General features: G+C 45.4%; 102 protein-coding genes and 1 tRNA gene (2 of these 103 cut by a window edge). 32 read left to right on the top strand and 71 right to left on the bottom strand.

Translation table 11 applies throughout. The features are described 5' to 3' along the window. The 6 genes from A3773_RS03360 to A3773_RS03335 form a co-directional block, all read right to left on the bottom strand. Window positions 1-2,208, bottom strand: the 5' portion of a protein-coding gene (locus A3773_RS03360; protein ID WP_067983088.1) for a putative bifunctional diguanylate cyclase/phosphodiesterase. 54 nt of this gene lie to the left of the window's left edge; only the first 2,208 of its 2,262 coding nucleotides appear in the window; it begins with the start codon at window positions 2,206-2,208; the stop codon falls past the left edge of the window. Window positions 2,209-2,211: 3 nt separating this feature from the next. Beyond that, window positions 2,212-3,264, bottom strand: a complete 1,053-nt coding sequence (dctP, locus tag A3773_RS03355) for a TRAP transporter substrate-binding protein DctP (RefSeq protein WP_067983085.1) — start codon at window positions 3,262-3,264, stop codon at window positions 2,212-2,214. A 305-nt stretch (window positions 3,265-3,569) separates the two neighbouring features. Further along, window positions 3,570-3,646: transfer RNA gene (locus A3773_RS03350), tRNA-Met, on the bottom strand. A gap of 75 nt (window positions 3,647-3,721) precedes the next feature. Beyond that, window positions 3,722-4,108 (bottom strand): PilZ domain-containing protein, encoded by a 387-nt coding sequence (locus A3773_RS03345; RefSeq protein ID WP_067983083.1) that lies wholly within the window; start codon window positions 4,106-4,108, stop codon window positions 3,722-3,724. After that, on the bottom strand, window positions 4,105-4,890 hold the full coding sequence (locus A3773_RS03340) for an OmpA/MotB family protein (protein WP_067983080.1): 786 nt from the start codon (window positions 4,888-4,890) through the stop codon (window positions 4,105-4,107). The genes A3773_RS03345 and A3773_RS03340 overlap by 4 nt, the downstream gene beginning before the upstream one ends. 14 nt (window positions 4,891-4,904) lie before the next feature. Next, window positions 4,905-5,672: a motility protein A gene (locus A3773_RS03335; protein WP_067983079.1), complete on the bottom strand. Its 768-nt coding sequence runs from the start codon at window positions 5,670-5,672 to the stop codon at window positions 4,905-4,907. 106 nt (window positions 5,673-5,778) lie between these two features. On the opposite strand from A3773_RS03335, the gene A3773_RS03330 reads away from it, so the two are divergent. Next, window positions 5,779-6,651, top strand: a complete 873-nt coding sequence (locus A3773_RS03330) for a DUF72 domain-containing protein (protein WP_067983077.1) — start codon at window positions 5,779-5,781, stop codon at window positions 6,649-6,651. Window positions 6,652-6,661: 10 nt separating this feature from the next. On the opposite strand, the gene A3773_RS03325 is transcribed toward A3773_RS03330, so the two are convergent. Together A3773_RS03325 and A3773_RS03320 are read right to left on the bottom strand one after the other, a co-directional pair. After that, window positions 6,662-7,267 carry a DUF924 family protein gene (locus A3773_RS03325; RefSeq protein WP_067983075.1) on the bottom strand — a complete coding sequence of 202 codons (606 nt, stop codon included), beginning with the start codon at window positions 7,265-7,267 and terminating at the stop codon, window positions 6,662-6,664. Window positions 7,268-7,386: 119 nt separating this feature from the next. Beyond that, window positions 7,387-8,133, bottom strand: a complete 747-nt coding sequence (locus A3773_RS03320) for an EAL domain-containing protein (protein ID WP_156473427.1) — start codon at window positions 8,131-8,133, stop codon at window positions 7,387-7,389. 225 nt (window positions 8,134-8,358) lie between these two features. Between A3773_RS03320 and A3773_RS03315 the strand changes: the two genes are divergently transcribed. From A3773_RS03315 to A3773_RS03305, 3 genes are read left to right on the top strand one after another with little or no spacing between them, the layout of a single operon-like run. Continuing rightward, window positions 8,359-9,174, top strand: coding sequence for a hypothetical protein (locus tag A3773_RS03315; protein ID WP_067983073.1), 816 nt, complete (start codon window positions 8,359-8,361; stop codon window positions 9,172-9,174). A gap of 9 nt (window positions 9,175-9,183) precedes the next feature. Further along, a complete protein-coding gene (locus A3773_RS03310; protein ID WP_067983072.1) occupies window positions 9,184-9,801 on the top strand; it encodes a glutathione S-transferase family protein in 618 nt (205 codons plus the stop codon). After that, window positions 9,798-10,574 (top strand): glycerophosphoryl diester phosphodiesterase, encoded by a 777-nt coding sequence (locus tag A3773_RS03305; protein WP_067983071.1) that lies wholly within the window; start codon window positions 9,798-9,800, stop codon window positions 10,572-10,574. Before A3773_RS03310 ends, A3773_RS03305 begins: the two co-directional genes overlap by 4 nt. Here A3773_RS03305 and A3773_RS03300 read toward each other — a convergent pair. From A3773_RS03300 to A3773_RS03290, 3 genes are read right to left on the bottom strand one after another with little or no spacing between them, the layout of a single operon-like run. After that, window positions 10,516-11,391, bottom strand: a complete 876-nt coding sequence (locus A3773_RS03300; RefSeq protein ID WP_067983069.1) for a pirin family protein — start codon at window positions 11,389-11,391, stop codon at window positions 10,516-10,518. The two genes, A3773_RS03305 and A3773_RS03300, sit on opposite strands and share 59 nt — an antisense overlap. Then, window positions 11,388-12,362, bottom strand: a complete 975-nt coding sequence (locus A3773_RS03295; protein ID WP_067983066.1) for a glutathione S-transferase family protein — start codon at window positions 12,360-12,362, stop codon at window positions 11,388-11,390. Before A3773_RS03295 ends, A3773_RS03300 begins: the two co-directional genes overlap by 4 nt. 27 nt (window positions 12,363-12,389) lie before the next feature. Further along, entirely contained in the window at window positions 12,390-12,986 is a 597-nt protein-coding gene (locus A3773_RS03290) for an FMN-dependent NADH-azoreductase (RefSeq protein WP_067983063.1), read from the bottom strand. A gap of 164 nt (window positions 12,987-13,150) precedes the next feature. Here A3773_RS03290 and A3773_RS03285 point away from each other — a divergent pair, with 164 nt between their 5' ends. After that, on the top strand, window positions 13,151-14,038 hold the full coding sequence (locus A3773_RS03285; RefSeq protein ID WP_067983061.1) for a LysR family transcriptional regulator: 888 nt from the start codon (window positions 13,151-13,153) through the stop codon (window positions 14,036-14,038). Between the two features lie 117 nt (window positions 14,039-14,155). Here the strand turns inward: A3773_RS03285 and A3773_RS03280 are convergent, their stop codons facing one another. The 6 genes from A3773_RS03280 to A3773_RS03255 form a co-directional block, all read right to left on the bottom strand. Then, window positions 14,156-17,269, bottom strand: coding sequence for an efflux RND transporter permease subunit (locus A3773_RS03280; protein ID WP_067983059.1), 3,114 nt, complete (start codon window positions 17,267-17,269; stop codon window positions 14,156-14,158). Further along, window positions 17,266-18,753 carry an efflux RND transporter periplasmic adaptor subunit gene (locus A3773_RS03275; protein WP_067983057.1) on the bottom strand — a complete coding sequence of 496 codons (1,488 nt, stop codon included), beginning with the start codon at window positions 18,751-18,753 and terminating at the stop codon, window positions 17,266-17,268. The genes A3773_RS03280 and A3773_RS03275 overlap by 4 nt, the downstream gene beginning before the upstream one ends. Next, entirely contained in the window at window positions 18,753-20,060 is a 1,308-nt protein-coding gene (locus A3773_RS03270; RefSeq protein ID WP_067983056.1) for a TolC family protein, read from the bottom strand. Before A3773_RS03270 ends, A3773_RS03275 begins: the two co-directional genes overlap by 1 nt. 70 nt (window positions 20,061-20,130) lie before the next feature. Continuing rightward, a complete protein-coding gene (locus A3773_RS03265; protein ID WP_067983055.1) occupies window positions 20,131-20,571 on the bottom strand; it encodes a hypothetical protein in 441 nt (146 codons plus the stop codon). Between the two features lie 82 nt (window positions 20,572-20,653). Continuing rightward, on the bottom strand, window positions 20,654-23,092 hold the full coding sequence (locus tag A3773_RS03260; protein WP_067983054.1) for a putative bifunctional diguanylate cyclase/phosphodiesterase: 2,439 nt from the start codon (window positions 23,090-23,092) through the stop codon (window positions 20,654-20,656). 220 nt (window positions 23,093-23,312) lie between these two features. Further along, window positions 23,313-24,146, bottom strand: coding sequence for a helix-turn-helix domain-containing protein (locus A3773_RS03255; protein WP_067983053.1), 834 nt, complete (start codon window positions 24,144-24,146; stop codon window positions 23,313-23,315). 278 nt (window positions 24,147-24,424) lie between these two features. Here A3773_RS03255 and A3773_RS03250 point away from each other — a divergent pair, with 278 nt between their 5' ends. The 3 genes from A3773_RS03250 to A3773_RS03240 all read left to right on the top strand — a co-directional run bounded on the left by A3773_RS03250 (window position 24,425) and on the right by A3773_RS03240 (window position 29,634). Continuing rightward, window positions 24,425-26,074, top strand: a complete 1,650-nt coding sequence (locus A3773_RS03250) for a FecR domain-containing protein (protein WP_067983052.1) — start codon at window positions 24,425-24,427, stop codon at window positions 26,072-26,074. A gap of 14 nt (window positions 26,075-26,088) precedes the next feature. After that, window positions 26,089-28,536, top strand: coding sequence for an EAL domain-containing protein (locus tag A3773_RS03245; protein ID WP_067983049.1), 2,448 nt, complete (start codon window positions 26,089-26,091; stop codon window positions 28,534-28,536). An 84-nt stretch (window positions 28,537-28,620) separates the two neighbouring features. Continuing rightward, complete coding sequence (locus A3773_RS03240; RefSeq protein WP_067983046.1) at window positions 28,621-29,634, top strand: type I asparaginase; 1,014 nt, start codon at window positions 28,621-28,623, stop codon at window positions 29,632-29,634. Window positions 29,635-29,639: 5 nt separating this feature from the next. Here A3773_RS03240 and A3773_RS03235 read toward each other — a convergent pair whose 3' ends face one another. Next, the gene (locus A3773_RS03235) at window positions 29,640-30,044 is read right to left on the bottom strand and encodes a phnA protein (protein ID WP_067983044.1); all 405 of its coding nucleotides are present in this window, start codon (window positions 30,042-30,044) and stop codon (window positions 29,640-29,642) included. A 487-nt stretch (window positions 30,045-30,531) separates the two neighbouring features. Here A3773_RS03235 and purT point away from each other — a divergent pair, with 487 nt between their 5' ends. Both purT and A3773_RS03225 read left to right on the top strand, forming a co-directional pair. Beyond that, window positions 30,532-31,713 carry a formate-dependent phosphoribosylglycinamide formyltransferase gene (gene purT / locus A3773_RS03230; RefSeq protein ID WP_067983042.1) on the top strand — a complete coding sequence of 394 codons (1,182 nt, stop codon included), beginning with the start codon at window positions 30,532-30,534 and terminating at the stop codon, window positions 31,711-31,713. 119 nt (window positions 31,714-31,832) lie between these two features. Continuing rightward, window positions 31,833-32,033, top strand: a complete 201-nt coding sequence (locus tag A3773_RS03225) for a transcriptional regulator (RefSeq protein WP_067983041.1) — start codon at window positions 31,833-31,835, stop codon at window positions 32,031-32,033. Here A3773_RS03225 and A3773_RS03220 read toward each other — a convergent pair. The 6 genes from A3773_RS03220 to A3773_RS03195 all read right to left on the bottom strand — a co-directional run bounded on the left by A3773_RS03220 (window position 32,030) and on the right by A3773_RS03195 (window position 37,833). Beyond that, entirely contained in the window at window positions 32,030-32,968 is a 939-nt protein-coding gene (locus A3773_RS03220) for a nucleoside recognition domain-containing protein (protein WP_067983040.1), read from the bottom strand. The genes A3773_RS03225 and A3773_RS03220 overlap by 4 nt on opposite strands. A 102-nt stretch (window positions 32,969-33,070) precedes the next feature. After that, window positions 33,071-33,607, bottom strand: a complete 537-nt coding sequence (locus A3773_RS03215) for a DUF3299 domain-containing protein (protein ID WP_067983039.1) — start codon at window positions 33,605-33,607, stop codon at window positions 33,071-33,073. A gap of 13 nt (window positions 33,608-33,620) precedes the next feature. Next, window positions 33,621-34,880 (bottom strand): ABC transporter permease, encoded by a 1,260-nt coding sequence (locus tag A3773_RS03210; RefSeq protein ID WP_067983038.1) that lies wholly within the window; start codon window positions 34,878-34,880, stop codon window positions 33,621-33,623. Then, the gene (locus A3773_RS03205; protein WP_067983037.1) at window positions 34,877-35,581 is read right to left on the bottom strand and encodes an ABC transporter ATP-binding protein; all 705 of its coding nucleotides are present in this window, start codon (window positions 35,579-35,581) and stop codon (window positions 34,877-34,879) included. Before A3773_RS03205 ends, A3773_RS03210 begins: the two co-directional genes overlap by 4 nt. Window positions 35,582-35,607: 26 nt before the next feature. Next, window positions 35,608-36,240 carry a ZrgA family zinc uptake protein gene (locus A3773_RS03200; protein ID WP_197462717.1) on the bottom strand — a complete coding sequence of 211 codons (633 nt, stop codon included), beginning with the start codon at window positions 36,238-36,240 and terminating at the stop codon, window positions 35,608-35,610. A 156-nt stretch (window positions 36,241-36,396) separates the two neighbouring features. After that, window positions 36,397-37,833, bottom strand: a complete 1,437-nt coding sequence (locus tag A3773_RS03195; protein WP_067983033.1) for an aminotransferase-like domain-containing protein — start codon at window positions 37,831-37,833, stop codon at window positions 36,397-36,399. A 110-nt stretch (window positions 37,834-37,943) separates the two neighbouring features. Here A3773_RS03195 and ccoG point away from each other — a divergent pair, with 110 nt between their 5' ends. Next, window positions 37,944-39,344 carry a cytochrome c oxidase accessory protein CcoG gene (gene ccoG / locus A3773_RS03190; RefSeq protein WP_067983031.1) on the top strand — a complete coding sequence of 467 codons (1,401 nt, stop codon included), beginning with the start codon at window positions 37,944-37,946 and terminating at the stop codon, window positions 39,342-39,344. 63 nt (window positions 39,345-39,407) lie between these two features. On the opposite strand, the gene A3773_RS03185 is transcribed toward ccoG, so the two are convergent. From A3773_RS03185 to cysD, 12 genes are all read right to left on the bottom strand, one after another. Continuing rightward, window positions 39,408-39,665, bottom strand: a complete 258-nt coding sequence (locus A3773_RS03185; RefSeq protein ID WP_067983030.1) for a GIY-YIG nuclease family protein — start codon at window positions 39,663-39,665, stop codon at window positions 39,408-39,410. Window positions 39,666-40,165: 500 nt separating this feature from the next. Continuing rightward, the gene (gene nth / locus A3773_RS03180; RefSeq protein ID WP_067983027.1) at window positions 40,166-40,801 is read right to left on the bottom strand and encodes an endonuclease III; all 636 of its coding nucleotides are present in this window, start codon (window positions 40,799-40,801) and stop codon (window positions 40,166-40,168) included. A 24-nt stretch (window positions 40,802-40,825) separates the two neighbouring features. Beyond that, window positions 40,826-41,788, bottom strand: coding sequence for a sensor domain-containing diguanylate cyclase (locus tag A3773_RS03175; RefSeq protein WP_067983025.1), 963 nt, complete (start codon window positions 41,786-41,788; stop codon window positions 40,826-40,828). After that, window positions 41,785-42,765, bottom strand: a complete 981-nt coding sequence (locus A3773_RS03170) for a response regulator (protein ID WP_067983023.1) — start codon at window positions 42,763-42,765, stop codon at window positions 41,785-41,787. Before A3773_RS03170 ends, A3773_RS03175 begins: the two co-directional genes overlap by 4 nt. A gap of 108 nt (window positions 42,766-42,873) precedes the next feature. After that, window positions 42,874-43,569 (bottom strand): electron transport complex subunit E, encoded by a 696-nt coding sequence (locus tag A3773_RS03165; RefSeq protein ID WP_067983021.1) that lies wholly within the window; start codon window positions 43,567-43,569, stop codon window positions 42,874-42,876. Next, window positions 43,569-44,216: an electron transport complex subunit RsxG gene (gene rsxG, locus A3773_RS03160; RefSeq protein ID WP_067983019.1), complete on the bottom strand. Its 648-nt coding sequence runs from the start codon at window positions 44,214-44,216 to the stop codon at window positions 43,569-43,571. The genes A3773_RS03165 and rsxG overlap by 1 nt, the downstream gene beginning before the upstream one ends. Then, on the bottom strand, window positions 44,216-45,277 hold the full coding sequence (gene rsxD, locus A3773_RS03155) for an electron transport complex subunit RsxD (protein ID WP_067983017.1): 1,062 nt from the start codon (window positions 45,275-45,277) through the stop codon (window positions 44,216-44,218). Before rsxD ends, rsxG begins: the two co-directional genes overlap by 1 nt. A 14-nt stretch (window positions 45,278-45,291) precedes the next feature. Beyond that, window positions 45,292-48,234: an electron transport complex subunit RsxC gene (gene rsxC / locus A3773_RS03150; protein WP_067983016.1), complete on the bottom strand. Its 2,943-nt coding sequence runs from the start codon at window positions 48,232-48,234 to the stop codon at window positions 45,292-45,294. Next, a complete protein-coding gene (rsxB, locus tag A3773_RS03145) occupies window positions 48,231-48,830 on the bottom strand; it encodes an electron transport complex subunit RsxB (RefSeq protein ID WP_067983014.1) in 600 nt (199 codons plus the stop codon). The genes rsxC and rsxB overlap by 4 nt, the downstream gene beginning before the upstream one ends. A gap of 10 nt (window positions 48,831-48,840) precedes the next feature. Further along, a complete protein-coding gene (gene rsxA, locus A3773_RS03140) occupies window positions 48,841-49,422 on the bottom strand; it encodes an electron transport complex subunit RsxA (RefSeq protein ID WP_067983012.1) in 582 nt (193 codons plus the stop codon). Between the two features lie 180 nt (window positions 49,423-49,602). Beyond that, a complete protein-coding gene (gene cysN / locus A3773_RS03135) occupies window positions 49,603-51,300 on the bottom strand; it encodes a sulfate adenylyltransferase subunit CysN (RefSeq protein ID WP_067983010.1) in 1,698 nt (565 codons plus the stop codon). Between the two features lie 132 nt (window positions 51,301-51,432). Next, on the bottom strand, window positions 51,433-52,350 hold the full coding sequence (gene cysD, locus A3773_RS03130; RefSeq protein ID WP_067983007.1) for a sulfate adenylyltransferase subunit CysD: 918 nt from the start codon (window positions 52,348-52,350) through the stop codon (window positions 51,433-51,435). Window positions 52,351-52,646: 296 nt separating this feature from the next. Between cysD and A3773_RS03125 the strand changes: the two genes are divergently transcribed. The 5 genes from A3773_RS03125 (at window position 52,647) to cysG (ending at window position 58,121) form a co-directional block, all read left to right on the top strand. Next, window positions 52,647-53,432 carry a sulfite exporter TauE/SafE family protein gene (locus A3773_RS03125; RefSeq protein ID WP_067983005.1) on the top strand — a complete coding sequence of 262 codons (786 nt, stop codon included), beginning with the start codon at window positions 52,647-52,649 and terminating at the stop codon, window positions 53,430-53,432. Between the two features lie 61 nt (window positions 53,433-53,493). Further along, on the top strand, window positions 53,494-55,152 hold the full coding sequence (locus A3773_RS03120; protein WP_067983003.1) for a nitrite/sulfite reductase: 1,659 nt from the start codon (window positions 53,494-53,496) through the stop codon (window positions 55,150-55,152). Beyond that, complete coding sequence (locus tag A3773_RS03115; RefSeq protein ID WP_067983001.1) at window positions 55,136-55,624, top strand: DUF934 domain-containing protein; 489 nt, start codon at window positions 55,136-55,138, stop codon at window positions 55,622-55,624. The genes A3773_RS03120 and A3773_RS03115 overlap by 17 nt, the downstream gene beginning before the upstream one ends. 38 nt (window positions 55,625-55,662) lie before the next feature. Continuing rightward, window positions 55,663-56,385, top strand: coding sequence for a phosphoadenylyl-sulfate reductase (locus A3773_RS03110; RefSeq protein ID WP_067982998.1), 723 nt, complete (start codon window positions 55,663-55,665; stop codon window positions 56,383-56,385). Between the two features lie 311 nt (window positions 56,386-56,696). After that, window positions 56,697-58,121 carry a siroheme synthase CysG gene (gene cysG, locus A3773_RS03105; RefSeq protein ID WP_067982997.1) on the top strand — a complete coding sequence of 475 codons (1,425 nt, stop codon included), beginning with the start codon at window positions 56,697-56,699 and terminating at the stop codon, window positions 58,119-58,121. Between the two features lie 61 nt (window positions 58,122-58,182). Here the strand turns inward: cysG and A3773_RS03100 are convergent, their stop codons facing one another. The 7 genes from A3773_RS03100 to nrdA all read right to left on the bottom strand — a co-directional run bounded on the left by A3773_RS03100 (window position 58,183) and on the right by nrdA (window position 67,276). After that, a complete protein-coding gene (locus A3773_RS03100; RefSeq protein ID WP_067982996.1) occupies window positions 58,183-58,362 on the bottom strand; it encodes a PCP reductase family protein in 180 nt (59 codons plus the stop codon). Between the two features lie 297 nt (window positions 58,363-58,659). Next, window positions 58,660-59,952 carry a DEAD/DEAH box helicase gene (locus tag A3773_RS03095; RefSeq protein ID WP_067982994.1) on the bottom strand — a complete coding sequence of 431 codons (1,293 nt, stop codon included), beginning with the start codon at window positions 59,950-59,952 and terminating at the stop codon, window positions 58,660-58,662. A 215-nt stretch (window positions 59,953-60,167) separates the two neighbouring features. After that, a complete protein-coding gene (locus A3773_RS03090; RefSeq protein ID WP_067982992.1) occupies window positions 60,168-61,133 on the bottom strand; it encodes an alpha/beta hydrolase in 966 nt (321 codons plus the stop codon). 239 nt (window positions 61,134-61,372) lie between these two features. Then, window positions 61,373-62,470, bottom strand: a complete 1,098-nt coding sequence (locus A3773_RS03085) for a hypothetical protein (protein ID WP_231902132.1) — start codon at window positions 62,468-62,470, stop codon at window positions 61,373-61,375. A 1,045-nt stretch (window positions 62,471-63,515) separates the two neighbouring features. Then, the gene (yfaE, locus tag A3773_RS03080; RefSeq protein ID WP_067982988.1) at window positions 63,516-63,782 is read right to left on the bottom strand and encodes a class I ribonucleotide reductase maintenance protein YfaE; all 267 of its coding nucleotides are present in this window, start codon (window positions 63,780-63,782) and stop codon (window positions 63,516-63,518) included. 10 nt (window positions 63,783-63,792) lie between these two features. Continuing rightward, on the bottom strand, window positions 63,793-64,923 hold the full coding sequence (nrdB, locus tag A3773_RS03075; protein WP_067982986.1) for a class Ia ribonucleoside-diphosphate reductase subunit beta: 1,131 nt from the start codon (window positions 64,921-64,923) through the stop codon (window positions 63,793-63,795). An 88-nt stretch (window positions 64,924-65,011) separates the two neighbouring features. Continuing rightward, on the bottom strand, window positions 65,012-67,276 hold the full coding sequence (gene nrdA, locus A3773_RS03070; protein WP_067982984.1) for a class 1a ribonucleoside-diphosphate reductase subunit alpha: 2,265 nt from the start codon (window positions 67,274-67,276) through the stop codon (window positions 65,012-65,014). Between the two features lie 590 nt (window positions 67,277-67,866). Here nrdA and A3773_RS03065 point away from each other — a divergent pair. After that, window positions 67,867-68,076 carry a DUF2788 domain-containing protein gene (locus A3773_RS03065; protein ID WP_067982982.1) on the top strand — a complete coding sequence of 70 codons (210 nt, stop codon included), beginning with the start codon at window positions 67,867-67,869 and terminating at the stop codon, window positions 68,074-68,076. Between the two features lie 46 nt (window positions 68,077-68,122). Here A3773_RS03065 and A3773_RS03060 read toward each other — a convergent pair whose 3' ends face one another. Then, entirely contained in the window at window positions 68,123-68,635 is a 513-nt protein-coding gene (locus tag A3773_RS03060) for a HugZ family pyridoxamine 5'-phosphate oxidase (protein ID WP_067982980.1), read from the bottom strand. A gap of 230 nt (window positions 68,636-68,865) precedes the next feature. On the opposite strand from A3773_RS03060, the gene A3773_RS03055 reads away from it, so the two are divergent. From A3773_RS03055 to A3773_RS03035, 5 genes are all read left to right on the top strand, one after another. Continuing rightward, window positions 68,866-69,291, top strand: a complete 426-nt coding sequence (locus tag A3773_RS03055) for a PilZ domain-containing protein (RefSeq protein WP_067982978.1) — start codon at window positions 68,866-68,868, stop codon at window positions 69,289-69,291. Window positions 69,292-69,367: 76 nt separating this feature from the next. Beyond that, on the top strand, window positions 69,368-70,216 hold the full coding sequence (gene kdsA, locus A3773_RS03050; protein ID WP_067982976.1) for a 3-deoxy-8-phosphooctulonate synthase: 849 nt from the start codon (window positions 69,368-69,370) through the stop codon (window positions 70,214-70,216). 201 nt (window positions 70,217-70,417) lie between these two features. Further along, the gene (locus A3773_RS03045) at window positions 70,418-72,442 is read left to right on the top strand and encodes an SUMF1/EgtB/PvdO family nonheme iron enzyme (protein ID WP_067982975.1); all 2,025 of its coding nucleotides are present in this window, start codon (window positions 70,418-70,420) and stop codon (window positions 72,440-72,442) included. Between the two features lie 91 nt (window positions 72,443-72,533). Continuing rightward, window positions 72,534-73,946 (top strand): DUF4139 domain-containing protein, encoded by a 1,413-nt coding sequence (locus tag A3773_RS03040; RefSeq protein WP_067982973.1) that lies wholly within the window; start codon window positions 72,534-72,536, stop codon window positions 73,944-73,946. A gap of 3 nt (window positions 73,947-73,949) precedes the next feature. Continuing rightward, window positions 73,950-74,537 (top strand): tRNA-uridine aminocarboxypropyltransferase, encoded by a 588-nt coding sequence (locus A3773_RS03035; protein WP_075109471.1) that lies wholly within the window; start codon window positions 73,950-73,952, stop codon window positions 74,535-74,537. Between the two features lie 16 nt (window positions 74,538-74,553). Here A3773_RS03035 and A3773_RS03030 read toward each other — a convergent pair whose 3' ends face one another. After that, window positions 74,554-75,024, bottom strand: coding sequence for a tetratricopeptide repeat protein (locus A3773_RS03030; RefSeq protein ID WP_067982969.1), 471 nt, complete (start codon window positions 75,022-75,024; stop codon window positions 74,554-74,556). Window positions 75,025-75,230: 206 nt separating this feature from the next. On the opposite strand from A3773_RS03030, the gene cysK reads away from it, so the two are divergent. After that, entirely contained in the window at window positions 75,231-76,199 is a 969-nt protein-coding gene (cysK, locus tag A3773_RS03025; protein ID WP_067982967.1) for a cysteine synthase A, read from the top strand. A gap of 106 nt (window positions 76,200-76,305) precedes the next feature. On the opposite strand, the gene A3773_RS03020 is transcribed toward cysK, so the two are convergent. Together A3773_RS03020 and A3773_RS03015 are read right to left on the bottom strand one after the other, a co-directional pair. Beyond that, window positions 76,306-76,503 carry a hypothetical protein gene (locus A3773_RS03020; protein ID WP_067982966.1) on the bottom strand — a complete coding sequence of 66 codons (198 nt, stop codon included), beginning with the start codon at window positions 76,501-76,503 and terminating at the stop codon, window positions 76,306-76,308. Between the two features lie 133 nt (window positions 76,504-76,636). Then, window positions 76,637-77,563 carry a Dyp-type peroxidase gene (locus A3773_RS03015; RefSeq protein ID WP_067982963.1) on the bottom strand — a complete coding sequence of 309 codons (927 nt, stop codon included), beginning with the start codon at window positions 77,561-77,563 and terminating at the stop codon, window positions 76,637-76,639. Between the two features lie 198 nt (window positions 77,564-77,761). Between A3773_RS03015 and A3773_RS03010 the strand changes: the two genes are divergently transcribed. Together A3773_RS03010 and A3773_RS03005 are read left to right on the top strand one after the other, a co-directional pair. Continuing rightward, complete coding sequence (locus A3773_RS03010) at window positions 77,762-78,616, top strand: DUF547 domain-containing protein (RefSeq protein ID WP_067982962.1); 855 nt, start codon at window positions 77,762-77,764, stop codon at window positions 78,614-78,616. A 248-nt stretch (window positions 78,617-78,864) separates the two neighbouring features. After that, a complete protein-coding gene (locus tag A3773_RS03005) occupies window positions 78,865-80,790 on the top strand; it encodes a putative bifunctional diguanylate cyclase/phosphodiesterase (protein WP_067982960.1) in 1,926 nt (641 codons plus the stop codon). A 26-nt stretch (window positions 80,791-80,816) separates the two neighbouring features. On the opposite strand, the gene A3773_RS03000 is transcribed toward A3773_RS03005, so the two are convergent. From A3773_RS03000 to A3773_RS02950, 11 genes are all read right to left on the bottom strand, one after another. Beyond that, complete coding sequence (locus tag A3773_RS03000) at window positions 80,817-81,272, bottom strand: DUF1294 domain-containing protein (protein ID WP_067982958.1); 456 nt, start codon at window positions 81,270-81,272, stop codon at window positions 80,817-80,819. Between the two features lie 160 nt (window positions 81,273-81,432). Then, complete coding sequence (locus tag A3773_RS02995; protein WP_067982955.1) at window positions 81,433-82,050, bottom strand: MarC family protein; 618 nt, start codon at window positions 82,048-82,050, stop codon at window positions 81,433-81,435. Between the two features lie 229 nt (window positions 82,051-82,279). Continuing rightward, a complete protein-coding gene (gene lepB / locus A3773_RS02990; protein ID WP_156473426.1) occupies window positions 82,280-82,981 on the bottom strand; it encodes a signal peptidase I in 702 nt (233 codons plus the stop codon). A 501-nt stretch (window positions 82,982-83,482) separates the two neighbouring features. Continuing rightward, the gene (locus A3773_RS02985) at window positions 83,483-84,499 is read right to left on the bottom strand and encodes an extracellular solute-binding protein (RefSeq protein WP_067982951.1); all 1,017 of its coding nucleotides are present in this window, start codon (window positions 84,497-84,499) and stop codon (window positions 83,483-83,485) included. Between the two features lie 29 nt (window positions 84,500-84,528). After that, window positions 84,529-85,215, bottom strand: a complete 687-nt coding sequence (locus A3773_RS02980) for a Fe2+-dependent dioxygenase (RefSeq protein WP_067982949.1) — start codon at window positions 85,213-85,215, stop codon at window positions 84,529-84,531. Beyond that, window positions 85,209-86,321, bottom strand: coding sequence for an alpha-hydroxy acid oxidase (locus A3773_RS02975; RefSeq protein WP_231902131.1), 1,113 nt, complete (start codon window positions 86,319-86,321; stop codon window positions 85,209-85,211). The genes A3773_RS02980 and A3773_RS02975 overlap by 7 nt, the downstream gene beginning before the upstream one ends. A 111-nt stretch (window positions 86,322-86,432) precedes the next feature. Beyond that, on the bottom strand, window positions 86,433-88,775 hold the full coding sequence (locus A3773_RS02970; RefSeq protein ID WP_067982945.1) for a TonB-dependent receptor: 2,343 nt from the start codon (window positions 88,773-88,775) through the stop codon (window positions 86,433-86,435). 9 nt (window positions 88,776-88,784) lie between these two features. Next, window positions 88,785-89,654 carry an energy transducer TonB gene (locus A3773_RS02965; RefSeq protein WP_067982943.1) on the bottom strand — a complete coding sequence of 290 codons (870 nt, stop codon included), beginning with the start codon at window positions 89,652-89,654 and terminating at the stop codon, window positions 88,785-88,787. Continuing rightward, window positions 89,651-90,061 (bottom strand): ExbD/TolR family protein, encoded by a 411-nt coding sequence (locus tag A3773_RS02960; RefSeq protein ID WP_067982941.1) that lies wholly within the window; start codon window positions 90,059-90,061, stop codon window positions 89,651-89,653. Before A3773_RS02960 ends, A3773_RS02965 begins: the two co-directional genes overlap by 4 nt. Next, window positions 90,058-90,453, bottom strand: coding sequence for an ExbD/TolR family protein (locus A3773_RS02955; protein ID WP_197462716.1), 396 nt, complete (start codon window positions 90,451-90,453; stop codon window positions 90,058-90,060). The genes A3773_RS02960 and A3773_RS02955 overlap by 4 nt, the downstream gene beginning before the upstream one ends. After that, window positions 90,443-91,408 (bottom strand): MotA/TolQ/ExbB proton channel family protein, encoded by a 966-nt coding sequence (locus A3773_RS02950; RefSeq protein ID WP_082800531.1) that lies wholly within the window; start codon window positions 91,406-91,408, stop codon window positions 90,443-90,445. Before A3773_RS02950 ends, A3773_RS02955 begins: the two co-directional genes overlap by 11 nt. A gap of 127 nt (window positions 91,409-91,535) precedes the next feature. On the opposite strand from A3773_RS02950, the gene A3773_RS02945 reads away from it, so the two are divergent. Further along, entirely contained in the window at window positions 91,536-92,453 is a 918-nt protein-coding gene (locus A3773_RS02945) for a LysR family transcriptional regulator (protein WP_067982937.1), read from the top strand. Between the two features lie 10 nt (window positions 92,454-92,463). Here A3773_RS02945 and A3773_RS02940 read toward each other — a convergent pair whose 3' ends face one another. Further along, window positions 92,464-93,300 carry a sulfurtransferase gene (locus A3773_RS02940; protein WP_067982935.1) on the bottom strand — a complete coding sequence of 279 codons (837 nt, stop codon included), beginning with the start codon at window positions 93,298-93,300 and terminating at the stop codon, window positions 92,464-92,466. Between the two features lie 27 nt (window positions 93,301-93,327). Next, window positions 93,328-94,605 carry a tryptophan--tRNA ligase gene (locus A3773_RS02935; protein WP_067982933.1) on the bottom strand — a complete coding sequence of 426 codons (1,278 nt, stop codon included), beginning with the start codon at window positions 94,603-94,605 and terminating at the stop codon, window positions 93,328-93,330. A gap of 213 nt (window positions 94,606-94,818) precedes the next feature. Between A3773_RS02935 and A3773_RS02930 the strand changes: the two genes are divergently transcribed. The 3 genes from A3773_RS02930 (at window position 94,819) to yaaA (ending at window position 96,345) form a co-directional block, all read left to right on the top strand. Next, window positions 94,819-95,121, top strand: coding sequence for a hypothetical protein (locus tag A3773_RS02930; RefSeq protein ID WP_067982931.1), 303 nt, complete (start codon window positions 94,819-94,821; stop codon window positions 95,119-95,121). 104 nt (window positions 95,122-95,225) lie between these two features. After that, window positions 95,226-95,456, top strand: a complete 231-nt coding sequence (locus A3773_RS02925) for a DUF2789 family protein (RefSeq protein WP_067982929.1) — start codon at window positions 95,226-95,228, stop codon at window positions 95,454-95,456. A gap of 112 nt (window positions 95,457-95,568) precedes the next feature. Then, complete coding sequence (gene yaaA / locus A3773_RS02920) at window positions 95,569-96,345, top strand: peroxide stress protein YaaA (RefSeq protein ID WP_067982927.1); 777 nt, start codon at window positions 95,569-95,571, stop codon at window positions 96,343-96,345. Between the two features lie 67 nt (window positions 96,346-96,412). Here yaaA and A3773_RS02915 read toward each other — a convergent pair whose 3' ends face one another. Genes A3773_RS02915 through A3773_RS02900 form a run of 4 tightly spaced genes read right to left on the bottom strand, consistent with a single transcriptional unit; the run spans window position 96,413 to window position 100,339 of the window. After that, the gene (locus A3773_RS02915) at window positions 96,413-97,300 is read right to left on the bottom strand and encodes a Tim44 domain-containing protein (RefSeq protein ID WP_067982925.1); all 888 of its coding nucleotides are present in this window, start codon (window positions 97,298-97,300) and stop codon (window positions 96,413-96,415) included. Between the two features lie 8 nt (window positions 97,301-97,308). Further along, window positions 97,309-98,205 (bottom strand): DMT family transporter, encoded by an 897-nt coding sequence (locus A3773_RS02910; protein ID WP_067982922.1) that lies wholly within the window; start codon window positions 98,203-98,205, stop codon window positions 97,309-97,311. 18 nt (window positions 98,206-98,223) lie between these two features. Then, window positions 98,224-99,918 carry a potassium channel family protein gene (locus A3773_RS02905; RefSeq protein ID WP_067982921.1) on the bottom strand — a complete coding sequence of 565 codons (1,695 nt, stop codon included), beginning with the start codon at window positions 99,916-99,918 and terminating at the stop codon, window positions 98,224-98,226. A 37-nt stretch (window positions 99,919-99,955) separates the two neighbouring features. Continuing rightward, on the bottom strand, window positions 99,956-100,339 hold the full coding sequence (locus A3773_RS02900; RefSeq protein WP_067982919.1) for a DUF6394 family protein: 384 nt from the start codon (window positions 100,337-100,339) through the stop codon (window positions 99,956-99,958). A gap of 192 nt (window positions 100,340-100,531) precedes the next feature. On the opposite strand from A3773_RS02900, the gene A3773_RS02895 reads away from it, so the two are divergent. Beyond that, window positions 100,532-103,381 carry an insulinase family protein gene (locus A3773_RS02895; RefSeq protein ID WP_067982917.1) on the top strand — a complete coding sequence of 950 codons (2,850 nt, stop codon included), beginning with the start codon at window positions 100,532-100,534 and terminating at the stop codon, window positions 103,379-103,381. A gap of 43 nt (window positions 103,382-103,424) precedes the next feature. Here the strand turns inward: A3773_RS02895 and A3773_RS02890 are convergent, their stop codons facing one another. Then, entirely contained in the window at window positions 103,425-103,913 is a 489-nt protein-coding gene (locus A3773_RS02890) for a hypothetical protein (protein ID WP_067982915.1), read from the bottom strand. After that, on the bottom strand, window positions 103,900-105,366 hold the full coding sequence (gene sbcB / locus A3773_RS02885; RefSeq protein WP_067982913.1) for an exodeoxyribonuclease I: 1,467 nt from the start codon (window positions 105,364-105,366) through the stop codon (window positions 103,900-103,902). Before sbcB ends, A3773_RS02890 begins: the two co-directional genes overlap by 14 nt. Before the next feature lie 126 nt (window positions 105,367-105,492). Here sbcB and A3773_RS02880 point away from each other — a divergent pair, with 126 nt between their 5' ends. After that, window positions 105,493-105,918 carry a YchJ family protein gene (locus A3773_RS02880; protein WP_067982911.1) on the top strand — a complete coding sequence of 142 codons (426 nt, stop codon included), beginning with the start codon at window positions 105,493-105,495 and terminating at the stop codon, window positions 105,916-105,918. Between the two features lie 362 nt (window positions 105,919-106,280). Next, window positions 106,281-109,130 carry a DUF349 domain-containing protein gene (locus A3773_RS02875; RefSeq protein ID WP_067982906.1) on the top strand — a complete coding sequence of 950 codons (2,850 nt, stop codon included), beginning with the start codon at window positions 106,281-106,283 and terminating at the stop codon, window positions 109,128-109,130. Between the two features lie 84 nt (window positions 109,131-109,214). Here A3773_RS02875 and phbB read toward each other — a convergent pair whose 3' ends face one another. From phbB to A3773_RS02850, 5 genes are all read right to left on the bottom strand, one after another. Continuing rightward, complete coding sequence (phbB, locus tag A3773_RS02870) at window positions 109,215-109,964, bottom strand: acetoacetyl-CoA reductase (protein WP_067982903.1); 750 nt, start codon at window positions 109,962-109,964, stop codon at window positions 109,215-109,217. A gap of 212 nt (window positions 109,965-110,176) precedes the next feature. Continuing rightward, on the bottom strand, window positions 110,177-111,511 hold the full coding sequence (locus tag A3773_RS02865; RefSeq protein ID WP_067982900.1) for an MATE family efflux transporter: 1,335 nt from the start codon (window positions 111,509-111,511) through the stop codon (window positions 110,177-110,179). A gap of 122 nt (window positions 111,512-111,633) precedes the next feature. Continuing rightward, complete coding sequence (locus A3773_RS02860; protein ID WP_067983540.1) at window positions 111,634-112,752, bottom strand: ABC transporter ATP-binding protein; 1,119 nt, start codon at window positions 112,750-112,752, stop codon at window positions 111,634-111,636. A 5-nt stretch (window positions 112,753-112,757) separates the two neighbouring features. Continuing rightward, window positions 112,758-114,413, bottom strand: a complete 1,656-nt coding sequence (locus tag A3773_RS02855) for an ABC transporter permease (RefSeq protein WP_067982898.1) — start codon at window positions 114,411-114,413, stop codon at window positions 112,758-112,760. 101 nt (window positions 114,414-114,514) lie between these two features. Next, window positions 114,515-115,343, bottom strand: partial view of a Fe(3+) ABC transporter substrate-binding protein gene (locus A3773_RS02850; protein WP_067983538.1) — the 3' portion only. The gene runs 176 nt beyond the window's last position; only the last 829 of its 1,005 coding nucleotides appear in the window; its start codon lies off the right edge, out of view; its stop codon occupies window positions 114,515-114,517.

The following is a 115,343-nucleotide window of genomic DNA, read 5'->3' as shown; positions in this document are numbered from 1 at the left end:
TCTAGAAAAGTAATACCCTTGTCCAAGTTGACACTGGTGCGCCAATAACAAGTTAAGATGTGTCTCATCTTCGACACCTTCAGCAACAACATCAATCGCTAAATCCCGTGCTAACGCGATAATCGATGCAAGAATTTTGTTACTAACATTTCCCTCTTTTGCGCTTGCGATAAAGGAGCGATCAATTTTTAAGATATCGACAGGCAATAAGCGTAGGTAGCTTAATGAGGAGTAGCCCGTACCAAAGTCATCTAAGGACAGCATCACATCCAGTTTTTTTAATTCATACAAGATTTTAACGGCGGTCTCTGTGTCCGTGATAACCGCCGTTTCGGTTATCTCTATTTCTAATTGCGCCGGATTAATGCCCGAAGACACTAAGTTACTTTTTAGATGAGGTAAAAAGCTATCATCATATAACTGAATAGCCGATACGTTGATAGACAGTGATAAGTCTTTAAACTCAGTATCTTGCCAATCCTTTAGTTGCTGGATTGCGGTTTCAATAACCCACTGACCTATAGGAATGATTTGCTTCGTATCTTCAGCAACAGGAATAAAGTTGTCCGGCGCAACAAGCGTGCCATCCGCTTTTATCCAACGAATTAGGGCTTCTGCCGCGCAAATTTTGTTCGCTAACAGGTCCACTTTAGGTTGAAAATATAATCTAAATTCACCGTGCTTAATTGCCAAATCAAGATGATTTTTTAATTCAAAATAGTGCTCTACTTTCTCATTCAACTCATTAGAGAAAAAGGATATTTGATTTTTGCCTAAATCTTTAGCGTTATACATCGCTATGTCGGCATTTTTAATCAGCTCTTGCTCATCCTCGGCATCATCAGGGTAATTCGCAATCCCTATACTGGCCCCCACTTTAAATTCAGTGCTATTAATAACAATCGGCTCATTAAGCGCGTCTATCAGCCCTTTCGCGATGAATGCAGATTCTTCTGAATCAGTAACGCCATTCACAATCACCGTAAATTCATCACCACCGATTCTCGCTAAAAAATCAGCTCTGCGTAATCTAAGCCGGAACCGTTTAGCGGCCTCAATCAGTACGTCATCCCCCGCGGCATGACCTAACGCATCATTAATATGCTTAAAGTTATCAAGGTCAATAAAGATCAAAGACAGTTTACGTCCCTGCCGTTGTGCCAAATTCAGGTTTAACGCTAACTCCTCTTCAAAATATTGCCGATTGGGCTGGCCTGTTAGCACATCATGGAATGCGAGCTTTTGTAGTTTTGCTTCTGCATTTTTACGTTCTGAAATATCCTGAAACACAAACACTAACTCGGATGCACCGTCAGGATTTTCTAAACTCTGCGCGTCCTCTTCAACCACGCTGACAGTTAACCACACAGGAACGACGCACGAGTCATAGGAACAAAAACTCGCCTCTCCCTGCCAAGCTTCATGTGCGCCCTCTGCGAAAACAGGGGCAAATGTATTAAACGCCTCGGGGAAAAAAGCCTGAATATTTTTCCCAACCACATCTACAGCGCCGGGCTTGAGCATATTCAAAAAGGCGTTATTAAATTCGTAGATATCGCCTTTATGATCGGTATAGACAATCGCCTCAGTCATGCTAGCAAATGTTTTATGGGCCAACTCTAGTTTACGCATCGGTTTTAAAAGCGAACGTTTAATCATATAAAAAAGAACAAACACAAAGAAAATAGATACAATGCCGATCTGAATTAATTCAACGATCAGTGTGTCTTTTTGATGTTGTTTAAACGCCGTTGTATCAATAAAAAGCTCAACTTTTCCTAAGGTCATCGTGTCAAAACTAATGGGAAATGTGCGGCGAAAATCCGCATACTCAATCAATTTTTTCCGTTGCTTCACATCATATGAAAAAACCTGCCCTTGTCTATCTTTCCACTTTCCCATATAGATATGACCAAACTGACCATATACAACAACACCCACCACATACTCCCCTAACAACTCAGAGTCGAGTACACCTGAGGCGAACTCTTGAGAAAAAGAGCGCTCCACCGATTTGCTATAAATTGACCATATGGAAGGCTTTACTGCGGAGGTTATTCTATTTGAAGTTTGAAACACTAACGAATCAAGATTGGCTTCAAATGCCTTTTCTGACAGATAGAAGCGGACTGCCCCAAAAACAGACATGATAATGACAGTACTTAATACTAGCGCCGTGATTAAACGGTAATTAAAAATAGTCAACATTCGCTATTCATATGGCCCAAAATATTGATAGTAATAATCAAACTCCTGCTTAAATTTTTGCTTACTTTCAATTAAACGACGAGAGAAATCATCTTTTTGTTTATATTGCATTGTTAACGCCGTTGCCGCTACACGCCAACGTTCAATATCACTAGGGCTCCATTTTTGCAGCGTCATACCATGATCCTCTAAGATCGTTAATGCTGCAATATCATTCACCTTAGCTTTCAACGTTGTTGTTAAGGCATACGATTTTATCGCCGACTCTAAAATCGTCTGCAAATCTTTAGGCAACTCATCATAGGCTTCTTTATTAATCAAAAAATCGGCTAAAACGGAAGGCTGCCAGATAGCGGGGACAATGCCGTAAGCGCTAATCTCCATCAAACCTAAATCAATAATACCGGTCGATGTTGTCCACTCTACCGCATCAATGTGACCCGATTCTAATGACGGTTTAATCTCTTCAGGTACGAGTGGAATAGCCATACTTTGCGATGCCTTTACTAAAACCTCACTTGGCAAGCCGGGGCCTATACGTACCTTTTTTCCCTTAAGATCGTCCAAACCCGTTATGGGCTCATTAGAGACCAAACCAAACTCCATACCGGCCCACCACGCAGGACGCCATAAAACACCTTGGGGAATAGAAAGTTCATTGGCCAGCTCGATCCCCCCTTTCTCATAAAAGAACATCATTGATGCATCAATGTTCATAAAATCAAACGGCCCCGAATTCATAACAGCCCATGCTGGGTGCTGTGCCGACCACCAGTTTGGCCAGCCATTCCCCATTTGAATTCGATTTTCACTTACCGCTGTATAAATATCCGAACCGTGGGCCAACTCACCTGCGGGATGAGGCGTTATAATGAGCCGACCTGCGCTCATCGCTTCAATACTTTTTACAAAGTTTTGTATTTCAAGATAACTCGTTGTTGTGGCAACCGCTTGTGACTGTATATCCCAACGATAAACCTCCGGCTCACTCTGTTCCGTACATCCAGAGATAAAAAGAAGAAAAACAAACGTAAAAACAACACGACCAGAGTTCATTTAAAATTCACTTTGTAGGTAAAAAAATCCATTTACTGATAAACATCAAAAGGATAATTCCAGTATATGGTTGATATAAGTATAGATAAAGAAATGAATAACAAGAGTAATTGCATTGAACGACGGGAAATAGCGCCTAAATGGAAGCGCTGAACTAGCGGGGGCTGGATTTGAACCAACGACCTTCGCCCGGGGTTACAAGAGCTGAGTCCGACGAGCTACCACTCAACCCTAGCCTTTCATTCAACAACGCCCAGACGCAAAAAAGCCGACCTAGCATTCACTAAATCGGCTTTCTCTGTATTTGGTAGCGGGGGCTGGATTTGAACCAACGACCTTCGGGTTATGAGCCCGACGAGCTACCAAGCTGCTCCACCCCGCATCAATGTGGTGCGAATACTACAGACCAATTTCAAAAAATTCAAGCTTTATTTAATACTTTCAAACAATTAGCCTGTTATTCCTCATCCGGCCTTAGTTCGTTCTCTTCTGCTGCCTGCCGTATACGTGCTTTTTGGATCTTTATAATTAACTCAGATAAAACTAAACAGGCTTTGTCTGACAGCCCAACAAACTCAGCACCACAACGTCCCGACCCACAGAAAGAGACGTTCAAGTCAGGCTTAAGGCGGTAGTTTTTCCCTAACGTAAATGAAATAACCACGTTTTCAATGCGCCCAGATAGGGTCTTATCCGTTACAAAGGCCACTCCCGTTTCCGAAATATCCAGTAACCCAACCGGTTCATTATCGATTGTCATTGTTACCCCATCATCCACCGGTGCTCTGTAGGTCTGTCGCCTATTATCATCATCTGACAAGTCTAGTACTACAGGGATCTTCATTGCTCAGACCTCCTCTCCAAAACAAATTCTAAACGCCTATTTTTTGCTCTGTTCTCAACACTATCGTTAGCAGCCAGGGGCCTTGAGTCACCATATCCGGTCGCGGATACACGCTCAACCTCCAAGCCTCCTCGTACTAAGTAGCGCAGCACATTAGTCGCCCTAATGGCTGACAGGTCCCAATTTGAAGGAAATCTTGCCGTTTCTATCGGCACATCATCGGTATGGCCCTGAATTCTTAACTTCATATCGGGGTTTTTCTTTAATGTTAATACCACCGAGTCGAGTACTGACATCATTTCAGGTTTAAAGTCAGCCGAGCCCGATGGGAACAACAGGTCACCACTTACTTTAATGGTCAATTTGCCATCTTTAGGGGAACCAATTTCAACCGCTTGATTTAAAATCTCAAGTTTTAGCTGCTCTGATATCTCATCGTTTAAGCTCTGCAAAGCCGTATTTAAATTCTCAGCTTCATTTTCCATTGGCTTATCGGCATCGTCATCCGATAGGTCAGTCGCAGGCAGGATCTCCTCAATCTCTTCAGGAACCTCAGGTTTAACCGGTGCCTCATGGGGGAACTCGATCAAACTGTTCGCACCTGATCCCCCCTGGAAGGCATCGTTTAACGAACGCGTCGCTAATTCAAACCGTTCAACTTCGACACTGGACAGAGAAAACAGCAGAACAAAGAACACCAACAGCAATGTCATTAAATCGGCAAAGGTATAAAGCCAGTCCGCGGATTCATTCTCTTCGATAAGGGTTGTTTTAGACGTCATAACGCATTACTCCCCTATTTTTGTCCAGCCTTAATTTTTTTCCGCTTTGCCGCGGGAATGTATGACGATAATTGCTCATACACATGCATATAGTGATCATTGGTTAAAATACTGATGCAACCCTCCCGAATAATCTCAAGGTTCGTCACTTCCGATAATGTCCTTGATTTCAACTTACCGGCAATAGGCAAAAACACCATGGTAGCTAATAACGACCCATAAAAGGTGGTTAGCAGGGCAACGGCCATAGCTGGCCCAATCGCTTCAGGGTTATCCAGTTCACTCAGCATCTGAATCAACCCAATTAACGTACCCAGCATGCCAAAAGCGGGGGCATATGCCGCCATTTTTCTGAATACATCTTGCGTTGCATAATGCCTCGCCACCAGCGAATCAATCTCATTTTGCAGCGTGTTCCTAATAACCTGCTCAGATGCGGCCTCCGCCAGCAACATACAAGCGCGCTTTAATACGGGGGATGAACTTTCAACATCACCCACCTTTAACAAACCGTGGCGATGGCTAATACGGCTAATTTCTAGCATCGTATCAATCATCTCTTGCTGATTTGTTTTATCCTGAGTAAACACGATAAACGCGCCTTTAAAGGCATTGAGTACATCTTTAAATTGCACGGTGAGTAGCGTAGCCGCTATCGTTCCGCCTGCGACAATCATCATTCCCGGAATATTGACGAATACATCAGAACTTCCCCCCATGATGATGGCAGAAATAATTAAAACTAAACCGGAAATAATTCCAACGAGTGAGGCGAAATCCATTTAATATCTCTCTAAAATCCACTTAAAAATTAACTATATCGGTATGTTAGCATGTTAAAGTACCGTGATTATAAATCCACTTTATTAACGTCATCAGTACAACATTGTGCCCCATCAACCTATTAAACAAACCTGTTATATCGGCCTCACCCAGTGGCAGCATGCGGCGTGGCAAGCGAGTATTCTTCAGCGCCCCTCAAGTGAGCATATTTTAAAAGCTTATTCCCGCCACTTTAGTAGCGTAGAAGGCAACAGTACCTTTTATGGTCTACCCAATGAAGCAACAGTAGAGACCTGGGTAAACGAAGCGGATCCCGCCTTTCGCTTCTGCTTTAAGTTTCCTCAGCAGATCACCCATAAAAACCATCTTAAATCATCAGACGAAGACACTGCGGCCTTCTTAAAGCGACTTGAGCCACTGCACGCACAACTGGGCCTGCTATGCATACAGCTGCCTTCAACCTTTGATGACAATAACCTACACGCCTTATCGGATTACTTGCAGAATCTACCTAACGCGTTTAACTACGGGGTAGAGGTACGAAACCCCTGCTTCTTTAGTAAAGGCGCAGCTGAAACAGCGTTGAATCAACTGCTCGTCGCCCATAACGTCAGCCGCATCAGCTTCGATACCCGCGCACTCTTTAACGATCCTTCTGATGATCCTATAAGCAGCAAAGCCAAAGCGCATAAACCCCAGCTCCCAGTACACGCAATCGCGACATCAACCTACCCAATGGTGCGTTTCATTACGCCCTTAAACTGGACGCTCGGAACTGATTATTTAACGCCATGGATCAACAAAGCGATTCAGTGGATGGATGAGGGGCGTTCGCCTTTTTTCTTTTTCCACACCCCTGATAATGCAGACGCCCCTGAGCTTGCCGCATATTTTGTTCAGCAAATCGAACAGAAACGCCCAGAAAGTTGCCTGTTCACGCCGTGGCCAACCGTAAAGAAACAGAGCACGCTATTCTGATACGCCAGCGCTACTGTCCCCAACGGCTTTTAGTTTGCAATAGAAAAGCTAATTCCTCAGGTGTTGAGCTACGACCTAAGACTTCATTACGGTGGGGGAAGCGGCCAAAGCGACTAATTTGATCATAGTGCTGATAGGCAAAATCTAACCAGTTTTCCACCTGAATCTTATTAACACCAGACACTTCAAAAAGCATCTGCTCAAAGCAATCGAGGCAGAGTTGCTGAATATCTAATTGCTCCGCATGCTCAAGCGGCATATAGAAAAAAACACGTTCAACAATATCTAACGCCTGATCATGGCCCATATTACGACCGTCCATACACAAGGCTAAGGCTTTTTCATCCCCTGAAAAAGCATCTTCAGATCCTCTGAATATCGTTCGCGTAAACTGATCAAGTAAAATAATTAACGCTAAGCGCCCACGTGGCGAAACGGCCCACTCATCAAGTTCACCCCTTAATGCTTGGTGGACCTGATGACCAAACAACTCGCTAATTAGACGATCATTCTCCGCGTCACCCGACCACCATAACTTACTGCGATCACTGACCGGAAAACCATTGTCAATTGCGCCAAACCAAAACCTTAATATATCCTCAATTTCTTCAATCATTACACATCAACACATGAGATTATTAGCTATAAAGATAGTGTAACTTAAACAAATTGCGTACTAACTTGATCAGCCGTGTGCGTACACTTTATGTCATCGTGCTGGAGTTTGTGCCCGACTTAGTTGCCACAATACTCCTGTATAAATAACTCTTTGTAAAAAAATCCTTGAACATAATCAACCCCAATTTTAACCGCATAAGCTAAGTCTTCAGCCGATTCGACCCCTTCGAGTATGGTTTGCTTACCACTCAGCTGAGCATAGCCAATTAAGCTTTTAAAGAGCTGTTTCATACTTTTACTTTGGCAACTATCACCACTGATCCAATGACGATCAAATTTAATAAAATCCACATTACTTAGAATAGTTAATGACACCATAGTGCCCGGCGCTCCCACATCATCCAACGCAATCGCCACACCCTTCTGGTGCATTAACTCGGCAACTTCGTTACTAATATGAGCATCATTCAGGTCTGTATTTTCTATCAACTCAACGACTAAATTATCATTCTCCGTTAACATTTTAGCCATCACATTCGTGCTTTCAGCCGGCCCAAATACAGCAAAAGCATGGGGGTCAATATTGAGAAACAGCGTACTCCCCTTTGGACGAAACCTGATTTGTAATCGTTTTAACTGCAATTCCACTTGCGCAAGCATAAGCGGGCTATCATGTAATGACTGAAAAACACTGAGCGGGGTAATAAGCTCCCCTCGATGATTAAAAAACCGCGCTAACGCTTCATAACCAATCACTGCACCATTGCTGGTATCAATAATCGGTTGATACTCAACACCAAAACGCTGCCTATCGACTAATTCAAGCAACGCTAACCTATCCATAACCGGACTATATGAACTCAAAAGATACAACCTCAAAAAAACAGAAATGATAATGATTATCAATTCTATTAAATAAATAGTATTTTGAGTAGTATAAAAATGAATAAACCGTTAAATCGCTTACAAAATATTGCCGCACGGAAACGGGCTATATCCTATCCCTTATTAGGTTAGCTATTTTATTATTGCCCACATAGGGCTACATTATGTGGCATTGTCTTACTAAATTTGACAGAGGAAGATAGAATGCAACGCCTTTTTTTGATCATTATCATTGCTGCAATACTCGCGGCGGCTTATCTATTCCTAGACAAAAAAGAGTCTCTCTCGACCTCAGCCATACCCGCCCCCACTCAGGAACCCTCTAGCCCAAATGCTAAAAAACATATTGACGCATTAACTCAAGGGGCGAATGACCCGATAGAGATAGGAAAGGCGGATAACTTTGTCACGTCAGATCAACTACTTAAGTTACCTAAAAAAAGCACTGAGACCGCCTCAGCCATTACAGAGGAAGCCCTTGCTGCAAACCCAGAAACAAGCGATGACGAGGGAGCAGCAACCTTTGCGGTATCAAGCCATATCAACATCATTAAAACAGACACCGCCACAACCGCCTCAGGCAGCGACAATGCCAATCCGCTTACCTCACTCAGTCTAGAGAACCAAATCAAGCTACAAGAGCTTCTCGACAACCCCGACCAAGCCGCCAGTAACATCTATTTTATTCACGCTGTAAATGAAAACGATGACGAAGGCCTGTGGGGGATTATTCAGCACGGTCTCATGAGTACATTTACCAAAGGGCTTGTATTACCTGGACTTGATAAAACCGTTACCGTCGACATCCCAAAAGATGCCGATGAGAAGTTAGACAATAAGCGTAGTTCTTTTTTAGGCCAAATCCTTAAGAATAAGGTGGATAGAACCTATATTTACAATTACGAGAAAGGAATCTTAGGCGATAACCCTAACCTCATCACACCAGGGCAACAACTGATTATTGTTACGTTCACTGAAGAAGAATTGATCACTATCTATAACCATTTCACATCGCTTTAAGGAGTTTGAATGATCGATCTGTATACATGGGGAACCCCTAATGGCCGAAAAATTTCGATTATGCTTGAGGCATTACGATTGCCTTATAGTGTTCACCCAATCAATATTCTTGAAAATGATCAATTCCAACCCGCTTTTTTAAAAATAAGCCCCAACAATAAGATTCCAGCAATTGTGGACCCCGAAGGCCCCAATGGAGAAACCGTCGAACTCTTTGAAAGCGGCGCAATTCTTATCTACTTAGCGGAAAAAAGTGGTGAGTTTATCCCAACCGATCCCATCACTCGCCTAGAGTGCCTTCAATGGCTCATGTGGCAGATGAGTGGCTTTGGTGCTTTCCTAGGGCAAGCCCATCATTTTAATCAGTTCGCTAAAGAGGATGTACCTTACGCAAAACAGCGCTTTAACCAAGAGGCTCAACGACTGTGGCAGGTATTAAATACTCAACTCAAAAATAAAGCGTTTGTGGTCGGCGATGAGCTATCCATTGCTGATTTCGCGATCTACCCTTGGGCGATGCGCTATGCATGGCAGAAGGTTGACCCCGAGCAGTTCCCCCACGTTAAAGCATGGATGGATCGCATGGGCAATATCGAGTTTGTGCAACGGGGTATGCAGGTACCATGATCGCCAGTCGCATCATTGGCCACCGTGGGGCGGCTGCCCTCGCACCAGAAAATACGCTAGCGGGTATTCGTAAGGCCGCAGCCTGTGATGCGACATGGATAGAACTGGATGTCTCCCTGTTGGGGGATGGCACCCCTGTACTCTCCCACGACCATGAGTTTGATCGCTGCACCAATTACACGGGGGCATTATCCCAATTTACCCTAAACGACCTATTCCAAATAGATGCCGGTAGTTGGTTTAATAACGAAGAGCACCCTGAGCAACTTCCCCTTCTTTCCGATGCTCTCTTACTCTGCCAAGCATTAAACCTAGGCTTAAACTTGGAGCTAAAACCCCGCGCTGGCGAATCAGAACTAACCGCCCGCACGGTGTTTCAAGCCATATCCGTCTATTGGCGCGATCCCCAGCAGTTAATAATCAGCAGTTTCGATCATGATGCACTGAGTACTTACCGCACCTTAGATCCCCAGGCTCAAATAGGCCTACTGTACGATTACCTTCCTGAGTTATGGCATCTACAGGCTGCCACGCTACAAGCCTGTAGCATCCATTGCGATTGCAATACATTAACCAGCTCAGATATTAACGACATCAAAGCCGCCAACTATGACCTCTACTGCTACACCTGCAATGATCCCCAGCAGGCTGAACGTCTCTATGCATTAGGTGTCGATGGCATATTTACCGATAACCCGCTCTTGATGGGATCGCCTAGTCAACCAAACGACCCTCACGATAATCCACAACCGCCTGCTCAACCTCTTTCATAGTATTCATGACAAACGGGCCATACTGTGCAACAGGCTCACCTATGGGCTTACCCGCCAGTAACAGTAACCGCGCAATAGACTTATCAACATCACTCTCAGGTGCAGTAATAGATACCGCTGATCCGGTCGATAGCCGGTTCGCAGCATTAATTAACAAGGGCTGCCCTTCCACTGACGCTTTACCTTCAAACAGATAAATAAACGCATTATGTTCAGTCGGTATGGGCAGTTCCACGGTTATGCCCGGCGGCAATTGCAGATCCACATATAAGGGGCGAGTCCCCTCTACGCAAACGGGCCCTTGATAGCTATTATCACCCAAGGTCAGACTACCCGCGATTAACTTAAGTACAGCACCGCCCATTAGCTCAATTTGAGGCACCGCTTCAGGTTCAATATTTTGGTAGGCAGCGGGTTTCATTTTGTCCTTTGCCGGTAAGTTGACCCACAACTGAAAACCTCGCATTAGCCCCTCGATTGCAACGGGCCTTTCTTCATGAATAACCCCTTTCCCGGCCGTCATCCACTGTACACCGCCCGAACGTAGCTCACCCTCATTACCTAAATGGTCTCGATGAATCATCTGTCCATTCAGCATATAAGTAACGGTCTCAAACCCTCGATGGGGATGGGGAGGAAACCCCGCCATATAATCATCAGGGTTATCGGTCGAAAACGCATCCAGCATTAAAAACGGATCTAAACGGGCCGACGGGTTACGTCCGATACTGCGTTTTAACAGAACCCCCGCCCCATCTTGGCTATCAACCGCAGGGATGACTCGATTAATTTCGCGCTTACTATCACGACTGATCATAACGACGCCCTCCCATGGGGTAAATTAAGATCGAACACGGGCCCTATAGGTATAATACCAGCAGGGTTAATGGTTTTATGGCTGCAATAGTAGTGATGGCGAATATGTGCCATATCCACCGTCTCAGCAATACCGTCTATCTGATAAATATCCCGCAAGTAACCCGACAGTGCAGGATAATCAGAGATGCGTTTCAGGTCACACTTGAAGTGCGTGACATAAACGGGATCAAAACGTACGAGGGTTGTGAATAAACGTATATCCGCTTCAGTCAGTTGATCGCCCACTAAATATCGCTGGCGACTCAAACGGCTCTCTAACTGATCTAGCCCATTAAATAACACCGTCACTGCACGGTTATACGCGGCTTGCGACGTGGCAAACCCTGCACGATAAACCCCGTTATTAATCGCCTCATAAACAAACGCATTCACGCTATCAATCGATGCTTGCAGTGCCTCCGGATAGTAATTTCCCGGAGTAGCACCTAAATGATCAAAGGCCGTGTTAAATATGCGAATAATCTCTGACGATTCATTATTAACAATAACCCCCTCTTTTTTGTCCCATAAAACAGGCACCGTCACCCTGCCGCTATAATGTGGATCGGTATGGGTATACAGCTGATAAAGGTAATCATACCCAAACTGACTATCACCCTGACTTTTCGGGAACCCTTGAGCAAACGTCCAGCCATGCTCCTGCATAAATGGGTCGACAACATCGACACTAATGAGGTGCTGGAGTCCTTTCAATTGACGCATTATCAATGTGCGGTGTGCCCAAGGACAGGCCAGGGAAACATACAGGTGATAACGGTCTGGCTCAGCGTCAAAGACCCGGCCCTCTACATTATATTGGGTCGTTGAGATCACCTGCCTAAATTGAGAGGCCGAGCGAACAAACTCCCCCTTATTACCTTCTGTGTCATACCATTGATCATGCCACTTCCCATCAATTAACAACCCCATAAAACCACCCCACCTATAACTGTATACTTAGTTAAGCGCGGCGACCTGCTGTTCCGCCTGAGCTAAAGATCCCACCGCAACCGCTCCCATATTCAGCCCTTCAGCAAAGATCACCTGCACGCTGGTTAGCCCAATAAAGCCCAAAAACTGCTTCACAAAAGGTATCTGAAAATCTATTCCACTCTCGTTGTAAAGACCGCCGCGTGTTGCAAACAGATAAACCGGTTTATCTTCAATCAAACCAACAGAGCCCTGATCGGTATACTTAAACGTGACCCCTGCACGCGCTAACAGGTCAAAATAAGCTTTCAGTTGGGTAGGGATCGAAAAGTTATACATAGGCACCCCGATGATGATCTTATCGGCGGCCTTAATTTCACGGATAAATTGATCTGAGCGATCAACTAAAGCTTGCTGCGCTTCAGAACGCTCAGCTTCAGGCGTCATCAATGCGCCAACAACAAAGCTATCTAAATGGGGTAGCTCTTCAGCAATAAGATCCCTAACCAGCACTCGCCCCTTAGGGTTAGCCTGCTTCCAATGCTCAATAAACGTAGCGGCAAGCTGACTTGATTTACCCTCGTCACCAAAAATACTGGATTTAATATGAAGTAATGTCGCCATGATCTGTTCCTTTTAATAATCGCGCCAAATGCGTCGGTTAAGTTGATAACTCCATTTTTATATTTATTTAACTGATAATAAATAGCTAAAATTAGCGCCATATGATCTAATTTTTAGATATATTATATTCCATACAAATAATTCAATGAGCGAAAGGAGCAACGATGCCTGCCGTTACCTTAGATCAGTGGCAAACCCTGATCGCCGTTGTCGATAAAGGCGGTTATGCTGCGGCCGCAGAGGTGCTGAATAAAAGCCAATCGACCGTCAGTTATGCCATACAAAAGCTAGAAAGCAGTTTAAATATCAGAGCCTTCTCAATAGACGGTCGAAGAGCAATCCTTACACCCGCAGGTAAAACCTTATATCAACGGGCCAAGGTTTTACTGGAAGAGGCAAATCAGTTGGAAACTCAAGCCCAGCAATTCTCAGAAGGTTGGGAGCCTGAGCTGCGTATCGCCATGGATACCTTATTTCCAGAATGGGTTATGTTGGATGTGATTGACCAATTTATACAAGCCCACCCACTCACTCGTATCGAATTAATGGAAACGGTTTTGAGTGGAACGGATGAAGCGCTTTTAAAAAAAGAAGCCGATATCGTCATCGGTGGTCGCATTCCACCAGGCTTCCTTGGCGACCCGATTTTACTCGTCAATTTTTGTGCCGTAGCTAGCCCTAACCATCCACTCCATCAACTCAACAGACCTTTAAACTATCAAGACCTCCGTTTACATAGACAACTGGTGGTAAAAGATTCTGGCAGTCGGGATTTAGATGCTGGCTGGCTCGGCGCACAACACCGCTTAACCTTAGGCCACTTACGCATATCAATCGACGCGGCCTGCAAAGGGTTAGGTTATGCTTGGTTTCCAACACTTAAAATACAACACGAGCTAGATCAGGGGCAGCTGAAGCCGTTAAATTTAGACGTGGGAGGTAAAAGAGATGTGCAACTGAATTTAATCTATTCTGCTGGCGACTATGCGGGGCCTGCCGCCAAATTATTCGGTAGCCTACTTACCACACATACAGCCAACATAGCCACCTAGAGGCGCTAAATCGTTGCCACGGGCTCTCGTATCCATCCCTTCACAAGGTAACCTCTAAATAAACAGTAGCGGTCTTCACATCCAGTGAATAACCGCTACCCCATGCTAGCGCTTAATTTACAGCTTATGTTGCCGCTTACGCCATAGATAATAGACAGCCGGTAATAACACTAAGGTAAGTATGACTGCGCTGACCATTCCCCCAATCATAGGGGCTGCAATGCGTTGCATAATTTCGGAACCCGCACCTTCGCCATACATAATAGGTAATAGACCGGCAACCACCGCCGCCACGGTCATCATTACTGGGCGAACACGCATTCCCGCCCCATTAACAATAGCCGTACGTAACGCACCTAAGGTTAAGTCCCCCCGCGCCTGTTTAAGCGTTCCCTCATAGGCTTGGTTTAGATAAACCAACATAATCACACCAATCTCAACCGAAACGCCCGCCAGTGCGATAAAGCCTACGCCAACAGCAACAGAGAAGTTAAATTCATTCAGGTATAACATCCAAATACCGCCAATCAAGGCCAAAGGCAGCGTCCCCATAATAATGGCAACCTCAGCGACTCGACGGAAACTAAGGTAGAGAAGTAGCACAATAATCGCCAAGGTAAGCGGCACTACATAACTTAAACGTTCTTTCGCACGAATTAAATATTCATACTGACCAGACCAATGAATCGCGTAACCTGGCGGTAAGTTAACCTTATCAGCAACCACCTTTTGCGCATCGCTGACATAACTCCCTAAATCTCGCCCTTCTATGTCCACATAGGTCCAGCCATTAGGACGCGCGTTCTCACTCTTAATACCTGGAGGGCCATCCTCAATAAAGATATGAGCCACATCCGCTAAGGCGATACGCGCACCTTTGTCTGTGATTAATGGCAGTAATTTTAATGATTCAATGGAGTTGCGATAATCCTGCGAATAACGCACATTAATTGGGTAGCGTTCAAGCCCCTCAACGGTTTGCCCAACGTTCCGTCCCCCAACGGCACTCATTACAACGGCTTGTACATCCGCAATATTAAGTCCATAACGGGCCGCTTTCTCACGCTGGATATCCACTTTGATATAACGTCCACCCGCAACGCGTTCAGAGTACACCGATGTGGTCCCCTCAACATCGGCAAGCACCCGCTCTAACTGCACACCAATCCCTTGAATAACCTTAAGATCAGGTCCTGATACTTTAAGCCCTACGGGGGTTTTAATACCCGTTGCCAACATATCAATGCGGGTTTTAATCGGCATGACCCAAGCATTAGTTAAACCCGGTAATTTAACTAATGCATCCAACTCTTTAGTCAGTTTTTGCAGTGTCATCCCCTGTCGCCACTGAGCGCGTGGTTTCAGCGTAATAAAGGTTTCGATCATCGTTAAGGGCGCGGGATCCGTGGCTGTTTCAGCCCGCCCAACTTTACCAAAGACCCGTTCAACCTCTGGCACCGTCGCAATAAGTTTATCGGTCTGCTGAAGCAACTCCCGTGCTTTCCCTATCGAGATACCTGGATAGGTTGTCGGCATATACATCAAATCACCTTCATCTAAAGGTGGAATAAATTCACTGCCAATTTTGTCGAGCGGCCAGAACCCCACAACCATCACCAACCCAGCAGAAAGCACAGTAACTTTAGGCCACGTCAGCACTGTACGGATCACAGGCAGGTAGGTCGCCAGTAGCAGACGATTAATGGGGTTCTTATGCTCAGGTAAAACCTTGCCCCGTATGCAGTACCCCATGAGCACTGGAATTAATGTCACCGCTAGGCCTGCAGCCGCCGCCATTGCGTAGGTTTTTGTATACGCCAAAGGCGAAAACATACGCCCCTCTTGCGCCTCTAAGGTAAAAACGGGTAAGAAGCTCATCGTGATAATCAGGAGGCTAAAAAAGAGCGCTGGCCCGACCTCAGTAGAGGCTTCACCAATCACTCGCCAACGATTCTCATCCGTCAACGGTGTCCGTTCAATATGCTTATGCACGTTCTCGATCATCACAATGGCCCCATCAACCATTGCGCCTATCGCGATAGCTATCCCGCCCAATGACATAATGTTGGCGTTGATACCTTGATAAAACATCACGATAAAGGCCACTAAAATACCGATCGGTAAGCTAATAATCACAACCAGTGAGGAGCGAAAATGGAAAAGAAACAGCGCGCATACCACAATAACAACGATGAACTCTTCTATTAACTTCTCAAACAAATTGTCAACTGCACGCTCAATTAAGCCGGAACGGTCATAGACCGTCACAACCTCAACCCCTTCTGGGAGACTGCGTTTAAGGACCTCTAGTTTCGCTTTAACCCCCGCAATTGTGGCTTGTGCATTTTCACCAAAACGCATAACCACAACAGCACCGACGGTTTCCCCCTCACCATTTAACTCTGCTACACCACGGCGCATCTGAGGGCCGATCTCCACATCGGCGACATCATTTAGCAGTATAGGAGTGCCCTGAAGCGTTGCCCCCAAAGGTATGGTTTTAATCGCCTCAATTCCATCAAGGTAACCACTTGCGCGCACCATATATTCTGCTTCAGCCATCTCAATAACGGATGCACCGCTCTCCTGATTAGCCCGCTGAATCGCACGACTAATATGGGAAAGCGGAATATTAAACGCACGTAGTTTATTAGGGTCGACCTTCACCTGATATTGCTTAACCATTCCGCCAATTGGCGCAACCTCTGACACGCCTGGGACGGTTTGTAGCTCATACTTTAAGAACCAATCCTGCAAACTTCGTAGCTGGGCTAAATCATGCTGCCCCGTGCGATCAACCAATGCATAAAGATAAACCCACCCAACGCCCGTTGCATCCGGTCCAAGTTGAGGCTTAGCACGCTCCGGCAGTGTCGGCGCCACTTGACTCAAATACTCTAAAACGCGGCTTCGTGCCCAGTAAAGGTCGGTATCTTCATCAAAAATCACATAAACATAAGAATCACCAAAAAATGAAAAACCCCTCACCGTTTTAGCCCCGGGCACGGATAACATGGCCGTTGTCAGCGGATAGGTCACTTGATCTTCCACCACTTGTGGTGCTTGACCGGGATAATTAGTTTTAATAATAACCTGTACATCAGACAGGTCCGGAATCGCATCAATGGGGGTATTTTTAACCGCAAAAGCCCCCCAACCTATAACAACTAAGGTCGCTAACAAGACAAAAAGTCGGTTCTGAATAGACCAATAGATCAGGGCCTTAATCATAAGCCACCTCCCACACTACTGCGGGGGGCTTTAGGGCGCGGTAAAATAAAATCAACTATCTGCAACTCCGCCATACGCCCCCCATTCAGCTGCACCTGAAGCAGATCCCCTGCGGCTAAACGGCTAATATCCAGCCCATCCATAACGGGGACCTCCATGGTCATGGCCGGTTGCGTCCATTCGCGTATCGCCTGATGTGCAAGCGTCGCCATACGCGTCTGTTGATCGATATGTTTAATCTCAGCCATCACCCATACATCGTCAACCTGTCCCATTGAAGAGGGCGTCATGCGTAGAAAATCAGAACTAAGACTCGACTCTGAATCCAAAAGGAACTGCGCAGATGTTACAACCCGATCTTCAGGGTACAGGCCCGCTAAAATCGCAATGCGATCAGAGAAACGCCCACCAGTTGTCACCGCTACGGCCTTATAGCGTCCCTCACCTAACGCAACGACAACGCGCTCCTGTTCACCCGTCACGATGACCGACGCCGCTGGAACACTCAATAAAGGGGCCGTAGGACGGGACAAAATCGTAACACTCGCAAACATATCGGGTTTTAACAGCAATTCAGGGTTATCAAATCGTAAGCGCACTTGAAGCGTACGCGTTTTGTTATCAAGCACTGGATAGATATAATCCACCCTGCCGGTCCATGTTTTGCCCGGCAGGTAATCCAGTTTCATTTCAACGGAATCACCTTCATCGAGCTGATGGGCTTGCCTTTCAAACACCTCGGCAATCACCCACACTTGGTCCAACGGCCCGATGCTCATCAACTTCATGCCCGGTTTGACAAACATACCTTTACGTAGATTAAGCTCACCCACATAACCCGATTGGTCGGCATATACAGGCACCTGTTCACGTACCTTCTTTGAGGTTTTCAGCTGGTCAATAAAGCGCTGCGCCACACCCAGTGCTTTTAATTTTTGCTCACTGGCGGCGACTAAAAAGCGATTATTACGTTTACTGGCAGCCACAAACTCCTCTTGGGCATTGACCAGTTCTGGTGAATAGATCGCGTAGAGTAAAGATCCCTTCTCTACATATTCACCCGGTGCATTAACCGCAACAGATTTAATCCAACCCGATATACGTGGGTGCAGATCGATAACTTGATCTTGATTAAATGCCACATAACCCACCGTGTGAATCTGCGCCTGCAAAGGGCTAAACAAGACTGCTTCCGTTTTAACCCCTAAGTTATTCACCACTTCTGAGCGGATAGTAACTGTACCTGGCGCATCATCTCCCCCAAGGTCATCCGCATAAACAGGGACTAACGCCATCCCCATAGGGGATAACCCAGGTTTGTCTCGTTGATAGTTAGCATCCATAGGGGCAACCCAATAGAGCGGCTTCTCTTCAGCACTGCTCTCCGACATAGCCTCGGGCGCAAGCGGCAGTGTACCTGCGATAAAAAAACCGGCGGCCAAGCCAATCAATAAAGTGAATGGGACTAGAATAGACGTCTTCATTATTTCAACTCCAATGGACGGGATGACTGACGTTGTAATTCAGGATCAATACCTGCCAATAGATAATTCAGGCGTAACAAGGTCGCCGCCCGCTCATGGGTTAATGCTATTTTTTGCAGCTTAATTTCCAACTCACTCAAGGCCGCTGCCGAAACATCATTAAAACGCGCCGTTGAGGCCCCATAAGCTTGTAGGGCCGCACTGCGCTTCTCTTTTAGTTGACGTAATAACCCACGGTCATAGATCGATAAGCGCTGCTCTAAACCCGCTAAATTTGCCAACTCAAAACCAAATGTCGTCTTGATTTGACGCGCTTTTAGAAAACGTTGCTCTTTTACCGCTTCACGCTGACCTATGGCCGCATTTCTCGTCGCGTCTTGTCTTTTTTCCGGAAAGATAGGCAGATCAAACGTCAGCGCCATACTAAAGAAATCAGCCCGATCCATACCGTTGGGCATATCATCGCGATACCCATAACCCGCATCCACTTTAAAGCTTGGTTTATAAGCTTCGTCCGCCAGATCTACCGCTTTCTGCTGTATCTCTACCCGTTGTTCAAATTGCTGCAATAAAGGATGCTTCAATAACACCTTATCAACCTGAACCTCATTTTTTAGCTGCTGCGGGGTCAACAAGATTGGTATCTCCGGTAGTTCAGTCGGTAACGCATCAAGCTCATCCGGCACCGTTAACCATTCCAATAATTGATGGCGGGTTTGATTTTTCAGCTGCTCCAATTTGGCAAGGCGGTCGTGGAGCTGCGTCATTTTCAATACAGCATCCAACAATTCATACCGTTGTAGGTTTCCACTTCGATAATGCGCTTGGCTGATTGCCACCAGCTCTTGGAACAAAGACTGGTTAGCCTTGAGTAGCTGAGTCTGTGCTTGATGTTGATGCAATAGCACCCATAATTGCCCCACCTTCTGTTTGATCAATGCTCGGCGCTCATGCCGTTCCAGTGGTTTTTGATCCGCCATTAAACTCAACTGTCGCTGCTTAATCTCTAAACTATCGCCACGGGAAAACTGCTGAGATATACCCAATTGCAACTGGGTCATATTCTCTTGATTAAAATCAAAACTATCCGTGGGTAGGTTAGCTAAAGCGACACGTACTTTAGGATCAGGTAGTTGGCCACTCGCAATGGCATCTGAGCGAATTGCATGCTCTTGATAACGGTTGCTATCGATCCAACGATCGTGACTGATAGCGTTTGATATCGCCTCATCAAGGCTTAAACTAGCATAGGCCGGCGTAATTAAGGTGGCACATAACACCACGATAAATATAGGAAGAATAGGCATAAATCTGTCTCAATAAAAATGAAAACAACACCCTCAACGGGGCGTATGAATGATCAAAATGAGACGGGATTTAATTTAGAAAAACAGCCTTTTGGAGATGGAGCCGAGGAAAACCACATTGGTAAAACTGCTGCAAAGCAAAAGCAAACCTAAAGGATGCACCCTGTCGCAAGCCGGACATGAGGGTAAATAGCAGTGAGACAAACGCAATGGCGTACAGAAAGAAAAAACTCGATAAGGGCTGTGCATCCGTAGCGGGATCCGCAACAGGATTAACACTCCAGTCACAACCCACCTCTCCGTTAGCACAGTGTTCACTGACAATGTCAGCGTTAAGTGTATGCTGGCTATGGTCCATACCTTGGGCCATAACATGAGAGCCTGAGGCATCGGATAGGGTTGAACCCAATAAATTAGTACAAACACCTACTGAACAATAGACGATAAAAAACAGCAGACTCAAGGCTGCTATTGTACGGCTACGTTTTGTTAGGTTATTTGAATAATTCATTACATACCACGTTTACAGGTAAGCTAACTCTAACTGAGTTTTACTACCTAATCTATAGATTCCAGAGCGCAGACAAAGTTCCCTATAATCCCTTAGACAGATAATCGCCCTGTAACTGCTTAGGTTCTTGCGGGCGTTCAATATAAAAACCTTGGAACATATGACACCCAATTTCATGGGCAATAGCCAGCTGTTCTTTTGTTTCGACCCCTTCTGCAATCACTTTTAAATCATAGGCCTGAGCGATAGAGGCAACCGCCTCCACAATCGAGCGACTGTTATTTTTCGCACCCAGTTCCTGTATAAACGAGCGATCGATCTTAACGATATTGATAGGTAAGTCTTTCAAGTACCCAAGGGAGGAATAACCCGTACCAAAATCATCCAACGCGATAATCACACCTAATTCACGAATACTCTGTAAGCGAGACTTAGCAAACTCAATATTCTCGACCGCAACAGTTTCGGTAATTTCTAAACAGATATCGGTGAGCTCCGCCCCCCCATCAAGAATCGCTTGTTGCAGTGTATGGATCATATCCGCTTGATAAAACTGTAGTGGGCTTATATTAATCGATAAATACCAACCGTCCTGCCAAAAACCTGCCGTTTTCCACTCAGCAATTTGATGACTGCACTTAGCTAACAACCAGTTACTGACCGGCACAATCATCCCACTCACTTCTAGGCTAGGGATAAACTCGACAGGCAGCAACAAGCCTTTCTCCGGATGTTGCCAACGAATCAGCGCCTCAAAACCAACCACAGCCCCCGTAACGTTAACCAACGGTTGGTAGTGAATACGGAACTCCTCTTGCGCCAACGCACGGTGAAGTTCATTTTCCATGTTTTGCTGTTTTTCAACCGCCATAGACATAGAGCGATGATAAAACGCATATCCATTGCGGCCATTTTCTTTCGCATGATACATAGCGGTATCAGCAAAACGCATCAAGTCATCAATGCTCTGTCCAACAATGGGGAATATCACGACCCCGATACTGGCACCAATTCTTAATTGATGCTGTTTGATCTCAATAGGCTGCGACAAGGTTTCCAACAACTTATCGCAAATCAACTCCACATCGCGCTTGACGCGCTCTTCACTGTTATAAAAAAAGTCGAGCAAAACCACAAACTCATCACCCCCCAAACGCGCAACCGTATCGTTAGAGCGCACTTGACTGATTAAGATTTTCGCCACTTTTTTAAGGAGCAGGTCACCAACACCATGCCCGAGTGAATCATTGATCGTTTTAAAGTGATCCAAGTCTATAAACAAAAGCGCGTTATACGCACTCTTGCGCTTACAACTTAGAAGGGATTGAGATAATCGATCATTAAGTAATGTCCGATTAGGTAAGCCGGTAAGGCTATCGTGGTTAGCAATATGGCTTATATGATCTTGGGCAATTTTTTGCTGTGTAATATCGGTCGCAACAACCAATGTTGCCGGTTCAGAAAAGTATTCAAAGGGCGCGGCTTGAATGGAAAAGTATAACTGCTCCCCGTCCGGACGTGACCATAGCAACTCATTCACATCCAGAGGCTCAGCGCTGCGCTCCACACTATGGCGAATAAGGTCTAACTGCTCAACTTCATCGCTATGGCGATGGAACATAGAGACACTACTGCCCACAATCGATGGAATCGTTACATCATAAAATTCTGCAACCTGATGGTTACAAAAAAGAATATGCCCTTTTTGATTAAGGGCCACAATCAGCTGGGGCACCTGGTTAATCAATTGATTTAATAACTGCTCACTTTGCGTCATCGCGAGGTGGTGTTGCTTATTCTCGCTCAACAGTTTTTGCACCGTCAGAATAAAGTCATTCCCGACTTTACTCAGCTGACCCAGCTCAGTGTCTTGATGCTGTTCAGGGACATGAAGGTATTTGCCTTCACTCTTCTCCAAATTGAGTTCAGCAAACTGCTTCGCCAGCAACGCAAGGGGTTTAGTGACAACGGTATAAAAGAGGAAAACTAAACATATCGCTAAAAGAACATTACGCACCACGCCAGAAATAAAAATAGTTAACGCGCGATCAAAAAAGGGCTGCAACGCATGATCTTGGTCAACCACGACTAACAACCGTCCGGGGCCTATTTTTGCAAATTCGGGTGCTTGTAAGTCTAACGTGTACTCTTTGTGTTTAACCGCTATCGCTTCTGTGAGCCACTTTGTTTTAGAGGCGACAACCGCGGCTTCCTGTTCCGCAAGAACGCCGCCTAACTCATCTTTAATTTGAACTTTGTGGATAAAGGGGTACTGCATCAGCCCATAAACCACCTCTTGGGCCAACGCTTGGTCTAAGGTATGGACCGCACGTGTAGCTGGCGGTTTACTCGCATCGAGAATATCCACAATGGTTTGATCAAGGTGGCTACCCTGTTCTTGGTAGTCTTCAAAGACTTGAATCGAGCTTAAAATAAAGCCGATAGCAAAAGCGAGCAACACTGTGTATTGCGCGAGCTTTATTGCTAACTTATTTTTTACATGTGGGCTGTTATGAATCAAAGAGATTACGCATCCTTCTTACTGTTAAATGGATCTATATCAGTCAAGCCCCGTTAGTGCTCAATAAGCCCCCATACGCGTTCAATACTAAATAAACCGTACACGCCTAAAAGTCGACCTAGGTTTCCCCTCTACTTACATATCATATCAGCCTAGCTGGTCGTAGACGTTTTGCCTTACATTGATCAATTAATATACGTTTATATTACAACGAGATCGATTAAGTTTCGATATTGTATTTCAGCAACATTCTCGGTAGCGTTTCATCAAGATTCAATACATCCTCGTCATTTAATTCGATTAAATTCACCCCCATGCTGATAAACTTTTCTTTCTTTTTCATTTTGGCTGATACCGTACCTTGGCTATTTTCCTTACCCCAATATTCAATATATAGCTGATGCTGAGGCAGATAGAAGTCAGCGGTTAATTTCTCGTCACAAGGTAAAGGTCGACCATAGGCATGTAAAAGCCCTGATAAGTAGAGCCAATTATCGATGTGGCGTTCCGCTTCACAACACACCTGGTGCCCATCACAACACAAAAAACGGGCCACATCATCGCCCCCTTTTTCTAAACCGACCACCCTATCGATTAACACTGCATTATCTACCAGCCCATCTGGCCACATAACATAGGGAACACCCGTTGCCGAGTTTTCCCGTTGCGAACCACCAACCGCTTCACCTAACGCGGTTAACAACCATCCTTTACGGCCAGGCGTCATCCAACCTATTTCTTGTAAAATCAATTCAGCACGACGACGGGATAACGAAAACGCTTTACCTATATCCGCTGATGAAAGAAGGTGAGCATCGGCGCTCACTAAAGCGTTGTGCCTAACCGTATCGCTAGGCCAAATAATGTAACGCCCAAATTTATGACTTTCACGATAGCGTCCCCCTTCAAACTCACCTTTAGGTGTTAAGACCCAACTATCCTTGTCACGTTTAATCCAGCTAAGGGATTCAAGTTCCGCAAACATCTGCTTCGTGCTTTTTGCCAATGCTTTTGCAAGGGCGGATGTTGAAAGTGGCGTAGATTTATCAGACATTTAACGCAATTCCTAACGGGTTATACTCCCCAGAATAATAAAACTTTATGTAGAGTAAAAGTGATTAATCACGCCACCCAGTAAAGAATTTCTATTCACAACAGACACATTTCCCCCAATACACCTTAATGAATACTTAACACACTAAAGCATCTATCCTCGAAAGCTGATATAACAGAGAAAAGACAGAGGAAATACCCTATTTCTTGCCTTGTAGACGGCAGTGGCGAAATTCCTCAACTAAGATTAATAGTGGACGTAATCTCAGAGGACATCACATGGATGCAAAAACGGTCAGTTTTTATAAAAAAATCACATTTTTATGTTTGTTCACTTTACTAGGGCACGTGCCATCTGCTGTCGCGCAAGAATGGATTTATAGTGTCGTTAAAGGGGACACCTTATCTGAGTTCAGTGAAAAACACCTCTATAAAACGTCGTATTGGAAACAGCTGCAAAAAATCAACAATATTGCAGACCCAAAGCGTATTCCCGAAAATACAAAACTACGCATTCCTATCCAATGGATCAAATCCCAACCAGCGTCTGCTGAAGTGATCAACGTTGAAGGGGATGTCATCGCACATGCAAAAGACAGCCAATCCCCACAAAAAGTCAGCACCGGCCAACAGCTTAACTTAGGGGACCACTTAGAAACCTATTCACAAAGCAGTGTTCTTATTCGCTTTGCCGATGGGAGTGAGATTTTGGTCTTACAAAACTCAAAAATTGATTTCAACCACATGACACAATATGGCGAGACAGGCATGGTTGATTCAAGGATTCGTTTGCTATCAGGTGATATCGAAAGCCACGCAAAAACCCAAAAAGGCAACGCTGCACGTTTTGAAATTCACACCCCTGCCGCTATATCAGCGGTCCGTGGAACGCACTTCCGTACCTCCTACACCGCACAAGACACCCAAGCCCATGTTGAAGTATTAGAGGGAGGGGTGGCCGTAAAAGGTGCTAAAACGACCCGTTTAGTCCGAGCAGGCTACGGTACTCAAGTTGTTAAAAATAAAGCGCCACTGACGCCTAAAAAACTCTTACCCGCGCCGGAGCTTTTAGCCTACCCGACGCCCATCGAAACCATTGGTTCACAAATTCGTTGGAAAAACACAGCAGGTGCCACCAGCTACCGTTTCATGATTGCAGGGTCGAGTGCGTTTAGTACGGTTTTATGGGATAGCGATAGCGCCAGAAACGCAATCAGCCTGCCGGATTTACCTGATGATACCTACTCGATACAACTCCGTGCCGTTGATAAATATGGTATTGAAGGCTTAGTTCGCGAACAAACGATTACACTTAACGCCCATCCTCAACCCCCTTTCCCCGTCGCCCCTAACAATGATGCGACGATCCGTGGTGATGCCCCTGTACTTGAGTGGACCCAATCAAACGAAGCGGTAAGCTACCGATTGCAGGTAGCGTCCGATACCCAATTTACCAACATAGTGGTTGACCGCTCCGCCTTATCAAACCACCGCTATACGGCCACAGAGCTCACCCCAACCCATACCTATTACTGGCGGGTTGCAAGTATCTCAAATAGCGGAGAGCAGGGGCCTTTCGGTACGTCACGCAACGTAAACGTAAAGCCCGTTCCTGCAACCCCCGTCACGTCACTCGAACAGAATGAGCGTGAAATAAAATTATCATGGGCGGTAGGTCTACCCGATGAGTCCTACCAGATACAGATCGCCAGCGACTCCGCCTTTACATCGATTATTACCGATACAACGGCGACTGAACCCGAGATCACCCTTGAACGCCCCGAGGGCTATAGATATGTACGTGTCCGCTCATTAGCTGAAGATGGCTTTGCCGGTGCATGGGGAGCGACTCAAGAGTTAACGCCACCCCCTAATGAGAATTGGCCTTATATATTCGGTACTTTTGTAGCCACTATATTATTGTTGTGAAGTAAGCTCCTGTTATGAATCAACGCCGTATCCAGCAATTTATTCTTATAGGCTTTGCCCTGTTATTGCTGGTGCTCGGCTTTAACAGTGCGATCCTTAAACGGATTGACCTGATCATTTATGACACAACCCTAAGCGTTTCCACTCACCCCGCTCCAGACGAGATCGTCATCATTGCGATTGATGAAAAAAGCATCGATCAATTAGGGCGCTGGCCTTGGTCTCGGCGCCTTCACGCACAACTACTCGACAAGCTCACCGCAGCGCAAACGAAAGCGGTGGGATTTGACATTTTATTCTCCGAACCAGAAACCCTTGAATCCGATACCTTGCTCGCTCAAGCGATCGCTAACCATGGGAAGGTTTTCCTTGCGGTCGCACCGGAAAAATCAACCAACACAGAGATTATCGAACTGCTCCCCACACCACTCATCGCAGAATATAGCGCGGGGTTTGCCCATGTAGATACTGAGCTAGATATAGATGGTATCTGTCGTCGTATCTACCTTTACGCCGGACTCGGTGATGCCCACTGGCCCGCACTCGGGCTTGCCCTTAAGCAAGGGAGCGAAGAGACAACCTCAACCTTCGCGCCACCATTCCATAGTGAGGGCGAGACAGGCTGGGTACGCGATACTCAATTATTAATTCCATTTTATGGTCCTCCAGGCCATTTTACCCATTATTCATACGTTGATGTATTGAACGGCAACGTGGGTGCAAAGCAATTAAAGGACAAAATAATATTAATCGGCGCAACGGCAACAGGCATGGGCGATGCGGTCAGTACCCCCGTATCTGGGCACCACCAGCGAATGCCTGGGGTTGAGCTCAATGCAAACATTGCTGCCGCCCTACTGGAAACAGGTTTTGTAAGTGAAGCGCACCCTTGGCAGCAACACCTACTGACCTTGCTTTTAACCTTATTACTACTGCCGATCAGCCATTTCCTGCCCAAACGCTGCTTCCCGCTGAGCTTACCCATAATGTTAGCCAGCGCGTTACTCTTATCATTTATCCTCTTTCGTGAAGCAATGCTCTGGTTCCCCCCTAGCAACGCCATGTTTGCACTCGTACTCCTATTCTCGCTGATTAGCTGGCGCCGCTATTTTGATACCCAACGCACCTTAATCCAGCTCAATAAGGATGCGTATCAACAGCTCAACTTTGATCCGATCACCCACCTACCAAACAAAACCTTATTTAAAGATCAATTAGAGGCCGCCCTCGCTGAAACCCCCGATACATATAATGTGTCGTTATTGATTATCCAGTTAGGGGGGATCAAAGAAGTTAACAACCGGTTGGGGCTTAACGCAGGCGATGAAATACTTGCCATGGCCGCCCAGCAGATACAGCGAGCGGTAGAGCACGCCTTTATCGTAGCTCGCCTTAGCGGAATAGAGTTTGCTGTGATTATGTCCCAACAGCCCTCTCCAGAAGAAACCGCCCGTATCGGCCGCCGTTTAATTCACTTATTACAGCTACCTTGTGAACTCAAAGGGGATCAATTTTTCTTTAAGCCCTCTATCGGGGTGAGCACATATCCACAGGATGGCGACAATGCGGATATGTTAATAAGCAATGCCTACGCCGCGATGCATAAAGCAAAATCTAACAATAAGCGTGGGCTGTATTACTATTCGTTACACTTGAAACAGGAGATATTTGACGAGTCCTCCCTCACCCGTGACCTTCACCTCGCCCTTAATCAAAACCAGCTGGAAGTCTATTACCAGCCCCAAGTGCTCAGTGGTACAGGGGAGATCGTCGGCTTAGAAGCCTTACTTCGCTGGAAACACCCTGAAAGAGGCTTTATCTCTCCCGCCACGTTTATACCTATTGCAGAAAAAACCGGTTTGATTCTGTCTATCGGGGACTGGGTTCTAGAAACCGCTTGCCGCCAAATCGGCGAGTGGAATAAAGACCGTCAAAACAAGATACGTATAGCCGTCAATATCTCGGCTATTCAATTTTATGATAATTTTATCGTCGAACGTATCAAGCAGGTGTTGGCTGGAACCGCACTACCGGCTGAACTATTGGAGCTAGAGCTCACCGAATCCGCACTGATGGATGATTTTGATACCACGGTCCAAACATTACATGAACTCAAAGGCATTGGTATTAATATCGCGGTCGATGACTTTGGTACCGGGTACTCATCCCTTAGCTACCTGAAACAATTTCCGTTAGACCGAATAAAGATCGATCAGAGCTTTGTCCGAGACCTTGACCAAAGTATGGAAAGCGCTGAAATAACGCAAGCGATTATAACCATGGCCCACAGCCTTAATCTTCAAGTTATCGCCGAAGGCGTAGAAACCCAGCATCAACGGGCGTTTCTTATTATGCAAAACTGCGAAGAGCTACAAGGCTTTTACTTCAGCAAGCCGCTTCCGCAGGATCAGGCCGCTCAGCTGCTCCAGCATAATTTAAAATCGCACCCTCAGGTCACGTAGAAACCAATCAGTAAAAGCAATTAACAACTTCCCTTCTATCAGGGTTCCACGTATATATAATCCCAATCAACACGGGAGCGTCATATGAATACCAAAATTCTGATTATATACACCGGTGGCACCATCGGTATGGAAGCATCAGACAAGGGCTATGTGCCTATATCCGGATTTGAATCGCTCATCCGAGATCGCCTCGCACATTCTCATCATGCGCTACTACCCGATTTCGATATGCTAGAGCTCTCACCTTTAATTGATAGTGCTAACCTAACCCCCAGCCATTGGCACGACATGGCTGATATTGTTATTAAGCACTATGACGATTATGACGGCTTTATCATTCTCCATGGTACAGACACTATGGCCTACAGCGCCTCCATGTTGTCGTTCATTCTGCAGGGGCTAACAAAGCCTGTCATTTTCACAGGCTCCCAAATTCCGTTATCCCAGTTACGCAACGACGCCTTAGATAACCTAATTACCACCATGCTGCTAGCAACCGATAGCGCCATCAATGAGGTCTGTCTTTACTTTAGTGGACGGTTATTAAGAGGTAATCGAGCCAGCAAGGTAAAAGCAACGGGCTTAGATGCGTTTAATAGCCCTAACTTTCCTTGGCTTGGGCAGGTGGGCCTTAATATTGAGCTTCACTCCAACCTATTTTTACCCCAAAAAGCGCAACAGTTTGTAAACCCAAGTTTTAAGAAAAACGCTGTCGCTATACTGCCTATATACCCAGGCATGAATGGCAAACATGCAGAGCTACTCAGTTCAGACCCTGACTGTAAAGCCATTATCCTACGCAGTTACGGCGTGGGGAATTTGCCTGACCAAAACACCGCACTGATAGAGGCAATTGCAGCGGCGGCGCAGCAAGGCATCGTTTTTGTTAACAGTAGTCAGTGTTTGCAGGCGGAAGTATTGCAGGGGCAATATGCGTGTAGCTCAGTCTTAAATGACATTGGCGTTATACCCGGTGCAGAGATGACAGTAGAGGCGGTTTTCTGCAAACTGCATTTTCTAGTGGCCACCGTCTCCAGTACAACAGCCATACGAGATGCGTTTCCACACCCCTTAGCGGGCGAGATCAACGACTAAGCACGCTACGGCAGTGTTATCTGTGCCTGCCAACGCAGCTCGTCATCGGTTAAATAAACCTGCTCGAAAAGCGCAAGCGCCCAAGGCTCCTCCTCGGCCACTTGCTGCAACATCGCAATGGCTAACATTTTCACCACGGGGACATCACTCCAGATGGCGTGGTTTAAACAACGCCAATGGTTGTTATCCCGCCGTTTGGGTCGCTCGATCTGATCTAAGCACAGATCACACAACATCAAGCAATCATTAAGGTCCGGCAATTTAGGCGCTGGGGGAACCTCATAGATATGCAGCGCCACTCGGTGGGCATCACATAATTCACAATGGGCACCACTACGCCGTACCAGATCCTTGCCAAAAATTGATAATCCTGAGGTCCGTTCCTGATGATGCGCATGACTCCTAGACATAACGCCTTCCTCCCATATCTATCATAGGAATAGCACATTCTCACGGGGATAAAAGGAATATCAGCTAATTAAGACTAATAGATAAAAACAGCCTAGCCAGAATTAACAAGGGGGCGACACCGTGAACGGTGCGCCCCCTCCTGCCGGATGGATACTCCGACTAATCGGCCTTTTTCAGGCAAAAAGTAAACAATGTGACGAGGAACATCGATGAAGTCGATATGCGCTGACAGTGCTATCTGCAACGGTGCTTATCACCTTCTTAATTGATTATTCACTGTGCAAATATCGGCCTTCACAATACAGCTCAGCCTTTGCTATTCAGACACAATCCTAACAAAACAACAAAGGCCCATGTTCCCATCGGCTGCCTCACTGTAAAGAGAAGCAACCTAGATAATTATAGCTGACAGTTTCCATTCTGCTGGTGATTGTCACAATTTGCACCGTATAATACTTGAAATTTTTTCACGCTGAGGATTAGATAATGCTACAGATAGGGACACCTCTTTCACCATCAGCAACGCGAGTATTAATGTGTGGTGGCGGAGAGCTTGGTAAAGAAGTCGTCATTGAGCTACAGCGTTTAGGTGCAGAGGTCATTGTTGTCGATCGCTATGAAAATGCACCGGGTATGCACGTTGCCCATAGAAGCCATGTCATCTCAATGCTCGATGGTGATGCCCTACGTAAGGTTATCGAATTAGAAAAACCACATCTGATTGTGCCTGAAATAGAAGCCATTGCCACTGACACGCTGGTTGAGCTTGAGAAGGAAGGCTTTAATGTTATTCCTACCGCACGCGCAACTCAATTAACCATGAACCGCGAAGGCATTCGCCGCTTAGCCGCTGAAGAACTCAATATCCCAACATCTAATTACCGTTTCGCTACCACCCATGATGAATATATCGCAGCAGTTGACGCAATCGGCCTGCCCTGTGTTGTGAAACCCGTTATGAGCTCTTCCGGTAAAGGGCAAAGCACACTTAAATCAGCGGAACAGGTTGAAAGTGCTTGGCATTATGCTCAAGAAGGTGGACGCGCGGGGAAAGGCAAAGTCATTGTAGAAGGCTTTGTCGACTTTGATTATGAGATCACATTACTTACCGTTCGTCACGATAGTAATACCAGCTTCTGCGAGCCGATTGGTCACGTACAAGTCAATGGTGATTACAGACAATCATGGCAGCCTCAGGCCATGAGCCCTATCGCACTAGAAAAGTCTCGTGATATTGCCAGTAAGGTAACAGCGGCATTAGGCGGACATGGGATCTTTGGTGTAGAGCTGTTCATTAAAGGTGATGATGTTTACTTTAGTGAAGTTTCACCTCGCCCCCATGATACAGGCATGGTTACGATGATCTCCCAAGATCTTTCTGAGTTCGCTCTACATGCCCGTGCTATTTTGGGTCTCCCTATTCCCAATATCCATTTTCATGGCCCTTCCGCCTCCAGCGTTATTCTTGTTGAAGGGGAATCAAGTCAAGCGCGCTTTGGAAATTTGCAGCAGGTGCTTGCAGAACCTAATACTCAGCTCAGACTCTTCGGTAAGCCTGAAGTGGTTGGCCAGCGTCGCATGGGCGTTGTATTGGCTCGGGATGAAACAGTACAAGCCGCTAAAGAGAAAGCCATTCGTGGCTCGACATCGGTTAACGTAGCCCTATAGCTTTGCCAAACAGCGCACGGATTAAAATAAATGCCGTGCGTTGTTGCTCGCTAGGGAACCTTTAGGCCATATGAGTTACTAAGAGTAACCGCATAAACATTTTAAACCGGAGTGACCCAATGGCTGAACCTAAATGCCCTGAATGTTCAATCTCAGGTGTTGAGCATATTATTTCAAAAGACAGTGAAGAGAGAGGCCGTGATAAGCATCCGTGGTTTCAAGTGGCCTATTGTGATGGCTGCGGACACATTTACGGCGTATTTGCTAAGCATACAATTACGGCCAGCACAAAAGGCCCACAGCTAGTGCTGAATCGTTAAAAGATTAGCAGATGTAGCACGCCCCTTAAGGTCATACCAAACAAGCCACCATAGACCGCATAGCGAATCACTTGGCTGATGCGCTTACCTGCCGCCGCAAAAATGGCGATACCCGCTACATCCAATGGGTTAGTGGCAAACCCTGCCATACGATTCAGTTCATTCACGCTGATCAGCCCATCATTCATCAGGTCGATCGTAATCCCCATAAAGGCGGTTCCGCCGGCAATAAACTTAGTCACTATAGGTAAAACAGTCGCTTCGGGTAAGCCGATCACCGCCAACATAGGTGCAAGTAGTGAACTTAACAGGCTAATTACGCCTGTCGCTTCAAACACGTTCACTAAGAATATAGCTAAAATCAGCATAGGTAACATACTGAAAACGATCTTCATCCCCTCTTGACCACCATCCCCCAAGATCTGAATAACAGTTTTCTTCTCTTCCTCAGGCGCAGTCGACTTTACAATCGTTTCATCGGTATCCGGATCCGTTAAATTACGCGTCAGTACATAATAGGTAAATGCAGCGGCCGCTAAGCCACCAATCACCGATGTAATCAAAATAACGCCAATATTAAGCCCAACAGCACTGAGCGGGAACGTTGCATTAGCTTGAGACATAGCGAGTACCATCGCTAACGTAGCAGCGATATAACGGCGGGATGTACCGTTTCTATCCATCAAGGCTAACGTGGCGATAGGGCCGGCAAAGCTAACGAATAGCAACTTAATCATGGCGAAAATGCCAAGCCCGGGGATGCCAAAGATGCGCGCAAACGGTGCCAGTAGGTTTGAAAGCCAACTCAAGACACCTTTGGCGTCAAGCAGCTTCATAAATGCGGACATCACCACCATTATCGGCAACAGGATATATAACCCCATATCCAATCCGGTGCGTCCGGAATCGAGGATAACTGCGATGATTTCTTCCACAATAAATAACCTAGGCTAAAAATAAGAGGGAGATTCTACCCATAGCCCTGAAGTGACACCAGTCATTTATAGTCTAAAGGCAAAGGCTAGATGATAACCCAATCACAGATCATAAGGCTCAATTTGAAACGCTTCCATCCGATAACCAGAGGTTGCAAGGTCATTCACCACTGTTTGCGTCTCTAAACGACCACTAATCCACACCGCATCGTACAAGTTCTCAATCCGCGTACCCGGTTCAAAATGCACATAGATAATCTGATTAGAGGGCGGTGGCGGCACATGGATACACGCACCAAAATAAGGGACTAAGAAAAATTCAGTGACGTTAGTGCCCTCCGATTCAACCGGCACGACATAACCTGGAATTTTAATCATTTGCCCATCAAAGTCAGGTACTGTCGGTGCTGATTGCATGGCAGCCATCATCTCGTCCAGCAACTGCTGGGCTTTAGGATCAAAATCATCAATAGAAGCCAGCTGATCTGAATTTTCGAAGAGTGCATCCATTGAAAAATCAGCAGGCATCAACTGTTCCCACTCTACATTTTTAACAGGTTCACCGTTAATGACCTCTTCTGCACTCACAACACTCGGTGCAACTATCAGCCATAGGGCAAGAACAATATTTTTATACATTCCACATCTCTTGTTATAACTTGATCGACATACCATCTGCTAAAGAGTATCTATAAGCACGGTAACCCGGCACAAGACCCGCTAAAGCACCCGCAGCAACCACCATAGCAATTAACTGCCACTGCCATAAGTTTAAGCTTTGTATCACTAAACGTACCCCAAATTGATCCTGTATTAACGTCCCAGCATACAACATAACGAGATAAAGTACGCCAACACCCAGCGCCACACTCAACACAGTTACCAGCAATGATTCCAATATCAATAAGGTCAATATATGTATAGGCCGCGCACCCACAGAGCGCAATATAGCCATCTCTCGACGACGCTCATGTAAGCTACTTAATAGCAAAGCCAACAACCCCAGCACCCCTGACACAACCACAAGCGCAGAGATAGCAAACAGTGTTTTTTCAACAAATGAAAACATACCCCATAATTCCTGCAGCGCTAAACCGGGTAAAATCGCCATAAGGGGTTCGTTGCGATATTGATTAATTTTACGCTGAAGATGAAACGTAGACAGCCGTGAATTAAGCCCCAACATAAATGCAGTAATCTGCTTAGGCTCAAGGTCCATATTAAGAACTTGCTCCGGTGTCACTTTAGATCCCGGCAACTGTACGCCCGACTTCCAATCCACATGAATCGCTTCGATCGCCGCCAATGAGACAATAAGCGTCTTATCAACTGGCGTACCTGTCGCTTGTAAAATGCCGACAACCTTAAAAGGTTTATCATCATGCTTCATCAAGCTCGCATTACCCATACCATGGGCGATAACCACAGAGCTGCCTAAGCGATACCCTAACTGTTTGGCGACCTCTGAACCAATCACTACATCAAACAAGCCATCAAAAGCTTGTCCTTGAGAAAAAGAGAGTCGCTGTTTAGCACCGTAACGATAATGCTGAAAATAGGCTGAAGAGGTCCCTAATACCCTAAAGCCCCGATGTGAATCGCCCAAAGAGAGCGGAATACTCCATTTAACACTCGCGTCTTGGCTTATCGCCTCGTAGCTTTTCCACCTGATATTATTCGTTGCATTACCAATATGGAAAACCGAATACAGAAGTAAGTTTATCTGTCCGCTGCGCGCCCCCACGATAAGATCAGTAGAGGATACGGTTGATGAAAAGCCCTCTTTTGCTTGCTGCCTTATAATATCTACACCCAATAACAAAACGACACTCATACTGATAGACAGCAGCATCATCAGGAGTGTGCCCTTTCTGTTTAAAAAGCTTTTCCACGCTAAATGTAACAATGTCATAAGCTGTACCCCCCATTAGCAGAAGGCATTAGCTGCGCTCGTTGAGAAAAATGGTGCTCTAATGAGCTATCGTGACTAACAAAAATCAATGTAGAACCTGACAACTCGCATTGAGATAACAATAAAGCCAGAAACTGATCACGCAATTCTGTATCAAGCGCGGAGGTAGGCTCATCAGCAATAATTATTTCAGGAGCCCCTAAAATCGCTCTTGCGGCACTCACCCGTTGTTGTTGTCCAACAGACAGCGCTGCAACATCTTTCTGATACAGAGAGGCCTCAGCTAAACCTAACCGTGCAAGCAGCGCCTCGGCCCCCTGCTCGACAGAACCAAACTCCTCGATTGCTCGCGCTCTACGCTTAGCCGAAAAACGACAGGGGAGACAGACATTGTCCAATAAGCTTAAAAAAGGCAATAAGTTAAACTGCTGAAAAATAAAGCCGATATGGTCCGCTCTGAATCTATCCAACTGCGACGCCCGCATCGTTGAATAATCATGTTCGAGCACCCTAATCCCCCCAGTCTCCGGTAGCAGCACACCCCCCAACATATTGAGGAGTGTGCTTTTGCCGCTACCTGAAGGTCCTTTTATAAAAACCTTTTCGCCGCAATAGAGTTCAAACTTAGGAATGCTTAAACAAGGGGTATGATCCCCCCAGTTAAAAACAAGGTCATCGATCGTTACGGCTACTTTTTTCATTTTAAAAATAAAGACCTAGCACATGATTAAAATTTGAAATGGTTAGAAGACGGCGTTAGCTCAAACTGCTGAGCACCCTTATCTGTAATCAGGTTAACATGAAGCTTTTCGACCCTGTTAAATGCGTCAAATAAGCCAACGTTCATATCAGTCAACGCATCAGGATTACTGCATGTAAAACGGTACGTGACTGTAATATCGGCATGACCTTCATGATCCTCGTGTCCATCATGATCGTCGTGTCCGTCATGATCGTCGTGCCCGTCATGATCGTCGTGCCCGTCATGGTCGTCATGGTCGTCGTGTCCATCATGGTCATCGTGTCCATCATGGTCATCGTGCCCGTCATGATCGTCGTGCCCTAAAACCACCTCAACATTGTCACTCAGACAGTGCGCCGAGGCAGAAAGTTTCAATATATTATTCGCATTTTTAAGGATTTCTAAGGCATTAGCTTGTGTCGCTTTATCTTCCGCCGATCTTGCTTCGTATTCAAAGCCCACAATATTTGCCATGGGCGACCGAAGTACGGCTTCAATCTCCCCTCCCTCTTTTGCAACCTCCAAAACCGCCGCACCATGGACATGCGCGTCTAGTGCAAGAGAGTAAGGGCTAACCAAACACGCAGCAATAGCGCTACTAATAGAAAGAGAACGCATATTTAAAGACATCATAACCTCAGCAATAAATGATATAATATAACATAACTATACCGCTTTTCTGTTATCAACGACAACCTACCCTACTACCTTTTAAGCACTAGCATAATCCACAGGCAGACAGCCCGACAAAAGATAGATGAGTCTAGCCTGCCGCTATGACAGGCCTTTTTGTAATAAAATCGCCCCTAAGCGCTTAATAGCCTCTTTCCGTTGATCATTCCATGGATGGGCAAAGCTAATACGTAAACAGTGTTTAAACTGGTCTTGTGCGGTAAATAGATTGCCAGGGGTAATAACAATACCTTTGCGACGCGCGTCTAAATAACACGCCGCCACATTAAACCGCTCCTCAAGCTCAACCCACAATGCCAACCCACCTTGCGGCTGACTAATACGTATCTCGCCCAACGATTGCCAAGACTGAAACAACAGTTCAATAAGCTGATCCCGTTGCGCTTTGAGTAAAGGTTTTAACTTACGAAGGTGTTTTTCATACATACCCTCATTTAAGTATTCAACGAGGCCTTGTTGCGTAAATCGACTTAACGCTAATATATTCACCATTTTCAACCCCATTAAGGCCGCTTGTCCATGGCTCGCAATAACCCAACCTAGCCTCAACTCCCTTGATAATGACTTGGAGTAGGAACCACATAATATGACATGTTGGCTTTGGTCCAACTGCTTTAACGGTGGCTGACGCGTACCAAAGGACAAGTCAGCGTAAATATCATCTTCAACAATCGTAAATCCGAACTGTTCTGCGAGCTGAATGAGCTTTTTCCGTTCGTTCACCGGCATGACGGACCCCAATGGCGTCGCAAAAGCGGGCGTTACTACACAAGCGGCAATCTCCCATTTACCTAACGCGTTTGAAAGCGCTTCAATAGAGAGCCCCTCGTGTGCGGTAACCGGAATTTCTAACACCTGTAGTCCCATGCTTTCTAATAATTGCAGCACACCATAAAAACCGGGAGATTCTACCGCAACAATATCCCCAGGCTTACAACACGACTGTAGCGCTAACGATAATCCATGCTGACACCCTGCAGTAATCAGGACATCCGCTTCATTAACATGGCAGCCTAAACGTTGATAACGTTGCGCAATCTGCTGACGTAAGCTCAGTAGCCCAGCAGGTTCATCATAATATTGATGGGCAGAACCGGCTTGTTGGCGGAGCGCCCTGGCTAAGCAGCGATTCAAATCTGTGATACCCACTGGCCGCTGGGAACGCTTATCCATTTGGGGAGCGATATCAAACGCCGCATTATGCGTCATGATATCCCTCATCACGTCGCTCATATCAATCAAGTGCGGTTCAGTCATCACCTGCGGAAGCGTTGGTTCAATCGCGGCTAAACCCGGCTCCGCGTCCTGCTGGGCTGAAACGAAATAGCCGGACTTTCTCCTCACCTCAACAAAACCAGCCGCTTCTAATCGCTCATATGCATGTATGACTGTCGCTTTAGAAAAGCCCGTTTGCTGACACTGTAACCGTATTGATGGGAGCTTGCTCCCCACAGGAATCCGGCCTGAAGATATTTGCTCTATCAGTTCTCGCTCAAGTTGTTGATACCGATAACCCATCGCTCCCCCTTTATCTGTACCTATTATAATTTATTTTTCTATGCCTGTTCCTATTTTTTAATTGCTATACATTGGGCCCCTATCAGTCATTACAAAAAGTACCGGCACCCATGAAACATACTCAGATTCCACTCGTCACATTACATGAATCCCCCCCGCTACCCGGTAATGGTAAATTTCATGTAAAACTTATCGAAGGGGTTTACCAAAACTTACGCCGTTTGGTGAGCTGGCCACTGCTCGGGCTGTTTTTTATCTTAGTGTGGGTACGCATTAACGGGCAGCCGCTAATCATGTTTGATGTCAACGCCCACCGAATTTTCTTATTTGGTGCCGAACTCTCGTGGTACGACTTACCGATACTTGCTGGCATGATGATCTGCGGCGCGAGCTTGCTCTTCTTTATGGCCGTGGGCTGGGGACGTGTCTGGTGTGGATTTGCCTGCCCTCAATCTATATGGACATGGTTATTTATTCGTATTGAAGAGATGGTTGAAGGGCGCGCTGCCAAACGTGCTCAGCTTGAACAAGGTTCACTCCGAGGTCTTACCCTAGTTAAACGCATGGTGAAACATAGCTTGTGGCTGTTACTCTCGTTTGCCACTGCACTCACCTTCAGTGGTTACTTTGTACCTATCGACCTATTAATCGCCGATCTGATTCAGTTAGATCTCTCACTTTTCGGCCTCTCATGGCTGATTATTATGTCCCTCCTCACTTATGCCAATGCAGGTCTCGTAAGAGAAAAGGTCTGCCTACACATGTGCCCTTACTCCCGCTTTCAAGGGGTGATGTTTGATGACAAAACCTACACGGTGACCTATGACCGTGCCCGCGGAGAACCACGATCACACCTTCGCGGTAAAGATGAAACTCAAGGTGACTGTGTCGATTGTTCTATTTGCGTGCAAGTGTGCCCGACAGGTATTGATATTAGAGATGGTCTACAAGCAGCCTGTATCGACTGTGCCGCCTGTATCGATGCCTGTGACACGGTGATGGTAAAACTGGGTAAGGAAACAGGCCTGATCGGGTTTTATTCAGAGCAATCGCTCACTGACCGAGCGCCGAAAAACAACCGATTCACTCCACGCGTCAAGACTATATTAAGACCGCGACTACTGGGCTATTTCTGTATTTTCATTACAACGCTGTTGGCTGTCTCTTATGCATTACAAACAAAAACTGAATTAATCATTGAGGTCGCCCGTGATCGTGGGGCGCTTTATCAGATCATTAATGGACACGTCTGTAACCACTATCAAATTGAACTGGAGGCGTTTTCTCCTCAGCTCACGCAGCTTTCCATTGCGGTTGATAGCTCGTTACCACTGGGTACATTAGCATTAATCGGGCCTGAGCATATCGATCTATTCGATCAAAATACAAGTACGCACTACACCGTTTGCGCAGCCAATGCGCAGCTACCGTCAAAAATGGATATCGCATTTACATTTACATCAGGCGCGTTTAGCGCATCAAAAAACAGTACTTTTTTAGCCCCTTACTAAGTAAGGGGTTTACTGCTCCGTAGGCGTCGAGTAGTTACCTCAACCTAAGGTGAGTCATAAGCATCAATTATACTGTTTAACAAGCGCTAACTTATCAGACCGGGAGAGCTTTTTGATCGCAGCTTCTCGCTGGCAAGCTGCCGACCGGTTCTGTTGCGACTCATTCCACACTATACGGACCGGTCGCCTGACCTGTGTATATTTAGCACCGCCCACTAAATCGCCGTTATGCTGGCGCAAGCGACGCTGAAGATCGGTCGTTACTCCGGTATATAATGTGCCATCAACACACTCCACTATATAAACATACCAACTACTCAAATTATCGACCTTTAACCCTGCGGTTTTCTAACCCTCAAATACGGAAGTTACTCCTCCCTCCTGCGCCCCTCAACGTTGCTAACAAAACCCTATACCTAGCGCACGTAAAAAGCAGAATGTGAGGACATACTTTTCATGTATAACCGATCGTTTCTAGCATCTAAAAAGTCAAGATAAAAAAATTAAATCCACACCTAAATCGTATAATATTTTTTGGGGATAAAAAATGATCATTTTTTAATATTCAACCCCATAAAATTATAACTTGTTGATTTTAATAAACTTTAAAAAAAGATCATATAAACACCAAAAGGCTTAAACCCTGATACCATCAGCCTTACAGCAATCTACCCAAAACTTATCCAACAACTTATACACAGATAAATGGGGTAACTTAAATCTCTATTTTGGAGGGAATCTATATCTCTATTAAATCAAGCCGTTATACCTATAAAGCTCGAAAGATATTTAGATAAGAACGCTAACTGAGAAAAAGCGTTTTAAATCTCGGTTTTATCTTTAAATTCGCATAGATCTTCAATCATACACGCCCCACATTTGGGCTTTCTCGCAACGCAAACATAACGCCCATGTAGTATTAGCCAGTGGTGAGCATCTAAAATAAACGCCTTAGGAATAAAACGCATGAGCTTCTGTTCAACCTCATTAACATTTTTTCCCGGCGCAATCTTCGTACGATTAGACACCCTAAAGATATGCGTATCGACCGCCATAGTTGGCTGCCCAAACGCTGTATTTAAAACCACATTAGCTGTTTTACGCCCCACACCCGGCAACGCCTCTAGCGCTTCACGTGTATCTGGCACAACAGAGTCATGCAGCTCCACCAGCATTTGGCATGTCTTGATTACATTCTCTGCTTTAGCATTAAACAGACCAATCGTTTTGATGTATTCCTTTAGGCCATCCACACCCAAGTCATAGATAGCTTGCGGGGTATTAGCAACCGGATATAACTTACGGGTAGCCTTATTGACACCCACATCGGTGGCCTGTGCCGATAAAATGACCGCAATAAGTAATTCAAAGGGGGAGCTATATTCAAGCTCAGTTGTCGGATGTGGATTATCATCTCGCCAGCGAGAAAAAATTTCGTATCGTTTTTGCTTATTCATTATGTAAGGTCGATCGCAAAACGGTTATACGCTAAAAAGCGTTACCCCATTTCGGCCATTTTGTTTAGATTGATACAGCGCTTTATCCGCTTGCTCTAACCACGCGGTTGCACTCTCAACATCCTCATTAAGTTCAGATACACCTAAACTAATCGTACAGTTAATCTGATACTCACCATGTTTAACCAAAAGTGATTCGACATTTGCACGCAACCGTTCCGCAAAGATCATAGCGTTTACGCCGTCGGTGCCGGTTAACACCGCACCAAACTCTTCACCGCCATACCGTCCTGCAATATCAGTCTTTCGAGCTTGTATCTGAAGAGCCTGAGAGATGGCACGAATAACTTCATCCCCCGCTTGATGGCCATAGGTATCATTCACTTTTTTAAAGTGATCAATATCAAACATCACTAAGGAACTGACTAACTCCGTCCGGTTATAACGCTCAAATTCGCGATTTAAACACTCTTCCCAATAACCCCGATTATTTAAACCGGTCAGCCTGTCTTCACGGCTCAATTTTTTTAACTTCTGGTTAGCATTTTCTAAGGCAATCTGGCCGGTAGCCGTATCCGTTACGTCATAAATCAAAATGCCAATATGATCCACATCCCCTGTCGGGGATGTCAGCGGAATTAAGGTTATATTTTGATACATAAATTTAGAATAACCGGTAATCGGACGGTTATTCTTAAAGTTAAAAAGGTAGGGGCGCTGCTCCCACGAAATGTAAGCAGGGTTTCTTAATAAAAAAACAGTTTCAAGTTTTTGATGTAGCCAGTGCGTAGGCAGGTCAGGAAATTTATCAAACAGCTTTTCCCCTACCACATCTTGAGCAGGCAACCCCGAGTGGTTTGCCATAAAGCCATTCCAAAGTTTTATGCAGGCTTTTCGATCAACAACAACTAAACCTACTTCCAAATTCTGAATTAATCCCAGCGTCCAATGTAAATCATCGATCTCATCTAAGGCTGTCCCATTCATGAGAAGTAGCTCGCTATGTTTTGTAATTTAACTAATGAGTCCTGTGTAAAAACTAACATAAGTTCACACTGTGTATCATGTTCATTCATCTGATAATCAATCGTAATCATCAGACTTTTATCCCAATGCTCAGCCTGCTCATTAAAACCGATAAAATCACGTAAAATATGGGGTGTGGCTTTACTAAATACGATATCAATTTGTTTAGAAAAACTGGTGAGGAACGCACCGATCAGCGCATTCGATAACGACATAAGCAGCTCAGATGTCCTAAATTCCCCCCCATCGTGGAGGTCCATCAGGGTGGCGACTTTATCTAAGTTACTTTTTTCCAGCAGTAAAAATGCCTCGCCAGCAACACCTCCACCAATAAAGCCTTGACTGACCAGCTCATACTCGCTGTCTTTCGCGGTCATAAGCCGATCTTGTAAACTTTGTGGGTCAACCATACTGACAATAGGAATGGGGAGATGAACAAATGTATTCAGCAATCGAGCCAGCATTTCACCTGCTTGCCCCATCGCCACGTTTGCGATCTCTTTGTAATATTCAGGTAGGTCTATCTCCGCTTCAGCTTCAACGGAGGGCGCTGTTGTGCCTTCCAACTCAGTGAGTAAGCCAAAACGGTTTAAAACTTCAGCGATATCTTCAGAGGTTGTTGGTTTACGAATAAACTCAAGCGCGCCCAATGCCAACACACGCTCTCTTGCCTCGGCCTGTACATCACCGGATATGACAATAACCATGGTGGGTAAGTCATCTTTGCGAATACGTTCTAAAACTTGATAACCATCCATAATCGGCATCGTTAAATCAAGAAATAGTATATCCCCCTTCCCCGCACGGACGGCTTCAAGCCCTTCTAAACCATGTTCAGCAAACGTAACTTCAACATTCCACCCCCGAAGGACAGAGGCCATTTGTTTACGTGCTAAACGAGAATCATCACAAATAACAACCGATACAGGTTGGCTCACATCACACCCTTAGCTACAACATTAAGAAAATGCTTTTTTTCAAACACAAAGCCTAAAGGATACATAGAGAGAACACAATTACCACTGAGTATATTTTATACTGTCCTCTCATCCTGTAACACGGACGCGCTCAGGGCGCGCACCGACATCAGGTTCAACTTTACGCGCCTTAATGCGCGCATCAATAATATTTTTAAGCGCAATAATTAACCCCATGCCGACAAATGCACCGGGAGGCAAGATTGCGAAAAGGAAGCCAGGATAATCTTCTATCAACGTGATTTTCCAGCCTTCTGCCATAGGGCCAAATAGAAGGTGCATATCGCTGAACAGCGTCCCCAAACCTAAGGACTCTCTCATTGCGCCAAGCACAACCAACACGGCGGTAAAGCCAAGCCCCATCATAAAACCATCAAGCAATGAGGCTTTAACTGGATTTTTACACGCGAAGGCATCGGCACGCCCCATAATGGCACAGTTAGTCACAATCAGTGGAATGAAAATCCCTAGAATAAGATAAAGTTCATAGGTAAAGGCCTTCATAAGCAGCTCGATCGCCGTTACAAATGACGCAATAATCATAACGAAGATAGGAAGACGAACCGCATCGGGAACAAACTTACGAAAAGCAGACACTGTCAGGTTAGACCCCATCAGTACCAGCGTACTTGCTAGACCTAAGCCAATCGCATTGACAACCGAGCCGGTGACCGCCAAAAGGGGGCATAAACCTAGCAACTGTACGAGTGCCGGATTATTTCCCCATAATCCATCATGGGTTATTTTTTTATAATCAGCTGCCATTAGTTAGTTACCTCTACAGACTCGTCTGCTGTTAGATCTAACAATTCGGTACGGTGTTGCGCAAAATAATCAAGCGCGCGCGACACTGCGCCAACCACCGCTCTCGGTGTAATCGTTGCACCCGTAAACTGGTCAAAATCACCGCCATCTTTCTGTACCGCCCAGCGCGAATCCTTTTCACCCTGTTTGGATAAGCCATTGAAGTTATATATCCAATTAGACTTTTTAATATCAACCTTATCGCCTAAACCGGGGGTTTCTTTATGTGTCAAAACACGAACACCCGCCACAGAACCATCTGCATACACACCGGCGATTAAGGTAATAGCTCCACTATAACCATCGGGCGCAACAAGCGGTAGGATAACGGCGGTAACACGCCCATCTTTACGCGCACGATACACTGACACCGGATTCGAATGACCCTGCAAGCGAGGGGCGACAATCTGAATCGTATCTTCAAGTAGATCATTATCGATTAAAGAACGGGGAATAATGTCATACAACGCTTTGGCTTTTTGTGTCCGCTCATTCTGCGCAATACGATCTACCGTTGTTACTTGTGTGGTCGCGATAACAGCAGCACACACCACCGCAAATAAGCTAATCGCAAAAGTACTGGTACGAAGTGCACTCCACATCTGCATTATGCGCCCCCCTTCATGCCGCGTTTAGCCTTAGCATGGCCATAAGAACGAGGCTGTGTATATTGATCAATAAACGGTGCAGAGAGGTTCATTAACAAAACCGCAAAAGCAACGGCATCGGGGTAACCACCCCAATCACGTATAACAAAAATTAAAAGACCAATACCTATTCCGTAGACAACCTTACCTTTGTTACTGGTCGCCGACGTTACGGGGTCCGTTGCGATAAAAAACGCACCTAACATCGTAGCCCCGGCAGTCAGGTGGAAAAACGGATCTGCAAATTGATAAGGGTCTATGGCATAAAAGATGGATGCAACACCCCCTAACGTAGCGAGAATAGCGAGCGGTGTATGGACCGTTAATACCTTCCGATAAATAAGGAACACGCCGCCCATAAAGTAGGCAGCACTCACCGCATGCCAAGCACCCATACCTTGAGCAAGCACAGGCACATTTGCCCAAACCTCTTCGGTTGTTTGACCGCCACGATGACGCATCGCATCCAACGGTGTTGCCCCCGAAAAGCTATCAATCATGGGCGGTTCAATACCTGCAAAAATAAGTTTAAAGGTGTCAATGAAGCCCATGACATTCCAGCTTTGCCCATCATCCACCATTAAGAAGGGTTGTGTCCAACTGGTCATGACGACAGGAAAAGAGATCAGCAGAAGCGCATAAGCAACCATTGCTGGATTAAATGGATTTTGACCTAAGCCACCATATAAGTGCTTAGCGATCACGATCGCTACAAAGACCCCAACCACCATGACCCACCACGGCGCAAAAGGCGGTAGCGCTAACCCCAATAACAGACCTGTCACTAGCGCACTATAATCTTTCAGATAAAAACCTAATGGCCGTTTACGCATTTTTATAATAATGGCTTCAAAACCGACCGCCAATAAACACGCCCAAATCACATTGATTAAGGTTCCCCAGCCAAAAAAGAACGTCATCGCTGCAAGGCCAGGCAGTGTAGCAAGCACAACTAAGCGCATCACATCCGTGGCGTTTACGGCTTTATGAAGATGAGGTGAGCTGGTATGTATCAGCGCCATTGGTTAAATCTTCCTCAATCGGTAAAACGACTTAGTGTCTGGTTCAATTGTTCGGCGTCCTGTTGGGCAACGATCAACTGCTGCTCTATATCTGACAGGTCATCCGACTGTTCTTCTCGCGCTTTTTGCGCAGCGCGTTCCGCTTTTGTCACCGCCGCTCGAGCCATCGCTGCATCAATTTTTAACTGTTTAAGATCGATCCCTTCGGCAGCGGCTTTATCGAGCTGGACACTCTCATAGGCATCCAAACTCGCTTTTGCCTCATCGTGGGCAGTAGTAAGACGCTCAACCTCAGCGGTAAGTTCAGATAAATTGCCCTCTTCAGCATCGTCTAATGCGGCTTGAGCTTTTTTCAGCTTGGTTCTCATAATGGAAACCTGCTGCTTAAGTGCTTTAGGGTCTACAGGTTCAGGCTTAGCAAGCACACCTCCCGCGTCACTATATGACTGGGTCAACTCATCTAATTTTGCTTGCAGCTTTTCAACACCCGCTTTCATTTTTTCTGCCGCAGGGCTGGCTGATGCTTCGGCACTCGCTAACGCACGTTTGGCTTTTTCAACTTTAGACGACAGCGTTGTAATCTCTTCGCTTAATGCGTCCAACTGTGGGGCATTATCCGTAACACTCAATGAGGCCTGCGCTTTATCATAGCGTGCTTTAGCATCAAGATATTTAGCCTGTAATTTATCGACCCCTGCTTTCATCTTATCTACCGCGGGGTTGGCTGATGCTATCGCGTTATCGAGTGCCGCCTGCGCTTTAGCGACCTTGCCATGCAAGGCATCCGCATCGGCTTTTAATTCAGCAACTTGCTCAACCGTTGGCCCAGCAGGCTCTGGCGTTTGCTGATTGTTTGCCTTTTCATAGTCGGCTTTAAGCGCTTCATATTTAGACTGGAGCTTATCCACCCCAGCCTGCATTTTTTCGACTGCAGGGCTGTTGCCTGCAACAGCAACCTCAAGTGCTTTACGCGCTTTTTTGACTTTATCTAAAGCGACATCCATATCGGCTTTAAGTTCATCTAAGGCCGCGTTTGATGGAGACGATGCGGCATCCCCTGCTTCCGCTTTGTCATACGCAGACTGAGCGGCTTCAGTTTTAGCCTGTTGTGCGGTTAATTTAGCTTTAAGCTCCGCTATGTCGCCTTCGCCACTCTCTTCCGCTTTTGCGAGTGCTTTTTCTGCTTGCTTTAATTTTGTACGCGCAACCGCCGCATTGGTTTTCAGCTGTTTAATATCAACAACCGCAGGTGCTGCAACAGGTAAATTCTGCGCTTGATCATACGCGGCCTGCGCCGCCTCTGCTTTTTTAGCCAACTCGGCAACGGTAATGGCTAGCTTATCCTGCCCTTCAAGCCCTTTTTCTTCTGCATTTTGTAAGGCTTTCTGGGCTTTCTTTAATTTCGTTCGAGCAACCGCAGCGGCCGTTTTAAGGGTTTTAATATCGGGTTCAGCCGACGCCTCAAGTGTGGTCTCAGGCTGCGTTGCCACTTTGTCTTTTTTAACTGCTTGGGCTTTAGCCGCTTCTTCTGCCCGTTGTTTTCTACGCAGCTCTTTTTCAATTTTTTCTTGCTCTAAACGTGCCTGTCTCGCTTCAAAGCGCTGTCGGGCATGATCCGCTTTTCGATGTTCCGCTTCTTCCTCTCGGATCTCCGCTTTCGCATAACGGTAGTACTGAACCAAAGGTAAGTTACTTGGACATACGTAAGAGCAGGCACCACATTCAATACAATCAAAAAGATTGTGGTGTTTTGCTTTTTCAAACTCTTTCCCTTTCGCAAACCAGTAGAGTTGCTGAGGTAATAACTCGGCGGGGCAGACCTGCTCACACATACCGCAACGGATACAGGGGTTAGCCGGCGGCGCGGGCGGCATCTCGGCATAGGTCGCCGCAATAATACAGTTGGTTGTCTTAATCATTGGAATAGACTGACTGTCTACGGTAAAGCCCATCATAGGCCCACCGACAACGATTCGGTACAACGCTTGTTGATTAACCCCTGCCGTCTCAAGCAAGGTTTTCAATGGTGTACCGATCAACGCGCGCATATTATGCGGATGCGTTAAAGCCTCGCCCGCTAAGGTAACAATACGTGAGATCAAGGGGACCCCATGATAGACCGCATCATAGATAGCGGCGGCAGTCCCCACGTTTTGACAAACAATACCTACATCAGCCGGAATCTTACCGCTCGGTACTTCAACGCCGGTCAGTAGTTTTATTAACTGTTTTTCACCACCGGAAGGATAGATGGTAGGCACAACTATAATATCTAAATTAAGGTCAGTGTTTTTAGCCGCCAACTCTAAGGCACGAATGGCTTGCGGTTTATTATCTTCAATACCAATCATGACATGATGAGGCTTGAGAAGGTGAGCAATGACTTCAATCCCTTTGATCACATTATCCGCATGCTCGCGCAACAACATGTCATCGGCGGTAATATAAGGCTCACACTCCATAGCATTGAGTACAAGCGTATTAACAATATGATCATCGCCTAAATGTAATTTTACATCCGTAGGGAACCCAGCGCCGCCCATACCACTGATACCGTGGTGACGAATAAAGTCGATAAGCGCTTGCTTTGGAATAGCGGCGTAATCATCTAACCCTTGATGATCAACCCATTGCTCCTGTCCATCTGTTTCAATCACAATACAAGGTGCTTTCATACCCGAGATATGAGGTACACCGCGCTTTTCAATAGCAACAACGGTCCCAGAACTAGGCGCATGAACATTAACACTGATACGTCCAACCGCTTCAGCGATCACCTGACCTTTTAAAACACGATCACCGACAGACACAATCACTTCGGAGGGTGCGCCTATATGCTGCGACAACGGCACGACAAGTTCCGCTGGAATCGGTGCAGTTTGAATAGCGAGCCCAGTAGTACGCTGTTTATTTTCAGGTGGGTGTATCCCCCCGTGAAAAGAGAACTGTGTACTCATAAAGCAGCCTCCTCATCGGAAACTTCACCGCGGAGGTCAGTCACTATCAGTTGTACACCCGGCTTGGGCATCTCCCATTTCCAGGTATTCAGCGTCGTTTCAATCGGTAACATATCTATACAATCAACAGGACAGGGCTCAACACACAAATCACAACCCGTACATTCTGATTCAATCACGGTATGCATCTGTTTTGCCGCACCTAAAATGGCATCAACAGGGCATGCCTGAATACATTTAGTACAGCCAATACATTCATCTTCACGGATATAAGCAACCGTTTTGACCGGTTCCTCTTCAACCCCGCCTTCCAGAGGCACAACCTCTACATCCAGCAGGTCCGCCAACGCTTCTACAGTGCTTTGTCCACCCGGTGGACACTTATTGATAGCATCCCCATTGGCAATCGCTTCTGCGTAAGGGCGGCACCCTGGGTAACCACACTGGCCACATTGTGTCTGCGGCAAGATAGAATCAATTTGTTCGACAATGGGGTTGCCTTCAACCCGAAAACGGACTGAGGCAAAGCCTAATAACAAACCGAAAGCTAAAGCCAGTCCCAACAGAGCAAGAATGGCAATTAAGATGTAATCCATTATGTACTCCCTAGATCTGAACCAGACCAGTGAAGCCCATAAAGGCTAGCGACATTAAGCCGGCGGTTACCATGCCAATAGCAGCGCCTTGAAATGGAACCGGCACATCCGCTACAGCAATACGTTCACGCATGGCCGAAAATAAGATTAACGCAAGAGAGAAGCCAACTGCAGCACCAAACCCATACACGATGGAGTCGATAAAGCCGTTCACTTTTTTGATATTAAGGAGTGCAACACCCAGCACAGCACAGTTGGTGGTAATCAACGGTAGGAAGATACCTAGTACTTTATACAACAGTGGGCTGGTTTTACGTACGACCATTTCAGTGAACTGCACAACAACCGCAATCACTAAAATAAAGGTAATCGTTTGTAAAAATTCTAAATCGAGCGGTTGGAGCAAATAGGTAAATGCCAAGTAACTACATACCGATGACAGCGTCAGTACGAAGGTCGTTGCTAGTGACATGCCCATAGCAGTCTCCAACTTATTGGAAACCCCCATAAAAGGACAAAGCCCTAAAAACTGCACCAGTACAAAGTTATTCACCAGTACTGTGCTGATAACAATCAGAAGATAATCTGTCATAAATCTACAACTAACCAAATGGCATTTGCGAATGCAATTGAAGGCTCACGCTCGAAAGCGACCACTTAAAGCAAAAGTAAAGTGTTCTAAAGTTTACCGCTTCTTATAGAATTTAGGTATAGCGTAAGCCTGACTTAGCGCAAAAAACAGGAAGGTCGCACGACCTCCCCACTATACCTATCAGATCAACGCCTGCGCTTTTAGCTCTGCGATAGCCGCTTCAAGCTGTGCAAACGCAGTATCACCGGCCAACTGATCTATTTGAAGGTTTACCGCGCCCTCAAGTGCAGCATCCGTTTCCAAGAGCGAAATCAAACCCGCTGCATTAAATAACGGTGCTAAGGATGATAAGTTGCCATCCAAATCAGCCAGCTGAGTGCGATTAAAGGCAACAACATTACGCCCCTGCTCAAACAATACTGCTTCAAGACTAAAGAGTAGGGTTTGACGCTGTGCTTCAGTCCCGCCAGAGATCGTTACTGTCGCGCCCTGCTGACCAAAACGAATCATACGATCCGCCGCTGTTACTTTCGGCTCACTGACCAGGTTATGCGCTAAATCCACCGCCTGCTGAGCACCATCATTAATGATCATGCCCGCAGCAACCGTTGCATTGGTTAAGCGATCAACAATGATAAACGAACCCGTACCATGATGAGAACGATAGTCATCGGCAACAACGGGGCGCTCTAAGGTAATTTCACAGCGACCAATTTCATTTAACGCGAGTGTATTTGCCGCACTTTCTTCAAGCGTATTAACATCAATACGGTTACGGACGTTACTAATACCACCCGCCACACGGGTCGTATTTAACTTAACCTCATATTGACGGCCTGACTGCATAGCCTCTTCAGACATCCATACAACCATAGCGTCAAAACGATTAGTCGTCGCGGGTACTGATGCGCTATGCACTAAAACATCACCACGCGAAATATCGATCTCATCGTCCAGTGTTAGCGTCACGGCCATAGGAGGAAACGCTTCTTCAATCTCACCCTCAAATGTCACGATTGACTTAACGGTGCTCGACTTGCCTGATGGCAACACAGTCACTTCATCACCAGGACGCACGATACCTGACGTCAAGGTACCGCAATAACCACGGAAATCTAAGTTTGGACGGTTAACGTACTGTACTGGGAATCGAAGGTCGTCAAAGTTTTTGTCGTTTGCTATCTCAACATTTTCTAACGTATCCATTAGAGGCGCACCATCAAACCAAGCCATAGGCTCAGAAGGCGTTACAACATTGTCACCCTTTAAGGCAGAGATGGGTACAAACTGAATATCGGGAAGATCAAGCTGTTCTGAGAACGCTAAGTACTCCGCTTTAATCTCTTCAAATCGCTCTTCACTATAATCAACCAAATCCATTTTATTGATGGCCACAACCGTATGCTTAAGTCCCAACAAAGAGACGATAAAGCTATGGCGTTTTGTCTGCACCTGAACACCATAACGGGCATCAATAAGAATGATCGCCAAATCACATGTTGAAGCACCTGTGGCCATGTTACGGGTGTACTGTTCATGTCCCGGTGTATCCGCAATGATAAATTTACGTTTTGATGTAGAGAAGTAACGATACGCAACATCGATCGTAATACCTTGCTCACGTTCAGCCTGAAGACCATCCACTAACAGCGCTAAATCCAGCTCTTCGCCCGCATTACCAACACGCTCATTATCTTTTTGAATCGCCGCAAGCTGATCTTCATAGATCATCTTGGAATCATGTAACAACCGGCCAATCAATGTGGACTTGCCATCATCAACACTACCGCACGTCAAAAAGCGTAGCAGTTCTTTATTTTCATGCTGATGCAGATACTCTTGGATATCAGAAGCAATCAGTTCACTGTGGTAACTCATTTTTCTCTCCTCGGAGAAGCTTTATACCTATACAGATACAAAGCCGTGTAATCATTTCAGTATTAACACCTTGGTGCCTATAAAAATAAACAGCGCCCGGTGCATCCACAAAGCTATCGATATAGAAGACGCCTAGAAGTAACCTTCCATCTTCTTCTTCTCCATCGAACCGGAACTATCGTGGTCAATCGCACGACCTTGACGTTCAGATGTGGTTGTTAACAACATTTCTTGGATGATATCAGGCAATGTCACCGCTTCTGATTCAACAGCACCTGTAAGCGGGTAACACCCGAGTGTACGGAAACGTACGCTCTTCATTTCAGGCACTTCACCCTCTTTTAATGGCAAGCGATCATCGTCCACCATAATCATCATGCCATCGCGTTCAACGACAGGACGCTTAGCTGAATAGTAAAGCGGCACGATTGAGATATTTTCTAAATAGATGTACTGCCAAATATCAAGCTCTGTCCAGTTGGATAGCGGGAACACACGAATGCTTTCGCCTTTATCAACACGAGTATTAAATACATTCCAAAGCTCTGGACGCTGCACTTTCGGATCCCAACGGTGATTTTGATCACGGAAAGAAAATACACGCTCTTTCGCACGTGATTTTTCTTCATCACGGCGCGCACCACCAAAAGCAGCATCAAATTTATATTTATCTAATGCTTGCTTAAGGCCTTGGGTTTTCATGATATCTGTATGCTTAGATGAGCCATGAACAAAAGGATTGATATTCATATCAACACCTTCTTGGTTCACATGTACAATCAGATCCATACCGGCCTCAGCAGCCATCTTATCGCGAAATTCAATCATCTCTTTGAACTTCCATGTGGTGTCCACATGCATCAGCGGAAAAGGAGGTTTGCCTGGCGCAAACGCCTTACGTGCTAGATGCAACATCACCGCGGAATCTTTACCTACAGAGTACAGCATGACGGGATTATCAAACTCTGCGGCAACTTCACGGATGATATGGATACTCTCAGCTTCTAATTGCTTGAGATGCGTTAAGCGATGTTCAGGTAAAGCACTCATCAGTAAATACTCTTTCTATTTAAACGGTGTGGACTAGAACCCTAAATTTCACAGGTATAGCTATCCAATATTGCGGCGCATTATGGCAGCTACCTGAATAAAACACAAAAGAATATATAATTACTTTTTAATAACCAAAAGGAATAAAAAACACCTCCACTCACCCTCCCTAATAACAGCCACTCAAATCTAAATGGATATATTCTTTTTGATTATAACAAGATTTCTAATTATTATTTTGAGTTATAACAAAACAGTTCTATTATGCCGCCAGTTATTTGTGGACAGGTATACTCATGGAACTTGCATATAGTTTTGCAGGATTAGTTGTTGGCTTTATTGTTGGACTAACAGGAATAGGTGGCGGAGCGTTAATGACACCTATTCTAATTGTTGTGTTTGGCATTCCGCCAATTACCGCAGTCAGTACAGATTTACTGTATGCCGCAGTCACCAAATTCGGCGGGACCATCAGCTATGCCCGCAAGAAACTTATCGAGTGGAAAATTGTCATATTCTTGCTGAGCGGAAGTATTCCAGGCAGCCTTTTCACACTAAATTATCTAAGCGGCCTTGGTGGGTTAGAAAAAATAGAGCATCTAATGAATTTAACATTAGGTATCTCCTTAGTACTCACCTCTATTGCTGTTTTTTTACGGAATAAGATTCGCAATCAGGCCATAAAGTGGCAACATACAGCCGCGGCCAAGCATGCAAAAAAATGGCGCCCTGTTTTTACCATAACCATGGGCTTTATTTTAGGCTGTTTAGTGACGTTATCCTCTGTAGGCGCTGGCGCATTAGGTACCGCATTATTAATTGTTTTATACCCACGAATGAGCATGCAAAGCATTGTGGGTACCGACCTTGTTCATGCAGTTGTACTAACAGCAATTGCAGGAGCCGGTCACTACCAGATGGGCAGCGTAGATTTAAGCCTACTGGTTTACTTATTACTGGGCTCGTTACCGGGTGTATTTGTGGGTAGCCATATCGGCACGCGCTTATCACCTAAGGTAATGCAACCCATAATGGGATCAATCTTGTTAGCCATCGGCCTGCGTTTCGTAATCGCAGGTTAAATAAACCCTAAAAGTGAGGTGTTTAGCTGCTTAGCCAGCTAAACAAGGGAAATATTTAGTTATGTATCAGTATAACGAAGTCGACCAAAAACTGGTTGATGAACGCGTTGAGCAATATAGAGATCAGACCCGCCGCTATTTGGCTGGAGAGCTGCCTGAAGATGACTTTCTAGCACTGCGTCTGATGAATGGACTTTACGTGCAACGTCATGCGCCTATGCTGCGTGTTGCAGGCCCATACGGCATGTATAACTCAACCCAGCTCCGTAAACTGGCACACATTGCCCGCACTTACGACAAAGGTTATGCGCATTTTACAACCCGTACCAATATCCAGTTTAACTGGCCTAAATTGGAAGAGGTGCCTGACATCCTTGCTGAACTAGCGAGTGTGCAGATGCATGCAATTCAAACATCGGGCAACTGTATCCGTAATACAACAACGGACCAATTTGCAGGCGTTATTGCTGACGAGATTGAAGACCCACGCCCCTACTGTGAAATTATTCGCCAATGGTCTTCACTGCACCCTGAATTCGCGTACCTACCGCGTAAGTTTAAAATTGCTATTTCGGCTGCACCAACAGACCGAGCAGCAACGCAAGTACATGATATTGGTCTACACATCGTGAAAAACGATGCCGGTGAAACTGGGTTTGAAGTTCTTGTTGGTGGAGGCTTAGGCCGTACACCGGTGATCGGTAAGCAGATTCGTCCGTTCTTAGCAAAAGAAGACCTTCTTTCATACTTAGAAGCCATAGTTCGCGTATATAACCTTAACGGTCGCCGTGACAATAAATACAAAGCACGTATCAAAATATTGGTTCAAACCATGGGTATTGATCAGTTCCGTGAACTGGTTGACGCTGAATGGGAACAGATCCGCGATACTGATCTAAAATTACCACAAACCGAGATCGATCGAGTCAAAGCGTTTTTCGCGCCGTTCGATTACGACGCAACGGCGGCTGAAGACAGCTCACTAGAGCAAAAACTCGCTCAAGATGAAGCCTTCCGCACTTGGTACGAACGCAATACTGTAGCGCACAAAGTTGCGGGCTACCGTATTACTTATATCTCGCTGAAGCCCTACCTAAAACCGGCAGGCGATGTAACAGATCAGCAATTAGATCTTATTGCAGACCTCGCAGACAAGTATAGCTTTGGTGAGGTTCGTGCAACGCATAATCAGAATTTAGTCTTAGCTGATGTTAAAAACAGCGACGTATATGCGGTATGGCAGATCCTATCCGGTGCAAACCTTGCTCGTCCAAATATCGGCACATTAACCGACATGACGGTCTGCCCTGGTGGTGATTTCTGCGCCTTAGCCAATGCCAAAACCCTAGGCATTGCCGATCAGATCAATCGAAAGTTTGAAGATATGGATTATGTTCATGACCTCGGCGATCTGAAGCTTAATATGTCTGGCTGTATCAATGCATGTTCACATCACCACGTTGGACATATCGGCATTTTGGGTGTCGATAAAAAAGGCGAAGACTGGTACCAGATCACCCTAGGTGGTGATGATGGATCCAACGCAGCTCTCGGTAAAGTCATCGGCAAATCTGTCCCATCAGACGAAGTCGCAGATACCTTACAGAAAGTAATCGAAGTTTACCTCGATAACCGCTACGAAAATGAGCGTTTTATCGATACATTCCAGCGTATTGGAATTGCACCATTTAAGGAGTACGTATATGCCCCTGCTAATTAATCGTGAAGTTGTTGCAGACAACTGGTCTTTACTGAATGAAGAAGCTATCACTTCAGAAGCGTCCATACGTCCAGGAAACATTATCGTACCTTTGGCGCTGTACCAAGAACACAAAGCATTATTCACAGAGCATGACGGTCAAGTTGCCCTTCAAGTTAATGGCGACGATGACCTAACGGAGCTAATGGAAAACTTCGATCAGTTCCCGATGATTGCGATCGAATTCCCAATTTTCCGCGATGGCCGTGGCTTTAGTATTGCTCGCCTACTGGTTAGAGCCGGTTACCAAGGCGAAATTCGTGCGACAGGTGATATTGGTAGAGATCGCCTTGCTTATATGGAACGTTGTGGCTTTACCGCTATACAGGTTGCAGATGATCAATTTAAACCTGAAATGCTTAACGCCTTTGACGACATAAGCAATTACTACCAGAGCGCTACAGATAACAATCGCGCTGTATATCACCAGTAGATATCTGCTGAAGAATAGTGACGGTGAGGGTCTCTATCATGAGTGAAGAAATAAGTTCTGAATTACAAAGTAAAGTCATTGCGGCAGCGGCTTTATTAAGCAAAGGCCTAAGCGACTATGACGGCTCAATTGTTTTTGCCAACAGCTTAGGTGCGGAAGACGTTGTTATCGCAGACCTGATCAGTAAGCACTGCCCTGATATCAAAAACTTCGTACTTGATACCGGCCGCTTACCCGAAGAAACACTTAAGTTACTGGCCGACATGCAGGGGCATTACAGCAACCTTCAGATTGATGTGTACTACCCTGAAGCAGCGGATGTTGAAGGCTTTGTTGCTGAAAATGGCATTAATGCTTTTTATGAATCTCAAGATCTACGCAAAGGCTGCTGTTTTGTCCGTAAAATCAAACCGTTAAAACGCGCGTTAGCGGATAAAAAGGCTTGGATTACAGGCCTTCGTCGCGAGCAATCGGTAACACGTGACGAGATACAGTTTGAAGAGTGGGATGAAGGCAATAATATGCACAAACTTAACCCGCTCGCAGACTGGTCAGAAAAAGAGGTCTGGGCATACATCAAAGCGAACAACGTGCCTTATAACGAACTACATGACAAACATTACCCAAGTATTGGCTGTGCCCCGTGCACACGCGCCATATCCATGGGTGAAGATGTACGTTCTGGACGTTGGTGGTGGGAAAACCCTGAAAATCGCGAATGCGGTTTACACCCCGCGACACCGTTAAACTTTAAAAACTAAATCAAATTCAAAGCAAACGGAGTTTGCTCTGAACGGGAGACCACCCTGCACCTGTCTTGGCAAGAGATACCCCCAAGACAGGTTGCAGACTTCCCTGCCCTCGGCGCAGTAAGCCATGGCCATTGATAACAATCGATGCACCGCTCAGCGCACCCTAATCCTATTCAACGACAGAAATACACATCACTCACGGCTACCACACCAACTATTTCCGTATTCTTCCAGTTATCTCGCGGATTGATAATCCCAAACTCAACTTCTGCTGGTAAACTATAGTAACTGGTAGCCGCTTTAATGCTGGAGTAACATTTGTGGATTATTTACCTCTCTTTTTTAAACTCACTGACCAAAATGTCCTATTAGTCGGCGGGGGTAACGTTGCTTTACGAAAGGCACGTCTTCTTTGTCGAGCCGGTGCTAAGGTAACCGTTATAGCTCATCATGTGTGTGATGAACTGCAACAACTTTTAGACACAAGCTCAGGGCTATCCATTATCGGTGAATATCACGCGGATCTGCTTGAAGAGAAGATACTGGTCATCGCAGCAACAGATAACCATACCTTGAATGAGCGCGTGCACTTTGACGCCATCGATAAAAACATTCCGGTCAACGTCGTCGACAGCCCCAAACTATGTACCTTTGTTTTCCCAGCGATTGTTGACCGCTCACCTGTTGTGATTGGCATCTCCTCAGGGGGAAGCGCACCCGTACTCGCAAGACTATTAAGGGCCCGCTTAGAAACGTGGATTCCTAAGTCTTACGGCAAGCTGGCAACCATTGCTAATCACTTTCGAGATCGCGTAAAAGAAAAATTCAGCACCGTTAATCACCGTCGCGTCTTCTGGGAAAATGTTCTACAAGGCCAAATAGCCGAGAAGGTTTTTGCCGGCAGAGACGCAGAAGCCATCGAATTAATAGAGAAGAAAATTGCCCATGATGATCCCGATCACCAAGTGGGTGAGGTGTATCTAGTCGGTGGTGGCCCAGGCGACCCTGAGTTACTTACATTTAAAGCCCTTCGCCTCATGCAGCAAGCCGATGTTGTTCTTTACGATGCGCTAGTCTCTGAAGCCGTATTAGATTTATGTCGACGGGATGCTGATCTTATTTTTGTTGGCAAAAAACGTGACAATCATGCCCTCCCTCAAGAAGGGATCAATGAGTTATTGGTCAAGCATGCCCAATTAGGAAAACGCGTTGTGCGCTTAAAAGGCGGAGATCCGTTTATCTTTGGCCGCGGCGGCGAAGAGCTAGAAACCCTGAAAGCTAATAATATCCCATTTCAAGTGGTGCCCGGCATAACCGCAGCAAGCGCATGTTCTACGTTCGCAGGCATTCCGTTAACCCATAGAAATTATGCGCAGTCCGTCAAATTTGTTACGGGTCAGCTAAAGAATCGCACCACGGACCTAAACTTCCATGAATTAGTGCACCCCAACCAAACCGTTGTATTCTATATGGGGCTTCACACGTTACCGATTCTAAGTGAAAAACTTATCGAACATGGAAAACCAAAAGACACTCCCGCCGCCATCGTATCCCGTGGGACATTAGCTGATCAGAAAGTGCTAACTGGCACCTTAGCCACCTTAGCCACCCTACAAGAAAAAGCGCAATTACCGGCCCCTGCGTTAATCATTGTAGGTGAAGTCGTCTCACTGCATGAGAACCTAAGCTGGTTTGGTGAAGAAGTACTGGCGCAAAACCTCACACCCGTCAAAGCAGAACAGTAACAACCTGAGTGCTTCGCCCAACCTTTTGAAATAAAAAAGCGTTTGGGCGCAAGCGATTCAATTACTTCTGTGTATCCATCTGCTTTTGCTTTACCCGATCCAGTAACTCAACCGTCACGGTCGTTAAACCTTGCTGTCGAGCAGCCTTCTCAACCTTATGCCGAATAAGTTTTCGCACAAAAAAAGGCGCTGCATCAACCCGCTCTTTTGCGGCCTGTTCCCACTCTAATTTATCCGCCATTTATCTACACCACTGTTAAAAAAGATTATCAGGGGAGCATTATACGCCGAGATAGATATAAGCCAAGCAGAACAATAATAAGGTGGGATACAGAATAGAGTTATCCATTTTTTCTGTTGATAACTCTGTGCACTGCTTGGGGGGATAACGTTTAAACGCCCTATTTATAAGGGATAGAGAGAAGTGTTCACAATCTGACACATTGCTCATGCCAAGTTAATAACCCGTATAAGCATATAGAACTTAAGGGGACTAAAGAGCCCGTAATAACGAACATGCGCCGCTCACCATTAACCATTATTTTTTAAACAAAGAGGGCCTAACCGCATCGATGGATAACGTACTTTCATACTTTTCTTGCGGCGGATATTTATCCTTATTACGTTGTGGCTTGGGCCGTTTTTTCTTTGGCGGTTTTAAACTCTCAGGCGACTCGATAAAGGTTCCATTTTCGATATAAGGTACTGGACGCAGTTTAATTTTCTGCTTAATCAGCGCTTCAATTCGCTTTAAAAATTCTCGTTCAGCAGGAGATACTAAAGAGATCGCTTCACCTTTTTCACCCGCTCGCCCTGTACGACCGATACGATGCACATAAGCTTCTGGCACATTGGGTAAGTCATAATTTACAACATGAGGTAAAGACTCAATATCGAGGCCACGGGCTGCCACATCCGTTGCGACTAAGATTTGCAACTCACCAGAGATAAATTCACCTAACATACGGATTCTTTCCCGCTGGGTCTTATCCCCATGTATCGCCGCCGCATCAATCCCCTCTTTTTTAAGGTAATCGGTCACTTCGTCAACACGTTTCTTTGTACGAACAAACACTAACGCCTGTCCCCACTTACCCTCTTTAATCAAGTAACTCAGCACATCCGCTTTATCACTATTATCAACCGCATACGCAAACTGTTTAATCTGACTCGCCGTAGAGTTACGCGGATTCACTTTAACTTTTTTAGGATTATTGAGATAAAAATCAGCAAGTACTTCGATGCTTTCATCGGCAGTTGCCGAAAACAATAATGTCTGTCGAGGCTCCGCTGCATAGGCCATGATTTGTTTAATCGGCTCAATAAAGCCAAGGTCCAACATACGATCAGCCTCATCTAGCACCAAAAACTCAAGATGAGCCAAGCTAATCACTTTTTGCTGAATCAGATCTAACAATCGACCCGGCGTAGCGACTAATATATCAGCACCCCGTTTTAACTTACGGATCTGGTTATCAACCCGTACACCACCGTAAATAGACATGACGCGCATGCCTAAGTCGCGGCCATATTCCAACGTACTGTCACCCACCTGAATCGCAAGCTCCCGCGTAGGAGCAAGCACTAAGGCCCTAACATGGCGGTATTCAGGCGCAGGAGGTGTTTTGCTTAACATTTCAATAATAGGCAGGGCAAAGCTCGCGGTTTTTCCTGTCCCCGTCTGCGCTTCAGCAAGCAGGTCCTCGCCTTGCAGCACCAATGGAATCGCCTTCGCCTGAATTGGCGTAGGCTTTTTATAACCCAGCGTCTTAAGTGTAGTTTGCAGCACTGGACACAAAGCTAAATCAGAAAAGGAGGATATCTCGGACATTCCGCTATAAAACCATCAAAAAAATTAAGTAGGTCTGCATTTTACCTTATCTCCACTCAACAACGCAGCGTTTTAACAATGCAGTGAGCTTTAGCGCGAAATGGAGCAAGCCGTTAAACCGAGGTGGCTCAACGAGGAGAAGAAAGGACAGCTGGCAATAAAAAAGCCAGATACAAGAGTATCTGGCTTTTTAAGTAAACTAAACGATTAACACCTTACTGAGCCGCTTGGCGTTTCTCTCTCCAGCGCTGCAATAAACCTTTACGAGGCTCCTCTTTAACCACGACCGGCTGAGCAGAGATCATCGCTTTGGCATTGCTATCCAAGCCGGCCATAAAGGCTTCAACCTTAGCCGTGTAGTCATTATTATCACCTAAGCTTTCATTCATCTCTTTATGGGATAAATCTCTACTAATGACTGAGGCTTTAACACCAATTGAATTAGCTTTAGCAACAAAGGCATTCGCTTGAGAACATGCACCTTTACGACCCGCTGAACAGGCAACTAAAAACGGAGGCGCATCTGATTTAAGCTGGTGCATAGGTGATGCTTTGACCCAAAAATCGGAATTTTTACCGAAGGCATCATCATAAAAACCATAATGCCGACTACTCATGATAGACGGAACATCAAGTACCGCACTATCCAGCAATACGGTTCCCAACCATGATTTACCGCCCATCGCTTTATGCGCACCAATCGAGGAAGAGACCAAACCTAAGATATGCGCACCCGCAGAGTGGCCCATCAATATAAATTTCTCTGGATCACCACCCCAACTTGCTGCTTTATTTTGCGCAAGGATCAATGCGTTTCGCACATCTTCAGCCTGTTGAACAGGGTCGGTAGCGCGCGGCAACAATCGGTAGTTCACGGAAATAAACACAAACCCAGCAGGTAACCAACGTTCTAGCTTATTCTTTATAACGCTCTTGGATTCCTTATCACCCATTTTCCAAGCACCGCCATGCACCATAAAAACAACGGGGGCATTACTCAAACCATCGCGGGTATATACATCAAATTTATTGGCGCGATCAGGGCCATATGAGATATCTTTGAACGTTTTTATATTACTCGCACCATAATCAGCGGACGTCTGCCCAGTCACACAAGCACTTAGACTGAGAAAGCTAAATAATAAAACCAACCGTTGGATCACTACATTCTTAAAAAGCATCTAATACCTCCTAACACTTTAATCTGTGTATTCGAATCGAAAATGATCGTTACATTTATTGATTAAAGCGCATATCAATGGACAATTGACGTTACAGAGCCCCAAATACAAAATAGCCGCTCATATATAGACAAGAGTGTGACTTAATAGTTCTCCGCATTACAGCCTACAACTACAATAAACCATACTAACATCACTAGTATCAGATTAATTAACTGAATAGAGTGTGAATCAAGCGATTATGGCGTGACCGAAAACAAGTACAGCCGCTCGACTGCTGGTACTGTTTCTGTTGGTACCGTCGACAACTGCTGCAATACATCTAACCTGCCCGAAAATACAGCAGGTGCTTCTACACGCGGCTGCGCCCAATCGTACAAAGGATCACCCGTAGGGTGAATAAGGAAAGCAGTATGATTAAACGTAAGGCCGTAATCACTACTTTCCACCATCTGTAACTGCTCCCCTACGTTAAAGATAAGGAAGATACGCCCATCGGTGTGCTTAGCCACTTGGCTATACACTGCATTGTGAGGGTTTTCTAAAATATAATCGGCACTCCACGTATCCGAAGCCTTATCAAAGCGATAGTAAACTAAGCGTTTTTCAACAGGCCACACAAGATGGATATTACCTTGATCATCAACCATTGCACTATAATGGCTTCCATAAGGGTCATGAAAACCGGCATCCGTTGATTCTAATACAACAGGTGCCGTCCAAGAGCCATCTTCATTTGTTCTTACAAAATTCAACGTGCTACGTGCAGTATCATTTTCTTCCGACACATCCGTATAAAGCAAACCCATACCGGTCTCTAAACTTAATATGCGTCCAGCTTTAGCGGGGCGTTTATTCGCCTGACCCCATGTTTCTGTAGGTACCCACCTCAATAACGGACTACCACTTGAATAGCCTACTAACTGCACAACTTTATTAAAGTTTGTTTGGGTAAAGACTACATGCAAAGTTCGATCTGAGCTCATCGCTATGGTAGGCGCACTCGGTGTTTGAAGGCGCCCCTTAAAAATACGACGTGTTTTTAAGTTCCACCACGTAGAAGTTAAAGCATCGTAGCTTAAACGTGAGTACCACACCTGTTTGTCACAGTTATACACAATATGGAGATAATTCTTATCTAGTACCATATCCGCTGTAGACTCAGAATTGCTGCAATTGAGATCAATAACCTCTTCCCAATCAGCTTGCCCCTCTTCTTTAGTCATTAAAGCAAGGGCGCCTTTAGACTCCTCATCACGGTCACCCACATTGATTAATAAATGCTGTACCCCGTCATCCGTCATCAGAAAGCGTTCTTGATGACGATACGAAATCATTCTCTCCGCGGTTCCGGTAAGATTAGTAAAACCTTGTGATACTAATGCAGCACTAGATACAACCGGCGAGGCCAGATTGAGAGTTATGAAGACAATAAAAAAAATAGGAAACTGACTACGAGGGAACTTCATCCTTAAATTCCTGTGCAAATTAAGTAGATTTTACGAAAGGCAACGATCTTGCCAAAAAATTGTACATATCCCAGTGGACTTAGGAGACAAAGACTACTCTTTTAGCCAAAAAACTCAATAATTCTTTACATTTATGCATGAAAAACACTCAACTTTCCCATAAATAGCCCTTTAATTCACCCAGAAAGCATAACATCGACTGTTTCCCTTACCTCCATTTCCCACCCCTTCACCTCCCTTTTCAATCAAACAACCTCCACCGTAATAAGATAAGTATTTCAAGGACTCACCCCCCTTCTCTCAGCTACAAATCAATACAGCATAAAGCTTACATCTGCCGCACTAAACCACACCTAACGCCGGAGAAATAGACAATGAACTAAAAAGAGACGCTATGCACAAATACTACAATTAACTATAGTGGTTATGTTTTTTGTAGCATCGACACGCATATTTAAAGAAACGCCCTATGACAATACCCATAGAACAGATCAAACCATCAAAATATGGGACTCTAAAACACGCTCTCTCCTGGAGGAAAAGGACGCCCCCCTAAATAGCATCAAGATACAACACCCGCCTCGGGCATGAATATTTCACGCGAAAACCTATAAACCGCTTACCCCCACTTATTGTGGATAACTCGGTGTATAGTTTTTGGGTAGATTGCTCAAACCCATAAAATACGCCACTTCAGCCAAATCGTTTACTTTTTAAACTAACTAAAATTAAGTCAATAATATCAATAAGTTAAACAAATAAATAAAATTTTATCTATTTTTAAAAAGATAACATATCCCTATTGACAGATTATGTTTCAGCCTGTGCAAAAGAAACGAAAAAAACGGCGAAGCCCGAAGGCAGCACCGTTAAATCAATATCAATCTAAAAAAGAATTAGCCTAAAACGAGAATCAGTCTTCCGGTAGTTCTAGCTCTATATGTGTTTTAGGAATACAGCAACAGGTAAGAATTTCATCATCTTGAAGATCAAGTAAGCTTTCCTGTACGTACTCAACATCACCTTCGATTAACCGGACTTTACAACAACCACAATAACCACCTCGGCAGTTATAAGGCGCAGGGATCTCCTGAACCTCAAGTGCATCTAGCAGTGTTGTTTCATACTGATAATAAAACGTATGATGATTGTTAACTTTAATCCTTGGTGGGCCTGCCATTACTACGTCCTTATAAATCAAAGCCGTCAAAGTCATCGTCACCCATTTCGTTGTCGATTTGACCAACTAAATATGAGCTAATTTCGGCTTCCTGCGGGGCTACCTGTACATTGTCACTCACTAACCAAGCATTCATCCAAGGTAATGGGTTCTGGCATGCAGGGAATATCTCATCTAAGTTCAACGCTTTCATACGAACATTCGTAATGTATTCCACATAGTCCGATAGAATTTTAGCGTTCAAACCAATCATCGAGCCTTCACGAAATAAATACGTGGCCCAATCTTTTTCTTGCTGCGCGGCTTCTTTAAAAATCCCATACACCTCAGGCTCACACTCCTTTGCAATCTCCTTAAAGACAGGATCATCCGCGCCAGATGCCATAATATTCAGCATATGCTGAGTACCTGTCAGATGAAGTGCTTCATCACGGGCAATCAGTTTAATAATTTTTGCGTTGCCTTCCATAATCGCACGCTCAGCAAAAGCAAACGAACAGGCAAAGCTCACATAAAAACGGATCGCCTCAAGTACATTAATAGAGACAAGGGTCAGGTACAGCTTCTTCTTTAAATTACGTAATGAGGTATCAAACACTTTGCCATTGATCGTATGCAAACCTTCGCCATGGATACTGTAGGCACTAGAAAGGTTAATAAACTCATCATATAAACGTGTAACCGAGTCAGCGCGACGAATAATCTCAGGGTTGGTGACAATCTCGTCAAACACTTCTGAAGGCTCAGTAATAATATTACGAATAATATGCGTATAAGAGCGGCTGTGGATCGTTTCACTAAAAGCCCAAGTCTCGAACCATGTTTCCAACTCAGGCAGAGAAACAACCGGCAAAAACGCAATATTAGGTGAGCGCCCTTGCACAGAATCTAACAACGTTTGATATTTCAGGTTACTCAAAAAGATATGCTTTTCATGCTCAGGCATATTCATAAAGTCTTTACGGTCAGTAGATAGATCTACCTCCTCCGGACGCCAAAAAAATGAAAGTTGCTTTTCGATTAACTTTTCAAAGATAGGGTATTTCTGCTTATCATATCGAGCAACGTTGACACTTCGGCCAAAAAACATCGGTTCTTTAGTTGCATCATGAGTACTGTGACTGAACGTGGTGTACGCCATCGATATATTCGTTCCTGAAATTTTATAATTATGATGCCTGTAATCGAGAATTACAGGCGCACTCTACATTGTCGATCAAGCATGTCGCTTAAAGCTTACATGCTCCGCCTTCGCAACCCGAATCATCGGCTTGGTCAGAAGCGCCATCTCGCGTGTTGTGGTAATACAGTGTTTTAACACCGTACTTATAGGCCGTTAGTAAATCTTGCAGTAACTGCTTCATCGGCACTTTATCATTTGGAAAACGCGATGGATCATAGTTAGTGTTTGCAGAGATTGATTGATCAACAAACTTCTGCATAATCCCCACCAACTGTAGGTATCCAGTATTGTTAGGAATATCCCAAAGCAGTTCATACTGCTCACGAAGTTCCGTATACCCAGGAACAACTTGTTTCATAATGCCATCTTTACTTGCTTTAACAGAGACGTAGCCACGTGGTGGTTCAATACCATTAGTGGAGTTAGTAATCTGCGAGGAGGTTTCACATGGCATTAGCGCGGTTAGGGTGCTGTTACGCAGACCAAACTCACGTATATCTTCGCGCAACGTTTCCCAAAAGTAATGTAAAGGCTCGTCACAGAACTCATCAACTTCACGCTTATAGGTATCGATTGGCAAGATACCTTTTGAGTACACCGTTTCATCAAATTTAGGGCATCGACCACGTTCTTTGGCCAACTCATTTGACGCTTTAAGCAAGAAGTACTGCACCGCTTCAAACGTTTTATGCACAAGACCATTAGCAGAGCCGTCAGAATATTTAACCCCATTCTTCGCTAAGTAATAAGCAAAGTTGGTCACACCAACGCCAAGCGGACGACGATTCATTGTCGATGTATGAGCCGCAGGAATCGGGTAATCTTGATAATCCAGCAAGTTATCCAGTGCACGTACCACTAGATCAGCTAGATTCTCTAATTCATTAAGATCATTCAGCGCCCCTAAGTTAAAAGCAGAAAGCGTACAAAGGGCAATCTCACCTTCAGGGTCATTAACATGCTGCAACGGCTTAGTCGGCAACGCAATCTCAAGACAAAGGTTCGATTGCTTCACAGGCGCGACAGCCGGATCAAACGGGCTATGTGTATTACAGTGGTCTACGTTCTGAATGTAAATACGGCCAGTTTGTGCACGCTCTGCCGCTAAAATACCAAACAGCTCAACCGCTTTAATCGTTTCTTTACGGATCGATGGGTCGTTTTCATACTTAACGTACAAACGCTCAAACTCATCTTGATCAGCAAAGAAGGCTTCATATAAGCCTGGCACTTCATGCGGGCTAAACAGTGTAATGTCACCGCCTTTAATCAAACGCGTGTACATCAACTTATTAATCTGCACACCGTAATCTAAATGGCGAACACGGTTTTCTTCAACACCACGGTTATTTTTTAAGACAAGAAGTGATTCCACTTCCAGATGCCAAATTGGGTAGAACAGGGTTGCCGCCCCGCCACGTACACCGCCCTGCGAGCAGGATTTAACCGCTGTTTGGAAATGTTTATAAAAAGGGATACAACCCGTGTGGTACGCCTCACCATTACGGATAGGGCTACCAAGCGCACGGATACGGCCTGCATTAATACCAATGCCTGCACGCTGTGAAACATATTTAACAATCGATGCGGAGGTCGCATTAATTGCGTCTAAGCTATCACCACACTCAATCAATACACAGGAGCTGAACTGGCGTGTCGGCGTACGCACACCCGCCATAATGGGTGTTGGAAGTGATATTTTAAACAGTGATGTGGCATCGTAAAAACGCTTCACATAATCCAAGCGTGTCTCTGCCGGATAGTCTGCGAAGAGACAAGCGGCCACCAGCATATAAAGAATCTGTGGGCTTTCGTAAACTTCACCGGTAACACGATTTTGTACGAGGTACTTTCCTTCTAACTGCTTAACCGCAGAGTAGGAAAAGTTCATATCGCGTTTATGTTCTAAATAACCATTTAAAACATCCCAATCAGCTTCAGAATAGTCTTCTAATAAATGCTGATCATAGCGACCGTTCTCAACTTGCTTTTTCACATGGGTGTAGAGGTGCGGTGGCTCGAACTGCCCAAACGCACGTTTTCGCAGGTGAAAGATAGCAAGACGCGCAGCAAGGTATTGGTAATCTGGTGAGTCTTCAGAGATCAAATCAGCAGCGGATTTGATCAATGTCTCGTGAATATCGAAGGTACGCATACCTTCAAAAAACTGAAGATGTGCTTTTAATTCAACCTCAGAAGGTGATACGGCATTTAATCCTTCCGCAGCCCAGATAACAACCTTGTGAATCTTTTCCAGATCAACCAGTTCTTGGCGTCCATCCCTTTTCGTTACCATCAGATCTTGCTGCATGCGACCTTCCAATTGAAGACTTTATAATTGTTAGTTATCGTGCTGTTTTACGCTTCATAATGGGGCAAAAAAACATCCCTTTAATAAGCGGAACCAATAATGGTGCGGTTCTCAGCTTTCTACTCTATATTTACCGGCCATACACAACATGTAGTAGCGATAACGACCGGAGACACTAAATATAGTGATCCTAGTGTTTATTGCAATACTTGATTTTGGGCTTTGTAGAGTGTAGGAACCGATAATTTAATGCTAAAACATTGATATAACGGGGCTTACAGCGGATCCATAGTATAACTACCTTAGATGACATTTTTTTAAAAAAAATTCACCTAAAAATCAGCATCAAAATACGTGCCAAAAGCAAGCAAAAAATAATGTATTTTCCCAATCTTTTTGCTGGATCTTTATGCACTATTTTTAGTGTAATCTATCAGAGCAAACAGCATATTTAAACCTTGAAAAGCCAACTAATTAGCATTGGCCGCCTACACCTCATCTAAACACTTAAGTCAACCCAAGTACCCTTCCCATTATCTTTACTATATAATTCGGGTCCACATTTTAGCTTAAGCACTGAGGTGGTCACTATGCGTCTCGCAGAAATTGAAAGTATCGCACTCAATATAGGGCTTGCTGTTTTCGCAGCCTTTATCTTCTTTATTATCTATGACTTAGCAAAAAAATCGAAAGCGGGAAAGTTTGGCACTATCATTCTATTTTTTGCACTCGGCTTAGGTTTGGCAGCGTTCTTAGTGAAGACGGTGGTTGTCGAATTAATGGAAGGCGGCTCCTTTTAGAGCCACTCCCTTTACCGAAGAAACCTGTAGTTTTATTCGCCCCCAATTACCGTTTTAACACCGCTTCTGAAATATGCGCTAACACCCCACTTTCCGGCTCAACCCTATAAGCCTTACCAAAACCAACCACGTATTGCCCTTCAATCGGCCGTAAACAAAACAAGTGAAAATCAGACAACCCTCTCAACACCCCAACAACAGAACCAAACGTTTGCGCTAATTGATCGAGTACAGCTGCATAGCCCTCATCGCTCGGCAGCCTCTCTTCTGCTATACATTTAAAGATAAGCCGTTCGCGAGCAAACAAGTTTCGGCTATCCTCCTCATTCGCAATAAACATAACCGACGCCGATGGCTGACGTAACAAGTTTTGGGTGTGCGCAGCCAACTCACTAATAAAAATATAAAAACATCCTTCGTCATCACGAACATAGGGCGCATAACTAATCTCAGGAAACGCTTCACCTAAGGTTGAAAGTAACAACGTACTGTTTGCTTGCTGTAGTTCCCTACAATTTGCACTCAGTAATGCTAACTTTTCAGAATCAACATCGCTCATTGGCCACCACCAAAGTAAATTAAAACAACAAATCCATGATAAAAATCGAATTAACTATTAAAACTCCCCCATTATGGTCGATACTATGGGTAGAGCAAATGAAGAAGTCCTGTTAGGTTTTGGAACGATTCTGTTCATTCCTGTCTAACGCTTTAGAACCCACAGGTTCATTAATTGCGTAGTTTGATACTCCATTTACTACGCTGACAGTGCTGATTAAGGTGATTGTCATGGGCGAGCAAAAAGTGTTTATCCGCCATCCCGATGAGTTTCCAATAGAACTTGATTTACAAGAGTCACACCCGACCTTAACCGACACCTCTCAACTCCAGTTAATCTGTCACTCAACAAAGCCTTTCCAGTCAGGCGAGTCGATTGCCATCAAAATACCGAGTGTCGCCTCTCAACTCGAAGTGAACGGCACCGTTGAACGGTGTGAAGATACCAGCAACGGGTATGAGTTAGGCATCACCTTTAATAGCCTTGATGCACTGGCAAGAATACGCATGCTGGAACAACTGTGCTACATACAACGCTACCGAAACCATGTGCTCAAGGTTGAAGGACGAGTGATCTCCACGCAAGATGCCGCACTTGAATGGATAGGTAAATATGCCCACCTATTCCCCTGCGAAGAGGAATCAACCACCCCATAGCAACCAGACCAGTTGTTGTCATTATAGATAGGGTTATAATGCTCATTTCCCCCATGATGATGGACGATTGATAGCAATGCAGCAAAAAACCATAACAGTCGCAAACATTGAAATAGCTAATGACAAACCCATGGTATTGTTTGGCGGTATGAATGTTTTGGAGTCCCGTGATCTGGCAATGCAAATTGCTGAACATTACGTCGAAGTTACGTCAAAACTTAACATTCCTTATGTATTTAAAGCATCCTTCGATAAAGCAAATCGTTCCTCGCTCACCTCTTTTCGCGGCCCCGGCCTTGATGAAGGTCTAAAGATATTACAAGAGATAAAAGAGACATTTAATGTGCCTCTTATTACGGACCTACATGAGCCACACCAAGCAGCACCGGTAGCAGAAGTATGCGATATTATTCAGTTACCCGCGTTCCTGTCTCGTCAAACAGACCTTGTAGAAGCCATGGCAAAAACCGATGCCGTCATTAACATCAAAAAAGCACAATTTCTTGCACCACAAGAGATGAAGCATATTTTGCACAAATGCGAAGAAGCCGGTAATAGCCAACTCATTCTCTGTGAACGCGGCTCCAGCTTTGGGTACAATAATTTAATCGTGGACATGCTTGGCTTTTCTATTATGAAAGAGTTCGGCTATCCGGTTATGTTTGATGCGACCCACGCCCTACAAATGCCGGGAGGCCGTGCAGATTCCGCTGGCGGACGACGCGCACTGGTCGCACAGCTTTCACGCGCAGGGTTATCCCAAGGTATTGCAGGATTATTTTTAGAGGCCCACCCCGATCCAAACCAAGCTAAATGCGATGGTCCTTGTGCGCTACCGTTAAGCACACTTGAGCCTTATTTGGCGCAGATGAAAGCGGTAGATGAGCTCGTAAAAAGCTTCCCGCACTTAGATACCTCTATATAAAAGCGCCTGACATTGCTATAAAACCTATATATCCAAAAGAAAGAAGCCCATTATTGAACAATGGGCTTACTCTTTTATAATCATTCGTTAGCTGATAGCGACAGGCTTCATCTAAATATCATGCTATTGAGCAATGACATATATAGCCACGCCTTTGTCTATGATAGGTATATGAAAACTAAGGATAGGTTTTAATTCCCCATGAGCGATACTGCAGATTCAATTTATCAGTCCTTACAAGAAGGCACCATACTGGGGCCTGAGCACCACCGTTTTCAACTGATAAGCAATAGCTCAGACCACTTACTCGGTCAATTATGGCAGGCTAAGGACGTTGATGTTGCAGGCAACCCGCTCGTTACACTGATCATCATCAACCCCGCGCTTCTAAAGCAAAGCACATTTGCTGAAGGTATAAAAAAACATGCAGCGTTAAGCAAGCAACTGCAAAACAAACATATCGCAGAGTGCTATGGCTTTTTCCCCCATAAAGGCGGATTACTCCTCCTCTCCTATGAAAAACTAGACGGTTTAACACTCAGTGGCGTCATACAGGCAGAACAACCACTTCAATTAACACAACGACTCGGACTGCTCAGACAAATCGCTTACGCTGTCGATATGAGCTTCCAGAAGCTACGTAGCCCACACGCCTGCCTATCTCCTGATGTTATTTATATCAACCGCAAAGGTGGCGTAAAACTCACCTTACCTGCCCTCAGAGACGCCCTCGAATCAATTACAGACCTATTGCCAGCACCTCCGAGTTACCAACAATACCAATCCCCCGAAGCCTTTCACCCCGGTAAACTTAGCCGCAAAACCGATGTGTATGCGTTTGCCGCGATTATTTACGAACTCTTTACCGGAAAACCACCGTTCAATGTTAATGACTCCGAAGCCGACAGAGTACGTAAACAATTAGAACAACCCGCGGAGCTCGATAATCAGCAATGGGAAGCACTACAAAAAGCCTTTTCCACTGATATAGAAGAGCGCTTTACAAGTTGCACCGAATTAATGAAAGCCGTGTTCCCACCTAAAAAAGAAGACGATGACGAAAAGAAAGACGAGGCGCCTCAAACTAAGCCCAGTGAAACAGAAGGGGAGGAAGCGAGTACCGATGACAGCCCACCTTTATCGACTAAAGAGAAACTCAACAAAACTGTCAAACAGTCTATACGCCGATTAACATCGATCTCGCAAACGACCCTATACGTGTTAATGGGTTGCCTTATTTTTGTGGCTGGCTACTTATCCGGTTGGGCGGTATCAGAGCTCTTCAATTTTAAAGAAAAAGATTTCCAAGCCTTACAGATCACTAAACAGCAAGAAGCGCTACAGCAGATGTATGACACGCTCCAAGCGCAGCAAGAGATACAAACAAGAGCAGAGCAGGAACTCAGTGACGCGCTGCAAACGAACGCCCTTTTAGAGCAAGAGCTGTTAACGACCAAACGCCTGTTAAAAGCAGAGCCTGACTCACCCGGCCAACAGATCTTTAAAGATCAGATCGACAGCACAACCTATGGCCCTGAAATGGTCCTGCTACCTTCCGGTGATTTCCGGATGGGCGACCAGTCAGGTATTGGTGATGATAACGAGAAGCCTGTACACCTAGTCAAAATCCGCAAGCCTTTCGCCCTATCACGCTTCGAGGTCACTTTTGCAGAATATGATACCTTCGCCAACGCCACCAATCGTCCCCTACCAAACGATGGCGGCTGGGGACGTGGCAATCAACCGGTCATTAATGTCAGCTGGCGAGACGCCGTGGCCTACGCAGAATGGCTTGGCCATGAAACCGGCCACCCTTATCGCCTACCAACCGAAGCTGAGTGGGAGTATGCAGCACGAGCTGGCACAGTCACCACCTACTGGTGGGGCGATGAGCTTAAACCCAACATGGCAAGCTGTACCGGCTGTGGCAGCGCCTTTGATGGTAAACAACCGGCCCCCGTTGGCAGTTTCCCCGCAAACAACTGGGGGCTGCACGACATGACCGGCAATGTTGACGAATGGGTATTCGATTGCTATACCGACAGTTACAAATTCACGCCCACCAATGGCTCCGCGTATACCGAAAAGGCCTGCGAAAACCGTGTCATGCGTGGCGGGTCGTGGTTTGAAATCGATCGTTTAATTCGCCCCGCCAGCCGCTACCGCCACCCCGTCGATTCAAAACGTAACAGCTGGGGCTTTAGGGTTGCACTGGATATTAAATAAAGAATAAAGGCCCGTTCGACCGGATACACAGAAAGCTTAGGTTCATTCTAAAATTGATAGATTAGGGACTCGCTCTCAGGGAATACATGACATGCACATTAATAAAATCCACCTAGCTCTTTTCCTCGCGGGCTTTACCGTTTTATCCGCGCAGGCCAATACCATACAGATAAGCTCCGAGCAGCGAGAATCTATCGACCTAACCTTGTACAACCAAAACTTAGGTTTGGTGCGTGAAACCCGCAACCTCCCCCCCTTAAAAACAGGACAATCCGTTACCCTTGAAGATGTGAGCAAGCAGCTACAGGTCGAAAGCTTACGTATCGACAATGCAGGTAAGGTACTTGAACAAAACCTCAACACCAATCTACTTAACCAACAAAACCTACTCCAACACTTTGTCGGTAAAGACCTAAAGCTTGCGCGCCTAAACCCGGTTTCCGGTAAAGAGATTATTAGCCAAGTTAAACTACTCAGCATTGATGGCAGCCGCGCATTAATTAAACGCAATAATAGCTTTGAAAGTATTCCCCTTAACAATGGGTGGCGTTTTATTTTCCCAAGTCTGCCAGGTCAACTGTTGGCCAAGCCCAGCCTAAGCTTCCGCTCGGCAGGTACACCTAAACCTCAGTTAGCGGGCATCAGCTACCTAACCGGTGGACTAAGCTGGGGCATGGATTATGTAATGACACTTAACGAAGCCGGTACGCAGGTAACACTAGATGGCTTAGCCAGCCTCACAAACAACACTGGCGCTGACTTTAAAGAGGCACAGATATCACTCGTGGCTGGCGACTTAAATAATCCAGGGGCGCGCCATGCCGCTGCACTACAAGAAGATTTCTCCAATATGGTGATGGCGCGCAGTGCTGCACCTAAAACATTAAGTCGAGAGAGCATTGGTGACTTCCACCTATTTAGCCTGCCACGAAAAGTGGACCTACTCAATGGCCAAGTAAAACAGGTCTCCTTCCTCACCGCCGAAAAAGTACCCGTCAGCCGTAGCTACGATTATGAGTTTTTAGTTTACCCAACACTAGAACGCAACCAGCACCGAGTAAAACCTAACTTAACCCTTAAATTTTTGAATGATCAAAAATCTCACTTAGGGATGCCGCTACCGGCGGGAAAAATCAGAACCTTTAGCCCTGACAGTAAAGGTCAGCTGCAATTTATGGGTGGCAGCAGTATTAATCACACCGGTGAAGGTGATGAGGTCGAGGTCACTCAAGGTAAAGCGTTTGACCTATCCATCCACCGCAAACAGACCCACTTCAGCACAGTCTTTAACGGCTTTAAAGTTGGCCAAGAGCTGCGTATTTCGAACAGCCGCTCCACCCCTGCAGATCTAGTGATGACAGCAAACTTTCCCCTCGTATGGGAGATGGAAAGCAGCAACATCGAGTTCGAAACAGTACTCGGTGGTAGCGCACAATGGAAAATAAAAGTCCCTGCCAAAGGGGAAAAGGTTCTACGCTTCCAAGTGAAAATGGAGAAGCGATAAACCTTGTCTACCGATAACTGCTCAGGTTGCGGCCTTACCTCAAACTGGTGCTGCTGCAGCCTGAGCACCCCTACCCACAGTCACGTGCAGATTGCATTACTCCTACATGAAAACGAACCCGCACGCCCTACGACTACCAGTAAAATCATCTTAAATACGCTTTTAAATACACAAGCTTATCTATGGAAGCGGAATGATCCACCGATGGCGTTAATCCAACAGATTGCCGATAAAAATACTGATACATGGCTGCTATTTCCAGCCGATAGACCCGATCTCAAGTCGCGCCAACAGCCCATCAAACAAGACAGCACACGAAAAACATTGATTATCGTACCGGACGGCACGTGGAAGGAGGTTCGGAAAATTGTCCGCAAAAGCCCGTGGTTAGATCATTTACCTTTACTGGCGTTTGACCCACAAACGCCTAGCAAATACGACCTACGCCGGAATCCGGATGCGGATCATCTATGCACTGCAGAAACCGTCATCGAACTCTTAACACTATGTAACGAGCCTCACCCTGCTGCACAATTAACACGGGCATTTGATGCATTCATTACCCACTACAAACAATCAAAACGTAATTAATGGCCCAACCAACAGGTTATAACGCAGGTTGCTTTGCTCGCCAAACGTCAGCTTTCACCGGGTCTGCTACCTGCCCAAGCTCGCCTTGCGCATAAGTATCAACTAAACGCTTTATCGCCAATTGGTGTCCCTGCTCCGCCGCATTTGTATAAAACCTCAACGCCGTCGCCTCATCCGGTTGAAAATAGTGCTCATACCCATTTTCAAAAATACGCCCCATCTGATACTGCGCTTTATCATCACCCTTTTCAGCCGCCTGCTGTAGATAGATCCCCCCTTGGATTCGGTTTTGTACCCCGTCCCCTTTAAAATGCAGAAGGTGTCCATACACACTTAGCGCTTTTTTGTGTCCGTTATCCGCACAAAAGCGGAAAAGTTTCATAACAAAAGTATGCTTTTTAAGCGATTTTTGCTGCATAGACGAACGAAATAAAGCATAAGCGATTACAAAAACAAATGGTGCTAGCAGCCGCGAAATAAAGCGCATAACCTTCTCCCAATAAAACGTCCAGCAAACAAAAAAGCCATAATATCAACTATCACTAATATTATGGAGAAAAAACTTCATCTAAAAACCACTTGATACAATAAGGCGTTCTACGATAAAACTTCTATTAACAATCATACATAAAAATCAGAGCTTATATTCACTTTAGATATATAAGCGATTACAAAGGATTCTTGGGTAGCTACATGAAAATTTACGAAGATAATTCCCTTACCATTGGTAATACGCCGCTCGTACATCTTAAGCGCCTCGCGCCTGGGCTAAATATTTTCGGTAAAATTGAGTCACGCAACCCTGCGGGTTCCGTAAAATGTCGTATCGGGGCGAACATGATCTGGTCGGCCGAAAAAAGCGGCATTCTAAAAAAAGGAATTACAATGGTAGAGCCCACCAGCGGCAATACCGGTATTGCCTTAGCCTTCGTCGCCGCCTCTCGCGGTTATGACATTATCTTTACAATGCCATCGTCTATGAGCATTGAGCGCCGAAAAATTATGAAAGCACTCGGTGCAACTATTGTTCTAACTGAACCGGCTAAAGGGATGAAGGGCGCTATTGAGAAAGCACAAGAGATCGTAGACGCAAACGCCGATACGCATATTATGCTGCAGCAATTTGAGAACCCTGCCAATCCAGAGATCCACGAAAAAACAACGGGTCCTGAAATCTGGAACGACACAGAGGGTGCGGTGGACGTTGTTGTTGCAGGCGTAGGTACCGGCGGAACCATTACCGGTATCTCCCGTTATATTAAAAACCAGCAAGGTAAAGCAATCACATCCGTTGCGGTAGAGCCGGTTGATTCACCCGTTATTTCGCAGACACTTAATGGCGAAACGGTTAAACCCTCGCCCCATAAAATCCAAGGTATTGGTGCGGGTTTTGTGCCTAAAAATCTAGATTTAGCGCTGATTGATCAAGTTGAGCAAGTCAGCAATGAAGATGCGATTGCAACCGCGAAACTATTAATGGAAAAAGAAGGCATCATGGCAGGTATCTCATGCGGTGCCGCTGTTTGCGCCGCTATGCGTGTCGCAAAACAACCTGAACACGCTAACAAGAATATCGTTGTTATTCTACCTGACTCAGGTGAACGCTACTTATCTTCAGCCCTATTTGAAGGCATGTTCAGCGATAACGAATCGGTTCAATAAACAAATGTTATAGAGCGTCTTAATTGTAACAGGCACAAAAAAGCCGGATGGGTTTATACATCCGGCTTTCTACTATCAGTTTAACGATACCGACTACGATCAATGCCTAATTAAGCAATTTTCGGATATCTGCATGGGAGGGAAACACGTCTAGGTGATCCGCATGCACGTCACGGTTACTGCTTTTAAATACGTTATACCACTTCGCTTTGCGCTGCTTCCCCTGATAGTACCCATCAACCTCATAATTTTCGCCATCTACCGCTAAAATAGCGATAGTGCGTACATGTATATCCGTCTGCATTTTATTCTCTAACCCGTATTGTAATTTTTATACCAACAACCCTAGTACAAATTCTACAAATTGCAAGAAATAGAACAAAAAACAGACAGACATTAGAATAAATGTAGTAAAACTACATTTATTCTAATCCGTTCTATTTGTTAATATTTTCTAGGAAGCTACGTGACGGTGCAAAAAATGCCTGCCCGGTCACCGCTCGCGTATATTTTAACAGATGATCGGTATGGCCCTTGCCATCCCCCTCCACCATGCTTTTCAGCATTAAGGTGAAGTTTTTTGGCGTACGACAATAACTCGCAAACAAAAGCCCGCACGCCTGTGTATCTCCATAGGGCATACTGTGACGAAGAATTTCAATAGCGTTGCCATCACTGTCTTTTAAGGATGTCCTCTTAGTATGAGCCGTAAGCGCCTTATCTGTAGAGGCAAACTCCACATTATCCTCTTTTGTTCTACCGTACGTTTCTTCCTGCTTTTTAACCGGCTGTTTATTCCAAAAATCCATATTATGAATATAGCGCTGAAGATGAATATAAGAACCTCCCGTAAATGCCGGATCTTCATCACCCACAACAGCAACCCCTATGCGGTCATCCCCTTGTGGATTTTCAGTTCCATCGACAAAACCGGTGAAGTCGCGCATATCAAAATATCTAAACCCATCGACCTCCTCAACCACCTGAACCGCATCCCCTAACTCAGAACAGAGTTCCCGTGCCAGCTGGAAGTTAAGATCCTTCCTTTCTGAGCGTATATGAAAAAGTAGATCCACCGGCGTATTAGGTGCAACATTCTCACCATTTTCAAAACTAGGAAACGCGGTTAACTCCGCCGGTACCTCAGCATCGATGATTTGTGACCAGTAACTACTGCCAATCGCCGCCACTAAACACAACTCAGCCTCAGGCTCTAGCTGGTTATACTTTTCCTCAATCGCTGTAACATTGGCTAACACCTGCTTAACACGCTGTTTAGCACCTTCGTTACGTGTTTGATTCAACGTTAAAAAAAGTGCTGAACGATTGGCCTCAGCCACTATCCCCTTTTGATACAACGCCATTACCTCACCTCTTTATCAAAACAACTTCATTTAAGTATAAAACCAATACCACCAAGTCACATTAAAGATCATGGATAAATTCACGCATAACCGCTACCCGCTCGCTAAAGACGAAGAAAACGCCATTAAAAATTTGAATTTTGTCATCAAAATAGGGTCATAGATGCAAATGGACAAGTTTAAGAGAAGAGTTCCCCCATGAGATTAATAAAGATAGCTCTACTATGCCTAGTAGCCCTAACCGCCATGCTCTCCATAAATACGTATGCCGCACCAAAATCAGAACTATGGGAATACTGGTTACAGCACGACCCAAAGAGCAAAACGGTGATTAGCCATAACCCATGGGACCAGTTCCTTTCAACCTACGTAGAAACGAACAACAATAGTAATACCGCCGTAAGGGGCATTAACACTCTCAACTATGCACGTGTGACTACAGCGGACAAGCAGACCTTAAAAAACTATATTGCTACACTCACTGCCCTGCCCATTAGCCACTATAATCGCAATCAACAGCGGGCGTACTGGATAAACCTATACAATGCACTGACCGTTGATGTGGTACTCGACCACTACCCTGTCAAATCGATTATGGATATCAAACTCTCCGGTTTATTCACCCGTGGGCCGTGGCAGGAAAAACTCATTCGCGTAGAACAGCACCCCCTTAGTCTTAACGATATAGAGCACCGCATTCTGCGTCCTATTTGGAACGACCCTAGAACCCATTACGCCGTCAACTGCGCCTCCCTTGGCTGCCCTAACTTAAGCACCCAAGCCTACACAGCAGAGAATATGGAACAGCAACTAGAATACGCAGCAAGTGCTTTTATCAACCACCCTAGAGGGGTTGAGGTTAAAGATGGAAAACTGGTCTTATCGAGCATATACAACTGGTTTAAAGAAGACTTTGGCGACAGTGATATTAATATCATTAAACACTTACAACAGTACGCCAACGAGCCACTCAAGCAAAAACTATCGACCATAGAGCGGATTTTTGATGACCAATATAATTGGAAACTCAACGAAGCCCCCCGTAGCGAATAATTCAATCGTGCCTTGGCTAATCGGCTAAGTAATCAATGCCTCACGCCCACCCACGATTCAACTGTAAAGCGCCCCGTTTACAGGGATTAAACGGGAATTTTAAATTTTCATAATCACCTGCTTAACGTGCGTCTATCCTCGCTTTTTGCCTGCTCTATGCTATAAATAATAGAGCGTTCGTTATAAATCTGAAGACGTACATAAATCGCCCATTATTAGTGCACGCCTAGCCTAGAGCCCAATAATAAATGACTTTAACAAACCGCGGGATCAGAAAGGCACTCCCCTTTTTAACGCTTATTTTCTTTTTGTTTTCTTTACTATTGGTGTGGAGTTTTTTTACGCTGAACCACAGTAATTACTTCCACCAGCTTAATATCCGTCATTTTAAACATACGGCAGAATTAAGCGGCTTAATTTCAGCCCCTATAAAACTATTTCCCACCGAAGAACCACTCAACCTCACGCGTATTCGCCAGGCGATTCTTGATATTCGTACACAACCTATTGAGTGTTTAGAAAAGACCCTCTGGTCTGATCGCTTACTGATGGATCTGATTGGTACCGGCTCCATCATCACCATTTGTGAAAATGACCTTAGGGTTGCGAACGAAACACTCAACGCACTCAGAAGCTATGAAAATGGCACAATCAGCATACAAGCGATTCAAGCTCAATTAGTATCCGCACAGTCTAAGTTTCAATACAACTCCATCAAGTTTGAACACCCTGTAGAAAAAACGATTAACGTTATAGCAAGCCTGACGATCGGGTTAATCATATTATCGTCCATCATCGTTTTATTATTGACCATATTAATATCTCGCGCAGTATCAACCGTACTTACCAATAAAGAAGCGGCCATGAAAGCCCTCGCTCTAAGTGAGGAACGCAACAAACAACTGGCCTACAACGACAGTTTGACCGGTTTACCTAATCGAAACTCCCTAGAGCGTACAATTAATAATGCCATCGCCAAGTCCGCCCGCCGCAACTCACAGTTTGCAGTCATGTTTATCGACCTTGACCAATTTAAAGATATCAACGACACCTTAGGTCACACCGTGGGGGATACATTATTGGTAGAGATGGCTAAACGTATCGCTCATGCCGTACGGGAGACCGATTCAGTTGTCCGTTTTGGTGGAGATGAATTTGTTGCCGTCACAGACTGCTTTGAAGAGATTGAAATCATCGATGCCATTGCCCACAGAATTATCAATACTATCAGCGAGCCAGTCCAATTAACCAAGATCGAGTCCTACATTACTGCCAGCATTGGTATTGCCTGTTACCCTCAAAATGGGGTCAATAGCACCGCACTGCTAAAGCATGCAGATACAGCGATGTACCAAGCGAAAAATGCAGGTAAAAACCGGTACCAGCCCTACGATAAACTCTCCGCGACAAAACAAAACCGTAAACTGGACATCGTCAATCAACTACACCACGCCATTGATAATAATGAGTTTAGCCTCGCCTACCAACCTGTCGTTAAACTCGCAGACGGCAGCATCGTAAGCAGCGAAGCACTATTGCGCTGGACGACGAAAAAGGGTGAAACCATTGGTCCCGATGAATTTATTCCCATTGCCGAAAATTCTGGGCAAATTATTGATATAGGTAACTGGGTACTTCAGCAGGCGTGTCAACAATGCAAAATATGGCACGATGCCGGTGCTACTCACCACGCAATGGCTATTAATGTTTCATCCCACCAGTTAAAAGACCCACAGTTTTCCAAGCGCCTATCCGATATTCTCACCCGCTTATCTTTACCCGCCGCATTGATCCACATTGAAATTACCGAGAACAGCATTATTACCGAAGACAAAAAGAGTGTAGCGACACTGCACGAACTGTCCGAACTCGGCACGCGACTGCTCCTTGATGACTTTGGTACAGGCTACTCCTGTTTAAGCTACCTCAAGGATCTACCTTTTGATGTATTAAAAATCGACAAAAGCTTTATGCCCGCCAACAACACGATTGCATCAACGATAATCGCTATGGGCCACGAGTTAAATATGGAAATTATTGCCGAAGGGATCGAAACAGAGATGTGTTATAAATTTCTAAAAAACCTAAAATGCCAGTATGGCCAAGGTTACTTATTCCAGAAGCCCGTACCTGCCAGTGAGTTTGATACGTTCAAGCGGTTCAACTTTGACTAGCACGTCGGTGCAAACGGGCAGACACATTACGGAACAACATGAAACCGAGTTAACTGCAACAACACGGTGAGCACCTGACCACCGCCGAACAGACCACCCGCAAAAGACTCTAGCGTATAAACCGACGTATGTAATTTCTGTGATCCAGCAGGCGTATGCAGCCAAAGCACAAAACCTATATTGATCAAAAACGTCAGATAAAACACCAGCCTAAAACGCGTCTTCTTGGTTTTATGACGCAACCGCTGTTGTGCAACCATTGCACCGGGCCAACCACCTAAGAGCGCCGACAGGTGTAATGTATTTTCGGGTACCCGCCACATGCCATTGATGGCCGCTTTTTTATCTTTTGCATAAAGGTAATAAGCGATCAAGCTTGCCAACAGATAGAGCAAACCCAGTAGTGCCGGCGTATAGCCAAACCAATATGAGGACACTAAACCGATAAACAACAGCAACGTAGAGCAATAAAATTGCTTCATTATCTTCTCTTTAGGCAGAATCCATAGGGAGGGATCTGCGTTAAAATGGCGTACACAGGCGGATATCGCTAGCCTATCCACTTACGCTGAACACACAGCCGCTAAGTTTTTGTTAGCTCATGTGTTTGTTAGCTCATGTGTTTGTTAGCTCATGTGTTTGTTAGCTCATTGTGCTGACGAAAGCGGCAACCCCAGAGATGAACATTTGCGTCCCAATCACCGCCAGAATCAACCCCATCAACCGTGTCACTATACTTAAACCGCTTTGACCTATCACGGCCAAAATTTTGGCACTAAAAATAAAACAGATAAACGTGATAAGGCATAAAACGGCAAAGACAGATACCGTGATAAGTATGCCTGCCACCCCACCAGACGCAGAATAGTTCATAGCCGTTGCGATGGTACCTGGGCCCGCAAGCAAAGGAACAGCTAAGGGAGATACCGCTAAATCAGTTTCATCATCCCCCTCGGCAGAGTGCAGTTTGGAGCCATAGCCACTCAACATATGGTAGCCCACAATAAACACCAAAATACCGCCCGTTATTCTTAATGCATCAATAGTGATGCCGAATAAGTGGAAAATAGCCTTTCCCAGTAACGAAAAAGATAAGATCACAAAAAAAGTAATAATAAGCGCTTTTGCCGCAATTTTTACCTGTTCTGCTTTGCTTTTGTCACCGACTAACGCAGCAAAAGCAGCCGTGTTAGCCAGCGGGTTCATAATGGCAAAAAAACCAAGAAAAACGCTAATCAGTTGCGCATACAAATCACTCATCTATTAACTCTACCTTATTCGCTTATAGCGATTACTGGCCACCCTCAGGCAGCTCTAACGATGCTTCAATTGCGATCACGCACAACTGAGGTACCTAAGTTTTTCTTAGTCATGCAATTTAAGGCAAGTACAATAAAGCGCGTCCTGAGCGATAAACTGCAACCTTCGGCCTCTACGCGTTAGCTAAGATGATCTCCATACACGCCCCAATTGACGCTTTATCGGGCGATTATTTAAGAACATAGATCACCTCCCCAATAATGCTATCACTGGCGACATCGCCCCAAAATCGACTATCGGCTGAATTATCTCGGTTATCGCCCATAAAGAAGTAGCTGTTCTCAGGCACGACTCTCTCTCCCATATCGTTCGAAGGGAACCCTTTTAACCGCTGTATTAAATAGATAGAGCCATCTTGCATCTCCTCATAAACCGTTAACTGATCCGTTTCATATAACAGTTTAGAGGCTAATATAGAGCCGTTCACACGGATATTATTCCCTTGAATAGCGATACGATCCCCCGGAAGCGCCATTAATCGCTTAACAAAAGGCACATCTTTATGGGGAGGATAAAATGCATATAATTTACCACGCTGCATTAACTCGGGTGAGGCTATATCCTGCCTTGTTAAATGAACCCCGTAGGTTCCATAGGTTCGGTAGCCTAGCTTTTTAACAATGAGGTGGTTACCTTGTTGCAGGGTAGGTTGCATTGACGTAGAAGGAAACGCGAATGGCTCGTACAAAAATGAGCGAAATAGAATAACGCTAATAACAACGGCCATATAAACAGCGAGAACACCCCACCCTTTAGAGTACCAACCACGCGCACTAGACGGCTCAAAATGCTTAACTAAAAAATAGGCATGCAGCGGGCAGAGCAATGAAAAGGCAGCGACAAAGAAAGTCTGATACTTCCAATCAATCATAGAAATAACGCAGGTCCCCAGGAAATAAAACCCGAACAACCGCGGTCTATTTAAGTATAAAAATGTAAACGCTTGCAGGACGCCCCCTAAGAGAATGGCGATCCATGCTTTCGGTTTCCAGTTGGTATTCAAACTATCTCCTTCGCTTCTAAATAGCCTGCGGTTTCGCGCACGTTTACACTGACACGCTTATTAAATGTTTACCCGATAACCGTGGGAGGACACGGTCGATCGCAAATAAATTTCCAACAATTCATCGTTTATGTCTAATTTTGATGAGGCTCATAACAGCTAAAGATATAATAAGAGTTAAAGATAACAACGCAGGGGGTTGAATAGCATTAGCTGTCCTTAGCAGGGTCTTTTATTCCATAAGGAAACATATAGAACGATCGACCTATCTTTACATAAAGGGCGACCGGAGAAAATATGCTAGCGCTAAAACGAATAAAAGCCCATAACGGGCTTTTATTCAGTATAGAAGGGCTCGCCTACAACATTTTATTGGTAGCCTGCGTCCTTCATTAGTTGTTGTGCATTGCTTAGGTGCTGGCCTATTGCCGATAGGTTGGTGTTATCCACAGTGAATTTTCCTAACCTTGCGACTTCCCGTGCGGGGTAAACATCAGGGTTAGCGGGGTATTCCATACTGAGTTTGGCATAGGTCACTTGTGGCTCTTTAGTGGTTAGCCACTCTAAAAAGTCGATCGCTTGGGTTTTATTCGGCGCATTAGCAATGACCGCCGCGCCTGTGATATTGACATGGGTGCCCATACCCTTTTGATCGGCCCAAAACAGGGTTAGCTTCGTCTTCGGTACCTGTCTTTTAAACCGTATAAAGTAATAAGAATTCACAATACCCACATCACAACGACCTTGGTTAATCGCCTCAAGCACCTGCATATCTTCGGCAAAGGGAGCCACCGCTAAATTATCAACCCAGCCACGTATCACCTGTGCTGTTTTTTCACCCCCTTCATGCTTAGCTAGCATCGCAACAAACGCTTGGGTATAGGCGGATTGGGCGGTTAATAGGCAGAGCTTACCTTTCCATTTAGGCGCAGCTAAGTCGCTGTAACTACTCAGCTCGCTAGCCTTAACCGTCGCGGGGTTGTACACAATCGTGCGCGCTCTGCTGGCAAAGCCAAACCAGTCCCGTTTTGGTGATGTAAGATGGGCGGGTACATTTTCCGATAACGTGCTTGATTCAAGGGGGGCTAATAAGCCTTTTTCAGACGCCATCCAGAAGGACTCCGCACCCGCAGCAATCATAAGGTCTGCGGGTTTAACATTCCCATCCGTGTTTTTTGTTTCGCTTTCGATTCGTGAAATCAGGGTCGATGCTGGTGCCACAAGGTAATTCACCGCAACACCGGTTTCCAGTGCATACGCATTAAACAGGGGTTTGATATAACTGGCATTACGGGATGAATAGACCATAAGTTCCGCAGCCAGTGTCGATGTTGAAAGCAAAGACAGCGTTAAAAGGGATGAGATAAAGTTGTATCGAATACGCATCGTAAAAGAACCTACAAAAGAATAAAAAGTTAAGCGGGTGTAGCCCACTGGCGCAGGAGGTTGTGATAAACCCCGCTGAGATTTACAACCTCGTTATGGGTTTGACCGAGTTCAGACGTGAGTTTTTGTATCGACTGGTCTAAGTCAAACAGCATTTCCCGTTGCTGGCTATCGCGAATTAAGCTCTGAATCCAAAAAAAAGAGGCGACCCTTGCCCCACTTTTTACGGGTGCAACTTGATGCAAACTGGTGGACGGATAAAGCACCATATCACCCGCCGCAAGTTTGACCGTTTGGGGGCCATATTGTGTTTCAATGGTTAGCTCACCCCCGTCATACTCATCGGGTTCAGCCAAAAACAGGGTGGCCGATAGGTCTGTTCGCATACTTTGTTGAGTATTAGGGATCTGCATCAACGCCGCATCAACGTGGGCACCATAGGTTTCGTTTTCGCTATAACGATTAAATTTAGGCGGGTAGATCTTATCGGGCAGCGCTGCCGAAATAAATATAGGGTGCTGAGAGAGTGCACGAACAATATGATTACCCAAACTGATCGCCGGTTCTTGGTTATCATCTAACTGCTGATTCTGCTTTACATGACGCGCAATACTGCCCGCAGTCTGGCTACCTGCTTGCCAATCGGCCTTATCTAAATGCTCTCTGATCTGTTGTACTTCACCCTTAGATAACACTTCAGGAATGCTAATTAACATGACCTTGTCTCCTGCTTAGGGGTTAATAACACCCTGTTCATGTCAGCCGTTTTTATATCGTCTAGGCTGCTGCAACCGGCAACCGCCATCGTAAGTTCGAGTTCTTCACGCAATAACTTAAGCATATGCGCAACGCCCAAGGCACCGGCGACACTTAAGGCATACACTTGCAAACGCCCAATAAGCACCGCATCTGCCCCTAAGGCGATCGCTTTAAAAATATCACCACCAGAGCGAATACCGCTATCCAAAAGAAGCGGAAAGTCGTCACCCACTGCTGCACGAATAGAGGGCAACATGGCCAGACTGGCAGGTACGCCATCCAGTGTTCGTCCCCCATGGTTAGAGACAATAACCCCAGCCGCACCTAGCGCTTTAAGCTCAAGCGCATCATCTTGATGCAACACACCTTTGATTAAGACAGGTACAGGGCTTTGCTCGATTAACCACGCTAGCTGCTCACGCGTGGGGACGTTTTGCATATAACGTTTGAAGATATGCCGTGGATTAATCGGGTCCGCCGTTGAAGGGCCCTGAGCCACTAAATTAGCGGCCTGAACATCATCTGGAAATGAAAAATTGGCGCTTAACGCACGCCGACTCGGCTGTTGAACAGCCGCATCGAGTGTGACAACAATCGCGCGATAGCCGACAGCAACCGCCCGATTAAGCAGATTTTTGGTATCGTTAAAATCAGGTTGAAAGTAAAGTTGAAACCACCGTTCAGGCCCTGCATGTTCTGCAATATCCTCCAATGTTTTTGAGGATAAGGTACTGGCTACCATGCAACTGTCTGTAGATCTGGCGGCATATGCGGTTGCTATCTCACCGTCAGGGTGAACTAAGGTTTGGTAAGCAACGGGCGCTAATAAGATGGGGTGTTGAAGTTGCTGACCTAAAAGATCTGTCGTCGTAGATCCCTGCTCCACATTACGTAGCACCCGAGGCACAACAGAGAGGTCAGAAAATGACGTGCGGTTATGACGCAGTGTAGCATCATGGCCACTCCCACCCGCTATATAGGCAAAGCGATCCGGCGCAATAAAGTCCGGGGCCAGTAATTCATAGTCCTGAGCACACATGATGTCAGGTGGAATATAATTCAATGTTTTTAAAATCTTAATAGACTCATACATAAGTTCGTTGTTTTAACCAAAATGCAGGGCTACTTAGGTAGCCCTGCCAAAGGAAATATCCGAAGGGGGGGGATACTAACTTTAGAAGTTATATTCCATGGTTAGCTGAACATTCCTTTTGTCACCAATATAAGTGAATGCACCTGAACGATAGGCAGCAAGGTAGTAATCTTCATCCAGAAGGTTGCCTACATTTAATCTAAGTAGCATATCGCGGTTTACTTTGTAGGACGCAAACGCATCTAACACAGTATATTCAGGTACACCCATTCCTTCATTCGCTGCGGTATCCGGCTGACCGGTGTAACGAACGCTTTCATAGGTTGCTGTACCACCGAACGCAAAGGCTGGCGTTGCTTGATAACGAAGGTGTAAAGAGGCAGATTTATCCGCAAAGTTAGCTAACGTTTTACCCACATTGTCTTCGATGATGGATTCTTTAACTTTAGCATTCATCAATGCGACACCGGCCTGAACACTTAGCTTACTAGTCAGGTTACCCGAAACACCTAGCTCGATACCTTCTACTTCATTTTTACCGGTATTTAATGAGCCAACAGTGCTATATGAATCACCATTAGAGGACTCCATAACATCACTTTTAGTGATACGGAAAAGTGCTGCCGTCGCTAGCAATTTATCATCATTAAAACGCCATTTTGTACCGAGTTCCCAGCTGTCTGTTTTTTCTGGGTTACCCAACACAGGGTTAGCGCCTTCGGCACAGATACCGCCATAACCACAGCTGGTACCTACATCCGATTCACCACCGTTTAGGTTAGTCGCCGTTGAGAAGCTCGCATAGACATTCGCTTTAGGGTTAATTTTATAACTTGCCCCAACATGACCATTCCAGAAACCATCTTCGTTGATAAAATCCGTCAACTCACGGCCCGTACCTGGGTCATAATTAGCTGTGGTTTTGTAGTCATAGTAGTCATAACGTAAACCACCAAACACAGTCCACTTATCCGTTAGATCCACTGTATCCATCATGGAAAGGGAGATGGTTTTTATATTCCAATCGGAATCCCAATCACCTTTACTGATATCTCGTTGCATAAGCGAATTAACATTAGAAACACTATTGCCGCTGGCATCACTAATACAATAAGCCTCGCCCGGCCCGCCTCGACCTGAGGCAAAACAGTTTGCAGCGCCGGCAGAGGTTCTATCATAAACCCCGTTTAGTACTTGCTGATCGGTATACTCTAGGCCAAAGACAAACTCATGGTTTAAACCAGCTAACTCGCGATCCATTAACAGGTTAAATTGGTTAGCGAAGTACTCAACTTCTTGCCAACCTTGGTGAGTACTTAACGTCGCCGAGCTGTATCCATTTGTGTCGTTCGTTGCATCAAGCAAAGTAGGGTAAGCGGTCGTACCACGCGCGCCGGTTGTTACATAACCGTTATCGGTTGTGCCATAACGGGTTAAGTTAACAATGCGGGTATCTGGGTTAACTTCATAACCTATACGCAGTGTCGCGGTATCCACTTCGGAATCAAGAAAATCTTCATCTTGTAGGTAAACAGGAATACCGGCAACAGGTTTACCGTCACCTGAGGTATTAAGGTAGGTACCTAGGTCCGGTTTATCATCACCTTCAAAGTGGTAGTAATCCGCGGTAATTTCTAAATCATCACTCGGTTGGTGGGTGATAGAGAACGCCGCACCTTTACGCTGACGGTCCGCTGGCGCACGATCGGGCACATCTTCTTGTGCGTGCAAAATGTTAGCTCGGATCGCCGTGTCATAGTTGATCACTTTGTTAGTATCTAAAGAGACACGGTGATGGCTATCGGTACCTATGCCTGCTGATAGTTTAGTGAAATCATACTCAGAGCTTGCGCGTTTAGTCGCCGAGTTAACCGCACCACCGGTTGTACCACGTCCAGCAAAGCTAGAACTTGGTCCTTTACTGATCTCGACCTGTTCCGTCGCAAAGCTTTCACGGATCGTCATACCTGGATCACGCATACCATCAACAAACACATCACTGCGCGCTTCGTGACCACGAATCACATAACGGTCACCAAAGGCGTTACCGTTTTCGCCGGTACCTACGGTAATACCCGGCTGTCCATCTAGAATTTCACGTAGATCGGTACGGCCTGAATCGGATAACTCAGCTGAAGTTAGTACAGTGATCGTTTGCGGTGTTTCCGCAAGCGGACGCGTACGACGCGGATCAGAGAGACGTTCCGCTAAATAAGGCGAACCCGGAACCGCATAAGGGTTAGTGTCCGGCGTAACGGACTCTTCAACTGTCAGCTTATCCAGAGAGATTGACTCTTCCGCAGTGGCAACGCCAGCCATCAGCGTACCTGAAATAGCCAGTGCTAGAGTACCTGGGGCAAAAGCACCCTTTCTGCCAACCTGTCGTGCGACGCTAGAGGGCTTATGTTTAGTGGCTTGAGACATATTCGTTCCTTAAAATAATTTACGTGTTGGGTTCAATGAGAATTCAATCGGCAGTGTCAAATCTAATGGGCCCTCACCTAACTCAGCAGGGATGGACGGAAATGGACTTGCTCTTAGAAGCATCGCTGTTGCCTCTTCATCCAAACGAGAATCACCTGAACTTGTGACGATTCTCGAGCTTTTTACCCGACCATTTTTCTGAATTACAAAATTGACAACGACCGTACCGGTTGCTCCATCTTTTCGTGCACTACGCGGGTAACGTTTAACCCGAGCAATACGTACCAAGACTTTGCTTAAATAGCTCTGTCTTGCGGCGGGGTTACCGCCTGTTTCTACGCGCGTCCCAACACCGGTTGCTTTAGTGGCAACCGGCGTTGATGTTGCACTGTTATCTGCCTCTTCTGCCTTAAGGTCCTTAACGGATTCACTTTGGGGCTGAGGCGTTTTTGTTGTCGTGGTGCTCTTCTCTGGCTGTTTTTTCAGTTTTTTCTTTGGCTCTTTTTTCGGCTTAGGTTTTGGTTTAGGCGTGGGTATAGGTTCAGGCTCGATAGTGTCTTCCTGTACCGTTTCAACCAGCTCCTCCGGTTCCGTTTCAACAACGGGTTCCGGCTCAACCCTTTCCTCTTGTTCTTGGTCCTTTTCGACCTCAGCTTTATCGGTATTTTTGGCTTCAGCCACGCTGCTCTCGACAATTTCATCACGCACTTCAGCAGTCTCAGTAAAGCTGCCCGCAATACCGACACTGACCAACAAACCATCCTGTCCTTCAGCAATTGCGCCTTCACTCTCCTCCCCCAGAACCCAAGGGGTAATTAATGCGATATGGAGAAACACTGCGACAATCAGGCAGAGTAATACCTGTTTTTTAGCCATCATAATCTCTGCTCAGTCGCTATCTGCAGCCGCTTAATGTTCAGTTGGCGTATGGCGCTTAGCACAGGGTCCAACGCAGAAAAAGGCAAGTTACGATCGATGTGACATGTCACTACAGATTCCGCTGAAGGCGCTAACGCTTGCAGCGACGCCAGTAATGACTTCTCTATCTTCTGGCCGTTTAGGTAATATTCACCATTCACCAAGATCTGAATCTCTATATCTCGCGCAACCAGCTCACCTTCGCTACTTGAAGCGGGGATCTGCAAATCTGCATTTCTTGCTTCGATATGGCCGGCGATCATGAAGAAGATCAGCAATAAAAAAACGATGTTAATGGCAGGAACCATACTGTCGTCGAGTTGACGTTTAGGGCGGCTCGGCTTTTGAGTATGCGTAAAAATCATCATTCAACAGACTCGCTTAAATTCAGCTGGGTAATACCGGCCTGATAACCCATGTCGATTAACTCAACAACACTTTGGACACTGACACTCGCCCTAGCAGACAAGCGAACATGGCTGTCATTTTCAGCAATCGTGTTAAGCAACTGAGCAAACGATTGCTCTCCAACACGGTATTGAGCACCATCAACCTCAACAACACCCTCTGGCTGCAACACAATCTGCACGGCCTCCCCTTCAGACTGCGACACACCGGAGGTGGCATGCTTTATTTCGAGCTGTTTTTTCTGGTTGAAGGTGGATGACAACATGAAAAACAGCAATAAAATAAAGACCACATCGATCAATGGGGTGATGCTTATCGTTTTCTTTCGAGGGGCGATGTTATTAAGCAACACAACCAGCATCCGCTCTTTTATCGCTAGGCACCGCCACTAAGGGGTTAAAATAAAAGGTAAATACTTGAGTGACCGCATCATCTAACAACCAAGCTGAACGCTCAGCTTTACGCTCAAGCCAGCTATGGATTGCGGCAACAGGGATCGCCACAGCCAAGCCCGCAGCCGTTGTCAGTAACGCTTGCCAAATACCGCCGGACAGCACCGCTGGATCCACTTGACTACCTGCCGCCTCCATCTGTTGGAAAGCCACGATCATGCCTAATACGGTGCCCATCAAACCCAGTAACGGGCTTAAATTAGCGATCAATTCCAGCGGACGAAGCAGCGCCGTGAGTTGATGTACATAACCTTGCGCACGTCGTGTTAGCTCTTCTTTTAGCATGTGAGGGTCTTTACCCTCATTCAAGCCACACATGGCATAGCGAACAATACTTGGAACCGGGCGAGCACTCTCAAGCGCACTCAAGGCGAACGCGGCGTTCCCAGCTTTCCAGTGTTCCAAACTTTTATTCACAAGGTCAGTTTTTTCAGGTCGCAACACTGCAAACTGCCACAGCTTTAATAGGGTAATCGTGACCGAAACAACCGACAAAACGATGAGAATCCAAACAACAGGTCCACCCACGTCTAACATCTGTATGACTGAATCCAGTTGATCAAGTCCAGTATCTGGTAGCAGCGTATTAGTCGCCGGTTGCAGATCAAGGGCTGATGCTGAATCAAGGGGGGCAACTGATCCACCATCTGCAACATCCAATGAAGGGACCGTGTTCGCCGTCCCGTCCTCAAGCACCTCTGCAGAAGATGCGTCCAGTGCGGAAACCCTATCGCCTGACTCTTGCGCTATTTCAGAATAAACCGCTGCATCAGCGGCGCTTGGAACCGCTTCTACAGCAGCCCCATCAGCATCTGTACCAAGGTTTTCTATGCTTGAATTTGTGCTTGAGTTCATTTAAATACCACTTACAGTACAAACAATAATAATTATCATTTATAATCGCATTAAGATTAACGCTTTGTTTCGGCGGATAGTACGTGAACTTTTTAGCTTTATAAAAGGCGATATTGGAATAGTAATTATGCAAAATGTGAATATAGCTGCATTGAATGTGAGCCTTTTACGTGTACTGCAAGCCCTGCTCGAAGAGAAGCATGTCACACGGGCTGCGCACCGCTTGAACTTAAGCCAATCAAAAGTGAGCCGGGACTTAAAAAAGCTACGGGAGATATTTAACGACCCACTACTGGCACGTACCCAGTCGGGCTACATTCTGACAGCGGGCGCTGAAAGAATTACAGGCAACCTGAACTGCGTTATCGATAACATTGAGTCAATGCTCACGGATAAGCAGTTCGATCCTGCCCTATGTAAACAAACCATTCGGATTTATGCAGGCCCTCTAGAGGTCCAACACTTTATGCCGATGTTGTTTAAAAAGTTACACCAACAAGCCCCTAACTTACGTTTAGAGGTACTGGGGGAGTCGGAAAACCCGTTTGATCTATTAGCCTCAGGACAGATTCACTTTGTCATGAGCGGCTTGATGCCTGACAGAGGGTTGGATCAGTTTTATATGAAGCCGTTATCAAAAGGCTCGCAGATGGTTTGCTTGATGCGGTGTTCAAATCCTCTCGCAGAACAGGCACTCACCTTAGAACGCTATTTAGCCTCGAACCACGGTTACACCGCGCTAACAGGAAAGGGAACCACCTTCATTGATCGGAGTTTGCAGCGCTTAGATAGGTCGCGCCATGTGACAGCAGTTTTGCCTAGTTTTGAGGTGGCGGCCAACTTCTGTGAACAGAGCGACCTCATCGTTGCTATGCCAGAAGTGATTGCCCAACAGTTGATACAAGGGAGAGCCCTAACTTATAAAAACTTACCGGAAGAGATCCAGTTACCGGAGGTAGAGCACAGACTTTACTGGCACGCCCACTGCCACCATGACCCTGCCTGTAGCTGGTTGCGGGGACTGATAGAAACGTCGGAATGGTAAATCTACATCACTAACCGGTTGCAACAGGACGTTGGGGGTCTCGAATCCACTCACTCCATGAACCCGCGTAAATACGACTACCTTTTAACCCGGCAATCGTCATGGCTAGCTGATTATGGCATGCCGTAATACCTGAACCACACATATGAACAGTCTGTTTAGGCGCGACATCTCCGATAACAGCCAGCCACTCATCCCGTAAACAATCAGGGGACTTGAACACACCTTGGTCAAGATTATCTGTAAGAGGACGATTAACCGCACCAGGAATATGACCCGCCACAGGGTCTATCGGTTCAACGTCACCCCGGAAGCGCTCACCCCCTCGGGCATCGACCAAACAGATCGACGCTTGAGCAAGTTCAGTTTGTAACTGCCGAACGGTCAGATAACAGCTTGATTGGCAGCTGCCAGAAAAATCGCCTTCGACCTGCGGTTCCACAGACTGGCTTTCTTCACCTCCTGCGCCCAACCATGCGGGATAACCGCCATCTAAAACAGCAACATTTTTATGTCCTAAACAACCGAGTAACCACCAAGCACGGGCGGCCATTGCGCCGCCACAGTCATCATAAACAACAACTTGCGTCTGACCAGAGACGCCTGCCTCAGCAAATCGTGTGGCCAGCTGTGCCATATCCGGTAACGGGTGACGGCCACTCTCTGGCGTAATCTCGGATGAAAGGTCATGATCTAAATGAAGGTAAACAGCCCCAGGAATATGCCCAGCATCATACGCGGCCTGACCGGCATTCGTATCCGCCAAACTAAAACGACAATCAAAAACAACCCAACCCGAAGACAGGCTCTCTTGTAAGTCATGCGCGCTAATGATCGTGCTATACATATTCCCTACCCCGTTTTTGACCCGCGATTAAAGGTACGTCGCCAGCTCTTCCTGCAAAATATCCAGCTCGTTTTGTGCCTTCTGTTTTGCTTTTTTCTTTAAGCCTTCCACTTCAGCTATTTTCTCAGCAACAATCGTTTGCGCAACCGATGCTTTATCATCAGCAGCCTCAACCTGTGCTAACAACGGTTTCAACTGCATAAGAATGCCTCGACGACGTCCCTCTTCAGCGCGCGCTATCGCATCAGCAGATTTCTCTTTTTTCTGTTTTTCTTCAGATTTTTCTTCGGCCACATACGTTAATGGGCGAATACCCGCAGCAATACGGACCTGTTCCATCATCGGCGCTGCAACCCCACGCGCCTTCTCAGCACCTTTAAGCAAAACCTCTTCAACGCTACCAAGGTCATTCATAAGCTCGTTATAGAGCACCCGTGGTGCTGACAACTTACTGTCTAAAAACTCAAACAGCTCTTTCTTCGCATCGCCCCAACCAATACCATTCTCAAACTGCTGGCGCATCGCCAAACGCTCTTGCTCATTCGCAAAGCAGCTATACAGCTGAAAGATAGTACTGTTATCAGGGTCTTTCGGTTCCCCCGGTGTACGGGTATCTGTTTTGATCTGCTTGATCAATTTATACAACTCATCCGCAGAGCTAAACAAAGGAATAGTGTTGGTGTAGCTTTTGGACATTTTACGACCATCCAGCCCTGGGATAAGCTGAGTCTGCTCGTCAACAACCGCTTCAGGCTGAGTAAAGAGCGGGCGGTAGGTATGATTAAAACGACCGGCCACATCACGCGCCATCTCAATATGCTGAATCTGATCTTTACCAACGGGAATCAGGTCCGCATTAAACATAAGAATATCCGCGGCCATCAATATAGGGTAACTAAATAGGCCCATGGTTACGCCATCATCAAGATCGGCATTACCCGCATCACGGTTTGCATCTACCGAGGCTTTGTAGGCGTGCGCTCGGTTCATCAGCCCTTTTGAGCACATACAGGTCAAAATCCATGTAAGCTCGGTGATTTCAGGCACATCCGTTTGACGATAGAAGGTTGCTCTATCTGTATCTAACCCCAACGCCAGCCATGTTGCCGCAATCTCACGCGTAGATTGAGCGACACGCTCCGGGTCGTGACACTTAATTAACGCGTGATAATCAGCTAGAAAATAAAAGTTGTTGTAGGTATCACCGTGGCTCAAATCAATAGCGGGCTTGATTGCACCTAAATAATTACCAATATGCGGCGTACCTGTTGTTGTGATACCCGTTAAAACCGTTTTCTTTTCCATTTAATTATCGTCTCTTACACCTGAATCTGCCTGAAATACTCTTTATTTTGGCAGCATGGCAGTTAAACCATTTGAATGGCGAATATAATACCGAAAAATCCTATCGATTTCGCCCAATCCCTCAGCATTCCCCTATAATCTAATGTCGTGATGACATCACGGGAACAAAAGTGCTAAAAAGGATCAAACAATAATAATATTTTCGAGATACTTATGACTGAATCAATCGCATCTTGGGTTACGCTTGCGGCAGTACTTTCAAGTTCGGGCTGGTATATCTATCGTGAGCAAGATAGAAGTATAGGCAACATAGTCACCGCGATTATGTCCGGTGTGTTATGTCTTTTCGGCGGTTTGCTGTTCTCAGGCGCCACCATGAAAATCATCGGTAAGTTTGATAACGCACTGATACCTGCACTGTTAGTTTGTACCGGCACCCTCTTATGTATTGTTGCCCATACCCTCCATAAAAGCAGAAAAGAAACGAGCGTTAACGACAACGCAGAGATGCAATAAACGAGTGATTTTTGACAGCGCATAGCCCCTAAACAACACTGTTATTAAGCTAAGTAATAGATAAACGTTTTACTTATAAGATAACCATCTACGTAGAGGTTGCAATGTACACACCTGAACATGATTTATCAGTACTTTTTCAGCAACTCGGCTTACCCCATAGTCATGATGAGATTACCCAATTTATCGAGACTCACAAAATTGATGACGATGACCAGTTATTAGCTGCGGCTAGTTTTTGGTCAAAAAGTCAGTCTGATTTTTTAAGTGCGTCGCTCAAAGACGATTCGGAATGGTCTGAGTTGGTTGATGAACTGGATGCCATGTTGCGTTAAAGCCATCCACAAACAAGCAGTGCATAAAAGCCCTCTAAAAAATGACCTTTTTTGTATGCGTGTTGAAGGTTATCATCTCCATTATCTTTTCATCTAATACAGACTTATTCCTATGCTAATTGTGATATCGCCGGCAAAAACCCTTGATTACGAAACTGCACCTATCACCAATAGCCATACGCTCCCCCGTTTTGTTGATCAATCACAGCAACTCATTGACGCACTAAAAAAGCTATCGGTACAAGATATTGCTGAGTTAATGAAACTAAGCGACAAGCTCGCCAGTTTAAACGTCGCACGTTATGAGTCTTGGCAGCCTGAATTCACCTTTGATAACGCTAAACAAGCCATATTAGCGTTTAAAGGCGATGTCTATACCGGGCTTGATGCCGAATCCCTTAGCGAAGAAGATCTTCAGTTTGCCCAAGATCATCTCCGTATTTTATCGGGCCTCTACGGCGTATTGAAACCGCTAGACCTTATGCAGCCCTATCGACTTGAGATGGGTACAAAGCTCAGCAATAGACGGGGAAAAAACTTGTATGAGTTTTGGGGAACAACCCTCTGCGATGATTTAAACCAAACCTTAGCCAGCAACGAGACACCCGTTCTAGTGAACCTTGCTTCCAACGAGTATTACAAAGCAGCGAAAGAGAAAAATATTCAAGGCCGCATCATTACACCGGCGTTTAAAGATTGGAAAAATGGTCAATATAAGATGATTAGCTTTTATGCCAAAAAAGCACGCGGATTAATGACGCGCTACATCATTCAAAACAAAATCAAAGACCCCGAGCAGCTAAAAGCCTTTGATTTAGAAGGGTACCGTTTTGCCGATAGCATGTCTGAGGGTGATAACTGGACCTTTATTCGGGACCATGAAGAATAAAACGGTCTTCAAAGCATAAAAAAAGCCAAAGCAAACGCTTTGGCTTTTTGCTATCCAGTTACACCCATTAGTTCTGCTGAATACCTACAATAAACCAATCAGAGTTCGGTTGGCGCATATCACGTGACAAGTGCCAGGTTTCATTAAACTCGGTTGCTTCATCTGTATTTTCTTTCAGCCAACCGTAAAAGTTTACACTCACGATCGCTTCATCTTTTTCTTCGATAAAGTTTGCTATTTCAGCCATCACCGAAACCACTTCAGTTGTCTGGTTTTCAGGATGTTTAGCCCGCTCTTCTTTTAACAAGTTATACATTTCGGGCGCTGTATACGTTTGTATCTCATCCCAATTAGAGTTATCCCACGCTTTTTGTAGGTTAACAAAGTGCTCTTGCGCGCCTGCTAAAAATGCCGTCTGGTTAAACCAAGCCGGTAGTTTAATATCACTCGACTCACCCCAGCCCGAATTAAAGGAGGGCATAGGCTTAAACTCTTTATCTACGTCGGGCGATGCATCACGCGCCATCATAGTCTCATGGGGGTTAATCTCATATTGCTGTGCCCCCTGCGCATAAGGTGACGACTGTGGCTGCGCCGCTTTACGCATAGACATAATTTTATAAATGATAAAAATCACACCCGCGATCAATAAAAGATCCATAAACTGAATGCCATCAAAAGCACCACCAAACAGCAACGCACCAAACAAACCACCCGCTAGCAGACCGGCCATCATGCCGCCAAACCCGCCACGTTTAGGCGCTGTCCCCGCCGCTTTGTTTTGACTATTTGTTGCCGACGACTGCTTTTGAGCAGGTGCAGATTGCGATTTTTTAGGTGAGAAAAAACTTTTACCAAAAGATGAACCGCCACCTAAGCGTTTTGCATCTGCCGTTTCTGCCAGTGGAAGCGTAATAAAAAATACCGCCATCAGTGTGATAAAAAATGTCCGCATCGTGTCTCCTAAGCTTGTTGTTTGTTTGATGATGAATTGCCGGATAGTACAGCGAAATAGATTCCACTGAATATTAATGCCATACCCCATAAATGAAAAGTTTTAACCTGCTCCCCTAAAAACATAACCGAAAGCAACATGCCCCATAAAGGCACTAAATGGATAAATAAGCCTGCACGTTGAGCACTCAGTTTTTCAACGCCATAATTCCAAAAAAGATAGGACAGTATAGAGGGAAAAACAGCCAAATACGCGATTAATAAATAGAGATCACGATTCCATACAATCGGTGCTTGATTCTGCATCTCTAACCACGAAGCGGGTGCTAAACAGATAATCCCAACAATAAGTGTGACTGAGAAAAAAGCAAAACCCGTCATCTCTTTTGGCTTCCACCGCAGAGCAACACTGTAGCCCCCCCAGATGAACATCGCCGTTATAATCCATAGGTCGCCCACATTAAAATTGAGCGTTTTTAATACAGCGAGCTGTCCCTGACACACTAATAATAGTACACCTACAAGAGAAAGGCTCACCCCGAACCATTGTTTACGTGAGGCAGGCTCACGTAGAAAAATAGCACTTAACAGCAGAATCATAATCGGCATGGTTGATTGCATTAACGTCCCATTTAAAGCCGTAGTTGATTGCAACCCTATGTACGCTAGTGTGTTAAAACTTCCTACACTCAACACCCCTAAAAACACTAAGATCGGCCAAGACCTAATAATAGACTTACGGTGTCGGTAGATCGCAGGGAGTGCAAACGGCAGGAGTATCAGTAGCGCACAACACCAACGAATAAACGCTAACGTTATAGGGGGAATATCAACCGAAAACGCACGGGCCAAAACAAAGTTACCCGCCCAAAAAAGCGTGGTTAAAACCAGAAGAAAGTAAGCCAGAAGAAACGCCTCACACCGTTAAAAATATTTTAGTAGAAACCGAGACAGAAGATTATTATTGGCGTCGTTCCCCGTTAAAATGTAGTGCAGCACATTATAGTTATTAACCGTCCACTGCATACGTTTGTTCGCTTTATTTAGCCCACAGACTAAAATCTCGTCTCCCGGCTGAATAATGTCCAGTTCACCCGGCAACATATCAACCAGCTCGCCCCGACGAAGCATTAAAGGAAACGCGTGTAAATTTCGTTTTCGATCATGGGGGTCTTTAAAAAACAGCGATAACTTCAACTCAATCCCTTGTTGTGACGCCTCAATCAACGCCGGCGTTTCCTCTTCGCCAACCACAAAGGCCCAACAATCTAATTCATTTTGGCCAACCACACTGCTCATACGGTTAATTAATGTATGCGCCCATACATCGTCGTAACGGTTTTGCATCTCTTCAATGAATATAGGAACTAACGGCGATTTGAGGTGAGCCAGAACACGGTTAGCAATAATGCGCCCCTGCTCCATCACAAAATCGGCGCGGCTATTTTTAAAAACTAAGCTGTTTTCATGAATATTCTGCCTAACAACCGTCAAAATTTTTGGATTCAGCTCCCGTGCGGTCATGATAATCGATAGGTTATCGGCATCATTAGGGGTACCGGCGACAATACCAACCGCATCCATCACACCCGCTTCCAGCAAAGTACTCGCTTCCGTCCCAACGCCCGTTACCTGATGCGGAATATCCTCGATACTTACCGCATCTACATCCACTACCGTCAGGTCAACCTCGCCCTCATCAAACGCCCGATAGAGTGCGCGCCCAAACCGGCCATGACCACAGATAATCCAACGCCCTTTTGTACGTTGATACACACTGGATAGCGGTCGATGAAAAGGGTTATGTATCCAGTCATAGACCAGGTGCATATACGGCTCATGCGCGGCTAAAGAGAGATATTGCGCATACGTGCGGAACGGATCGACCACTAAATCAGTCCCAAACGAATGTAAGTTAGAGGTTGTTATATCCGACTCAGTACGGCTAATAACCATACGATCAGGGCTTAATAGTTTGCTGGCGATCGCTATAGAGAGGTTAACGTGGTCATCATTCGTCAGCGCCATTACCCCGATACATTTCTCATGCTGTAATCCTGCCGCATCTAAAAGATCAGGCAGAGAGGCATCGGCACACAGAGCCGGCACTGAGATGGAAAGGTCATCCATTTCTAACTCATCAATCCGATCGGGTTCAATATCCAATACCACAACCCGAACATCTCGCTTCACCAACTGACGAACAACAACCCGCCCTGTCACACCATAGCCACAGATTAAGTAGAAAGGCTCATTCATCTTTTTTACAGTGGACGTAAATGAGCGGCGACGAAGCATGCGACCAAATATAGGCTCTTGTAACAGGGCCAGTGCCGTACCTATGCCGTATAACCAAGAGATAACCGTTGCATAGATACAGAATAACGTCCACATGCGCTGGGCAGCAGTAAACGCGTAAGGGATCTCACCAAAGCCAATCGTGGAGCCCATAAAAGAGACAAAATACACCGCATGGAAAAAATCCATATGGTAAACATTGCCTTGATCATCTTGGCCTGGAACTAACACAAAGCCTAAGATCGATATGGAGTACACCACGATCATCGTAATCAGCGGCGTTTTTAAGCGCCGCAAAAAAAGGTAGATCACATTATTCATCGTGAATACTCAACGCCACCATTAAACGTAAACACCATTAACGACGCAGTAAAGCCGTTTCAACCACCAGCAAGACCACTGAAATAATATTGGCGAGTAACGCGCCGCCACTCAGCGAAATAATGCTCGACATCGTCGATGGGTCCATTCCTGTACCGCTAATATGCTCTGCATATCCCCAAATACCCGCAGCAACAATAAGCTGTAGATCAACAACGAGGGAGGTCGCTAACATCAGCGCACCTAAGTGAGTACGGTCACCAAATTTAATCACCGTACAGATCAGGCTTACAACCAGTGCGGCAAAAAATTCAAATACATTATGATGGGCGGGATCAGTAAGATCGCCAATAAAAAAGCCAAAATTAAGAGTTAACGCCAAGACGATGAAAAATGCGAAGATGACCTTCTCTTTGTTCATAGCATCCTTCCTGCAAGCTGAACGAAAATAGTTTTAATGATTGTAACACTGGCGGCTATGAATACCATTGCGATAAGCGTCGCTGCAGAAAAACCTACTTTCCACTGGGAACCCTAGGCGCTATTCTTGGTCACTTAGTTTTAGCTGTAACTCATTTCTTTCTTTAGTGTAAGTAATATAAGGCGCTGTTATATGTTGTTAGCTTCAATTAACCGGGTACAAGCCACCTTTATCGTTGTACTTATAGGTTGTGTGCTGTGCTCATCAAATATCTATGCTGCGGTCAAAAAAAGCCCTATCGACCCCAAACAATACTCAGCGATCACCTTAGACAACCAACTGCGGGTACTCCTCATCTCAGACCCAGAAACAGACAAAGCAGCGGCGTCCATGAATGTGGCGGTGGGGTCCAGTGCAAACCCAAAAGATCGCGCAGGCCTTGCGCACTTTTTGGAACACATGCTGTTTTTAGGTACTGAGAAATACCCTGAAGCGGATGAATACCAAAACTATATTCGATCCCATGGGGGTGGCCATAACGCATATACCTCACAAGAGAACACCAATTACTTCTTTGATGTGACCTCGGACAGTTTAGAGCCTGCGCTCGATCGCTTTGCGCAATTTTTCATTGCGCCGCTTTTTAATGAGAAATATGTAGATCGTGAACGCCATGCGGTTCACTCCGAATACAAAGCGAAAATAAAAGACGATTATCGCCGCAGCTATGCCGCGATAAAGCAGGTAATGAACCAAGAAAACAGCTACAACCATTTTGCAGTAGGCAACTTAGAGACCCTGCATAATGATGAAAAACGTCCCATTCGTAACGAATTGATCGATTTCTACAACCAATACTACTCAGCTAATGTGATGACCTTAGTTGTGCTTGGCAAAGAACCTATCGAGCAATTAGACGCACTCGTACGCAGTAAATTCTCATCGGTTAAAAATAGAAACGCGGCTGAATTTTCAACTGATGCACCGCTGTTTGATAAATCCAAACTGCCGCTACAAGTAAATATTCAAACGGTTAAAGATATTCATTCATTAACACTGACGTTTCCAACACCTGAAAACCGCAGCCACTGGAAAGCAAAGCCTATTTATTACATCAGCAGCTTACTCGGCTATGAGGGCAAAGGCAGCCTGCTCTCTTACCTTAAAGAGAAAGGCTGGGCAACGGGCTTGTCCGCCTCACAAGGGCACGACCTACCCACTGAATCAAGCATTATGATAAACATCCAGCTCACAGAGCAGGGTGAAAACGACTATCTTGATGTCACTCAAGCAGTCTTTCAATATATCGAACTCCTCAAAAAACAAGGGGTTCAAGCCTCCCTTTATCAAGAGGAGAAACAGTTAAGCGAGATCGCTTTTCGTTTTCAGGAAGAAGCTGAACCTATCCATCTTGTCAGCAGCTTAGCCAGCCAAATGCAACGTTTCCCCACTGAGTTGGCCATTTCCGCTAACTACCTTTTTGATAACTATGATTCCGAACTCACCCACCGTTTCTTAGCGCACTTAACCCCAGACAACATGCTGCTCAGCTTAAAGTCTAACCGCGAGCAGAAAGGTAAAGTTGAACACTATTACCATGTTCCTTATACCGAAATCCCTTTCAGCACAGAGATGTTAGCTCGCCTTAAGGTCAATACCATTGACCCAACTATGACGGTTAGAGCAAACAACCCCTTTATTGCTGAAAACCTTGAGCTATTAACATCACAGCCTGCAGTGGACGTTCCACACAAGATCGATGCAGCCGACGGCTTTAGCCTTTGGCACAAGACTGAAACACGCTTTAACATTCCTCAAGCGGATCTATATTTCACACTGCAAACCCCTGTCGCCAACGCATCCCCTGAAAACTGGGTAATGAACAAGCTATATACAGAGCTCCTACAGGAGCAATTAAATGAAACATTGTATGACGCATCATTAGCAGGGCTAAGCACGCAAATATACCCACATATGAAGGGTTTCACTGTCCGTCTGTCCGGCTATAACGACAAACTGGATCTGCTCTTAAACAAAGTAATCGCAGCTATTCAGGCACCTGACTTTCAGCCTGCGCGTTTTGAAATCTTCAAGAAAACCTACGCAGACCGTTTGGCTAATGCGCTCAAAGACAAGCCCTATAACCAAACAACCAATCGACTATATGAGCTATTGCTCCCCCAATGGGATAACGCTAGCCAAACCCGAGCACTTCAACAGGTTGACCTTGAGGCGCTTAAAACCTTTGCAGCCCAACTCACCGCTGCGCCTCGCCTGAAAGTACTGACCCACGGCAATATTGACAACACCACAGCGTTAGCAATGGGTGCAACGATTAAAGCTCAGCTTTTAAAAGCAAATACCCAAGCGGTCACGCCTATTCAAGCCACACAGATCCCTAAAGGTCCGCGCATAAAAGAGACCCTTGAGATCAATCACAACGACTCAGCCATTTCAATGTTGCTACAAGGCGAATCTAATAGTGTAAAAACTCGGGCCGAAATAGCGTTGTTAACTGAAGTGCTCGCCTCGCCGTTCTATAACGATATAAGAACTGAAAAGCAGTTAGGTTATATTGTTTTCGCCACGCCGCTACAGATGAACAAAACCCCCGGCATCGCCTTTATTGTTCAATCTCCTATAGCAAACGCCACAACCCTAGAGAAAAACATTGATCAGTTTCTTGCCCGCTGGAATGAGGAACTACTTAATGTGAGCGCTGAGGAATTGTCCCAGTTTAAACGCAGTGTGATCTCTCGTATTACACGCAAGGATAATAAGTTATCAGCACAAACTAAGCGTTACTGGCGTGAACTGGATTGGCAGGAAACCGATTTTGACACCCGTGAACGTCTCGCCGCTGCGGTAGAAAAGATTACATTAGACGACCTCGCTCGCTGCTTTACAGCGCTACAATCGCGAAGCATAGTGGTTAGCAATACCGGTAAAAAGTTCACCCAAACCACGCCAAGCAAACCCAATACAGCCAGCACGCTGTTTAATCGACTTAAAGCTGAAGGGGTCAATGTACCTGAGGCTTAATCATTAAGGACACGGCAGAAATAAGGGGGGCTAACAACGCCTCTTATTTCTCATCAGGGGTGATAATTTTTCTGTTTTTCTTTTGCAGCTCAATCGGGCGAGCGTAAACGGAGTCCGTATCATCCGGCTTAAGGAAAGCTTCACAACGCTGCCCTAAGAGCACACAGCGCGCCTTTTGCTCATCCCGACTAATTTGCAAGAACACCTTATCTTCACCGGTTAACGCAGGATTGCTGAACTCCCCTCCACTCACCTCACTGAGCATCGATTCCGCAAACGGGATAACCGCAGGCGGAGGCAGATTACTGGGTAACTCTTTAGGTTCAACCTCGACCATCCGCTCTTTATCAAATGCCCCACGACGCCAATTTTTATACGCCGTTTCACCCTTTACCGTACCGTAATAGTCTCCACTGGGGGGCGTTACTTTATATTCTAAAGACGAGATAAACTCCTCCTTGGTGTGTCCCCAAGGGGAGATAACCATAGAGCTCGTCAATAAAATAGGAGTAAGCCAACTAGTAGGCTTCATCAAACGCCTCTTCCAATGGATAAATCGCCTCTGCGTAAACCGATAGTTCTTCAAGTATATGCTTTTTGTTCTCATCTTGATCATGCTCGGAATAAAGCTCGTTCAATCGTTGATAAAACCGCTCCATCGTCAAATGACCGTTTTCGCCTTTAATTAACTTGTCTCGACGATACCCTTCCCATTGCATCTGCTCTTCATGGGTTAGCACAGCGGGACAGTTGCGCGCTTTATAGCGCAGTAACATCTCTTCAAGCCGAGCATCCTGAAACGGCAGATCAATCTCTGCTAATTCACTCGGGCTCGCCATGCGCACTTGATCCATCAGCTTACGATCCGTGGGTGAGAAAAAGCCCCCACTGTATAACATCATGTCTGGATCACTTTCACTCTCAAATGGACTCTCACTATAGATATCGGCAATCTTGCTAGAAAGATCAGTAAAACTTCGCAACATTTGCAGATGAGTACGGCAAGTATCACCATCGATCTCTAATTTTGCTGCCTCTTCCTTATTCAGCATGCCCGCTGGCGCGATAATCGGGCACTTATTAATATGCACCTGTTTCAAAGCGATCTTCGGGTCATTCTCGTTCAATTCCGTATGTTTGGTATAGAGCAGCCGGCGGATCTCCTCCACTGGCAGGCGCATCAGCGGCTCAGGGCTATAACGTAGATCCCACACTAAAATCCCATTTTTATTAACAGGGTGTGTCGCTAAAGGGGCAACAATGGCCGCATTCCCGTGCTGAACTGGGTAGCGTGATGAGATATGCAGCACCGGTTTATGACTAATCGGATCAAGTTGTGCTTGAATTGCCTGTTTCGATCGATTTTTTTGTAGGTAGTCAAACAGCTTAGGTTGCTTTTCGCGTACCAATTTAGCCATCGCGATCGTTGCATAAACATCAGACAGGGCATCATGGGCATGACCATGATCGATCTGGTTGGCTTTCGTTAAATCTTCTAAACGTAAGCTGGGGGAGCCATCTTCATATACCGGCCAATTGATACCCTCAGGCCTAAGAGAGCGGGTTAACCGCAGCATGTCGATAATATCCCACCGGGAGCAGCCATTTTGCCACTCGCGGGCATAAGGATCATAAAAGTTGCGATACAGACCATAACGGGTCACTTCATCATCAAATCGAATGCTGTTATAACCTACACCACAGGTACCCGGCCGCCCTAACTGCTCTATAATTTGCGCAAAAAAATCAGCCTCACAAACACCCTCTTCCATCGCTTTTTGCGGTGTAATACCGGTTACTAAACAGGCGTCAGGGTGAGGTAACTGATCATCGCTCGGCTTACAATAGAACATCACCGGCTCTTCAATAATATTAAGGTGCTCATCAGTACGAACACCGGCAAACTGCACCGGCCAATCCCGTTTTGGATCTACACCAAACGTCTCATAATCGTGCCAAAAAAAGGTTAATGGTGCTTGTGCCATAAAAATATCCTTGAAAAAACAGCAGATCTGATCGCTAGAGCGAGATTTAGCGTCATAGAAGTACTAATATACGTTGTATAAACTCTCTGTCATGCAGATTAACATTTCACTGTTAAGGGTTCACCCATGTCTCATCATCAGGAAGCGATGCAAAAACCATGTCCTTGTGGTTCCAACAAGCCATTTATCTATTGTTGTGACCCTATTGTGCAAGGCCAAAAACCTGCCCCAACAGCCGAAGCTCTAATGCGCTCACGCTATTGTGCATTTGCATTGGGCGCTATCGACTACCTGATCGATACGACAGCGCCTGAAAAACAAGGCCCCAATGATGCAGAAATTCTTGCTGATCAAGTTAAATATACTAACTGGACAGGTCTGAAAATTTTAGAGACTACGCAAGGAAACCGCAATGATGACGTGGGTACGGTTGAGTTTGAAGCTGAGTTTGAAACTGAAGACCAAACCGGCACCTTGTATGAGAAGTCTAATTTCAGAAAAGAAAACGGTTTTTGGGTATATGTTGATGGCGATGTAGAAGTCCGAACCTAATATTTATCAATCAACAGAGAAGTTATCGCTAAAACCGGTGCAGCAAAGGACGTTTACAGCACGTAAAACACCTTTGCTTACACTTCAACAGTGCTTAACCCCCACGAATAGTGTGATCACACATTATTATTAAAGATTTTCATACACGCTCTCTGTGGGCGGCAAAGCTAGGTATTCTGGGAGTCAACACTGAGTCCTCGTGTTAATTCTAAAAAAAATCCTTCCGCTTAGACATTTTCATTTAAAGTCAACGCTGTCAGCGTTTCAAATCTACGTTAGAATATGTGCCCTTATAGGCAGGTGGAGCTCCATCGAATATCTACCTTTTAATACGCGCCTCTGCCAGAGATGTTTAGGACGTTATGTTAGTAAGATTTTTTAAACCCAGTTGGCAACACAGCAAATCAGATAAACGTATTAAGGCTATTGCAAAATTACGTGATACTGATCCCCAATCACAGCCCATCCTCTCTCAATTAGCATTGGAAGATCAGGATGAACTTGTACGTTTGGCCGCTATTGAAAAACTCAATAGCCTTAGCTTACTGACAAAAATCAGTAAACAAACCACTTCGGATACAATTCAACAACAATCGCTACATCGCATTAGTCAATTGATACTTGGCTCCTCTCCAGAGTGTGTTTTAGACGAAAAACTGGTTGCCCTAAAAACAATTGGCGAGTGTAACTTTCTCACTCATATTGTCTTAAATAGCAGCAATGAACAGATTAGACAGCAAGCAATCCAACAATTAGATGATGATTACAGCCTTTTTGTTATTGCCGAAAAAAGCCAACGCGCAGCGGATAGAAGCCAAGCCGCACAACGTATTAACTGCCCAGAAACCTTAGATAAAATCTGTAAAGTTTCACGTAACAAAGACAAAGGGGTTTTTAAAGCGGCACGCGATAAACTTCAGGCCATTGAGGAGCAAGAAGCAGAAAAACGCCAGACTCAAGACTCAATAACCCTGCTGATCAGCAAGATAGAACAACTGAGCGAACAAGCCTTTTTCCCACTCTTTGCCGCCAAGTTATGCGCACTGGTTAGTGACTGGGAAGCCCTATCAAGCCACGTCAACAGCGATCAACGGGCTAGATTTCAACAATACCAACAACAATGCGAACACATATTAGGCGCCGAAGAGACTCGCCTCCAACAACAACAGGCGGAAGAGGCGTTAAAACAAGAGAAGGTCGCTCAAAGCCATCACCTTTATTCAGAATTATGTGTTTTAAAAGAAAGCACCGAAGCGATTCTTGATCAAAATCGCGTCAATGAAGTTGAAAGCCAATTACAAGCGATAAGCGAACAATGGGAAACACTTAAAGCCTTTAGCTCCGAACAAGAGCAGCAAAGCTTTAATAAAATAAAATCCCAGCTGGGCAACTTGCTCGCATGCTACCGCATCTATATCGCGGCATCGGAGCAGATCGACAACCTAACTCACACCCTCGCTGACGACAATATAAAACCCACTACACTGAATAAACAGATGAAGCAGGCCCGGCAGCTACTCAATAAACTGAGCTGGCCAACCCACCATGAAAAACCGACACCACTAGTGCACTTAGAAACTGTTTTAGTGACCGCTCAAGCCAAAATAGACCGTCAAGACCACCAGCAGAGCCAACTCCATGATGAACTCAAAACCCTACTAGACAATCTTACGGAGTCTATCCAACAGGGCGAGATTCGAAACGCTGATAAGTACATCAAAAAAGTAGAACAGATCAATAAGCGTCTAAATGGAAATTTACCGCCAGCGCTGGCCCATAGAGTTAAAGTACTAGGCGCCGAACTGCAAGAGATGCGAGATTGGCAGGCCTATGCAGTTCAACCTAAAAAAGAGAATTTATGCCAAGAGATGGAAGCACTGTCCGCTTCTGACCTCACTGTTCAAGAACGTGCGAATGAAGTGCGCAGAATACAAAAAGAGTGGAAGCTATTAGACGCAACCGATTCAGTGCACTCTCAACAGTTATGGAAGCGCTTCAAAAAAGCATCTGACAGCGCCTATGCCCCGTGTGACCAACATTTCTCGGAACAGAAAGAGCTTCGTATTGCTAATTTAAAACAACGAGAGCTGATATGTGAGCGCTTAGAGCAACTGTCTATTCCGGAAGGTAGCGGTGCCGAGGAGTGGAAACAGTACGAAGAGCAGATCCGTCAGGCAAAACAAGATTGGCGCACCTACTCACCGGTTGATCGTGCGCCAGGAAAAAAACTGCAAGCCAAGCTAGATCTTATCCTTGCTCAATGCGAAGACACACTCAAAACATATCGTGCCGATAACATTGCTAGAAAACAAAACTTAATTGATGAAACCACTCGCTTACTCAATTCTGACAATTTTGCAGAAGCCACTGATACGGTGAAAGCTCTTCAGCAGCAGTGGAAAACCATTGGACCAACACCGCGCAACCAAGAACGAAAACTTTGGAACCAGTTTCGTGAAAACTGCAGCCAGATCTTTGAAGCCTTCTATGAAGGTAAGCAGCCCAACTCAGCCTCAAACTCAATACAGCCTTTATTAGATAACGCCTGTCAGCAGCTTAAAGATATGATGAGTTCAGGCTGCAGCCTCAAAGCATTAGAAGCATCGATTGATCAAGCGCAATCGTATATGACTGAACTCGAAAGCCAAAACTCCTTAGTGCCGGCCTTTAACCAAGACACAGTGCAAACTGCGATAGAGGCTCAGCAACAGCTACAAGAACAGCTACAATCGTTTGAAACCGAGCCCTATTTAGCCTTAGCGCGAAAAGCACACATTTGTGAGCAACTGGAACACGCAATTTTAGACCAATGTGTAACAGAACAACTGCCTAGCATCCAGCTCGCGTGGGCGCAAGAAATAACAACTGAACACCCAATGCAGAACGAAATCGCGGAACGGTTCGCTACTCTACTTAAAATAGCGGAAACCCCTGACGCGTTAGAATCTATTCTGAGCGAACAAGAGCAAAAGCTTAGACAGATCTGCATCCGTTTGGAGATCGCATCATCACAACCCTCTCCTTTGAGCGACCAAGCCTTACGCATGGAATACCAGATGGAACGCTTACAGCAAGCACTTGCTGAGCAGAAGCAAGCGTTCAACCTCGCGGAGATTAAGCAGCTAGAACATGAGTGGCTATGTATTCCTTTTGCCGCTCATATAGAGGAATTTAATGATCGGTTTGAGAGCAAACTCGAACAGATTTTTTAGATGCCGGTGTGTAACTAGTTACGCTATCACCTAAAACCAAAAAAACCCGCTTATCGCGGGTTTTTTAATGCTCAACGGTGTCAATTAAGACATATGTAGACCACCGTTGACGGACATATCAGCGCCTGTAATGTAACCAGACTCATTGTCGCATAAGAATGTACACATACGCCCAATCTCCTCAGGTGTACCAAAACGACCCACCGGAATACCCGCACAGATCTGGTCTTGAATTTCCTGAGCAATTTTAGCAACCATCGCCGTTTTAATATAACCCGGAGATACCGTATTTACCGTCACACCTTTACGCGCAACTTCTTGTGCAAGGGCTTTAGTAAAACCATGAATCCCCGCTTTAGCCGCGGAGTAGTTACACTGGCCAAACTGACCTTTTTGAGCGTTCACAGAGGAGATGTTAATGACACGTCCCCAGCCCTTATCGATCATGCCATTAATGACTAAACGGGTCATATGGAACATAGAGTCTAAGTTAGCACTCATAACCTCATCCCACTGTTCCCAGCTCATTTTCTTAAACTGACCGTCACGGGTAATACCCGCATTGTTAATAAGAATATCAACGGTGCCACCGGTTAGCTCTTCTACTGTGGCGATACACTGCGCACAAGATTCAGCATTGGTAACATCACCATAGGACACTAAAATGTCATAACCGTCTTCTTTCTGTTTGTCTTGCCATGCTTTCGCTTTATCATGATTACCACCGCTGTTATAGCCGGCAACTACGCGAAAACCGTGATCTGCCAATGTGCGGCAAATTGCAGTACCTAAACCACCTGTACCACCTGTCACGAGTGCAATTTTCTGACTCATGCTCATCCCCTTATATCGTATATTTGCTTGTTTGGGTGTTATCTATTTTTATTATGTTTTTATGTTCAATCTCTTGTCCGTACCTTGATCATAATGCCATCTGAACCTAGATAATAGTATGACTTTGGTGGAAGAAAGTTAGCCTACTCCACGTCTATTAACAATGAGTTACATCATATAGTGGACAGATAAAAACGTACGCGGTCGCAACATTAAGAAGCCCGAAGGTGGGCACTCATCGACAGCCAAGCAAGCACAGCAACACAAAGATTAGAAACAACCAAAGCGATAAACATTCCCTGTAAACCAAACAGTTGAGAACCCAACCAAGCAAATGGCACAGTAAACAAAAACAATCGAGCGAGGCTTATTTTCATTGCCATAAATGGTTTGTGCAGCGCATTAAAACTAGACGCGGTAAGAAAGGTAATCGCCTGAAAAGCGAAGCCAAACGGGACAATAAAAATCCATAAAACAATTAAAGATTGAACCGTATTATTCCCACTAAAAAGGGTTGCAACATCTTCAGCCACAAATATAAGAAGAATAAACACTAAAAACTGCCAAAATAATGAAAATCCTATCACCATACGGTAAGCAGATCGCACCCGCTCAACATGCCCAGCCCCTATATTTTGACTAATAAACGGTGGTAATGTCATCGACAACGCCAAACAAACCAGCAAAGCTAACGACTCAATACGGTTCCCGACCCCAAAAGCTGCGACGGCTTCGGGACCATGATGCGCCACAACATAAGTTAAAACGGCCTGAGCAACAGGGGTCATCATATTGGATAACGATGCGGGCAAGGCTATCTTCATCACAGCGTACGCATGCCTTTTCCACCGGCTAAAAACAAAAGGCTGCAACACTAAAAGGCGCTTGTGAACAAAGAGCAGATAAAGGGCCACACAGGTAGTTAAACTCCAAGCGATCACGCTGGCAATCGCCGCACCTTGAATCCCCATGCCCTCAATGGGGCCTACACCAAAAATAAACAGAGGGTCCAATATGAAGTTCAGCAATGATGATCCCGCCATCATTAACGCCGGGGTTTTAGTATCACCCGTAGCCCGCATACAGGCATTACACACCATATTGATAACAAGAAAAACAGACCCTATGAGCCATACCCTCATGTAGGCCTGGATAAAGGGCATCAATGCATCCCGCGCACCCATGGCATAAAACACGGGATCGATCAGTAATTGCAATAAACCACTAATTACAACGACCATGACAGCGATCGCAAGTAGATTGTCCGTCGCCAGTGACTGCGCTTCATCACTTTCGCCCCGCCCCAATAATCTCGCTAATATAGCTGACGTACCAATACCGAGGCCGATTGCTAAACTAATCACCATAAAACAAACAGGAAAGGTAAAGCCTAACGCAGCTAAGGCATCAGTGCCTAAACGGCTGACAAAGTAGAGGTCCGCAAGATTAAACAGCATCAAACTAACAATCCCAAGCATCATGGGAGTTGTCATTTTGACTAAGGTTTTTTGAATATCATCTTCAAGCAGATTGATGCGGATGGACATACATCACCAAAGGAATAAAGTAGCGCTCAATCCTACGCTATCACTCCCAATAACTGAACGCCCTTTTGTCGAACATTATGTTGTCAATACTCTGTTCAGAGCTTCCCGCACACAGCGGATACTTAGCGTGCAATCGCTTGGGTTTGCACCACTTCCGATTCCTGCAAATCACATAGGCCCGTTTCAGGATCGCAAATAGGCAAAACCACTAAATGGTCCAACTCAATACTAATACCTAAATCTTCACCTACATCATGGTCATGGTGACAAGCGGTAATACAAGGTAAGACTTCGCCATTATCAAGCTGAACATGATAGAGGTAATGGGACCCTCTGAACCATTTACTCACAATTCGACCGGTTAAGGGACTCTCTTCACAATGCTGAATATCATCAGGACGAATCAATAGCTCAACTGGCGTGCCTGGCGCATAACCTAAAGGCTCATCTCCGACTAAACAGCCTAAGACAGAATCAACCGAGTATTCATCTTTAATGGAGGCCTGCAGAAATTCACCTAACCCGATGAAATCCGCCACAAAACGCGTTTTAGGTTCATGATATATATTAAATGCTGTGCCACACTGCTGAATCCGACCATTTTGCATCACCGCAATTTTATCGGCCATCGCAAACGCCTCCATCTGGTCATGGGTCACCAGAATCGCACTCATCTGTTCTTTTCTTAATATGTCCCGTATTTCGGGTACCAACGTTTCTCGTAAATTCGCATCCAGCCCTGAAAACGGCTCATCAAGTAATAAAAGGTCAGGCTTAGGTGCCATTGCCCGCGCTAAGGCAACACGCTGCTGCTGCCCACCGGACAGAGAATGGGGATAACGGTCAGCAATATCAGGAAGCCCTATTAACGTCAATAACTCCTGAACTCTACGTTTTTGATCTGACTTTGACCATTTTTTAATGCCAAACACAATGTTCTCAGAGATACTCAAGTGCGGAAAGAGTGCGATATCCTGAAACACCATGCCAATCTTTCTTTGCTCCGTTGGCACTGTATCTTGTGGATTAGACAGCAGCTGACCACGCATAGAGATATGGCCCGACTTAACCGGCTCAAACCCTGCAATAGCACGCAACAAGGTGGATTTACCGCAACCACTCGGCCCTAGCAAACAACCAATTTCACCTTTATCCAGCAATAAAGACGCATTATGTACAATATCGTCCTCACCATAAGCAAGGGTGACATTCTCTACATTCAGATGTTTTGCTCTATTCATCTCAATCAACTTCCAGCCCGTCCTTTCGCGATAGAACGACTCAATAAAATCACAGGTATCAATCCAACAACCACAATCAGTAATGATGAGGGGGCTGCATCAATCAAACGTTCGTCAGATGCCAGCTCAAACGCCCTGACTGCTAACGTATTAAAATTAAAAGGTCTTAAAATTAAGGTGGCCGGCAGCTCTTTCAGCACGTCAACAAACACAATCAGCAGCGCGGTTAATACTGAGCTTTTCATTAAGGGGACATGTATCTGTTTTAAAACTTGTAGAGGAGTACACCCTAGTGTGCGTGCAGCACCATCGATACTTGGTTTAATCTTACCTAAACCGCTCTGAACAGCCCCCAGCGATACAGCTAAAAACCGTACTGTATATGCAAACAACAGTGCTGCTAAGGTTCCCGACAGAACCAATCCCACATCAGCATCAAACCATTTTTTGGCCGCGTCTATTAACTGATGATCCAACCACGCGAAGGGAATGATCACCCCAATCGCAATAATAGTTCCAGGCAAAGCATAGCCCATACCCGCTGTAGCGACGGAAAACTGCACCACTTTTTTAGGGTTCAAACGGCCCGCATAGGCCAATATAAGCGCAAAACCTACCGCAATAATAGCGGCTAAAAACGCAAGATAGAACGAGTTCCACGCCAACTGAAAAAACGAACCATCAGACAGGTCTGCTTGAGTTAAGCTCCAAAATGCCAACTGACCGGCTGGGATAAGGAAACCAAATAAAATCGGCAGAAAACAGATAAAAAAGGCCACAACCGCTTTCCAACCCGAAAGCGGTATCAACTTAGCTTTAGCTTTAAATTCCGCAGTAGAGTGGTAACGTGATTTACGTCTAGAGTACTTTTCAACAAGCACCAGCAAAGCGACAAAACTTAAAAGACACACCGCTAACTGAGCCGCCGCAACCGCATCACCAAAGCCATAAAATGTTCGAAAAATACCGGTCGTGAAGGTATTAACACCAAAATACTGCACGGTGCCGTAATCGGCTAACGTTTCCATTAATGCTAACGTTAAGCCCGCAATAATTGCGGGGCGAGCAAGCGGTAGGGCTAGTTGAAACAAGCCTTGCCACTGGTTATACCCCAGCGTTCGACTCACCTCTAGCGTACTGGCCGACTGCTCTAAAAACGCAGCACGACTGAGTAGATAAACATAAGGGTAAAGCACAAGCGCCAACATTAAGATGGCACCCATTAATGAACGAATATCAAAAAACCAATACTCACCATACCCAAGCCCCGTTACTTGACGAATCGTGGTTTGAACTGGGCCGGCAAAATCTAACAATCCAGTATAAGTGTAAGCAATAATATAAGCGGGCACCGCAAGCGGTAAAAGGAGTGCCCACGCAAAAATTTTACGTCCTGGAAAGTCACAAACACTGGTCAACCATGCCGTTGGAATCCCAAGTAACAGGACCCCAAAGCCGACCCCCAACATCAATAAAATCGAGTTACTGACATAATCAAACAACACCGTATTGTACAGGTGCGTAAAAACTTCAGCGGAACCACTAAAGACAAAACCCGCAATCACAAAGATAGGCAGGGCCAGTAACAGGGCGATAACAAATGAGCTAGATGTCAGCCAGTTTACGCGATAAGAGGATTTTGATGAGATCACTACAAGCATCTATCCAGTTCAGAAAAACAGAAAACGCCCGCATGAGTATCTGCAGGCGTTAGACGCATAATTCTAACACTTATTAGACTATGAAAGGTTAGAAATTAGGCTTACTTCCAGCCAGCTCTATCCATTAACTCGACAGCCGCACGGTTATTAGTACCTAATTTACTAAGCTCAATATCATCGGCTTTAAACTCACCTAGACCTTTCAATACAGGTGATATCTCAACATTTTTTACCACTGGGTACTCATTATTTTCAGCACCATACCAAGTTTGAGACTCATCCGACGCCATAAATTCCATCAATTTTAGTGCACTCTCAACATTAGATGCATATTTAGTGACACCCACACCGCTCACGTTCACATGTGCACCACGACCCTCTTGGTTCAACCATGCCGTGCCTAATTTGGCAGCAACTTCGTTATCACTCTCTTTTTTGCTGTGGATCAAGCGTGCGTAATAGTAAGTATTAGCAATCGCTATATCACAAACACCGGCTGCAGCAGCACGTAGCTGATCGGTATCACCACCCGCTGGCGGTTTTGCAAAGTTAGCTACAAGCCCTTTCGCCCAAGCTTCTGTTGCTTCAACTCCATTTGCATCAATCATGGATGCTACAAGCGATTGATTATAAATATTACTGGATGAACGAATACAGATACGCCCTTTCCATTTAGGATCAGCAAGGTCTTCGTAAGTGGTTAGCTCAGCAGGATCAACTTTACCTTTAACATAAAAAACCGTGCGCGCACGCTGGGACATACCATACCAGTAGCCATCAACATCTTTCAGGTGTGCCGGTATTAATTTATCTAAGGTTTCACTTGTCGCCACTTGCAGCACACCCGCCGCTTTAGCTCTATGTAAACGTCCCGCATCCACTGTCACAAAAAGGTCCGCTGGGGTTGCGTTCCCTTCAACCTGTAACCGT

The sequence above is a fragment of the Neptuniibacter pectenicola genome (assembly GCF_001597735.1).
Lineage (GTDB): Bacteria > Pseudomonadota > Gammaproteobacteria > Pseudomonadales > Balneatricaceae > Neptuniibacter > Neptuniibacter pectenicola.
This window is presented reverse-complemented; position numbering and strand designations above follow the sequence as displayed.

What these genes read in the sequence shown, in the direction of transcription:
- A3773_RS02855 (WP_067982898.1), bottom strand. Translation starts at nt 114,413, where the DNA reads ATGCTTGTAGTGATCTCATCAAAATCCTCTTATCGCGTAAACTGGCTG.
- phbB (WP_067982903.1), bottom strand. Translation starts at nt 109,964, where the DNA reads ATGAGTCAGAAAATTGCACTCGTGACAGGTGGTACAGGTGGTTTAGGT.
- A3773_RS02945 (WP_067982937.1), top strand. Translation starts at nt 91,536, where the DNA reads ATGCAAAATGTGAATATAGCTGCATTGAATGTGAGCCTTTTACGTGTA.
- A3773_RS03200 (WP_197462717.1), bottom strand. Translation starts at nt 36,240, where the DNA reads ATGCGTTCTCTTTCTATTAGTAGCGCTATTGCTGCGTGTTTGGTTAGC.
- sbcB (WP_067982913.1), bottom strand. Translation starts at nt 105,366, where the DNA reads ATGGCACAAGCACCATTAACCTTTTTTTGGCACGATTATGAGACGTTT.
- A3773_RS03095 (WP_067982994.1), bottom strand. Translation starts at nt 59,952, where the DNA reads ATGTCCGAGATATCCTCCTTTTCTGATTTAGCTTTGTGTCCAGTGCTG.
- A3773_RS02935 (WP_067982933.1), bottom strand. Translation starts at nt 94,605, where the DNA reads ATGGAAAAGAAAACGGTTTTAACGGGTATCACAACAACAGGTACGCCG.
- cysN (WP_067983010.1), bottom strand. Translation starts at nt 51,300, where the DNA reads ATGAGTTACCACAGTGAACTGATTGCTTCTGATATCCAAGAGTATCTG.
- A3773_RS03090 (WP_067982992.1), bottom strand. Translation starts at nt 61,133, where the DNA reads ATGCTTTTTAAGAATGTAGTGATCCAACGGTTGGTTTTATTATTTAGC.
- A3773_RS03310 (WP_067983072.1), top strand. Translation starts at nt 9,184, where the DNA reads ATGATCGATCTGTATACATGGGGAACCCCTAATGGCCGAAAAATTTCG.
- A3773_RS03235 (WP_067983044.1), bottom strand. Translation starts at nt 30,044, where the DNA reads ATGTCTAGGAGTCATGCGCATCATCAGGAACGGACCTCAGGATTATCA.
- A3773_RS03250 (WP_067983052.1), top strand. Translation starts at nt 24,425, where the DNA reads ATGGATGCAAAAACGGTCAGTTTTTATAAAAAAATCACATTTTTATGT.
- A3773_RS02925 (WP_067982929.1), top strand. Translation starts at nt 95,226, where the DNA reads ATGTACACACCTGAACATGATTTATCAGTACTTTTTCAGCAACTCGGC.
- A3773_RS03000 (WP_067982958.1), bottom strand. Translation starts at nt 81,272, where the DNA reads ATGAAGCAATTTTATTGCTCTACGTTGCTGTTGTTTATCGGTTTAGTG.
- lepB (WP_156473426.1), bottom strand. Translation starts at nt 82,981, where the DNA reads ATGATTGATTGGAAGTATCAGACTTTCTTTGTCGCTGCCTTTTCATTG.
- nrdB (WP_067982986.1), bottom strand. Translation starts at nt 64,923, where the DNA reads ATGGCGTACACCACGTTCAGTCACAGTACTCATGATGCAACTAAAGAA.
- A3773_RS03225 (WP_067983041.1), top strand. Translation starts at nt 31,833, where the DNA reads ATGGCTGAACCTAAATGCCCTGAATGTTCAATCTCAGGTGTTGAGCAT.
- rsxB (WP_067983014.1), bottom strand. Translation starts at nt 48,830, where the DNA reads ATGGATTACATCTTAATTGCCATTCTTGCTCTGTTGGGACTGGCTTTA.
- A3773_RS03195 (WP_067983033.1), bottom strand. Translation starts at nt 37,833, where the DNA reads ATGGGTTATCGGTATCAACAACTTGAGCGAGAACTGATAGAGCAAATA.
- A3773_RS02880 (WP_067982911.1), top strand. Translation starts at nt 105,493, where the DNA reads ATGTCTCATCATCAGGAAGCGATGCAAAAACCATGTCCTTGTGGTTCC.
- A3773_RS03270 (WP_067983056.1), bottom strand. Translation starts at nt 20,060, where the DNA reads ATGCCTATTCTTCCTATATTTATCGTGGTGTTATGTGCCACCTTAATT.
- A3773_RS03210 (WP_067983038.1), bottom strand. Translation starts at nt 34,880, where the DNA reads ATGACATTGTTACATTTAGCGTGGAAAAGCTTTTTAAACAGAAAGGGC.
- A3773_RS03305 (WP_067983071.1), top strand. Translation starts at nt 9,798, where the DNA reads ATGATCGCCAGTCGCATCATTGGCCACCGTGGGGCGGCTGCCCTCGCA.
- A3773_RS03165 (WP_067983021.1), bottom strand. Translation starts at nt 43,569, where the DNA reads ATGGCAGCTGATTATAAAAAAATAACCCATGATGGATTATGGGGAAAT.
- yfaE (WP_067982988.1), bottom strand. Translation starts at nt 63,782, where the DNA reads ATGGCAGGCCCACCAAGGATTAAAGTTAACAATCATCATACGTTTTAT.
- A3773_RS02900 (WP_067982919.1), bottom strand. Translation starts at nt 100,339, where the DNA reads ATGAACAAAGAGAAGGTCATCTTCGCATTTTTCATCGTCTTGGCGTTA.
- cysD (WP_067983007.1), bottom strand. Translation starts at nt 52,350, where the DNA reads ATGAGTGCTTTACCTGAACATCGCTTAACGCATCTCAAGCAATTAGAA.
- nth (WP_067983027.1), bottom strand. Translation starts at nt 40,801, where the DNA reads ATGAATAAGCAAAAACGATACGAAATTTTTTCTCGCTGGCGAGATGAT.
- rsxD (WP_067983017.1), bottom strand. Translation starts at nt 45,277, where the DNA reads ATGGCGCTGATACATACCAGCTCACCTCATCTTCATAAAGCCGTAAAC.
- A3773_RS03120 (WP_067983003.1), top strand. Translation starts at nt 53,494, where the DNA reads ATGTATCAGTATAACGAAGTCGACCAAAAACTGGTTGATGAACGCGTT.
- A3773_RS02930 (WP_067982931.1), top strand. Translation starts at nt 94,819, where the DNA reads ATGACTGAATCAATCGCATCTTGGGTTACGCTTGCGGCAGTACTTTCA.
- rsxA (WP_067983012.1), bottom strand. Translation starts at nt 49,422, where the DNA reads ATGACAGATTATCTTCTGATTGTTATCAGCACAGTACTGGTGAATAAC.
- A3773_RS03125 (WP_067983005.1), top strand. Translation starts at nt 52,647, where the DNA reads ATGGAACTTGCATATAGTTTTGCAGGATTAGTTGTTGGCTTTATTGTT.
- A3773_RS03040 (WP_067982973.1), top strand. Translation starts at nt 72,534, where the DNA reads ATGCACATTAATAAAATCCACCTAGCTCTTTTCCTCGCGGGCTTTACC.
- A3773_RS03335 (WP_067983079.1), bottom strand. Translation starts at nt 5,672, where the DNA reads ATGGATTTCGCCTCACTCGTTGGAATTATTTCCGGTTTAGTTTTAATT.
- A3773_RS03020 (WP_067982966.1), bottom strand. Translation starts at nt 76,503, where the DNA reads ATGCAGACGGATATACATGTACGCACTATCGCTATTTTAGCGGTAGAT.
- A3773_RS02860 (WP_067983540.1), bottom strand. Translation starts at nt 112,752, where the DNA reads ATGAATAGAGCAAAACATCTGAATGTAGAGAATGTCACCCTTGCTTAT.
- A3773_RS03175 (WP_067983025.1), bottom strand. Translation starts at nt 41,788, where the DNA reads ATGAATGGGACAGCCTTAGATGAGATCGATGATTTACATTGGACGCTG.
- A3773_RS03240 (WP_067983046.1), top strand. Translation starts at nt 28,621, where the DNA reads ATGAATACCAAAATTCTGATTATATACACCGGTGGCACCATCGGTATG.
- A3773_RS03295 (WP_067983066.1), bottom strand. Translation starts at nt 12,362, where the DNA reads ATGGGGTTGTTAATTGATGGGAAGTGGCATGATCAATGGTATGACACA.
- A3773_RS03290 (WP_067983063.1), bottom strand. Translation starts at nt 12,986, where the DNA reads ATGGCGACATTACTTCATATTAAATCCAGTATTTTTGGTGACGAGGGT.
- A3773_RS03300 (WP_067983069.1), bottom strand. Translation starts at nt 11,391, where the DNA reads ATGATCAGTCGTGATAGTAAGCGCGAAATTAATCGAGTCATCCCTGCG.
- A3773_RS02950 (WP_082800531.1), bottom strand. Translation starts at nt 91,408, where the DNA reads ATGAACTCAAGCACAAATTCAAGCATAGAAAACCTTGGTACAGATGCT.
- A3773_RS03315 (WP_067983073.1), top strand. Translation starts at nt 8,359, where the DNA reads ATGCAACGCCTTTTTTTGATCATTATCATTGCTGCAATACTCGCGGCG.
- A3773_RS03060 (WP_067982980.1), bottom strand. Translation starts at nt 68,635, where the DNA reads ATGAGCGATGTTGATTCTGAAAAGTTAGCATTACTGAGTGCAAATTGT.
- A3773_RS03065 (WP_067982982.1), top strand. Translation starts at nt 67,867, where the DNA reads ATGCGTCTCGCAGAAATTGAAAGTATCGCACTCAATATAGGGCTTGCT.
- A3773_RS03285 (WP_067983061.1), top strand. Translation starts at nt 13,151, where the DNA reads ATGCCTGCCGTTACCTTAGATCAGTGGCAAACCCTGATCGCCGTTGTC.
- nrdA (WP_067982984.1), bottom strand. Translation starts at nt 67,276, where the DNA reads ATGCAGCAAGATCTGATGGTAACGAAAAGGGATGGACGCCAAGAACTG.
- A3773_RS03245 (WP_067983049.1), top strand. Translation starts at nt 26,089, where the DNA reads ATGAATCAACGCCGTATCCAGCAATTTATTCTTATAGGCTTTGCCCTG.
- rsxG (WP_067983019.1), bottom strand. Translation starts at nt 44,216, where the DNA reads ATGCAGATGTGGAGTGCACTTCGTACCAGTACTTTTGCGATTAGCTTA.
- A3773_RS02915 (WP_067982925.1), bottom strand. Translation starts at nt 97,300, where the DNA reads ATGCGGACATTTTTTATCACACTGATGGCGGTATTTTTTATTACGCTT.
- A3773_RS03030 (WP_067982969.1), bottom strand. Translation starts at nt 75,024, where the DNA reads ATGCGCTTTATTTCGCGGCTGCTAGCACCATTTGTTTTTGTAATCGCT.
- A3773_RS02905 (WP_067982921.1), bottom strand. Translation starts at nt 99,918, where the DNA reads ATGAATAATGTGATCTACCTTTTTTTGCGGCGCTTAAAAACGCCGCTG.
- A3773_RS02865 (WP_067982900.1), bottom strand. Translation starts at nt 111,511, where the DNA reads ATGTCCATCCGCATCAATCTGCTTGAAGATGATATTCAAAAAACCTTA.
- A3773_RS03205 (WP_067983037.1), bottom strand. Translation starts at nt 35,581, where the DNA reads ATGAAAAAAGTAGCCGTAACGATCGATGACCTTGTTTTTAACTGGGGG.
- A3773_RS03345 (WP_067983083.1), bottom strand. Translation starts at nt 4,108, where the DNA reads ATGAAGATCCCTGTAGTACTAGACTTGTCAGATGATGATAATAGGCGA.
- dctP (WP_067983085.1), bottom strand. Translation starts at nt 3,264, where the DNA reads ATGAACTCTGGTCGTGTTGTTTTTACGTTTGTTTTTCTTCTTTTTATC.
- A3773_RS03110 (WP_067982998.1), top strand. Translation starts at nt 55,663, where the DNA reads ATGAGTGAAGAAATAAGTTCTGAATTACAAAGTAAAGTCATTGCGGCA.
- rsxC (WP_067983016.1), bottom strand. Translation starts at nt 48,234, where the DNA reads ATGAGTACACAGTTCTCTTTTCACGGGGGGATACACCCACCTGAAAAT.
- A3773_RS03085 (WP_231902132.1), bottom strand. Translation starts at nt 62,470, where the DNA reads ATGATTTCGTATCGTCATCAAGAACGCTTTCTGATGACGGATGACGGG.
- A3773_RS02965 (WP_067982943.1), bottom strand. Translation starts at nt 89,654, where the DNA reads ATGATGGCTAAAAAACAGGTATTACTCTGCCTGATTGTCGCAGTGTTT.
- purT (WP_067983042.1), top strand. Translation starts at nt 30,532, where the DNA reads ATGCTACAGATAGGGACACCTCTTTCACCATCAGCAACGCGAGTATTA.
- A3773_RS03115 (WP_067983001.1), top strand. Translation starts at nt 55,136, where the DNA reads ATGCCCCTGCTAATTAATCGTGAAGTTGTTGCAGACAACTGGTCTTTA.
- A3773_RS02960 (WP_067982941.1), bottom strand. Translation starts at nt 90,061, where the DNA reads ATGATGATTTTTACGCATACTCAAAAGCCGAGCCGCCCTAAACGTCAA.
- A3773_RS02890 (WP_067982915.1), bottom strand. Translation starts at nt 103,913, where the DNA reads ATGAAGCCTACTAGTTGGCTTACTCCTATTTTATTGACGAGCTCTATG.
- yaaA (WP_067982927.1), top strand. Translation starts at nt 95,569, where the DNA reads ATGCTAATTGTGATATCGCCGGCAAAAACCCTTGATTACGAAACTGCA.
- A3773_RS02895 (WP_067982917.1), top strand. Translation starts at nt 100,532, where the DNA reads ATGTTGTTAGCTTCAATTAACCGGGTACAAGCCACCTTTATCGTTGTA.
- A3773_RS02970 (WP_067982945.1), bottom strand. Translation starts at nt 88,775, where the DNA reads ATGTCTCAAGCCACTAAACATAAGCCCTCTAGCGTCGCACGACAGGTT.
- A3773_RS03045 (WP_067982975.1), top strand. Translation starts at nt 70,418, where the DNA reads ATGAGCGATACTGCAGATTCAATTTATCAGTCCTTACAAGAAGGCACC.
- A3773_RS03215 (WP_067983039.1), bottom strand. Translation starts at nt 33,607, where the DNA reads ATGTATAAAAATATTGTTCTTGCCCTATGGCTGATAGTTGCACCGAGT.
- A3773_RS03100 (WP_067982996.1), bottom strand. Translation starts at nt 58,362, where the DNA reads ATGGCGGATAAATTAGAGTGGGAACAGGCCGCAAAAGAGCGGGTTGAT.
- A3773_RS03010 (WP_067982962.1), top strand. Translation starts at nt 77,762, where the DNA reads ATGAGATTAATAAAGATAGCTCTACTATGCCTAGTAGCCCTAACCGCC.
- A3773_RS03340 (WP_067983080.1), bottom strand. Translation starts at nt 4,890, where the DNA reads ATGACGTCTAAAACAACCCTTATCGAAGAGAATGAATCCGCGGACTGG.
- A3773_RS03255 (WP_067983053.1), bottom strand. Translation starts at nt 24,146, where the DNA reads ATGTCTGATAAATCTACGCCACTTTCAACATCCGCCCTTGCAAAAGCA.
- A3773_RS03275 (WP_067983057.1), bottom strand. Translation starts at nt 18,753, where the DNA reads ATGAAGACGTCTATTCTAGTCCCATTCACTTTATTGATTGGCTTGGCC.
- A3773_RS03325 (WP_067983075.1), bottom strand. Translation starts at nt 7,267, where the DNA reads ATGATTGAAGAAATTGAGGATATATTAAGGTTTTGGTTTGGCGCAATT.
- A3773_RS03015 (WP_067982963.1), bottom strand. Translation starts at nt 77,563, where the DNA reads ATGGCGTTGTATCAAAAGGGGATAGTGGCTGAGGCCAATCGTTCAGCA.
- A3773_RS03055 (WP_067982978.1), top strand. Translation starts at nt 68,866, where the DNA reads ATGGGCGAGCAAAAAGTGTTTATCCGCCATCCCGATGAGTTTCCAATA.
- cysK (WP_067982967.1), top strand. Translation starts at nt 75,231, where the DNA reads ATGAAAATTTACGAAGATAATTCCCTTACCATTGGTAATACGCCGCTC.
- A3773_RS02875 (WP_067982906.1), top strand. Translation starts at nt 106,281, where the DNA reads ATGTTAGTAAGATTTTTTAAACCCAGTTGGCAACACAGCAAATCAGAT.
- A3773_RS02985 (WP_067982951.1), bottom strand. Translation starts at nt 84,499, where the DNA reads ATGCGTATTCGATACAACTTTATCTCATCCCTTTTAACGCTGTCTTTG.
- A3773_RS02980 (WP_067982949.1), bottom strand. Translation starts at nt 85,215, where the DNA reads ATGTTAATTAGCATTCCTGAAGTGTTATCTAAGGGTGAAGTACAACAG.
- A3773_RS02940 (WP_067982935.1), bottom strand. Translation starts at nt 93,300, where the DNA reads ATGTATAGCACGATCATTAGCGCGCATGACTTACAAGAGAGCCTGTCT.
- A3773_RS03005 (WP_067982960.1), top strand. Translation starts at nt 78,865, where the DNA reads ATGACTTTAACAAACCGCGGGATCAGAAAGGCACTCCCCTTTTTAACG.
- A3773_RS03265 (WP_067983055.1), bottom strand. Translation starts at nt 20,571, where the DNA reads ATGAATTATTCAAATAACCTAACAAAACGTAGCCGTACAATAGCAGCC.
- ccoG (WP_067983031.1), top strand. Translation starts at nt 37,944, where the DNA reads ATGAAACATACTCAGATTCCACTCGTCACATTACATGAATCCCCCCCG.
- A3773_RS02995 (WP_067982955.1), bottom strand. Translation starts at nt 82,050, where the DNA reads ATGAGTGATTTGTATGCGCAACTGATTAGCGTTTTTCTTGGTTTTTTT.
- A3773_RS03280 (WP_067983059.1), bottom strand. Translation starts at nt 17,269, where the DNA reads ATGATTAAGGCCCTGATCTATTGGTCTATTCAGAACCGACTTTTTGTC.
- kdsA (WP_067982976.1), top strand. Translation starts at nt 69,368, where the DNA reads ATGCAGCAAAAAACCATAACAGTCGCAAACATTGAAATAGCTAATGAC.